This is a genomic window from Oerskovia sp. 140933 (assembly GCF_059651515.1).
The window spans coordinates 1-103,605 of sequence record NZ_JAMXIO010000013.1 but is presented as its reverse complement, the minus strand read 5'-3'; the positions used below and the strand labels follow the sequence as shown (position 1 = coordinate 103,605).

Genomic DNA, 103,605 nt, shown 5'->3' with positions numbered 1-103,605 from the left:
GCCCGGACGACCTCGACCCCGTTCTCGCGCTCCGGCGACACGGAGCGGGGCGGCTAGTGGGCGGCGGCCGCCACGGACGCGAGCGTCTGCTCGACGACGGCGATCTCCTCGGTGGCCCCCGTGATCCCGGAGCGCATCACGAGCACCGAGGAGAAGAACCCGTCGGCGCACGCCTGCCCGGTGAGCGCCTGCGGGTCCTCGAGCGTCGGCACGATGTTCACCGTCTCGGTCTGACCGGGTGCGCCTCCCGCGATCTCGACCATCGTCGAGAAGACGTCGCACGCCTGGGCGGCCTCGAGCTGCTCGCCGCTGCCGACCAGCTCGGACGCCTCCCGGATCTTCCGGGTGTTCTCGGCGTCGTCGACCATGCCGCTCGCCTCGAGCTGCTGCAGCATCTCGGGCAGCCGGGCGGCCCAGTCCTCGGCCGGGACGCGCGACACCTGGACCGTCGTGCCGGCGGGGTCGCCCCAGACGCAAGCCGGGAACCCCTCGTTGCCCGCGACGTTCGTCTCGTACGGACCGTCCAGGGCCTGGCCGGCCAGGGCGGTCACCTGGTCGGCGTCGACCAGCGCGCACGCCGCTTCCCCGGCCTGCGTCGGGGACTCGACTGCCGGCTCGCTGACCGCTGCCGTGGGGGTGGGCGCGTCGACCGCGGCCGGTACGTCACCCCCGGCGGACGACGAGCATCCCGCGAGGAGCATCGTGCCGAGCACACCGGGAAGGACGACGGAGAGGACCAGCCTCGGCAACGAGTTCACCGACGAATCCAACCATATGGTCGGGGTTGTCCCCGTGAAGCGCGGCGGGTGCGCCAGGTCGTGGCGCCACGACGGGACGCGACGGAGGGGCGCGCCGCAGGGGCGCGCCGCGCACGACCCCCGCCCCTCGCGCCCCGGCCCCAGCCGCTCGCCGGGCCCCTCGGCCCGGCCACGTGCGGCGACGCCGCGCTCAGCCCTCGCCGCCCGGCACCTTGTCCTTCACGTCGTCGTACCCCTGGCTCCCGGGCAGCTCGGCAGGCGCGTACACGAGGTGCACCACGCCGGTCGGGAAGACCTCCGAACGCAGCAGCCGCAGGGGGTAGATCGGTGCCCCCTCGTCGAAGAGCCGCTCCCCCTTGCGGGCGGCGACCGGGTGGACCAGCAGGCTGAGCTCGTCCACGAGCCCCGCCGCGAGGAGCTGCCGGACCACCGAGAGCGAGCCCGGCACCAGCACCTTCCCGAGCCCCGGGGTCTCCTTGAGCGTCGTCACCGCCTCGACCAGGTCGCCGTCGAGCCTCTCGACGTTGCGCCAGCCGAGGTCCGTGTCCTGACGGGTCGCGACGACCTTGCGCAGGTCGCCGAGCCGCTTCGCGAACTCCGCGTCCTCCTCCCCGGCCTGCTCACGGCCGGGCCAGGCGCTCGCGAAGCTGTCGTAGGTGCTGCGCCCCAGCAGGAGGACGTCGACGCCCGAGTAGTCCTCGTCGACCGCAGCGCTCATGTGGTCGTCGAAGTACGGGAAGTGCCAGTCCGGGTCGATCTCGGCGACGCCGTCGAGCGAGATGAACAGGGTCGAGACGAGCTTCGCCATGGTGGTGCCCTTCGGGAGTCTGCGGGTACGACGGTTGGACCAGGACCGGATCTCGAACTCATCGGTGCCCTGGTCCCACCGTGGCACGCGCGAGGGCCCGGGGCGCGCGGAGGGGCGCGACGTCATCGGCCACCCTCAGCCGCATGCCGAAGCACGCCCCTACCGACGCACCGTGCACCCGAGGAGGAACCGGTCAGGCGACCCATCGCCCAACTCGACTGCGAACACAACAGCCGCTACGACGCCGCCACGGCGACCGTAGACTCCTCGTCCTCCCAGGCGCGCAGGCTGCGGATGGACAGCACGCACAGCAGGGCCGCGACCGCGAAGATGCCCCCGGCGATCATGAAGGGAGTGCGGTAGCCGAGTGCAGACGCGAGCACTCCACCAGCCGCGGCCCCGACCGTCAACCCGATGAGTCCCAGCAGACGGCTCACCGACCCGACACGCCCCATCACCCGTGCCGGTGTCGCGCGCTGACGGATCGAAGCGGCCATGATGTTCCACACCACCGCATGCGCGATGTACGCCGCGAGCGCGATCGCCACAACCACAACATTCGTCGTCGAGGCGATCACGATGAAGGACACCGCACCGAGGCTCAACGCAGCGACGATCGACCACCCGTATCCGATCAGTCGGCGAAGCCTGGTGGCGACGACGCTGCCCAGAAGCCCTCCCAAAGCGGAGAAGGAGAGCAGAAGTCCATACCCAGTGGCATCCAGCCCCAAGACATCGCGGGCGTAGAGGACGAGGTACGAGAAGGGGATCATGTAGGCGACACACGCAAGGCTGCCGACAAGGACGAGCAGCCGCACGACGCGGTGGCGGGCCGTCCACTCCGCACCCTCGCGAATCGAAGCCAGCAGACTGGCACGGCTCTCCTTCGGCCCGGCCGGTGGAATCGAGTAGTTTCCGCGCAGACGCCAGTAGGCGAAGCCAGCCATCAGGAAGGCCACCGCGGTCAAGGCGGAAGGCGCGAACGCCGCCATCGCGAAGAGGAATCCGCCGAGAGGTGGTCCGATGAACTCGTCCACGACCGTCTGCGTGCCAGCAATCTGAGAGTTGGCCCGGTCGAGGCCATCGGCAGGAACCGCCTGAGGGAGGACGGCGAACGCCGTGCTGTCAGAAAGCGTCTCGACCACACCCATCGCCGCGTAGACGGCGTACAGCGCGACCAGCGGAGCAGCGTCAGCCAGCACGAGTGCCGTGAGGACCGCGAAGATGGCGGCGCGGGAGAAATTGGCAAGATAGAGCAGTCGCCGCCGGTCAACGCGGTCGATGAGGACACCGATTCCGAGGACGGACAGAACGCGAGGCGCCGAATAGGCGACCGCGAGTCCGGAGATCGCCAGCGGGTTGTCCGTGAGCGTGGCAGCGAGGAGCGGCAACGCAATGAACGTTATCCCGTCCGCCAGGTTCGACGACGCATTCCCGAACCAAATGCGACGGTACTCGTCTCCCAATGTCATGCGCGATCCCTTACTCGATGTTGTGCCTGGTCCAGATGCTTGCTCACAGGTTGATCCTGTCCGTCGGCGACCGACTTCGCGATCGCCTCGAAGAGACGCACCACGGGCTGGACATCGTCGCCGCCCAGGACATCGGTCGAGTACTCCACGGTGAGGTACTCGAAATCGCGGTCGCCGCGTCCGACCGTGGCCGCGATGTCGAACTTCGAAGTCGTCCCCACCCCCTCCATCTCTCGGACCTCGACCCCCGGAAGGCGCAACTGGCTCCCACGGCTGTAGTCATAGGAGAACGTGGCCTGGATCAGCGTTGGGTGGGCCGCAGACCGCGCGGGCGCGAGAGCCTCGACGACGGCATCGAAGGGCACGTCCTGATGAGAGTAGGCCGACTCGGTGAACGCACGATAGGAACCGACGAGATCCACGATCGAGGGGTCCTGCCGGACATCGACCCGCAGCACGACCGTATTCGAGCACGACCGTATTCGCGAACATCCCGACGGTCCGATTCAACCGGTGGTCATACCTGCCGGAGACCGGTGTCCCAAACAGCACGTCGCCGACCCCGGCGATAGCCGCCAAGGTCAACCCGAAGACGAGCGACGAGGCCACAAACGGCGTGACGTCGAATTCGTCCGCGAGCCGCTGCAGTGCGCAGGCCGTCGGCTCGGTCAGCGCGCAGCGGACTGACGAGCCTTCCGAACTGCGCGCCGCGGGCAGAGGGCGTGCCCAGCGTCAAGAGTGTCGGCGCATCGCCCAGGAGGTTCTTCCAACGCTCGACGCCACGAGCCGACTGCGGCAAGGCGAGGTCCTCCGCTTGCCAGACCACATGATCGATAGCTCGCACCCGCCGGGGGAAGCCCGTCCGCGTCACCGTCCATGCTGAGTGTCGTGAGATCGTCCTCGAGAATTCCCAGGGACCACCCGTCCAGGACAACGTGATGCGCCGCGAGCATGAGGAGATGTCGATCTTCCCTCACCGCGATGAGTTCCGCGCGGAACAACGATCCACCGTCGAGGTCGAAGGGCATCGAAGCAAACGCATCGAAACGCTCGGCGGCTGCCTCGTCGCTCTCGATGCCTGGCTCTTGCGCTGTTCTGCGAGATTTCGCCGGGCCGTGGCGGCGGCGCGCGACCTTGCGCTGCTCGATCCGGGCAGGACGATGTCGTTGACGCCCCGCAACCAACCTTTTCGCGGCCTGTGACAGGAGCGGCTCAGTCGCCCGGCCACTCCCCCGTCCACTTCTGGAAGGCGCGCGCCCCGCCACGATCGATCAGCGCCTTGACGCCGGAGAACACCGCTCCCTGGATGAGCGACGCGACGAGGATCTCGCGCAGCGGGTACTCGGACTGCAACGGCGTGGGTGCGTCCTTGCGGTGACCCGGCGAGACGCGCTTGTAGACCTGCTTGAACACCTGGCCGGCGATCAGGCCGCCGATGATCGAGCTGACCAGCCCGAACGGGCGGTACAGGATCTTCGCGGCCTTGCCGCCGTGCTCCTCGGTGCGGTCGGACACGTGGTCGTTCGTGGTGCTCGTCATCGTTCGACGCTAACGCGGCGCGCGTCGGGTCGCAGGACGGGCGGCGCTGCCGCCGGTGCGGTCAGCGGTCCGCCTGCCCGGGGAGCCGCCCGCGGACCGGCGGATCACGAGTCCGCCGGTATCACCGCGCACCCCGCACGGTCGAGCACGACCCGGACCCGCTCCCCCGGCGCGGGCGCGAGCGGGTGCTGCGCGGCGCCGTCGGGCCCCGGCACCGGGGGCACGCCCCGACCGGGCGCACCGGCGGGCTCCCCGAGCGCGACCACGCGCCGGGTCCCCGCCCCGAGGTCCACGTCGACCGTGACCTCGGTGCGCCCGCGCCGGAACGCGCTGCGCACGACGGTGCCGGACCACTCCTCCGGGCCACCCGGGCCACCCGGGCCACCCGGGCCACCCGGGCCCCCCTCCCGGACGGACGGCTCGTCGGACAGCACGAGCCCCGTCGGGCCGATCGCCAGCGCCTCTCCGGCCGCAGGCAGCGGCACGAACGCCTGGTAGCCCAGGAACTGCGCGACCCGCCGTGAGGCGGGCGCGCGCCACAGGTCCTCGGGGGCCGCGAGCTGGAGCAGGCGCCCGGCGTCCATGACGGCGACGCGGTCGGCCACGGTGAAGGCCTCGTCGTGGTCGTGCGTCACGAACAGCGCGGTGGTCCCGGTCGCGACGAGGGCTGCGCGCAGGTCTCCGGCGAGCCGGTCGCGCAGCCCGCGGTCGAGCGCCGACAGCGGCTCGTCGAGCAGCAGGAGCTGCGGCTCGGGCGCCAGGGCGCGCGCGAGCGCGACGCGCTGCCGCTCCCCGCCGCTCAGGGTCGTCACGGGCCGCGGCCCGTAGCCCGCGAGCCCCACGAGGTCGAGCAGCTCGGCCACGCGGCCGCTCGCCGCGGCCCGGCGGACCCCCGCCATCCGCAGCCCGAACGCCACGTTCCCCGCGACGTCCCGGTGCGGGAAGAGCTGCCCCTCCTGGAACATGAGCCCGAACCCGCGCCGGTGCACGGGCACCCCCGCGAGGTCTCGCCCGTCCCACGCGATGCTCCCGCCCGCGACGGGCTCGAGCCCCGCGACCGCGCGCAGCAGGCTCGACTTGCCGCACCCGCTCGGGCCCAGCAGCGCGAGCACCTCGCCCGGGGCGAGGTCGAGGCTCACGCCCCGCACGGCCGTCGTCCCGGGACCCTTGCCGGACGCGGGGTCCGGGTAGTGCACGACGACGTCGCGCACCGCGAGCCCCCGGCCCGCCACGCCCCTGGCCGGGTCGTGCGGCACGTGCGGCACGTGCGGCACAGCCGAGCCGTCGAGGCCTTCGCTCCGATCCACCACCGTGGCTCCGTCCATCAGAACTCTCCTGCCGAGCGGTCGCCGCGCAGGCGCTCCGCCACCATCATCACCGTTGCCGTGAGGACCGCGAGCACGACGCTCGCGGCCAGTGCCATGCCGTAGTTCTCCGCGCCGGGCCTGCCGATGAGCCGGAAGATGACCACGGGGAGCGTCGCGGTGTCGGGCCGGGCGAGGAACGACGTCGCACCGAACTCCCCGAGCGACACCGCGAACGCGAACCCGATCGCCAGGCCCAGGGACCGGGCGGCGATGGGCCCGTCGACCGCGGCGAACACGCGCGCGGGAGACGCCCCGAGGGTCGCGGCGGCCTCGCGCAGGCGCGGGTCGATCGCGCGCAGCACGGGCAGCACGGTCCGGACCACGAGCGGGATCGCGACGACCGCCTGCGCGATCGGGACGAGCAGCCCGGAGGTCCGCAGGTCGACGTCGAGACCGAGGGGCTTGTCGAGCGTGATGAGGAAGCCGAACCCGACCGTCACGGCCGAGACCCCGAGCGGGAGCATGAAGACCGAGTCGAGCGCGCTGATCGCCCGCCGCCCCGTGCGCGAGCGGGGGCGCCGGGAGACGACGAGCGCCACGAGCCCGCCGATCACGACCGCGAGCAGCGTCGCGACCGCGGCGGTCCGCAGGGAGTTCGCGGTCGCCTCCCACACCGTGACGCTCAGGGCGTTGCGGCCGCCGGTCGTGCCGAGGTTCGCGTAGTTCTGCAGGCTCCAGCCCGCGGGGGTCTGGAACGAGCGCACGAGGAGGTTGACGAGCGGCAGCGCGATCAGGCCCAGCACGACGACGGCGGTCACCGCGAGCGGGGCGGCGTCGGCCCGCAGGCGCAACGGGCGGGCAGCGGAGGTCGCGGCGGACAGGTTGAGCGCCCTCTCGCGCCGGGAGCGGGTCCGGCTCGCGACGCTCAGCGCGACCACGACGACGACGAGCTGCACGACCGACAGCACCGCGGCCGTGCGCAGGTCGAGGAACTGGGTCGTCTGGATCCAGATCTCGGTCTCGATGGTCCCGTACTGGATGCCGCCCAGGACGAGGACGACGCCGAACGCCGTGGCGCAGAACAGGAACACGATCGACGCGGCGGACGCGATGGCCGGGGCCAGCGACGGCAGCGTCACGGACCGGAACGCGCGCCACGGCGAGGCGCCCAGCGCGCGGGCGGCCTCCTCGGCGCGCGGATCGAGGTGCTCCCAGAGCCCACCGACGGTCCGCACCACGACCGAGTAGTTGAAGAACACGAGCGCCAGGACGATCGCCCCGAACGTGCCGTCGAGCCGCAGGAACCCCAGGAGGCCGCCCTCGACCAGCAGGGACCGGAACGCGACGCCGACCACGACGGTCGGCAGCACGAACGGCACGGTCACGAACGCGCGCAGGAACGTGCGTCCCCGGAACCTGCACCGGTACAGCACGTACGCGCCGGGCACGCCGAGCAGCACCGAGATCACGGTCCCGAGCACGCCCTGCCACAGCGTCAGGCCGATGATGCGCCAGGTCCGCGGCTCGGAGAACACCTCGGCGAAGCCGGAGAGGTCGAGGGAGGCACCGGCGGCGTCGTGGGTGACGAACCCGCGTGCGACGAGCGTCGCGACGGGCCAGGCGAAGAACACCCCGAGGAACAGCAGCGGCAGCCCGGCGGCGAGCCCCCACAGGAGGACCCGCCCGCCGCGCTGCAACCCCGGGGGCACGCGGATCGTGCTCAGCCGATCACGGTCGACGTCCACGTCTTGATCCACTCGTCGCGGTGGGCCGTGATGTCGGCCGGAGAGACCTCGTAGGGCTCCGGGGACAGGGGCGCGAACTCGGCCCAGCCCTCGGGCAGCGCGATGTCCGCGTTCGCGGGGTACATGTACATGTTGTCGGCGACGTCCGCCTGGAACGCGTCGCTCACGAGGAAGTCGACGAGCTGCTGGGCCCCCTCGGGGTTCTTGGCGCCGGCGAGCACGCCCGCGTACTCGACCTGGCGGAAGCAGGTGTCGAGCAGCGCGCCCGTGGTCGTCGACGTCCCGTCCTCCGACACGGTGAACGCGGGCGACGTCGAGTACGACAGGGCGAGGGGACGCTGCCCCTTGCCCTCGCCCCCGGAGAAGTCGACCGAGTAGGCGTCGGACCAGCCGTCGACGACCTTGACGCCGTTGTCCTTGAGCCTGCTCCAGTAGCCCTCCCAGCCGTCACCCGAGTCGGACGTGCCGTAGGCGCCGACGGTCGCGAGCAGGAACGAGAGCCCGGGGGACGACGTCGCGGGGTTGGTCACGACGAGCAGGTCCTTGTACTCGGGCTTCGTCAGGTCGTCGAGGGTCACGGGCTCGGCGAGGCCCTTGTCGGCGAACCAGCCGTGGTCGACGTTGACGCACACGTCGCCCAGGTCCACGGGGGTCAGCGCGCCGTCGCCGATCGCGTACTGCGCGGCCGAGTCCGCAAGGCCTGCGGGGAAGTAGGAGTCGAGGACGCCCTCGTCGATCGCGCGGGTCGCGAACGTGTTGTCGATCCCGAACACGACGTCGCCCAGCGGCGCGTCCTTGGTCAGGACGAGCTGGTTGACGAGCGCCCCGCCGTCGCCCGGCGCGACCTGCTTCACGGTCAGCCCGGACTCCTCCTCGAACGCGGCGAGGACCTCGTCGCTCACGGCGAACGAGTCGTGGGTCACGAGCGTGACGGTGTCCGTGGCGGTGCTGTCGCCCGAGCCGCTGTCGGCTGCGCCGGCGCACGCCGTCAGGGCCAGGGCGCTGATCCCGCCGACGAGCCCGAGGCCGAGCCTGCGGGGGGTGCTGCGGCGGGTACTGATGGTGTTCACGTGTCCTCCTTGGACTCACAGGAGGGGGACCTCGCGCACGGGAGGTCCCGTGAGCGAGGCTAGAGAAGCCCGACTTCCTCCACCGGTGCTAACCGGATCAGGTTCGAGGGTCTGCGGTGGTCCGCACTCTCAGCGCCCGTCGCCCGGTGTTCCCGGGGCGGTCGGCGCTCCCCTGTCGTTCACCTGCGACTTTACACCGGGGCCCGACGGCGTGGGCAGCCGTCCGGCGTACGGCGTCGCCCGGGGCGCGCCGCCCCCGGGGCGACGACTACGGTGGGAGGTGAGCTTCGCCGTCGGGCCTGCGGGTACGCCGGCGGCACCGCCCCGCCCCGCACCCTGGAGGAACACATGGCCGACAACGATCAGACCCTCGCCGAGAAGGTCACGACCGTCGCGCTGACGCTGGCCGCAGGCTGGGTCGCGCAGAAGGCCGTGAGCTACGCGTGGGCCAAGGCCACGGGGCACGACGCCCCCAAGGACCTGGACGACCCGGAGGTCGGGATCATCAGCGCGGTCACGTTCGCCGCGGCCGCCGCGGCCGCGAGCGTGTTCGCTCGCCGGTTCGCGGGGCGCGAGGCCAAGCGCGTCGTGAAGCGGTTCGTCGCACGCGCGCACTGACACCCGGCACGGGACAGAGGCGAACGGTCGAGGGAGAGGGCTAGGACCCTCCACCTCGACCGTTCGCCTCTCTGCCGGCGCGGGACGCGTCACGCCGTGAGCATCGCCGCCGGGTTCTCGTGCGTCAGACGGCGCAGCACGTCACGCTCGACGCCCCGCCGGGCCAGCATCTCGGTGAAGACCGTCGGCACGTACGCGAACCCGTTGCCGCCGTTCTGCACCCACATCTGCTTGAGGAACACGTCGTGGCTCATGAGCACCTGGCCCGCGAACCCCGCCTCGACCAGCCGGTGCACCGCACCCGCGGTCGTGTGCGGGTCCGGCGAGACACCCTCCTTGGGGTACGTGATGTCCATGCCGACCATGTCGAACTCGAGCCACACCCCGCGCTCCGCGACGGCCCGCTGGTAGTCGGGGTCCTCGGCCGAGGGGTCCATGTGGCACAGCACGACCTTCTCCGGCCGCACGCCCACCTCGTCGACCACGAGATCGAGGATCTCGTGCGCCCGACGCTGCCAGCCCGGCAGGTGGATCTGCATCGCGACCTGCGGGTGCTCGAGCTGAGCCAGGGCCGAGGCCCGCAGCGACGCCCGCTCGCCCGCCGTGAAGTCCGGCGAGACGCCGATCTCCCCGATCACGCCCGGACGGATGCCCGTGTCCCGGACGCCCTCGGACAGCTCGCGCGAGATCGCCGCGGCCTGCGCGTCCACGACCTGCGCCGTGATGCGCTCACCCTCGAACTTCTCGAGGTAGGCCCCCGCACCCATGACGACGTTGAGGCCCGTGCGACGCGCCACGTCCAGCAGGCGCTCGGGGTTGCGCCCGATCGCCTCGCTCGACGTCGCGTCCACGACGGTCCGTCCGCCGAGGGCCGCGAAGCTGCGGATCTCGGCCTCGACGGCCGCGACCGGCTTGTCGGCGATGTTGTCGGCGCAGCAGTACGGGTCCTGGCGCAGCGCCCAGGCGACCGAGGCGGAGACCGGCTCGCGGACCACGGCCTGGGAGAACTCGTAGCTCGGCGCGTCGAGCACACCGGAGAGGTCGTTGAACAGGTGCTCGTGGGGCAGGGTCAGCCCCAGGTCCTGTGCGGCGACGGGTCCGGTGACCGTCTGGACGAACCCTGCCGGCGTGACGTTCATCGCGGGCTCACCTCTCCTGCTTCACCACCGCCGACGGCGGCGGCCACTGCGGTGTCGGCTGTCGCCTCCGGCGACTTCCCCGACGGGATCATGCCGATCACCGCGGCGATCAGCGCGATCACGGTGCCGATGATCGTGGCGGCGTAGATCGTGTGGCCGAGCGACGGGATCGCAGCGTCGATGAGGAGCGAGCCGACGAGCTGACCCGCGGTGGACGCGAGCCCCAGGAGCAGCAGCCCCAGCCCGCGGACCAGGAGAGCCATGAGGGCGATCGAGAGGAGGCCGAGCGGGCCGCCCAGGTACATCCACCACGAGCCGGGGAGCTGGAAGTCGACGCCCGAGGTCATGGCGCGGATCGCGTAGGCGATGCCGAGGGCCGTGAAGCCGACCAGGAAGTTCCAGCCGATCGAGACGAGCATCGAGCCCGTGGCGTCGGCGACGGCCGCGTTGCCCGCGGGCTGCCAGCCGGCGAGGAGACCGCCGACGAACGGCATGATCGCGAGGGCGATGGTGTGCGGGGCCGAGAAGTTCGGCGAGATGACGATGACCGTCGCGACGATCGCGAGGACCGCGCCGGCGAGGCGGAAGAACGTGAGCGGCTGCTTGACCGAGGCCGTGACCCCCAGGCGGTCGCACACGACGCCCGAGATGACCAGACCCGAGATCAGGGAGATCTGGAACGTCGCGACGCCCAGGACACCGACCGTCACACCCTCCGAGAGGACGATGACCGCGCCGCACAGACCTGCGAGGAAGTTCCACCACGGGATGGTGCGGCCCTTGATGAGGCTCGGGATCGCGAGCGCCTCGCGGCGCGTCACGGGCCGTGCGAACACGATGACGAACATGAGGACCAGGCCCGTGCCGAACGAGATGAGGGCGGCCGCGTGGCCGTCGCCGATCGACTTGCCGAGCTGACCGTTGACCGCGGCCTGCATGGGCCCGAGGGCCCCGGCGAGGACGGTCGCGAGGACGAGCAGGGCGGTCGCGGTGCTCTTGACCTTGCTGCGCTGGGCCGACGGGCTGGTCGTCTGGGCGCCTCCCGGGCGGGAGACGGACCCCGGCGTGGTGTGCTTCATTGCTTGGCCGTGCCTTTCATCTTTCGACGGTACGTCGGATCGGAGGACCGATCGAACGACCAGCCCTGGATCGACGGTGAGCGGTCGTTCTGGGTGGGGGTCGTGCGGGTCGTTCTGGGTGGGGGTCGTGCGGGGAGAGAAGGTCTGGAGGGCTAGTGCTCCGGCGTCGGGCTCTGCGGGAGGGCAGGGACCTCGTCGGCGAGCGGCAGGGACTCGATGGCCCCGTCGCGAGTGGTCGTGAGGGCCGCGACGCGGGACGCCCAGCGGGCGGCCCCGACGAGGTCCTCGCCGCGCAGCAGGCCGTCGGCGAGCGCTGCGCAGAAGCTGTCGCCGGCTGCCGTGGTGTCGATCGCGTCGACGCGCACGGCCGGGACCGCGGTCGGCCCGCCGTCGCGGGGCACCACGACCGAGCCGTCGGAACCGAGGGTCACGACGACGTCGCCCGGGAAGGCGAGCCCGCGCACCATGGCCACGACGTCGGCGAGGGCCTCGGGGGCCTCGGTCGCGCCTGCGAGGGTCGCGAGCTCGAACCGGTTGGGGACCAGGACGTCGAACCGGTCGCGGATCTCGGCGGGGACGGGGACCGCGGGGGCCGGGTTAAGGATCGTGGTGCCGGTCGCGAGGCGCGCGACCGCGGCGAGCGAGCCGAGCGGCGTCTCGCACTGGCACAGGACGACCTGCGCGTCGGCGACGGCCCGGACTGCGGCGTCGCGCGAGTCGACGAACTCCTCGTCGACGTCGCCGTTGGCGCCCGCCTCGATGACGATCGTGGACTCGGGCTGCTCCCACAGGATCACGGCGGTGCCGGTGGGGTGCCCGGACACGTCGACCGACGAGACCTCGAGCCCCTCGGCCACGAGCCGGGCCGTGATCTCGCGGCCCGCGTCGTCGTCCCCGACGGCTCCGACCATCGCGACCCGACGGCCCAGGCGCGCGGCGGCGACGGCCTGGTTGGCCCCCTTGCCGCCGGGCGAGCGCTTGAGCCCGGTCGCGCTGATCGTCTCGCCCGAGCGGGGGATCCGGTCGACGGTCAGCCGGATGTCCATGTTCAGGCTGCCGACGACCGTGATCTCGGGGGCGGGGGCGGGGGCGGAGGTGCCCCCGGCCCCGGGGTGGGCGCTCATCAGCCCGCGAGCCAGGTGACGGCCTGGCCGAAGAGCGTGCCGTAACCGGACCACTCCATGAACTCACGGGGGGCCCAGTGCGGGGAGATGTCGGACGCGAAGGCCAGCGTGCGCCCCTCGCCCTCGGTGCGGACGGCGACGAGCGGGCGGCCCTCGATCGTGGCGAGGACGGTCGCGTCCGCCTTGGCCGTGAGCTTCTGGTACCCGAGCAGGATGGGCCACTCGGCGTCGAGGCCTGCGGTCACGGGGTGCTCGACGTCGGTCAGGACGCCACCGATGCCCTCGGGGGTCTCCTCGCGGTCGTCGTACGGGAGGATGTCGACGGGCAGGACGGCCTCGACGGCGGTGCCGTGGTAGTTCGCCTTGGCCTGGAAGCCCTGGAAGCTGAGGTAGCCGCCGGCCATCATGAGGCCGCCGCCGCGACGCACCCACTCGGCGAGGAGCTTGATGCGGTTCGGGAAGGGGCGTCCCTGGGAGAACACGACGGGCGGGAGCAGCAGGGTGTTGGCCCCGATGTCGGACAGGAGGACGACGTCGTAGGCGTCGAGCTCCTCGAGCGTGGAGGGGAAGTCGGTCGCGACCAGGTGCGACGGCAGGTGCGTGACCTCGTGCCCCTCGGCGGCGAGCGCCTCGAGCAGGGCGGCGCAGCCGATCTCCAGCTGGGCGTGCGGGAAGGCGTCGTAGCCCTTGTAGTCCGTCGCGGCATTGATCCACGACTCTCCGGCTAGCAGCACGCGGCTCATGCGGTTCTCCTCAGGACGGTTCGGGCTCCGCCGCCACATCGGCGACGTTGCGCAATGTTGTGTTGCTGTTGCGCAACAACCTAGGTGTGCGTCAGGCTGGTGTCAACCGAGGGCCGCCGCACCCCCTCGCGCCGCCCGCAGGCCGCGCGTCGGAACGGCCCGATCCCGCGGTTCCACGGCCCCCCGCACCTCTCGCGACCAGCACAGCGATAGGCTCGGGGAGCATCCGACGGCCGGAGGCACGAGCAGAGAGGCGGCGACGATGACGCTGACGCAAGTTGCGCAACACGCGGGCGTCTCGACGTCCACCGCCTCCCGGTACCTCCGAGGTCAGCTCAACGTCCAGCCCGAGACCGCGGCCCGCATCGAGGCCGCCGTCGCCGCGCTCGGGTACCGCGGGACCGGGGCCCGCCGGCAGCGAGGCGCCTCCGCAGGAGCGCCCGCACGAGCGACGACGACGCCCGGCGTGCTCGCCCTCGTCGTGCCCGACTTCACCAACCCGTTCTTCACGACGCTCGCCGAGGAGTGCGCCGAGCTCGCGGCCTCCCGGCAGATCCCGCTGGTCGTCGCCGTGTCCGGCAAGCACGGCGAACGCGACGGCGGGCTCAGCCCGCTGATCGGCGGCACCGACGTGCTGGGCGGGCTGATCTACCTCGGCATGAGCCGCACCGACGAACGCCTCGCCCGCGCCGTCGAGGGCGGGCTGCCCGTCGTCGTGATCGACGAGGAGATCGACCTCGACCTCGCGGTCGACACGGTCACGGTCGACAACTACGGCGGCGCCTACCAGGCCACGAGATACCTCATCCAGCAGGGGCACCGCCGGATCGCGCACGTCGCCGGCCCGCCCGAGCTCTCCACGACCCAGGAGCGCAAGCGCGGCTTCCTCGACGCGCTCGCCGACGCGGGCCTGACGGCCGACCCCGACCTGATCCGCCACGGCCCGTACACCGAGCAGTTCGGCGCCTCGACGTTCCCGTACCTCACCCGCCCCGGGAACGCCCCCACCGCGGTGTTCGTCGGGAGCGACATCGTGGCCGTGGGGATGCTCGGCGCCGCCGAGCTCCACGGCATCCGCATCCCCGAGGACCTGTCGGTCGTCGGGTGCGACGGCATCCGCATCGGCCAGTGGTTGCGCCCCCAGCTCACGACGCTCGAGCAGCCCGTCGCGGCGCTCGCGCTCGCCGCGGTCGACGCCCTCGAGCGAGCCATGTCCCGCCGGGAGGCGCCCGCCGTCGAGGGGTCCGTCGACGCCGGCTTCGAGCCCGCGCGCACGGTCCTCCCGCTCCACCTGGTCATCCGCGGGTCGGTCGCGCCGCCGTCGGCCTGAGGCCCGCGTCCTGCCGCGGCGGGCCCGCGCGGTCCGGTAGTGTCGCGGGACCGGTGGCCGCACCTCGACGTCGAGTGCCGCGGTCCCGGCGTCCAGCCGGGACGACGTCGCCCGGTCCGGTACCTCGAGAGGACCCGCCATGCCCCCGAAGCTCAGCGCGACCGCACTCTTCTGGTGGGGCGTGGGGTTGATCGTCGCGGGGGTCGTGGGCACCCTCGTCCTGCCGCACCTCTTCCCCCGGCTCGGCTACGCGACCGGGTTCGCGTTCGTGCAGTCCGTCGTCGGTCTGGTCTCTGCGCTCGTGTCGGTGGCCCACGTCGTGGGTGCCGGTCTGGTCGCGGCGGCCTTCACGGTGCGCGCGCTGGGCCGCGACACGAACGACCGCTACACGGGCCCGGCGCCGTACTCGCCGGCCAAGCCGGGCAACGAGCCGCCACGCTGAGGGGCGGCAGCACCGGCCGCCGGACGACCACCGACCGGCCACCGACGCGTCGTCAGCGCGCCGCCGCCGTGATCGTCTCCAGGAGCGACCCGATCACGACCAGGTAGATCAGGGCGAAGAACACCGTGTACAGGCCGCTGAACAGCAGGGCGTCACGGACCTTGCCGGGTTCGCGGAAGTACCCCGTGAGCTTGCGGAGGAACCCCACGGGGTGCACGAGGTCCCAGCTGTTGAACCGGATGTAGCGACCCAGGTAGATCCCGAACGACACGAGCACGAGGATCACGCCCACCACGAGCCAGGACGCCGGGCGCTCGAAGGGCCGCAGGTCGTCGGGGTAGCGCAGGACGGCGTAGAACATCTGGACGAGGAAGATGTTGACGACGGTGTTGAGCACCCCGGACATGGCGAGGGTCAGGACCGCGACGATGTCGTACCAGAGCGGCACGCCCTCGCCGTCCTTGCGGTGGCTGAAGTTGAGCTCGGTCACCAGGTAGCCGGCGTTGGGCAGCAGCAGGAGCCAGATCGCGAGGCCCGCGACCGCGAGGGCCGCGATCAGCCAGGCCGGCGCCCCGGCCGCGGCGAGCACGAGGTCCACGACGATCAGGACCGTCAGGACCAGGACGGGCAGCACCGACAGCCCGACGTTGAGCAGCATGGGGCGGTAGACCTCGGTGCGGTACAGGGGTGCGCGCAGCAGGATCAGCGTGAACGCGAAGACGTTGACGAGGATCACGCCGAGGAACAGCAGGGTCATGGTGGGGCCTTCGTGGTTCGGGGTGCGCGGGGTCGTGGCGTCCGGTCCGCGGGGTGCCGACGGGTCCGGAAGGACCACGCTAGGGCCCGACGGCGTCCGCGCCAGCCCGCGCGACACGCCACCCTCGCGGCTAGCGTGGGTCAGGCGGGAATCTCGAGCTCCACCGATTCGTCCGACGACGGGCGACCGACCCCCGGGAGTCACAGTGACGCATCCTGACGAAGCAGCCACGCCTCCGGTGTCCTCGGGAACCGCACGAGGCGCGACCCCCGGGCCCGCGAGCGCCCCGGCCGGCGGGTCCGCCACGCTGATGCTGGTCCTCGCGACGATCGGGTTCGCGGTGAACTTCTGGGCGTGGGCGCTCATCAGCCCGCTCGGTGGTGCGTACAGCGCGGCCCTCGGGCTGACGGCCGTGCAGCAGTCGGTGCTCGTCGCGGTCCCGGTGGTCGTGGGTTCGCTGGGGAGGATCCCGGTCGGGGCGCTCACGGACCGGTTCGGGGCCAGGATCATGTTCCCGCTGGTCAGCGCGGCGACGATCGTCCCGGTGCTGTTCATCGGGTTCGTCGCGGACAGCTATCCGCTGCTCATCCTGGGTGGGTTCTTCCTGGGGCTGGGCGGTACGGCGTTCGCGGTCGGGGTCCCGTTCGTCAACGCCTGGTACCCGCCTGCGCGGCGGGGGACGGCGCTCGGGATCTTCGGGATCGGGATGGGCGGTACGGCGATCTCGGCGTTCACGACCGTGCGGATCACGGACGCGTACGGACAGGAGGCGCCGTTCCTCCTCGTGGCGTGCGTCCTGGCGGTGTACGCGGTCGTGTCGTGGTTGCTCGTGCGCGACTCGCCGAACCGCAAGCCCGCCGCGCACGGGAACTTCCTGGCGCGCACGTGGGCCACGTTCAAGCTGCCCGCGACGCTGCAGCTCTCGTGGCTGTACGCGGTGGGCTTCGGCGGGTTCGTGGCGTTCAGCGTGTACCTGCCGACGTTCCTGGTCAACGCGTACGACCTCACGGCTGCCGATGCCGCGGCGCGCACGGCCGGGTTCGTCGTCCTCGCGGTCGCGTGCCGGCCGATCGGCGGGACGCTCTCCGACCGGTTCGGGGGGATCCCGGTGTCGGTCGCGTGCTTCGCGATCGTCACGGTCCTGGCGGCGGTGGTCGCGTTCCAGCCGGACCTCGTACCGCTCGGGACCATCGCGTTCCTGGGCCTCGCCGTGGGGCTCGGGGCGTCGTCGGGTGCGACGTTCGAGCTCGTGGCCAAGGTCGCGCCGCAGGACAAGGTCGGTGCCGTGACGGGGCTCGTGGGGGCTGCGGGCGGCCTGGGCGGGTTCATCCCGCCGCTCATCATGGGCGCGGTCTACCAGGCCAACGGCACGTACGGCCTGGGCTTCGCGGCCCTGTCGCTCACGGCGCTGCTGACGCTGCTGTTCACGCTGGGCCCGGTCCGGCGCGGGACGCGCGGCTGACCAGCGCCACGACCTTTGGTCGGCCCCCTGTATCTTGATGTCAAGATAGTTGACATCAAGAGGGAGCGTGTCATGGCCGACTGGAACCCCGAGAACTACCTGCGTTACGCCGACGAGAGGTCGCGCCCGTTCGCCGACCTCCTGGCCCGCGTGCCCGGGAGCCCGCGCACGATCATCGACCTCGGCTGCGGCCCCGGCCACCTGACCCGGCTCCTGCGCCACCGATGGCCCGGGGCCGAGGTGGTCGGCGTCGACTCCTCCCCCGCGATGATCGACCGCGCCCGGCGCGAGGACCCGGACGGCACCTACCAGCTCGCGGACCTCCGAGGGTTCGAGCCGCCCGCCCCCCTCGATCTCGTCCTCAGCAACGCGACCCTCCAGTGGGTCCCCGAGCACCGCACCCTCCTACCCCGACTGACCTCGATGGTCGCCCCCGGCGGGTCGTTCGCGTTCTCGGTCCCCGGCAACCACGACGCACCGAGCCACACGATCCTGCGCGAGGTGGCCGCCCGGGAGCCCTACCGCGACCTGACCACGTCCGTCGCCCGGCCCAGCGCCTTCGACCCCGAGCAGTACCTCGACGACCTGGCTCACCCCGGCTGGTCGGTCGACGCCTGGGAGACGACCTACCTCCATGTGCTCCAGGGCGAGGACCCGGTCTTCACGTGGATCGCGGCGACGGGCGCACGCCCCGTGCTCGACGCCCTGCCCGCCCCGCTCCGGGACGACTTCACCACCGACCTCCAGGAGGCGCTGCGAGCCGCCTACCCCGCCCGCCCCTACGGGACGCCGCTCGCGTTCCGCCGGGTGTTCGCGGTGGCGACGCGCGTCTGAGCGCAGACCCGTCGCACGCCCCCGTGGACCGAGCCCACGCCCCCGCGCCCTCCGGACGCCGCTAGACGGCCGGGCCGGTGCTCGCACGGACGACGAGCTCGGTGCCCAGGGTCGCGGTGGTTCCGCCAGCGGCAGGGTCGCGCAGCATCTCGACCATGAGACGGCCCTTCTCCCGGACGGGTTGTCGCACCGTCGTCAGCCCGGCGTCCCGTGCCTGCGGGATGTCGTCGAACCCCGTGACGGACACCTCTCGACCGATCGTCACGCCCCGGCTCCGCAGGGTGTCGATCACCCCGAGCGCGAGGACGTCGGACGTCGCGAGGATCGCGGTCGGCCTGCGTCCTGACGCCAGGATCGTCTCGGTCGCCCGGCTCCCCGAGTCGCGCGTGTTCTGCCCCGCCGAGACGCTGGTCAGCTCGCACCCAGGGCCCAGGGCCTCCCGGAAACCCGCGATGCGCAGGCGCGCGTACGGGAAGAGGTGGGGCGCGTCGTCGGGCACGATCCTCGGCTCGCCGTCGTCCAGGCTGTCGGCCACGACGGCCACGCGGTGATGCCCGAGCCCGGCCAGGTGCACGCCGACCTCCACGGCGGCAGCGTGGTCGTCGACCAGCACGCACCGGTCCCCGACGCCCGCCATGGTGCTCACGACCGGCACTCCCCGTGCTGCCAGCACGCGCAGGACCGGATGCGTGGGGTCGACGCCGTCCGCGATCGCGCCGTCGAGCACGGCCCGGCGCACGTTCTGGACCAGGTCGAGCTCCTCCTGCCGGGAGTACGCGCCCGACGCCGAGTGGGGACCGACGGGCATGAGGAGCACGTTCGTCGACGTCTTCGTGGCGACCTCCGCGATGCCCGTGAGGAGCTCGAGGAGATACGGGTCCGAGAAGGCGTACGTCAGGTCCTGGGCGAAGAGCACCCCGACCGACCCGGTGTGCCCGCTGCGGAGCGAGCTGGCGCTGGCGTCCGGACCGGGATACCCGAGCCGCGCTGCCACGTCCAGCACGTGCTCGCGCACCTGGGCCGACATCTGTTCAGGTCGGTTGTACGCGTTGGAGACCGTGGACGGCGAGACGCCGGCTGCCAGCGCCACGGACTTCAGGCTCGGCTTCTTGGCCATCGGCTAGAACCCCTCATCGGTACGCACGCGCCTGGAGGCCGTACATCGCGGCGTACGCGCCGTCGATCGCCACGAGTTCGTCATGGGTACCAGTCTCCACGACCTTGCCACCGTCGAGGACGACGATGAGGTCCGCGTCCCGGACCGTCGAGAAACGGTGCGAGACGTACACGGTGACAGCTCCCGTGAGCGAGGCCGTACGCCGCGCCGTCGCGGAGAACCGCTCGAACAGGGCGTGCTCCGCGGCCGCGTCCAACGCCGACGCGGGCTCGTCCAGCACGACCAGCAACGGGTCCGGCCGCAGGACCGTTCGCGCAAGCCCCAGGGACTGCCACTGCCCGCCGGAGAGCTGACGGCCGTCGTCGTACGAGGTGCCGAGAACCTGGTCGAGGCCCTGCGGCGATCGCTCGACCAGATGCCGCGCCCGCGCCTCGTCGAGCGCGCGCCCGAGCTCGGCATCGTCGTCCGTCGCGGGCAGGTGCCCGATCCCGACGTTCTCCCGGAGCGTCAGCTCGAGGCGCGCGAAGTCCTGGAAGAGCGTCGCGACCCTCGTGTGCCAGTCGTCGCGGGAGATCGTCGACAGGTCGACTCCGTCCACCTGGACCGACCCTGCGCTCGGCCGGTACAAGCCGCACAACAGCTTCACCAGGGTGGACTTCCCCGCCCCGTTCCCGCCCACGAGGGCAACGGTCCTCCCGGCGGGCAGATCGAGGTCCACGCCGTCCAGGACCGGCCGCGTCGAGCCCCCGTACGTGAAGGCCAGGTCCCGGACACGCAGGCCACGCGTGAGCCCGGCAGGTGCGGACGCGGCACCGCCCGCCGGTTGCTCGTGCGGCACGCTCGCGCGCAGCTCGTCGATCTGCTCGACCGTACGGCCTGCCCCCTGGAGCGCACCGAACAGCCCGAGAGCCCCGGCCACCTGCGAGCTGATCTGGATCGCGAGGGTCACCACGAGGACGACCTGCCCGATCGCCACGCCCCCGGCAGCGGCCCCGCGCACCACCACGAAGAGCGCGCCGCCGTAGGCGAGCGCGAACCACACCTGGCCGCACGCACGCAGCAGCGCGGAACGCCGGTGCGCGGACCACAGCGATGCCGTCGTCCGGTCCCACGCTCCTCCGTGCCGGTCGACCAGGAGGTCCTGCGCGGCGAACAACCGGACCTCCTTGGCCGTGGCAGCGCTGGTACCCATGCTCAGCAGGTGACGCGCCAGGCGGATGTCGTCGGCCGAGGCGTCGCGTGCACGGTCGAGGACCCGCTGCGCCCGGTCCGCGAACCACACCGGCGGCAGCGCGGCGGCGGGCAGGAGCAGGAGCCACGGGTCGACCATGCCCATGATCACCGTGGTGACGAGGATCTGGAGCATCGCCCCGCCGAGCTGGAGGCTCGCCTCCAGCGCGACCCGCACCCTCTGGAGCCCCTCCGTCACGGACGTCAGCAGGCGGACGCGGGCGGGGTTCTCCAGGTCCGCGAGACTCGTCGATCCGTGCGTGAGGCGGGTGACCTCGTCGGTGAGGTGGAGCTGTTGCATGTCGCTCAGCTCCACGACCGACAGGTGCCCGAAGTGGCCCATCAGCATCTCGGACACGAGCAGCAGCGCGAGCACGGCCGCGAGGAGGAGCGCGACCCTGGTGTCCGTCGAGATCACCGCGTCCGTGAGGGCGCCGAGCGCGACCCCGACGAGGGGTGACGACAGGTACCCGACCGTCATGAGGGCCGAGGCCACGACCAGGCGGCGCCTGTCCGTCGCCCAGGCGTGCGTGAGCATGAACCGGACCGCCGCGACGACCGCCCTCATGAGAACCCTCCTGCATCGATGACATCGGGAATGCCGACGACCGGGGCGTCGGCCGGCGGGTCGCCGTCCGCGCGGAAGCGGCGAGCCTGGAGGACGAAGAGCTCGGCGTACCGGCCCCCCACCGCCAGGAGCTCGTCGTGGTTCCCCTCCTCGACGACCCGCCCGTGCTCGACGACGACGATGTGGTCGGCCGGGCGCACGGTCGAGAAGCGGTGGGAGATGACGACCGACGTGATCGGCCGACCGTCCGCGACCGCGTCGACGGCCCCCGGGGCGAGGAACCTCTCGAAGAACTCGGCCTCCGCCGTGACGTCGAGCTGTGCGGTCGGCTCGTCGAGGACGAGGATCTGCGCGCCACGAGCGATCTGGAAGAGCGCGCGGGCGAGCGCGACGCGCTGCCACTGCCCGCCGGAAAGGTCACGCCCCTTCGCGTAGCCACCGGACAGGACGGTCGAGGGACCGTCGTCGAGGCCGTCCACGACGAGGTGAGCCCCGGCAGCCCGGAGCGCGGCATCGAGCGCGCCCTGGTCGTCCTGGCTCGTCGGGGCCAGGGTGACGTTGTCCGCCACCGAGAGCTCGAACCGGGCGTAGTCCTGGAAGATGAGGCTGAGGCAGCGTTGCCACCGGTCCGCGGGGAGAGTCCGGAGGTCGACACCACCGACGGTGATGCGACCGCGCGTCGGCGTGTACAGCCGGGCCAGAAGCTTGATCGTGGTCGTCTTGCCGGCGCCGTTCAGCCCCACGATCGCCGTCGACGTCCCCGGCTCGAGCGTGAGGTCGAGCCCCTGCAGAACCCACGGCGAGCTCGCGGAGTAGCGGAACCACACGTCCTCGAAACGGACGACGCCCGTCGGCGCGTGCGCGAGCGCCTCCGACGTGCCCGGCCCACCCGTGCCAGCAGGCTCGCCGGTGCCGGGCGCACCGGGGACGAGATGCGCCTCCAACCGGCGCAGCGACTCCAGCGACTGGAGCCCGTACTGGGTCTGGAGGTCGGACTCCGGGAAGTGCACGCCGAAGCGCATCGGCACCATCATCGCCTGCAGCGCGACGCCGAGCGCGAAGAGGTCCAGGTCCTGCGCGTCGAGCACGACGACGGCGAGCACGGCGCTCCCGCCGACCAGCCCGAGGAGGCCGTATCCGACGAAGGGCAGGAAGAACACCCGCCGGCGCCCGGCCCATTCCGGTCGGAGCTGCGCGAGGCTCTCGGTCCGCAACCGCTCGCGCAGCCACGGGAGCAGACCGAGGACCCTGACTTCCTTGGTGATGTCCGGTGTGATCGCGAGCTGCCGGACGTAGCCCGTGCGGCGACGCTGCGCCGTGAGCCCGTCCCAGATCGCCCCGAACCTGCTCATCCCGCCGCGCACCCCGGCCCGGAGCGCCAGGGCGGTCCCGAGGAGCAGCACCCCCGCGACGGGACTCACCACGACGGCGACCAGGATCGATGCACCGACGACCTGGGCGTACCGCCCGACGAGCGGGAGCATCGCGGCGGCGGCCTCGCCGGGACTGCGCGACTGCCGGTCGAACGCGGCCCGTGCGTCGGCGAGGATCCCCAGGACGTCCGGGTCCTCCAGCAGCGAGAGCGGGGCGTGCGACGTGGTGGCCCGCAGGACCCGGCCGACGCAGTGCCGGTCCACCCTGCGTCCGATCGTCTCGAGCAGGCCGGCCTGGAGGGGCGCGACGACCTGCTGGGCCACGAGCGCACCGATCGCCAGGGTCAGCACGAGCAGCAGCTGCTCCCACGCACCGGCGACGGCCTCCCGCCCGAACGAGTGCGGGACGAGGTACAGGACCCGCCCCAGGAGGACGATCGTGGCCAGGGGTAGCAACGACAGGGCCAGGCAGAGCACGGACGTCCCCGCCACGAGCCCCGCACCTGCGTGCCGCAGCAACGCCCATCCTCGCAGCCAGGGCCCCGCTCGCCGCGCCAGGGCCCCCCATGTCGCTGGGCGCGGGGCCGGGGCGCGCGGGGCCGGGGCGGGCGGCGCGCTGGGCTCCCTCGTCGTCGTGGGCATCAGTCGCCGACCCTGGCGGCTCGGAGGGTCTTCCCCCACCAGAGCAGCTGGTCGAGCATGGACTTGAGCGCGCTCTGGGGTCCGTCGGGATCCCTCAGGACCGGCCCGTCGAAGAGGTCCCAGACCCGTGCCAGGACCACCTGCTCGCGGATCGCCACGACCTGGAGCTCGCTGAAGACGGGGCGGAGCTGCTCGACCGAGCGAGCGCCGCCGCCGCTCCCGCCGTACGAGACGAAGCCCAGGGGCTTGACGTGCCACTCCTCGAGGAGCGTGTCGATCGCGATCTTGAGGTAGCCGGGGTACCCGTGGTTGTACTCCGGGGTCACGAGCACGAAGGCGTCGGCCGCAGCGACCCGCTCCCGCAGACGCTCGGTGTCGCCGGTGCCGTCGAGTCCTGGCGGGAGGTCGAGGTCGGTGAGATCCAGGACGGACACGTCGAACCCGGCGTGCTCGTCGAGGCGGGCTCTCGCCCAGTCGGCGACGACGCCGCCGAACCGGTCCGGCCGGACGCTGGCGACGATCACCTCGAGGCGGAGACGGTCGGACGTGGGATGCATGGTGGCCCCTTCGGCACGGTACGGGCCGCGCGGAGGTCGCGACGGCGCCACTGGAACAGGTCGGGAGACGCTACTAGAACGTTCTAGTAGATCGTTCTAGTGGATGATGTCAGAGCACTCGGACACCGTCAAGGGACGCCAGCGGCCCCGGCCCGAGGCGAACCCGTCCGAGCGTGCGGTCGCGGGCCGTCCTCCGCCCGCACCTCGGACGGTCCGCGTCCGTCCGGCCCGGCCACCCGGCCATCGGCCCGGACCGCGGCCTACGGTGTCCCCATGGACCCCCACCCCACGGACCAGGTGTCAGAAGTGCACCCGGAACCGGCCCGGCCACGTACTGACGACCGTGCCGCACCGCCCGGCGGCCCCTCGTCGGACCGGTGGACGGTCGAGGAGTACCGCCACCACGTCCTCGACCTGGTCTCGCCGCTCCGCGTCGAGCACGTCGACCTCGCCGCGCTCGCGACCGTCTCCCCCGCGCGCCGCATCCTCGCTGACGACGTCCGGTCCCTCCTGGACGTCCCGCGCTTCGACGCCTCGGCCATGGACGGCTACGCGTCCCACGGCGCAGACCTCGCGACCGCGAGCGCCGCGTCCCCCGTCACGCTGCGCGTCGTCGGCGACATCGCGGCGGCGCCGCTCGCCGAGCACCTGGCCGGCTCGTCGCCCGGCGCGGCCGCACCTGCCGCACCGTCGATCGCACCGTCGATCGCACCGTCGAACGGACCGGGCGTCGCCCCCGGCGAGGCCGTCCGCATCATGACGGGCGCCCCCGTGCCGGGCGGGTGCGACGTCGTCGTGCCCGTGGAGCGGACCTCGACGCGGCGCTTCGTGCCCGGCGCCCCCCTCGATGCGCGGATCGAGGTGTACGAGCCGTCGCGCCCCAACATCCGGCGCCGCGCCGAGGACGTCGCGGTGGGCGACCTCGTCGCCGCGGCGGGCGCCCCGACGACCGCACGCCTCGTCTCGGCCGCGGCCTCCGCGGGGCACGCGACCCTCCCGGTGCACCGGGTACCGCGCGTCGCGGTGCTGTCGACGGGCAGCGAGCTGGTCCCGGTCGGGACCGCGCCCGGCCCGGGCCAGATCCCCGACTCCAACTCGCTCCTGCTCGCGGCGTGCGTGCGGGACGCGGGTGGCACCCCGGTGCGGGTGGGCGCGGTCCCGGACACGGCCGGCGCGCTGCGTGCGGTGCTCGACGACACCGCCCCCCACGTGGACCTGATCGTCACCTCGGGCGGGGTCAGCGCGGGCGCGTTCGACGTCGTCAAGGAGGTCCTGACCGGCCCGCAGGGCCCGGGGGGCGACGGCCCGTCCGACGTCCGGCTGGTCGCGGTCGGCATGCAGCCCGGCAAGCCGCAGGCCGCCGCGCGCTGGCGCGGTACCCCGATGCTGGGCGTGCCGGGCAACCCCGTGAGCGCGTACGTGTCCTTCCGGGCGTTCGTGCGCCCGGCGGTCCGGCGCCTCGCGGGCCACCCCCAGGCGGTCGAGCCCCTCGTGGAGCGTGTCGCGGCCGAGGGCTGGCGCTCCCCCGCGGGACGCCAGCAGTTCCTCCCGGTGCGCTTCGTGGGGGCCGACGGCGTCGCCCCCGTCGGTCCCGGCGCGCACCACGTGTCCGCGCTGACCCGGGCGGACGCGATCGCGGTCGTCCCACCCGAGGTCGAGGCGGTTGGGACGGGCGACACGGTGCGTGTCATGGTGATCGCATGAGCGAGTTCACCCACCTCGACGAGCGCGGCCACGCCCGCATGGTCGACGTCACCCTCAAGCAGCCGACCGTCCGTTCCGCGACCGCGACGGGCGTGGTCCGCTGCGGCCCGCTCGTCGTCGCGGCCCTGCGGTCCGGGGAGGTCCCCAAGGGCGACGTGCTCGCGGTCGCGCGCATCGCGGGCATCCAGGGGGCCAAGAAGACGGCCGAGCTGCTGCCGCTCGCGCACATCATCGGGGTGCACGGCGCGTCCGTGGACCTCGATGTCCAGGACCACGGCGTCGAGATCAGCGCGACCGTGCGCACCGCGGACCGCACGGGGGTCGAGATGGAGGCGCTCACGGCGGTCGCGGTCGCCGGCCTCGCGGTCGTGGACATGGTCAAGGGGCTCGACAAGTCGGTCGAGCTGAGCGACGTCCGCCTGCAGTCCAAGACGGGCGGCAAGTCGGGCGAGTGGGTGCGCCCGGTGTGAGCGGGCTCGTGTTCGACGCGGTCGTGCTCGCCGGCGGGCGCGCGCAGCGGCTCGGGACGTCCAAGCCGCAGCTCGTGGTCGCGGGCGCACGCCTGCTCGACCACGTGCTCACCGCGACGCGCGACGCCCGGGCGACGGTCGTCGTCGGGCCCGACGACCTCGCGTCCGAGGCGTACGTCCTCACGCGCGAGGACCCGCCGTTCGGCGGTCCGGTCGCGGGGACCGCGGCGGGCCTCGCCGCCCTGCCCGACGGCGCAGCCCCCTGGGTCCTGCTCCTCGCCTGCGACGTCCCCCGGGCCGCGGAGGCCGTGCCGCTGCTCGTCGCCGCCGCCTCCGGCACCGCGGTCGGCCCGACGGGCGAGGCCGACGGCGTGCACCTCGCGCACGACCGACGGGACCAGTGGCTCGTCGGGCTGTACCGCCGCGACGCCCTCGACGCGGCGCTCGACCGGCTCTCCGCCGACCCCGCGGACGGCGGCCTGCACGGCGCCCCCGTGCGCCGCCTCGTCTCAGGGTTGCGACTCACCCGCGTCGCGGACGTGGACGGCCTGAGCACCGACGTGGACACGTGGCAGGATGCGGAGCAGTACGCGCACGGTCGCGCACGGCTCGGCACCGGGTCCCTGGACCCGCACGGATCATCGGGAGGCACGGCATGAGCAACCTCGAGCGCTGGGTGGACGCCCTCGTCGACGAGTTCGACCTGGACCGTGAGGCGGTCGACATCGGATCGATCCTCGACCTCGCGCGGGACGCGGCGCACCGCGTCGAACGGCCCGCCGCACCCCTGACCACGTTCATCGCAGGCTACGTCGCCGGGCTGTCCGCCGGAGAGGGCGCCGACCACCCGGGCCTCGACGCCATGGAGCGGGCCACCGAGCTCGCGCTCGCGTGGGACGTCGAGCCGACGCTCGACGAGGTCGTCAGCGAGGACGCCCCGGGCCCGGACGCGACCGGCGCGACGGGGCTCGCGACCCCCGAGAGGGCGTGACGTGCCGCAGGTCCGCTACTTCGCCGGTGCCGCCGAGGCCGCCGGCCTCGAGGCCGAGTCCCTCCCGGGGGCCTCGGTCGGGGAGCTCTTCGCGGCCATGACCGCACGCCACCCCGCGCTCGCCGACGTGCTGCCGCGCTGCTCGGTGCTCGTGGGCGGCGTGCGGACCGCGGACCACGGGGTAGCGCTCGCGGACGACCAGCAGGTCGACGTGCTGCCCCCCTTCGCGGGCGGCTGACGGCCCCCGCTCTCCGGGGCCCCGCGAGGGCTCAGTGGTCCCCGCCCGCGAGCTGCGAGAACACGTGCGGCAGCAGCGGCTCGAGCACGGCCCAGCCGTCCCGCACCCCACCGGGCGAACCCGGCAGGTTGACCACGAACGCCCGCTGCCCCCGTGCTGCCGGGGCCGTCCCCACGACGCCCCGGGAGAGCACTGCGCTCGGCACCACGGTCGCGCCCCGTCGCCGGATCGCCTCCGCGACGCCCGGCAGCTCCTGGTCCACGACCTCGGCAGTGCCCTCGGGCGTGAGGTCGCGCGGGCCGATGCCCGTACCGCCCGTCGTGAGGACGAGCCGTGCCCCGTCCCCCAGCGCGGAGGTGAGGGCGTCGCGGACGGAGTCGACGCCGTCGGGCACCAGACGCGCCGTGATGCGCTCGAACCCGGCGGTCTCCAGGAAGGAGACCAGGAGCGGGCCCGACCGGTCGGTCGACTCGCCGCGCGAGCCGCGGTCGGAGACCGTGACGACCGTGACCGGGAGCTGGGCGAGGGGGAAGCCCGCGTGGGGGCCGTCGAACGAGGTCATGGGAGCACCGTAGACAATCGCGGCGCACCGGGCGACGTGGCCTCCTCGCCAGGCAGAACCTCCCGGGACGTGGGCATACTGCGAGACAGAAGAACGATCACGCACGGTCCTGCTCGCCCCAGGAGGTCGCATGTCGCAGTCCACCGTCCCAGGCCCGGGCACCGACGCCCGCGCCGAGGGCGCCCCACGCCCTGAGTCCCCCGGCGGCGGGGGTGAGGACGCCCTCCTGCGGCTCGGCAAGCACCTGCGACGCGGGGAGGTCTCGCCGGACCTGCGCCAGCTCTTCCTGCAGGGGGGCCGCGACGGGGACGTCTTCTACCGGGACCGGTGGTCGCACGACAAGGTGGTGCGCTCGACGCACGGCGTGAACTGCACGGGGTCGTGCTCGTGGAAGGTGTACGTCAAGGACGGCATCATCACGTGGGAGACGCAGCAGACGGACTACCCGTCGGTCGGCCCGGACTCCCCCGAGTACGAGCCGCGAGGCTGTCCGCGCGGGGCGGCGTTCAGCTGGTACACGTACTCCCCGACGCGGGTCCGCTACCCGTACGTGCGGGGAGTGCTGCTGCGGGCGTACCGCGACGCGAAGGCACGCACGGGCGACCCGGTGCTGGCGTGGGCCGAGGTCACGGGCGACCCGGAGACGGCGCGCGCGTACAAGCAGGCGCGGGGCAAGGGCGGCCTGGTGCGGGCGTCGTGGGAGGAGGCCGCGGAGATCGTCGCGGCGGCCCACGTGCACACGATCAAGACGTACGGCCCGGACCGCATCGCGGGGTTCTCGCCCATCCCGGCCATGTCGATGGTCTCGCACGGGGTCGGGGCCCGGTTCATCTCGATGCTGGGCGGCGCGATGCTGTCGTTCTACGACTGGTACGCGGACCTCCCGGTCGCGTCCCCGCAGGTGTTCGGCGACCAGACCGACGTGCCCGAGTCCGCGGACTGGTGGAACTCCTCGTACTGCATCATGTGGGGCTCGAACATCCCCGTGACCCGCACGCCCGACGCGCACTTCATGGCCGAGGCGCGCTACCGCGGCCAGAAGGTGATCGTGGTCTCGCCCGACTACGCGGACAACACCAAGTTCGCCGACGAGTGGCTCGCGGTGCACCCCGGCACGGACGGGGCGCTCGCGCTCGCGATGGGGCACGTGATCCTCCGGGAGTTTCACGTGGAACGTCGCACCGCGCCCTTCGTGGACTACCTGAGGAAGTACACGGACTCGCCGTTCCTCGTGACGCTCACGCCGAGCCCGGCGTCGGCTCTGCCGGGGACCGACGCCGGGGCGCACCTCACGGGGGACGTCACCTACGTCCCGGGCAAGTTCCTCACCGCGGCGGACCTCGCCGACGACGTCCTGCCGGGGGCTGCGGGCGCCGCGAACGCGGCCTTCAAGCCCGTCCTGCTCGACGCCGACGGCTCCCCCGTGATCCCGAACGGCACCCTGGGCCACCGGTTCGGCGAGGCCGACGAGGGGAAGTGGAACCTCGACCTGGAGGGCGTGGTGCCGCTGCTGTCGACCGCGGACGGGCCGGCGGGCGCGGGGCCCGACCCGTTGACGGGGGCTGCGCCGTCGGGCCGGGGCGCCGGGGTCGAGACCGCGCGCGTGGACCTGCCGCGCTTCGACCTCTCGCCCGACCCCGAGCAGGGCGAGACGGGCCGGCACACCGGTGGCGCGGGCTCGGTCACGCGCGGCGTGCCCGTCCGGCGTGTCGGCGGGCACCTGGTCACGACGGTGTTCGACCTGCTGCTCGCACGCTACGGCGTCAACCGTGAGGACCTGGACCTGCCCGGCGACTGGCCCACGGGCTACGACGACGCCGACTCCCCCGGGACCCCCGCGTGGCAGGAGCAGTTCACGGGCGTCCCCGCGGCCGCGGCGGCGCGGATCGGGCGCGAGTTCGCGGACAACGCCGAGAAGTCCGGCGGACGCTCGATGATCATCATGGGCGCGGGGGCCAACCACTGGTTCCACGCCGACACGATCTACCGGGCCATGCTGGCGCTGACGACCATGACGGGCTGCCAGGGCGTCAACGGCGGCGGGTGGGCGCACTACGTCGGGCAGGAGAAGTGCCGCCCGATCACGGGATGGGCCCAGTACGCGGGCGGCCTGGACTGGTCGCGGCCCCCGCGGCAGATGATCGGCACGGCGTTCTGGTATGTCGCCACGGACCAGTGGCGCTACGACGGGCTCCCGGCCGACGCGCTCGCGACCCCGTTGGGCTCGGGCATGTTCGCGGGTCGGACCACGGCCGACTGCCTGGTCGAGTCCGCGCAGCGCGGCTGGATGCCCAGCTACCCGACGTTCGACCGCAACCCGCTCGACCTCGTGGACCAGGCCGAGGCGGCCGGGGTCGCCCCCGCGGACTACGTGGTCGACGAGCTGCGCAGCGGCGCCCTGCGGTTCGCGGTCGAGGCCCCCGACGCCCCCGAGAACTTCCCGCGCTGCGTCACGGTGTGGCGGGCCAACATCCTGGGGTCCTCCGGCAAGGGCAACGAGTACTTCCTCAAGCACCTGCTGGGGACGGACGCCGCGGTGCTCGCGGACGAGTCGGCCCCCGCGCGCAGGCCGCGCTCGATCGAGTGGCCCGAGGAGGCCCCGCGCGGCAAGCTCGACCTGCTCACGACGCTCGACTTCCGCATGACGAGCACCACGCTGTTCTCGGACGTCGTGCTGCCCGCGGCCACCTGGTACGAGAAGCACGACCTGTCCTCGACGGACATGCACCCGTTCGTGCACTCGTTCAACCCCGCGATCAGCCCGCCCTGGCAGACCCGCACGGACTTCGACATCTTCCACACGATCGCGCGCAGGATCAGCGAGTACTCGGTCGAGCACCTGGGCGTGCGCAAGGACCTCGTGGCCGCGCCCCTGCTGCACGACACCCCCGACGCGATGTCGGTGCCGCACGGCACGATCGTCGACTCGGGAGCCGGGTCCGCGTCGCGGCCCCTGGTCCCGGGCGTGACCATGCCCAAGCTGGTCGTGGTCGAGCGCGACTACCCGGCGTTCGCCGACCGCATGGCCTCGCTCGGCCCCCTCACCGAGAAGCTCGGCATGGTCACCAAGGGCGTGCAGTTCTCGCCGGGCGAGGAGGTGCGGGTCCTGGGGCAGAAGAACGGGCTCGTGCCGTCCGGCCCCGCGGCGGGCCGCCCGCGGCTCGACAAGGACACGCACGCGTGCGAGATGATCCTCGCGCTGTCCGGCACCACGAACGGTCGCCTCGCGGTCCAGGGCTTCGAGCACGTCGAGAAGCGCACGGGGGTCGAGCTCGCGGACCTCGCGCGCGACGAGCAGGGCAAGCGCGTCACGTTCCCCGACGTCCAGTCCCGCCCGACGACGGTCATCACCTCTCCCGAGTGGTCCGGCTCGGAGCACGGGGGCCGCCGCTACACGGCCTTCGCGATCAACGTCGAGCGGCTCAAGCCGTGGCACACCCTCACGGGGCGCCAGCACTTCTTCCTGGACCACGACTGGATGGCCGAGCTCGGCGAGCAGATGCCGGTCTTCCGGCCGCCGCTCGACATGCACCGGCTCTTCCCCGACTCCCCGCCGCTGGGCGACCGCTCCCCGAGCGGCTACCCCGGCTCGCAGGGCCAGGCCGAGGTCGCGGTGCGCTACCTGACCCCGCACTCCAAGTGGTCCATCCACTCCGAGTACCAGGACAACCTGTTCATGCTGTCGCTGTCGCGCGGCGGCCCGAACGTGTGGATGTCCCCGCGCGACGCCGACAAGATCGGGGTGCGCGACAACGAGTGGATCGAGGCGTACAACCGCAACGGCGTCGTCGTGGCCCGGGCCGTGGTCTCGCACCGCATGCCCGAGGGCACGGTCTACATGCACCACGCGACCGACCGCACGATCGACGTCCCGCTCGCCGAGACGTCCGGGCTGCGCGGCGGCATCCACAACTCGTTGACCCGGGTGCTGCTCAAACCGAGCCACCTCGTCGGGGGCTACGCGCAGCTCGCCTTCGCGTTCAACTACCTGGGCCCCACGGGCAACCAGCGCGACGAGGTCACCACGATCCGTCGTCGTTCGCAGGAGGTGACGTACTGATGCGCGTGATGGCTCAGATGTCGATGGTCATGAACCTCGACAAGTGCATCGGGTGCCACACGTGCTCGGTGACGTGCAAGCAGGCGTGGACGAACCGTACGGGCGTCGAGTACGTGTGGTTCAACAACGTCGAGACACGGCCCGGGCTCGGGTACCCGCGCACCTACCAGGACCAGGAGAAGTGGCAGGGCGGCTGGGTCCGCACCAAGCGGGGCAAGCTCAAGCTGCGCGCGGGCGGGCGGGCCAAGAAGCTCGCGACGATCTTCTCCAACCCCAAGCTCCCCTCGATCCACGAGTACTACGAGCCGTGGACGTACGAGTACGACATGCTGCTCTCGGCCCCGCAGGGCCCGCACACCCCGGTCGCCAAGCCCAAGTCCTTGCTCACGGGCGAGGACATGAAGATCGAGTGGTCGGCCAACTGGGACGACGACCTGGGCGGGTCCAAGGAGACCATGCAGGACGACCCGATCCTGCAGCACATGAGCGAGCACGTGGCCTCGGAGTTCGAGCAGACGTTCATGTTCTACCTGCCGCGCATCTGCGAGCACTGCCTCAACCCGGCGTGCGTCGCGTCGTGCCCGTCGGGGGCCATGTACAAGCGGGCCGAGGACGGGATCGTCCTGGTGGACCAGGACCAGTGCCGCGGCTGGCGCATGTGCGTCACGGGCTGCCCGTACAAGAAGGTCTACTTCAACCACAAGACCGGCAAGGCCGAGAAGTGCACGCTGTGCTACCCGCGGCTCGAGGTCGGCCTGCCCACGGTCTGCTCCGAGACGTGCGTGGGCCGCCTGCGCTACCTGGGCCTGGTCCTGTACGACGCCGACCGCGTGACCGAGGCGGCCGCCGTGGAGGACGAGCACGAGCTCCTCGAGTCGCAGCGCTCGGTGTTCCTCGACCCGCACGACCCCGCGGTCATCGAGGGCGCCCGCGCCGAGGGCATCCCCGAGGACTGGATCACGGCCGCACAGGCGTCGCCCATCTGGGCGCTCATCCAGAAGTACCGTGTGGCCCTGCCCCTGCACCCCGAGTACCGCACCATGCCCATGGTCTGGTACATCCCGCCGCTGTCCCCCGTGGTCGACGTGGTCGGCTCGTCGGGCAACGACGGCGAGGACCCGCGGACCCTGTTCGCGGCGATCTCCAAGCTCCGCATCCCGCTCGAGTACCTCGCGGGGCTGTTCACCGCCGGGGACACCGTCCCGGTCGAGCGCACCCTGCGCCGCCTGGCCGCGATGCGCACCTACATGCGGGACATCAACCTGGGCGACGAGCCCAACGAGGCCGTCGCGCGCGCGGTCGGCATGACGGGCACCGAGATCCAGGAGATGTACCGGCTGCTCGCGATCGCCAAGTACGAGGACCGCTACGTCATCCCGACCGCGCACCAGGAGATCGCGCGCGAGCTCGAGGAGATCAGCTGCTCGCTCGACTTCGACGGCGGCCCCGGGATGGGCGGCATGGGCGGCGCGGGGCCGTTCGGCTCGTCGAGCGGGACGCCCACCCCGGTCGCGGTCGAGAACTTCCACGTGCTCCAGGCCCGCCAGACGGCCGACTCGCCCAACGGGCCGTCGACGTCCGGGCGCGTCAACCTCCTCAACTGGGACGGCAACGGGCGGCCCGCGGGCCTGTTCCCGCCGGGCTCACCGGACGACCCCGCCGGAGGTCCCTCCGACGACGACGCCCCGGCGGTGGGCTGATGGGCCTGTTCCGCACGTCCTCGACGACGACGTTCCTGCCCCGCCCGACGGCGCGCTCGCCCCGCCTGGAGCCCCTCGCCCCGGTCCGGGCCACGCCCGCGCAACGACGCACCACGCACATGGCCGCCTCGCTCCTGCTCGACTACCCCGACGCCGCGACGCTCGCCGCGGCGCGCGAGGTGCGCGGCGTCGTCGGGCAGCTTCCCGACGCCGTGCAGACGCGGCTCGAGGCGTTCCTCGACGACCTCGAGGCCGGTGAGCCCGCCGCGCTCGAGGCGCGCTACGTCGCGACGTTCGACCTCAAGCGCAAGTGCTCGATGTACCTGTCGTACTACGCCGCCGGCGACACCCGGAAGCGCGGCATGGCGCTCGTGCGGTTCGTGCAGGCCTACCGGGCCGCCGGCTGGGAGGTCGACGGCGAGGAGCTGCCCGACTACCTGCCCATGGCCCTCGAGTTCTCCGCGCGCGCGACCACGCGCGACGAGGAACGGATCGCCGCAGGCTTGCTCGGCTCGCACCGCCAGGGCATCGAGGTCCTGCGCTCGGCGCTCGCCGCCATGGCCAGCCCGTACGTGCTCGTGGTCGAGGCCGTGTGCCTGACCCTGCCCCCGCTCGACGCCGAGACCGAGCGCCGCTACCTCGAGCTCGTGACGTCCGGTCCGCCGACCGAGATGGTCGGGCTCACCGCGATGGGCCCGCTCGAACCGTTCGCGCCCGCCGGGGCGCCGCCTGAGGAGGTGCGCCGATGACCGGAGCGAGCACGGGAGACATCCTGCTGTGGGTCGTCTTCCCCTACGTGACGTTCGCCGTGTTCGTCGTCGGGTCCGTGTGGCGGTACCGCTACGACAAGTTCGGCTGGACCACCCGGTCGAGCGAGCTCTACGAGAAGAACCTGCTCCGGTTCGGGTCGCCCCTGTTCCACTTCGGGCTGCTGTTCGTCATCCTCGGGCACGTCCTGGGGCTCGTGATCCCCGAGACCTGGACGCAGGCCGTGGGCATCGACGAGAACGCGTACCACTTCGTCGCGACGTACATGGGCTCGCTCGCTGCCGTCGCGCTCGTCGCCGGGCTGCTCATCCTCATCTACCGGCGGCGCAAGACCGGTCCCGTGTTCCTCGCGACGACGCGCATGGACAAGGTCATGTACGTGTTCCTCGCCGCGTCGATCCTGCTGGGGGCGTGGGCCACGGTCGACACCCAGCTCCTCGCCGAGAACCACGGCTACAACTACCGCGAGACCATCTCGCCCTGGTTCCGTTCCCTCTGGTACTTCCAGCCGCAGCCGGCACTCATGGAAGGCGTGCCCGCCGCGTTCCAGCTGCACATCGTCGCGGCCAACCTGCTGTTCATCCTGTGGCCCTTCACGCGGCTCGTGCACGCGTTCTCGGCGCCCGTGCCGTACATCTTCCGGCCCTACATCGTGTACCGGTCACGCGACGCGTCCGTCGCGTCCCGCGAGCCGCGGCCGGGGTGGGACCCGTCGGAGAGGCCGGGGTCGAAGCGGTAGGGGGCTGCGGCGTCGGCCCTGCGTGGCCGAGGACACCTGGGCCGGACGTGACGAGCCCCGACTCATTCTCAGGAACTATCAGGCCGTCTAAGGAAACTCCTTATAGACCGTGAGACACTCTGAGACATGGACGCTTCCAGCAATCCCTACACTCCAGGTGCGGGTCGTACTCCGCCTGCCTTGGTGGGGAGGACTTCCGAGCTCGATGCCGCAGACCTTCTGATGCGTCGCACGCAGAACGGTCTCACAGGCCGCAGTCTGATGCTCTATGGGCTTCGGGGCGTCGGAAAGACAGTGCTGCTCAACGAGATGCGACGCCGGGCCGAAGGCCATGGTTGGCTCACCGCGATGATCGAGGCCAAGCAGGATCGTCAGGGAGCAGAGCAGTCGCGCGCCCGACTCGCGCGCGAGCTCACCGCAGGCGCTCGTAGCGTCCGCACATGGCGCGCCAGGGCCACCGACAAGGTCAAGGAAGCCCTGAGCACGATCGAGTCCTTCTCCATCAAGGCAGGCGTCGGGCCGGTCAGCGGTGACCTCACCATCAGGGCTTTCGGACGTGCTGACTCCGGGAACATCGAGATGGATCTTGAGGACCTGGTGGCTGACGTCGTCCCGGCCCTCCGCGAGGCGAACATCGGGATGGCCCTCTTTGTCGATGAGATTCAGGACCTCGACTCCGCGACGCTCACTGCCCTCCTGGCAGCCCAGCACCGGGCTGCTCAGAACGACTGGCCGTTCTACGTCTTCGGGGCGGGCCTTCCGGTCGTACCCGCAGTCCTGGCCGAGGCGCGCTCGTATGCTGAGAGGCAGTTCGACTACCGCAACATCGACCGCTTGAGCCCGGCAGAGGCACAAGAGGCTCTGTCCGGACCTGCAGCGGCAGCCAATGTCGCATTCCTACCGGAGGCGCTCACGCGGCTGCTCGAATCGGCTCGCGGCTACCCCTACTTCCTCCAGGTCTACGGAGATCAGGTCTGGCAGTGCGCGGCCGAATCCCCCATCCAGCTGATCGATGCCGAGGTCGCGATCACCTTGGGCACCGGCGAGCTCGACCGAAGCCTCTTCGCCTCACGGTGGGAGCGTGCCACGCCGAAGCAGAAGCAGCTCATGGCCGCCATGGCCGAAGACCCGGGCCCCAGCGCACTGCCCGACCTGGTATCCCGGATGGGCAAGAAGAAGCCCGCCGACCTGAGCGTCTTCCGTGACGAGCTCATCAAGAAGGGGCTGATCTACTCACCTGACCGAGGCATCCTCGACTTCACCGTCCCCCTCATGGCTGACTTCATCCGGCGCCACGCGGACGAGGTCTGACTTCCCCAGCACCCGTCCGAGCCGTCTGCCACGCCTCGGCGACATGGCTAGGCCGGCCGTCTGCGCGGCTTGAGCCGCACGTCCGGCAGCACCGGTGCGGGCAGCGGGCCGCCGTCGTACCCCACGACCTCCCCGAACCGACGGCCCGACGCCCCCGGGGCGTAGCGCGTGCCGCCGTCCCCGGGCACGGGGACCGGCGCCGCGGCCGCCTCGTCCTCCCGGGCAGCCGCGCTGACCTCGACCTGCGCCATCCAGTCCGCGCGGGCGGCCGCGACGTCGTCGTGCGAGCGCCCCACGAAGTTCCACCACATGACGATCTCCTCGGCGAACGGCTCGCCGCCGATCAGCACGGCCCGCACGGGCGAGGCCCCCGCCGACACCGTCAGCACCGAGCGCCCGGGCTCGACGTAGCCGAGCGACGCGACCGGCACGGGCACGCCCTCGAACGACGCGTCACCCGTGTCGACCAGCAGCGCGTGCTCGAACCCCGGGTCCACCGCGAGCTCGACCGACGCGCCCGCAGGCAGGTCCACCTGCGCCCCGACCAGGGGCGTGAACACGGTGGCTGCGGACCGCAGCGCGGCGCCCCCCACGCTCAGCGACCCCACGAGCACCTGGACCCGCTCGCCTCCCGGCCCGGACCACACCGGCAGGTCACCGTGGTGCTCGAAGAACGGCTCGTCGCCGAGCCGGTCCCCCGGCAGCGCGACCCAGAGCTGCACGCCGTGCAGCAGGGGCGGCCGCACGCCCGCGGGCGACTCCTCCGAGTGCGAGATGCCCCGTCCGGCCGTCATGAGGTTCAGCTCGCCCGGCCGCACCGTCTGCAGCGACCCGACCGAGTCGCGGTGCAGGATCTCGCCCTCGAACAGCCAGCTCACCGTCTGCAGGCCCGTGTGCGGGTGCGGGGGCACCTGCATGCCGTCGGAGGTCGAGACGTCGTCGGGACCGTAGTGGTCCAGGAAGCACCAGGCCCCCACGAGCGAGCGGGCGCGCTGCGGGAGCGTGCGGCGCACGTCCATGGCGCGGGTCCCGCCGAGCGGGACCTGGCGGTGGTCGAGGATCTCGACGGGGGTGCGGTCACCGGGGACGCCGTCCACGCCCGACGGCGTCGCGTGGCTCCCTGCGGCGCACACCTCTTCGCGGGGCCGGGTCTCGAGGTTGCTCATGGGACGAGCCTAGGCTCGCCCGCGGCCGGAGGCCCGCCACCGAGGGGTCCGCAGACTCGGCGAGGCTCCCGGCGGGGGCCGGGAGCCTCGCTGATGACCGTGTGCCCTGGGTGGCCGGACCGGGAACGGTCCGACCGGGCGCCGCGTCGACGTCGCGGCTCGGCGCCTCCCCCACGACGAGCTGGTGCTCGCCCTGTTCTCCTGGAAGGCGCCTCTCACGATCGGCTCTCCGGTTCCGGTCGAGACCTGCGTCGTCACCCGCAGCCCGGGGTGTTGCCACCCGCGGGACGTCTCACCGTTCTCCGGTCGGCCTGGGGCTCTCAAGGTGTGGTTCCAGCGTCCTTGCCGGTCCGTCCTCCCGTGCGGGAGGGCGTCGTTGGGGGCTGCTGCCGCCGTTCCCGTCGAAGCCGATAGTGACGTTTCTAGTCCTGCACGGGCCACCCCGGCAAGAGGTCGACGGACCCTTTTTCTCGGGGCGCGTTCACCACAGGTTCATCCACAACGGGAACGCCGCACTGCCGCGCTTACCCACAGGCTTGTGCACAGAATCTGTGGATAACTCTGTGGGTCGTTCACACCCAGAACCTCGCCGAGCTCTCCGCTGCGATGCGTTCCTCGACCTCCGCAGCCGACACCTCGAAGCTCCCGTCGTCCACCAGGACCCCCTGGACCCGCCCCTGGAGCACGGCCGCGAGCCGCGCCAGCAGAGCCCGCGCACGGGTCCGGGCGATGAGGTGCAGCCCCGACGGCTCCTCGACCTCCAGCTCGTACGGATCGGTCGGGAGCCACCGGAGCCGGTAGGCGAACGGACCGTACTCGCGCCAGTCGAGCGCGGCGAGCGCCGCGGGCACCTCGCGCACCTTCTGCACCACGACCTGGACCGCGCCGTCGTACGGCGTCTGGCCGACCAGCACGAAGTCGACCAGGTGGTCCGCACGCTCCTCGACCTCGGTCACCTGCGCACCCGGGACGAAGGTCCGCAGCACCCCCAGGGCCGCCTCCGGCACGAGCGCGTGCGCGCTGTACAACGTCAGGTCCACCCCCTGCGCCGGGTCGGGCGTCAGCACGCTGACCCCGTCGGCCACCACGCTGCCACCGACCTTGCGCGCGGCGGCGACCGCCCACCGCACCGCCCGGAGCTCCAGGTCGTCGGGCAGGCCCGCCGCGAAGACCCGACCGAGCCCGTCCCGGTCCTCGAGAGGCCCCGTGGCGGGCCCCCGCGACCGGTGCCCGACCCGTACTGCCCACACCTCGGCGACCGCGGACGCCAGGCCCAGGCCTGCCGCACCGGGCGGCTGGACCCCGAACGGCCCGACGACCTCGACGCCCTCCGTGAGCCGGAGCACCCCGGGGCGACGGACGTCGTCGGGCACCACGCCGCGGAACCGGGCCCCCGCCATGGGGCGCTCGGCCGGACCGCTCGTCGGCTCGCTCACCCAGCCCGACTCCGGGAACCAGGCCCGCGCGAGCGCCTCGATCCCCGGCCGCACCACGCCCCGTGAGCGCGGCAGCGCGAGCAGGTGGTCGCTGCTGTACATGTCGGGGACCCACCCCGTCGCAGGAAGCGTCATGACGTGACGCTAGACGCCGCGAGGACCGCCCAGGATGCCGGGAGGTTACGGGCGTGGGTCGGCTGCGGGCGTCAGGAGGTGGGGGCGCCGACGTCGTGCAGGTGGTGGACGACGTCGTGCAGGAAGTACCGGCCGAGCGTGCGCACCGTGAAGACCGAACCGTTGGACCGGCGCCCGGGGCGCTCCCAGTCGTCGGGCCCGACGGCGTCGAACCGGCCCGCGACCCGGTCGCCCGCGATCGCGACCTCCCGTGCGAGGACCTGCGGGTCCTGGTGCTCGTAGTCGCCCGCGAGCGCCGCCGCGTCCTGGTCCCAGTTCGCGAACAGCGGGTCGTCGCCCTCGACCATCGACGCCAGCCGCACGTCGAAGATGCCGAACACGTCGCGCACGTGCGCCGCGTACTCGAGCGGGGACCACGTGTGCTCGTCAGGACGCACCGCGACGTCCGGACGCGCGAGGACCTCCTGCCAGCGCGGGATCGTCGCGCGCACGGCCGGCCCCACCTGGTCCGGGTCGACCGTGCCCGACACGAAGCCGCACTCGGGGCAGGGACGGTCCAGGACCCAGGTCCAGTCCTTGGTGTCGGGCGTGATGCCGGACGAACCGGCCGGGACCTGCGGGGGTGTCGTCATGCACCGGATGCTAGGACCCCGCGGCGCACCGCGAAAGCCCCCGACCGGTTCGTGGACCTCACTCCTCCGGGCCGGGCTGCGGGATCTCGTCGAGGAGGAGGACGTCGAGGGGCTCGAGCATCCACTCCTCGAACGGCACGTCCTGGAACAGGTCGAACAGCGCGTCCTCGCCCGTGGTGAACGCCTCGGCCGACTCCCAGATCGTGGTGAGGACGAGCCGCTCGCCGTCGCCCTCCGTCCACGCGACGGCCTGGATGATCCCCTCGACCGAGCGTGCCGTCAGGACGGCCTGCTGGAGGTACGCGAGCGTCGCCCCGCGGTGCTCGGGGCGTGGACGGTGCACGACGACCTGCGTGAACATCGGTCCTCCCCAGGGCTCAGTTCAGCCTCCACCCTACGAGTCGGTGCCGACCCCTGGGAAGAGGACGACAGGGTGATGTCTCAGGTCGCCCTGGCGCCGTCGCCCATCTGGTCGAGCGAACGCCCCTTGGTCTCCGGGAGGAACCGGAGCACGAAGAACACCGCGAAGGCCGAGATCGCGGCGAACGTCCCGTACGTCGCAGGCAGCCCCCAGGCCTCGCTGACCACCGGGAAGGACCGCGTCACCGCGTAGTTCACGAACCACTGGACGGCCGTGGCGACCGCGAGCGCCGTCGCCCGCATCACCGGCGGGAACATCTCACCGAGCAGCACCCACCCGAGCGGCCCCCACGTGAGGCCGAACGACACCACCATGAGGTTGACCGCGACGAGGGCGGTCATGGCCCAGGCCAGCGGGAAGACCAGCTCGCCCGAGGCCGACGTCGTCGCGTGGCCGAACGCGAACGCCGTCACCGCGAGGGACACCGCCATGCCCACCGAGCCTGCCGCGAGCATGGGACGGCGCCCGAACCGGTCCGCGAGCCCGATCGCGACGACCGTGACCGCGATGTTGACCGCGGCCGTCACCAGGGACATGGTCAGTGCCTCGGACTCGGTGAACCCCACCGACTCCCACAGCGACGTCGAGTAGACGAACACCGCGTTGATGCCGCTGAGCTGGATGAGCGCCGCGACGCCCAAGCCGATCCACACGATGGGCCGCAGCCCCAGGGCGCTGCCCCGCAGGTCCCGGAGCGAGCTCCTCGTGTGCGTCCCGACCGACGTGCGGATGCGGTCGACCTCCTGGTCGACCTCGTGGTCCCCGAGCCCCGAGAACCCCTGCAGGACGCGCTGCGCCTCGACCTCCCGCCCCTGGGCCACGAGGAAGCGCGGGGACTCGGGCAGTCGCAGCGTCGCGAGGCCGTAGAGGGCCGCGGGAACCAGCTCGGCCAGGAACATCCAGCGCCACGCGGGGATGCCCGCCCACAGGTCGTTCGCCGCCCCTCCGGCCGCGCGTGACATCGCGAGGCCCACGGCGAGGGCCACGAAGATCCCGATCGTGATGAAGAGCTGCTGCAGCCCGCCCAGTCGCCCGCGCGAGCGCGGCGGCGCGATCTCGGCGATGTACGCGGGCGCCATGACCGACGCGGCGCCGATCCCGACGCCCGCGAGGAACCGCACGGGCAGCAGCACCACGACCGACGGCGCGAACGCGGCAGCCACCGCGCACACCCCGAACAGCGACGCCGAGAGCAGCATGACGCGCACCCGCCCCAGGCGCTCCGAGACCGACCCCGCGAACCAGGCCCCCACCGCGCACCCCAGGAGGGACAGCGACGCCACCACGCCCCGCAGGCTCGCGCCCAGCTCGAAGTGCTCGCTGAGCGCGCCGACCGCCGAGTTCACGACCGAGGTGTCGAACCCGAACAGCAGCCCGCCGAGGGCCGCCGCGAGGCACGCGAGGAGGACACGGCCGGGGACGCGGGGGCGCTCCTCGGGACCAGGTTCAGGACTCATGCGTACGACACTGCCACGCGCGCGTGCCCGGCGGACGACGGGTGGGGGGTGATCCGCGCCCCGGCCCGCGCGTGTCAAGGCCGGTGCGCACCCGAGGCCGCACCGCTCCTGGCGCGTCGGCCGGCGGCCGGGCTCACAGCACCTGGCTCGCGAGCACGGCCGACTCCTCGTCCGAGAACAGCCGCGACCGGATGATGAACCGCACGCCCTCCGGTGCCTCGACGCTGAACCCCGAGCCACGTCCCGGCACGACGTCGACCGTCAGGTGCGTGTGGCTCCAGTACTCGAACTGGCCGCGGCTCATCCAGAACGGCACCGTGAACGTCGCCCCGTCGAGGTCCGCACCGGGCGCCGCCCCGGCGGGCGGATCGTCCCCCGCGACACCCAGCGGACCCGAGGGGCCCGTGAGCGCGACGTCCGCGAGCTCGGCCTCGGCGAGCTCGGAGAACGGGTCGGCCACCACCAGGTCGCCCAGGTGGACGTCGGCCTCCGACGTGATGAGCTCGCCCTGCGGGTAGCACATGGGCGACGAGCCGTCGCAGCACCCCCCGGACTGGTGGAACATGAGCTCGCCGTACTGGACCCGCAGCCGGGCGAGCAGCTCGGCGGCGGCCGGGGTCAGCGCGACCCTCTCGGCCGGCACCTCCCCAGGCGAGGAACCCACCACCCCGGGCGCGGTGACCTGCGGGGCGGGTGTGACGTCGTCGGGCATGATCCTTCTCCCCTCGTGATGGACGGACGGACGAGCGCGGGCGGGGCCCGCCGGCCCCACCCGCCGTGGCACGACGGCCTAGAAGAAGCCGAGCCTCGTGGCCGAGTAGCTGACCAGGAGGTTCTTGGTCTGCTGGTAGTGGTCGAGCATCATCTTGTGGTTCTCGCGGCCCACGCCCGAGCCCTTGTACCCGCCGAACGCCGCCGCCGCGGGGTACGCGTGGTAGCAGTTCGTCCAGACGCGACCCGCCTGGATCTCGCGGCCCGCCCGGTAGGCGATGTTGGCCTCGCGCGACCACACGCCCGCGCCCAGGCCGTACAGGGTGTCGTTCGCGACCGTGATCGCGTCGTCGAAGTCGGCGAAGTCCGTGACCGCGACGACGGGGCCGAAGATCTCCTCCTGGAAGATCCGCATCGAGTTCTTGCCCTCGAAGATCGTGGGCGTGACGTAGTAGCCGCCCGCGAGGTCGCCGCTCATCTCGGCGCGCGTGCCGCCCGTGAGGACCTTGGCCCCCTCGGCCTTGCCGATGTCGATGTAGCTGAGGATCTTCTCGAGCTGGTCGTTGGACGCCTGCGCGCCGATCATGGTCTCGGTGTCCAGGGGGTTGCCCTGCTTGACGGCCCTGGTCCGCTCGATCGCGTCGCCCAGGAACGAGTCGTAGATCGACGACTGGATGAGCGCGCGCGACGGGCACGTGCACACCTCGCCCTGGTTGAGGGCGAACATCGTGAACCCCTCGAGGGCCTTGTCGTAGAAGTCGTCCTTCTCGCGCGCCACGTCCTCGAAGAACAGGTTGGGCGACTTGCCGCCCAGCTCGAGCGTGACCGGGATGATGTTCTGGCTCGCGTACTGCATGATGAGCCGGCCCGTCGTGGTCTCGCCCGTGAACGCGATCTTGCGGATGCGCGGGCTCGACGCGAGCGGCTTGCCCGCCTCGACCCCGAACCCGTTGACCACGTTGAGGACGCCCGGGGGCAGCAGGTCCCCGATGATGTCGATCAGGAACAGGATCGACGCGGGCGTCTGCTCGGCGGGCTTGAGGACCACGCAGTTGCCCGCCGCGAGCGCGGGCGCCAGCTTCCACACGGCCATGAGGATGGGGAAGTTCCACGGGATGATCTGCCCGACCACGCCCAGCGGCTCGTGGAAGTGGTACGCGATGGTGTCCTCGTCGATCTCGGAGATCGAGCCCTCCTGCGCGCGGATCGCGCCCGCGAAGTAGCGGAAGTGGTCGATCGCGAGCGGGATGTCCGCGGCGAGCGTCTCGCGCACGGGCTTGCCGTTCTCCCACGTCTCGGCGACCGCGATCTTCTCGAGGTTGGCCTCCATGCGGTCGGCGATCTTGTTGAGGATCACGGCGCGCTCGGTCGCCGTGGTCCGGCCCCAGGTGCGGGCGGCGCCGTGCGCGGCGTCCAGGGCGCGGTCGATGTCCTCGGCCGTGCCGCGCGCGACCTCGGTGAAGGTGCGGCCCGTGACGGGGCTCGGGTTCTCGAAGTACCGGCCGCTCGCCGGGGCGACGTACTCGCCGCCGATCCAGTGGTCGTACCGGGACGTGTACTCGGCGATCGCTCCGGGGGTGCCCGGGGCAGCGTAGACGGTCATGTGCGTCTGCCTCCTCGCAGTGCTCTGTTGCCTGTCGTGGACCGCCGCCGCCCGTCTGCCCGCCGTCCCGCGTGGTCCACGACCCGTGGCGCACCGTTGCGCCCGGGTGCACCGGAGGCTACGTGGGGCAGGGTTGCAGGAGCGTTGCAGTCACGCTGTCAGAACGTTCAGCGCAGCGAGCGGTCCAGCAGCGCGATCCGCGCCCGGGCCCGCGCGGCCGTGGGGCTCCCGGGGGCGGCGAGCGCCGCGAGCCGGTGCCAGGCCGCGTGGTCCTCGGCCCCCTCGTCGCTCGCGAGCCACCGCGCCACCGCGCCGGGGTCGCCCGACGCGAGGACCGCGCCGCGCACCTCGGCCGACAGCTCGTCGCGCAGCCGCTCGACCCCCGGCGCGACCGACCGCGGCAGGACCGGCCCCGCGTACGCCGTGAGCGCGGCGTGCACGTCACCGGCACCGAGCAGGTGCCGCACGGTGTCGAGGTCGGTGCGCAGCGGCGCCCCCAGCCGGTAGGGTCGCGACCCGCCCAGCAACGGTCCGACCGCCCGCCGCAGCCGCGACACCTCAGCCCGCACGGTCACGTCGGAGAGCTCGTGGGGGTGCAGCAGCACGGCCAGCTCGTCGGCGGCGAGCCCGCGCGGGGCCGCGGCGAGCAGCAGCAGGATCTCGCTGTGGCGAAGGCTCAGTCGGCCCGACGGCGCAGCGTGCGTCCCGCCGTCGGGCACGGTCGCGTAGGTCCCCGGGCCGGGCCAGCCCGCGGCCGCTCCCGGCGCCGCGCGCAGCACGCCGCTGGCCGCCCCCAGGACGTCGAGCCGCGGCGCGAACCCGTGGCCCCCCGTGGCAGCGTCGGCGCCCGGGCGGTGCTCGGTGCCGTGCTCGGCGAGCTCGCGCTCGACCGCCGCGACCGAGGCCCGGACGAGCGAGAGCACGACGCCCGAGGCCGCGACCTGACCGCCCGTGACGTCGAGGACACCGAGGATGCGGCCCGTGCGCAGGTCGCGGACGGGCGCGGCCGCGCAGTTGAGGGACTGGGCGGGACGCGTGAAGTGCTCGGCGCCGAGGACCTGGACGGCGCTCCCGGTCGCGAGGGCCGTGCCGGGCGCGTTGGTCCCCACGCGCTCCTCGCGCCAGACCGCGCCCTCGACGAACCCGATGCGCGCCACGTCGTCGCGCACGCGTGCGCTGCCCTCGACCCACAGGAGGCGACCGGCGTCGTCGGTCATCGCGACGACCGCGCTCTCCCCTGCGAGCCCCTCGACCAGGAGGTCGCGCACGATCGGCATGGCGCGGGCGAGCGGGTGGTGTGCGCGGTAGGACGTGAGGTCCTGGTCGGACATCGACACCTCGGGGTGGGCCACGTCGGGGTCCACCCCGCTGCGCGCGCTGCGGCGCCACGACGCCGCGACGAGCGGTCGAACCCCCAGCGGGAGCGCTCCCGTGCTCAGGAACGCGCTGTGCGCGGCGCGCACGCCGACGGTGCCGGGCCTGCTGCCGGGCCCGGTGGGGCGCGGGCTGTCCGGCGGAGGGTCGGACGGGTGAGCGTCGGGGCGCTGGGGATGGTCGGTCACGATCGCTCCCTTCGACGCCCTCGTCGAGTCCTGCCGGTCCTGGGGCCAGTGTAGGTCGGGAGCCGTGCGCCGTCCTGGGGTCCGGGAGGCCCGGAATCGTGCGGATTAGCAATCTGACACGAAGTGCCTATGATGTCAGCATGCCGAAGATCATCGGCGGTTCGCTCCACGAGCACCGCGCACAGACCCGTCAGAAGCTCTTCGCGGCGCTCTCGAACCTCATGATGGACCGCGGCTTCGACGCGATCTCCCTCGCGGACATCGCCGCGGCGGCCGGCGTGGGACGCACCGCGGTGTACAACCACTTCCCCGACAAGGAGTCCCTGCTCCTCGGGTTCATCACCCACGAGACCGAGCAGTACGTCGGCACCCTGGAGCGCGCGCTCGAAGGGGTCGACGACCCGGTCGAGCAGCTGCGCACCTACATCCGCCAGCAGGCGCAGCTCAAGCGCGTCTTCCACCTCGCGCCCGGACCGGACCTGCGCACCGTGCTCTCGCGCGGCACCCAGCAGCGCCTGCGCGAGCACGCCGTGATCGTCGAGGACACCCTGCGCCGCATCCTCACCGCAGGCATCGCGTGCGGCGAGTTCCCCGACCAGGACCTCGGCACCACGGTCCAGCTCGTCAACGCGTGCCTCTCGGGACGTCACATCCCCGAGGACCCCGCCGCGCGCGAGCGCGCGATCGAGGCGACCGAGGCGTTCGTCCTGCGCGCCGTCGGCACGCAGGAGCTCGTGGCGGGCTGAGCCGTTTGACACCCCGCGCGGCGCGCTGCGAACCTGCGGCGTGACCTCGACCGCCCCGGCCCGCGCCTTCCTCGCCCCGACCCTCACGTTCGTCCTGCTGACGTTCGTCGCGTCGGGAGCGCTGCTCCAGCTCCAGCCCGCCTCGGGGATCGACCCGGCGGTGCTCGCGCTCGTCCAGCTCGGCCCCGCGGTCGGGGCCGGGATCACGCTCGCGATCTTCCGTGGGCGCCTCGCGCCCCTCCTGCCCGACGCCGTCCCCCGCCGTCAGGTCGTCGCGCACCTGGTCCTGGCGCTCGCGGCCTGCCTGCTGTACGCGGGCGTGCTCGTCACCGTCCTGCTGGTGCAGGGCGAACCGCTCGAGGGCGCGCACGGCGTCGCGGGCGTGCCGTTCGTCGTGCTCACGCTCACGTACCTCGTGGGTGCGGCCGGCGAGGAGATCGGGTGGCGCGGCATGCTCCAGCCGTTGCTCGAGAACCGGTTCTCGCTCCTGGCCGCGAGCATCGTGACGGGCCTCGTGTGGGGCGTGTGGCACGTGCAGATCTTCACCGCGGGCCCCGTCGTGGTCGTGGCCTTCCTGCTCGCGACCGTCGCGCTCTCGGTGCTCGTGGGCCACTTCGGCCGCGGGACCGTGTGGCAGCGCGTCGCGCTCGCGACGCTCGTGCACTGGCTCGTGAACCTCGCCCTGCTGCTCGCCCTCGGCGACCGGCACTCGACGCCCGACGGCACCGTCGCGAACGCGATCGCCGCGCTCGTGACCACGGCCGTGTTCATGGCGATGTTCGCGGCAGCGCAGCGCAAGCGCGGCAAGAGCGCGCTCGTGGCGCGCAGGACGCAGGACGTCGCGGCCTAGGGCGCACGCCCGGCGCGGGCCTCGCGCCACCCCGACGTCCCGTCATGCTCCCGGCGGGACCGTCCGCTGCCCGACCCTGCGGATCGCCTCCAGGGGATAGGGCGTCTCCCGGCTCTCCCGGCGGAACTTCAGGTGAAAGTCCCCGACCACCGCTGCGACAGGCGCGTGTCGGGTCAGGGCGGCGGCGACCCCCGCGGGAGCCGCACCAGGGGGCGCTCCCTCGGCGACCGAGCGCACGAACGCGCTGCGTTCCTCCGGCCCGTAGCCGTACAGGGCGACGGCCAGCCAGTTCACGAGGTAGGTGGCGCTGTACCAGCGGTCGTAGTCGCGGTGCTCGCGGAAGAAGTCGGCCTCGCCCTGCGTGAGCTCGAACCGGGAGGAGATCGCGAGGCCGTAGTCGGCGAAGAAGAGCCGCTCACCGTCGGTCAGGATGTTCTCGAAATGAGCATCGAGGTGCAGCAGCCCCTGGGAGCTCATGAACGAGATACCGCGTTCCAGCTCGTCGTCGACCAGGGCGCAGGCCTTCTCGGCGGCCTCTCCCCCCGCCCCGACCTGGTCACCCAGCCAGGCGTGCAGGGTCTGCGGGACGTACTCGAGGAACAGCACGAGGCTCGCCGAGGACTGCGCGAGAGCCTCGATCCGGCGCCGCACCTCCGGCCCGCCTCCCCAGTAGGCGACGGCTCGGTCCACGTCCGCCAGCTCCTCGGGCAGCGGCCGACCGGCGTCCGGCAGCACCCGCCAGTGGTGCATCACGGGGAACCCCTCGTAGTCCCCCGTGATCACCCAGCTCGTCGTCATCACGTGCACGGCCAGCTCGCGCCATGCACCGAACCCCGGGCCGCCGATGCTGCCGACACCGAAGTGGCAGAAGTTCGGCAGATCGAACAGGTTCGCCGTGGAGCGAAGGTTCTCCGGCTGCCGCTCGAGGTCGGTGAGACGCACCTGCTTGACGAAGACCGGGGCCCCGTCGACGTCCAGCAGGACCGTCGTCCCGCCGATGCCGGATCCGATCGGGGTGCCTGCGTCCACCAGCTCCCGCAGCCTGCGGTCGCTGCACAGCGAGAGCGACGTGGAGACGGCCCCGTGGACGGCCAGGCGAGAGGCACGGGACATGTCAGGGCTCTTCAACGCCGCCTCCAGCCGGGCACCTGCTTCTCGTGCACGCCGTGTCGGCGGACATCGCGGCGGGAGCCGCCGACAGCCTCTCACGTGGTGCCCGTGGCCTTCCCGGCCCGACGACGGAGCGCGCCTCCCGCGGGTCGGCCCGCAGCTCCGAGCGGGCCAGGTGTCGTCGTCGCCGTCCCCCGACACCCGTGCCCCGGGCACCCGTTTCGCGGGACGCGCGCCTAGAGTGCTCCGGTGCCCCCCGCAGAACCGCCACGTCCCCCAGCCCTGCCCGGGCACCCCGAGGAACCCGCCCGGCGCGGGCTCGGACGGTCCTTCACCAACGTCTTCACGGCCAACATCAGCTCGAGCCTGGCCGACGGGATCGCGCGCGCCGCCGCACCGCTCCTCGCAGCCCGCCTGACCGACGACCCCCTCCTCGTCGCGGGCATCGCCGCCGTCGCGATGCTCCCCTGGCTGTTCTTCGCGATCCCGTCGGGCGTGCTGCTCGACCGGATCGACCGGCGCCACGCGATGACGATCGCGAACGGCACCCGGACGCTCCTCGCGGTCGCGCTGATCACCCTCTTCGCGACCGGCACGCTGACCATCTGGTGGCTGTACGTCGTGATCTTCGCGTACGGAGCGCTCGAGACGCTGTACGACGGCGCGATCCGGGCCGTCGTCCCCGCGATCGTGCGCCGCGCCGACCTGCCCCGCGCCAACTCGCGCATCGAGGCGGGCGAGCTCGTCGTGCAGAACTTCCTCGCGGTCCCCTGACGTCGGCGCTGTTCGCCGTGGCCGTCGTCATCCCGCTCGGGATCGGCGCGCTGTCCTACGCCGTCGCAGGGGTCCTCGCGTTCTTCCTGCCCGCAGCGGCGGCCGGCGCCCACCGCGCGCACCAGGCGCACCAGGCGCACCCCGCGCTCCCACCCGTCCGCACGACGCTGCGCCGCCAGCTCACCGACGGCTACCGCTTCATCATGAGCCACCCCATGCTGCGCCCGCTGTGGTTCCTCAGCATCCTCATCGCCCTGTTCTTCTCGGCGGCGATCGCGACCGACGTGCTGTTCGTGCTCGAACGGCTCGAGGTCCCCGAGAAGTGGTTCGGGGTGTTCATGCTCTCGGGGGCGGTCGGCGGGATCCTCGGAGCGGCGGTCGTGAGCCCGCTCAAGCACCGGTTCGGGGCCGGTCCCGTCATGGCCGCGGCCAACTTCGTCGGGCCGGTCGCGCTCGTCGTCATGGGGTTCTTCCCGACGATCCCGGTCGCGGTCGTGTGCTTCGCGGTGTCGTTCGGCTCGACGTCGGTGTGGAACGTCCTGGTCATGTCGCTGCGGCAGGCCGCCATCCCGGGCCACCTGCTGGGCCGGGTCCACGGGACGTGGCGCACGCTGCTCTGGGGAACCATGCCGCTGGGCTCGCTGCTGGGCGGGCTGCTCGCCCGGATCGACCTCACGACCCCCCTGATCGTCGCGGGCGGGGTCACCGTCGTGGTCTCCCTGGTGGGCTACCGGTTCCTGCACGGGCTGCCCGACCCCGAGGACGTCGCGGAGCACGCGCTTCCCAGTCCGTGAGATCTCGCCCACAGAGCATAGGTAAACCTCACCTCACTGTTGTATCGTTCCTGACGCGACGTCATGACGATGTGTCACGACACACCGCGGATCCTGCGCCGACCCTCCTGGCGCACGTGCCGACGTCGTGCACGTGACACGACGAACCGCAGGAGCCCCTCGTGACCGCTGAAATGACCGCTGAGACCCTCCCCGGCGCCGCACCCGCGTCGCTGTCGCTCCGCCTGCGCGAGGGCACACGCCCCGAGCACGAGCAGGCCGAGACCACGGGCTTCGTCGAGAAGCTCATGGGAGGCGAGCTCGACGTCGCCGCCTACACCGACCTCGCCGCGCAGCAGTACGCGATCTACGGTGCGCTCGAGCAGGCCAGCGCCCAGATCCGCGACGACGCACAGGGTGCGACCCTCGTGTTCGACGAGCTGACCCGCACGCCCTCGATCGAGAAGGACCTCGCGTTCCTCGTCGGACCCGAGTGGGCCACCGAGATCCGCATCCTGCCCGCGACCGAGGCCTACGTGGCCCGTCTGCTCGAGGTCGGCACGTCGCTCCCCGCCTACGCGGCGCACGCCTACACGCGCTACCTGGGCGACCTGTCGGGCGGTCAGATCATCAAGCGCATGATGGAGCGCCACTACGGGCTCGGCCCCGACGGCCTGGCGTTCTACACGTTCGACGAGATCCCCAAGGCCAAGCCCTTCAAGGACGTCTACCGCGAGCGCCTCGACTCGCTGGACCTCACCGACGAGCAGCTCGCCGAGACCGTCGCGGAGGCCAAGCGCGCGTTCCGCCTCAACAGCGCGCTGTTCGCGGAGCTCGGCGCGGTCCACTGCTGACGGCTCGCTGAGAGCGCCGGGCTCGGCGCCGAACAGGTGGTTGCGGCTCGTCGAGCGGGCGGTCGAGGTTCGTCGACGGCCCGGTGCGCACCGCGACCGCCTGCTCGGCACCGGCGACGGGTCGGCCCGAGCCCCCCGACGTCTCCAAGATCACAGAAGATCCTGGGACCCGTGCACCTCCTGGGGGCGGACGTAGGTTAGCCTCAACTTACCCGGAGCCGCCCCTCGTGCGGGCGGCCGACCCCTGCTGGAGCCCCTGTGATGTCGCACCCTGCCCGCGTACCGTCCACCGAGCAGCGCCGCGGTCCGCGGACGCGTCGCCTGCGACGCTCGTCCGCCGTCGGCGTCGCAGGGCTCGCCGCGGTCCTGCTGGTGACCGGCTGCGCCCCGCTCCCGTACGAGCCGCCGAGCCAGACACCGGCACCCACCACGGACCAGGCCGCACCGGCCGCCCCCGAGGCCGACACCACCGCGACGCTCGACGCGTGCACGGCCCTCGAGACGGGCGAGCGTCCCACCGTGGACCCCGCGACGTTCCCGACCGGCCCGACGACCGCGACGTTCACCGACGACGCGATCGACCCGATCGCCACGGCCCCCACCCCGACGCTGCCCGTGACCGTGCAGTCGTTCGACGGCCGCGAGGTCGCCGTCACCGATGCCTCGCGCATCATCGCGGTGGACCTGTACGGCACGCTCGGCGAGATCGTCTACAGCCTGGGCCTGGGCGCGAACGTCGTGGGCCGCGACCTGCCCACCGGCTTCCCCGAGGCCGCCGACGTCCCCGTCGTGACCGGCGCGGGCCACGCCCTCAGCATCGAGACCATCCTCGGCCTGGACCCGAGCGTCATCCTGACCGACGCGACGCTCCTCACGGACACCGCCCGCTCGCAGCTCGAGTCCTCGGGCATCCCCGTCGTCTACTTCGACGAGGCCCGCACGCTCGACGGGATCGACGACCGCATCACCGCGGTCGCGACCACGCTCGGCGTCCCCGAGGCCGGCGCCGCGCTCGTCGAGCGCACCGACCAGCAGGTCTGCGCCGCGCTCGCGGGAGTCCCCGCGAACACGGGAGACCCCCTCGTCGCGTTCCTCTACCTGCGCGGCTCCAACATCAAGATGCTGTTCGGGCCGGGCTCCGGGGCCGACGACCTGATCCGCGAGATCGGCGGCCAGGACGCAGGGACCACGATCGGCCTCACGCAGCAGTACGCACCCGTCACGAGCGAGGCCATCATCTCCGCGGCCCCGGCCGCCTACCTCGTCATGACCGACGGCCTCGAGTCGAGCGGTGGGCTCGACGCCATGCTCGCGATCCCCGGCCTCGCCCAGACGCCCGCGGGCCAGAGCCGGCGCGTGATCGACATGGACGGCAGCCGCCTCCTGACGTTCGGCCCCCGCACGGGCGAGACCATCGCGTCGCTCGTCGAGGCGTTCTACGGCGTCCCCGCACCGGACCTGAGCACGGTCGGTGCTGCCGGCACGTCGGCCGCCGCCGGGACCGCAGCCCCGTGACACCTGCCTCCCGCCCCGCAGGCCCGACGACGTCGCGCACCACCTCCGGCTCCCTCACCTCCGAGCAGCGCACCGCGGACGGGACGACCACCGACCCTGGCGGGCCGGGCACCGCGGTGAGCGGCGCCGTCGGGCCTGCTGGTGGCCCGGACCGCCGCACGCGGACACCCGACGCGCTGCCCGCCGTGGGGCGCGGCCGACGCCGCGCCGCGACCTGGCTCATGGTCGGGCTCGGCGTCGCGCTGCTCGTGCTCACCGTGCTGTCCGGGATGACGGGGCAGGTGCCCGTGTCGCCCGCCGAGGTCCTCGGCTCGCTCATGCACCACATGGGCCTCGACATCGGCCCCATGCCCTCGCACCCGCAGGGCGAGAACACGCTGTGGGTCGTGCGCTTCCCGCGCGTCGTCCTCGCGATCGTCGTCGGGGCCGCGCTCGCGTGCTCGGGCGCGCTCATGCAGGGCGTGTTCGGCAACCCGCTCGCCGAGCCCGGCGTGATCGGCGTCTCGGCGGGCGCGGCCGTCGGGGCGTGCGCGGTCATCGTCACCGCGGGCTCGCTCGTCTCGGGGACCTGGGTCGCCGCCGCGGCCTTCCTGGGCGGACTGATCACGACGTTCGTCGTCTACGCGCTCTCGCGGTCCGGCGGGCGCACCGAGGTCGTGACGCTCGTCCTCACGGGCATCGCGGTCAACGCGTTCGCGGGCGGGCTGCTCGCGTTCTTCACGTTCGTCGCCGACCCTGCCGCGCGCGAGCAGATCGTGTTCTGGCAGCTCGGCTCGCTCGGCGGCGCCACGTGGGGGTCGGTCGCGGTCGTCGCGCCCATCGCGATCGTCGGCGTGACCGGCGCGATGCTGCTGCGCCGCCAGATGGACCTGCTGTCCCTGGGCGAGCGCGCCGCGCACCACCTGGGCGTCGACGTCGAGCGGCTGCGCCAGATCGTGATCGTGCTCGTCGCGCTGCTCGTCTCCGCGGGCGTCGCGTTCACGGGGATCATCGCGTTCGTCGGGCTCGTGGTGCCGCACCTGGTGCGCATGGTCTGCGGGCCGAGCCACCGCTGGCTCATCCCCGCCTCGACGCTCGGCGGCGCCGTGGTTCTGCTCCTCGCAGACCTGGTCTCCCGCTCGCTCGTCGCCAACGTCGAGCTGCCGCTCGGCATGATCACCTCGCTCGTGGGCGGCCCCTTCTTCTTCTACCTGCTGCGCCGCACGCGCTCTCGCCAGGGAGGCTGGGCATGACCCGCGACATGGTGGACCCCGAGTCGAGGCACGAGGGCAGCAGCTTCTGGTCGTCGCTGCGGACCGCGGTCACGGGGCGGCGACGCTCGTCGCGGCTGCCCGCCGTCCCCACCCCGGGGACCGTCGTGACCGAGGCGCGCGGTGCGGTGCTCTCGCTCGACGGGACGCCCGTGCTGCGCGACGTGTCGGTCGCGGTCCGGGCCGGTGAGGTCCGTGCGCTGCTCGGGCCCAACGGTGCGGGCAAGTCGTCGCTGCTCGGGGCGCTCACGGGCGACCTGCCGCTCGACGGCGGATCGGTCCTGGTCGACGACGCCCCACTGCGGTCCTGGAGCCCGACCGAGCTCGCGATGCGCCGGGCCGTGCTCATGCAGCAGATCCACCTCAGCTTCCCGTTCACGTCGCTCGACGTCGTGCAGATGGGCCGCGCTCCGTGGCGCGGCACGCCCCTCGAGGAGGCCGACGACCAGGTCGTGGCCGAGTCCCTCGCCGCGACCGACGTGTCGCACCTCGCGGGCCGGCACTTCCCGTCGCTGTCCGGTGGTGAGAAGGCGCGCGTCGCGCTCGCGCGCGTCCTGGCGCAGCGGACAGGTCTGCTGATGCTCGACGAGCCGACCGCCGCGCTCGACCTCAAGCACCAGGAGCTCGTGCTGCAGATCGCGCGACGGCACGCGGAGGCCGGAGGTGCCGTGGTCGTCGTCGTGCACGACCTGGGGCTCGCGTCGGCGTACGCGGACCAGGTGACCCTGCTGTCGGGCGGGCGCGTCGTGGCCGACGGTCCGCCCCGTGAGGTCCTGACGGCCGAGCTGCTGAGCGAGGTGTACGACTACCCGGTCGAGGTCGTCGAGCACCCGGGCGGCGGGTCACCGATCATCCTGCCGGCGCGTTCCCTGGCGTCGCGGTAGAGGACTGCCGTCGAGGGAGACGGTGAGTCCCCCGCCTCGACGGCAGTCCCCTGCGGCGACCGGTGCGGCCGCGGCCTACAGGTGCCGGTCCGTGTACACCGCGAGCGCGTCCCGCACGAACGTCGCCCCCTCGACGCCGCCGTAGCTCGCGGCGAACCGCTCGTCGGCCACGTACATCTCCCCGAGCCCGACGACGTACTCCTTGACCGGTGCCGAGCTGTGCCCCGGGGTGCCCGGGATCCCGCTCAGCCACTCGACGTGGCGCCGCGCGAGCGCCTGCGCCTCGTCGCCGTCGGGCGCGAGCCCGGCCTGTGCGGCGGCCGCCCAGTCCGCGGCGAGCCGCCGGGTCTGCTCCTGGTGCGCAGCCTTGTCCTGCGGGGACAGCCCGCGCCACCAGGTGTCGCCCGTCCGGTAGGCGTCGGCACCCCACCGCTCGGTGACCTCTGCCTCGTGCTTCGTGTGGTCGAACCCGTCGAACATGTCGTCCGCCATGAGTCGCCCATCTCCTTCCATGGTCGTGATCGTGCGCTCGACCGACGCGATCTGTCGCGCCAGCCGCTGCTGCTCGGCCCGCAGGGCGTCCAGGTGGGTCCGCAGGGCCGTCGCCTGCGCGGCGGCACTCGTGGCGTCCTCCCGGCCGAGGATCTCGGCGATGGCCGGGAGGCCCACGCCGAGCTCCCGCAGCAGGAGGATCCGCTGGAGCCGGACGAGCGCGGGCCCGTCGTAGTACCGGTAGCCGTTGTGCCCGACCCTGCTGGGCGCGAGCAGCCCGACGTCGTCGTAGTGACGCAGCGTGCGGCTCGTGGTCCCGGCGAGGCGGGCGATCTCCTGGATCGACCAGTCGGTCGCGGGCTCGGTGCGTGCGGTCATGCGTTCTCCTCGTTCCCAGGGGTCCTGGTCGCCTCGGGTGAGGCAGCACGATCGACCCTAGAAGTTGACGTTACGTCAAGGTCAACCCCTGGTTCCCCCGGCCCGACGCCGTCACTCGCCGCGCAGCACCCGCGCCAGCTCGTCCGTGGTCGCCACGACCCGGAGGGCGCCCGCCGCCTCGAGCTCGCCCTGCACCGCGTAGCCCCAGGCGACGCCGATGCAGCCGATGCCGTGCGCGGCGGCCCCGAGCACGTCGTGCTCCCGGTCGCCGACCATGACGATCTCCTCGCGCGGCGGCAGGCCGGGCGGGCGGGCGGCCAGCGACGCGAGCGCGTGCTCGATCACGTCCGCCTTGGCGCCGCGCGTCCCGTCGAGGGTCGCACCGTAGACGCCCTCGACCAGGTCGTCGATCCCGAAGTGCGCGGTGATGCGGCGTGCGTAGACCTCGGGCTTGGAGGTCGCGACCGCGAGCCGGACGCCCGCGTCGCGCACCGCCGTCAGGCACTCCAGGACACCCGGGTAGAGGGAGTTCTCCAGCATGCGCCCCGCGGCGTAGACGTCGCGGTACGCCGCGACGGCCTCGGGGACGCGGTCGGCCGGGACACCGTGCCGCGCGAACGTCTCGGCGAGCGGCGGGCCGACGAAGCTCTGCAGGGTCTCGTCGGTCGGCACCTGGATCCCGAGCGCCCCGTAGGCGTGCCGGATCGACGACAGGATGCCCGGGGCCGAGTCCGTCAGCGTGCCGTCGAGGTCGAGGAGGGCGAGTCGGTAGGGAGGGTTCGCGGTGGTCACGGGGTCGATTCTCCCTCGCGGCGCCGACCGGCCGGGGCTACCGCCGAGCCGCTATCCCGGCGGGTCGCTCGGCCGTGCCTGACCACCCCGGCGCCTCGCGAGCCCCCACCCGGCCACGAAGCCGAGCACCAGCAGCCCGGCCCCCACCGCGGCCAGGCCCAGCGAGTGCGAGGCAGGTCGTGGCGGGACGTAGGTCGCGTCCGCGAGCGGGGCGTAGGCGAACCACCCGAACGTGGTCGGCCTCGACGCGAACCACCCGCCGACGCCGACCAGGAGCACTCCTGCCACGAGGCCGACGAGTCCTCCCCGCCCCAGGGCGCCGCGGGAGCGTGGGGGTACCGGTCCGGGGACGGAGGGTGGAGTCATGGCGCACATCCTGGCCGACCGGCCACGAGGCCGCAACGCCCCACGCCAGCAGCCCCTACTCTCCGACGCTCCCGTCGATCGCCTCGCGGATCAGGTCGGCGTGCCCGTTGTGCCGCGAGTACTCCTCGATCATGTGAACCAGGATCCAGCGCAGGTTCCAGCGCTCCCCGTCCCGGTTCGCTCGCGCCGAGCGCGTGTCGAGCCCTTCACGGGACGGGTCCGCCAGGGTCTGCGCGACGACCAGGTCCGAGGCGGCGATGGCGCGGTCGAGGAGCCCCCAGAGCTCTGTCGCCGTGGCGCCTGCGGCGCTGTGCCAGTCCCAGTCGATGTCGGCGTCCCAGTCGACGGCGTCGAGCGGCGGTATCGCCGGTCCGTCCTGGAACACCTCGGTGAACCAGTAGGACTCGACGACCGCGAGGTGCTTGACCATGCCTCCCAGGGTCATGCTCGACGGGCCGTGCGCGCGGACGAGCTGTTCGGCGTCGAGGTCGGCCGTCTTCAGCCGCAGGGTCTCGCGGTGGTAGGTGAGGAACTCGGTGAGGACGGTCAGCTCGTCTCCCGAGCGCTGCGGGATGGTGCGGGGGTCGTTGTCCACGGACCCGACCCTAGCGAGACCTGCGTGTCACCCGCGCCAGGTCGACGTGCGGGCACGTCGACCCGGCACCCGTCACTCCCCGACGAGCCCACGCACCACGCGGTACGACAGGTGCGTCACCAGGTGGTTGCTGCTCACCGGCCCTGGCTCGACGCGCAGGCCTCCCAGGCCCTCGAGCAACCGTTCGCCCGCCCCCAGGAGCACGGGGGCGACGTGCAGCCCGAACTCGTCGACGAGGCCCGCCGCGAGGTAGGCCCGCATGGTCGAGGCTCCGCCCGCGATGCCGACGTGCCCGTCGCGGGAGGCGGCGAGCGCCTGCGACAGCGCGGACTCGATCCCGTCCGTGACGAAGAAGAACGTCGTGCCCTGCATGACGAGGGGTTCGCGTGGGTGGTGCGTGAGCACGAACACGGGCGCGTGGTAGGGCGGCTCCTCGCCCCACCATCCCCTCCAGGCCTCGTCCCACGGGCCGCGACCGGGCGCGAACATGTTGCGTCCCATGACGAACGCGGTGGGGGCGGCGATGGACTCGAGCGCGGCCGTGTTGGCCTCGGGCTCCTCGAACATCCACCGGTGCAGCTGTTCGCCGCCCTCCCCGAGGGGGTTCTCGAGGGACTGGTGCGGTCCCGCGACGTACCCGTCGAGCGACAGCCCGACGTCGAACGTCACCCTGCCCACGCGGCTCACACCGACTTCCGGGTCCGGCGGATACCCACGAACAGGCCGACGGCGCAGGTGACCGCCGCGGCGACCACGCCCCACAGGACCGTGGTGCTCGCGAACGTCCCGCCGAACAGGGCGCGCTCGGCGTCGACCATGTAGGTCAGCGGGTTGAACTTCGCCGCGGTCTGCATCCACGACGGGCCGGCCTCGAGCGGGAGCATCATGCCGGACAGGATGAGGAGCGGGAACAGGAGCGACTGCTGCACGCCCCAGAACAGCCACTCGCGGTTCTTCGCGGCGAGCGCGAGCGCGCACGACAGCGCCCCGACGCCGACCCCGAACAGCCCCAGGAGCGCGAGCCCGGCGATCGCGTGCAGCGGGTAGAACGTGAACCCGAAGGGGATGCACACGAGCGCGATCAGCAACCCCTGGACGACGAGCGGCGCGAACTCCTTGAGCGCGCGGCCGACGAGGATCGCGGACCGGTCGAGGGGCGTCGCGAGGACGCGCTCGTACGAGCCGGTCATCATCTCGTAGAGCAGGTTCGAGCCCGTCATCGAGGTCCCGAACAGGGAGATCATGACGATCACGCCGGGCACGAACCACTGGAGGGTCGCGGCCGTGGTCCCGCCGGGGCCACCCATGCCGCCGCCCACGGCGCCGGTCAGGAGGGGCCCGAACAGGCCCAGGAAGATCAGCGGCTGGAGCAGCGAGAAGATCAGGGTGAAGGGGTCGCGCAGGACCAGGAGGATCTCGCGCGTGAAGACGGCCCAGGTGTCGCCGAGGAACTTCGCGGTCCCCGAGCGCCCGACGTCGGAGCGCCGGTCGGTCGCCTGCCTCGCCCCGGGCCGTGGCCCGCTCGTGGTGCCGATCCCGACGTTCGTCAGGCTGGCGGTGCCCGGTGCCCGAGCGACCGCGGGCTCGGCACCTCGACTCGTGTCCTGCTCGTCCATCACGCCGCCTCCTCGCGCAGGCTCCGACCGGTCAGGTTGAGGAACACGTCGTCGAGGCTCGCCTGCTTGAGCCCCGCCGAGCGGACCGAGAGCCCTGCGACCCGCAGGGACTCGATCGCCTCGGGCAGCCGGTCGGCGCCGTGCGTCGTGGAGAGGGTCACGGTGACGTCTCCCCCGGCACCGACGGTCGCGTGCAGCCTGTCGCCGGGTCCGTCGGGTCCGCCGCGACCCGGCTCGCCGGCTCCGCCCCCCACCTCGCCCACGACCGGGGCGAGGGCGGCGCGGACGCGCGTGACGTCGTCGGGCACCTGGGCCGGGGGGCCGGGCGTGCCGGCGACGACGAGCGTCACGACGTCGTCCGCGTGGTCGCGCTTGAGCGCGGCGGGCGGGGCGTCGGCGACGATCGTGCCGTGGTCGATGACGACGACGCGCTCGGCCATGGAGTCGGCCTCGTCGAGGTAGTGCGTGGTGAGGACGATCGTCATGCCGTAGCGCTCGCGCAGGACGCCGATGTGCTCCCACAGGTTGGCGCGGCTGTGCGGGTCGAGGCCCGTGGTGGGCTCGTCGAGGAACAGCAGCGGCGGGTGGTTCATGAGGCCGAGCGCGACGTCGAGGCGCCGGCGCTGCCCACCCGACAGGCTCTGGACCGTGCGCTTGCCGAGGCCGTCGAGCTCGAGCGCCGCGAGGAGGTCCGCGGCGCGGCGCTGGTACTCGCTCGCGGGCAGCCCGTAGAAGCGCCCCTGGTTGTGCAGCTCGTCGGCGACCCGGTAGGAGAACCCTCCCCCGTTGCCCTGGCCGATGTACCCGATGCGGGACCTGACCTCGGCGGGCTGGGTGCGGATGTCGAACCCGGCGACCTCTGCCCTGCCCGACGTGGGTTCGAGCAGGCTCGTGAGCATGCGCAGGGTCGTGGACTTGCCTGCGCCGTTGGGGCCGAGGAACGCGACGAGCTCCCCCTCGCGGACGTCGACGTCGATCCCCTTGACCGCCTCGACGACCTCCTTCTTGCGGTGGAAGGTCTTGGTCAGCCCTTCGGTGTGGATCATGGCTCACGCCTCTCGCGTACGGTGTACCGGAATGAATTTTCACGTTAGCATACGGTGTACGGGAACTGAAGAGGCTCCTGGCACCGCGCGGAAGTGGGAGGATCGGGCACCATGGCCAGCAACACCGTCGCACCGGTCCCCTCCGACGGGGTGGACTCCGCCGGGCGCCCGGACTCATCGGTCGACGCGTCCGCGCACACGCCTGCCGACGTTCCCGCCGCCGGCACCCGCACCACCCCCGAGGACGACGCCGCCCCGGACCCGACCGACCAGGTCCCCCGCCCACCCGAGGTGACCAGACGCCTGGCGCTGCTCTGGGACCCGCCCGCACCGCCGACGCGCGGCCGCAAGGCCCGCCTGACGCTCGACGAGGTCGTGACCGCCGGGATCGCCGTCGCCCAGGAGGTCGGGCTCGAGGCCCTCTCGATGCGCCGCGTCGCCGCCCGGCTCGGCGTGGGCGCCATGTCGCTCTACACCTACGTGCCCGGGCGCACCGAGCTCGTCGACCTCATGATCGACCGGGCGTTCGGCGAGCTCGACCTGCCCCCGGCCGACGCCCCCTGGCGCGCGGGCCTGTCGCGGTACGCCCGCCAGGTCTGGGCCCTCTACCAGCGCCACCCCTGGATCCTGCAGACCAACATGTGGCGCCTCCCGCTGGCCCCCCACGTGCTCGACGCCCAGGAGGCCGGCCTGCGGACCCTCGTCGACACCGGGCTGCCCGCCGACCAGGTCGTCGAGATCCTCGGGCTCGTCGACGCGTTCGTCCGCGGGCTCGCACGGGCCGCCGTCGCCGAGTCGGTCGAGAACGACGTGAGCGGCATGTCCAGCGACGAGTACTGGACGTCCATGAGCAGCTTCTGGGCGGACTGGTTCGACGTCGAGCGCTACCCCGTCATGACGCGCATCTGGGAGGCGGGCGGGTTCGACGCCCCCGCCGACCCGTTCGACGCGTCCCTCGACCGGTTGCTCGACGGCGTCGAGATGACGATCGACCGGGCGCGCGAGCAGGCCTGACCCCGGGCGCGCCGAGAACGAGGTTGCGGTCGTTCTGACGCGGTCAGCGACCTCAGGTCCGTTCTCGACCGCGCGCAACCCCCTGCTCGTCGGCCGCACCGGAGCCGCCGGCGCGCGCCAGCCGCCCCTGGGCGCTACGTTCCGAGGACGAGGCCGACGACGCCCGCGGACCCGCTGCGGGACCGGCCCGGCGAGGACGGTGGACCATGACCGAGCACGAGGAGTCCCTCACGGGCCGCACCACCAAGATCGCCCGCCGCCTCTGGGGGCTCGCCTACCTGCGGGGCGCCCTGTTCCTCCTGATCGGCGTCGTGCTGTTCGTCGAGCCGGACCGCGGCATCCAGTGGCTCACGTGGCTCGTCGCGGCCATGGCGGCCCTCCAGGGGATCCTGTTCCTGATCGAGGCCGGGCGGCAGCGGGCCGACGGCGAGGGCGGTGTCTGGCTCTGGGTCGTGGGCGGCCTGGGGGTCGGCGTGGGCCTGCTGCTCGCGTTCTGGCCGTCGGCGAGCGTGACGCTGGTCCTGCGGCTCGTGGGGATCTGGGCCCTGGTCGCGGGGCTGATCGGCCTGATCGGTGCGCTGCGCGCGCGGCGCACCCGCGAACCCGGTTGGGACTGGGAGCTCGCGACCGCCGCGCTGTGGCTCGTGTTCGGCGTCCTCGTCCTCGTGAGCCCCGTGACGGGGCTCCAGACCATCACGGTGCTCGTGGGCCTGTACCTCGTGGTCACCGGGGTCGTGATCCTCGTCGCGGCGTTCGCGCAGAGCACGGCCGCGAAGGACGCGAAGGCCGCGCTCGCGGGCCCGGGCGCCCCGGCGGGCCCCCGGGCGTAGGGCGGGCGGCCCGCCGCGTCCGGGCGCCGGCCCCTACCAGGCGTCGAGGTGCCGGTGCTCGTGCCCGCGCGGCGGCTCGTACTCGGCGTGCGGGCCCGGCTGGAGGTAGGTGCGGGCGAACGTCAGCGACGCCGCGAGGTCCTCGTAGCGTTCGGCGGCCGTGCGGGCTCTCCGGGTCGCGATCTCGACCACGACGTCGCCCTCCCAGCCGCGGCGCACGAGCTCGCCCAGCACCTTGTCGCACGGCTGGGTGCCGCGCCCGGGGACCATGTGCTCGTCCTTCATGGAGTCGGTGCCGTCGGCGAGGTGGACGTGCGCGAGGCGGTCGCCGAACACGTCGAGCAGGTCGAGGCTGTTCTGGCGCGCGACGGCCGCGTGCGACAGGTCGAGCGTCACGGCGTCGTACGGGTGGTCGGTGGGGTCCCAGCCGGGCAGGTACGCCTGGACCTCGCGCTTGCGGCCCCGCCACGGGTACATGTTCTCGACGGCGACCGTGACGCCCGTGGCCTCGTTGAGCTCGCGCACGTGGTCGGCGAACCCGCGTGCGTACAGGCCCTGCCACCGGAAGGGCGGGTGCACGACCACGGTCTGCGCCCCGAGCTCGAGCGCGAGGTCGACGGTCTGCTCGAGCTTGGGTCCGGGCAGCCGACCCCACACGCGCTGGCTCACGAGGAGCGTGGGGGCGTGGACGCTGCGGATGGGGACCCCGACGTCGGCCGAGAGCTTGGCGAGGGCCTTCGCGTCCTGGGTGGTCGTGTCCGACCAGACCATGACCTCCATGCCGTCGTAGCCCAGGTGGGCGGCGGCCTCGAAGGCGAACGGCGCCTTGCGCGGGTAGACGCTGGCGCTGGACAGCGTGACCTTGATCCGGGACCCGTCGGCCGGGCCTGTCTCACCTCCCCGGCTCTCGCCCTCGACGGGCGGCTGGGCGTCGGGCGTCGTCGCTTCACGCATTCCGACACCCTAGCGCCGTCGCGTGTGCGTCGTTCACGGGGGCGTCCTGGGGAGTCCCCGAACTCTGGCAGGATGCTGCTCGACCGAACCGCCCGGAGCGCTGGAGTGTGCATGGATCGTCCCGACGTCGTCTCGCCCCCGACCGTCGGCACGACGCGTCCGGGCCTCGGCCCGGGCGAGGACGTCGTCCTCTCGACCGAGACCGACGACGCGCGCGCGCTCGCGGCGCTGGAGTCGCTCGTGGCGTACCTGGAGCAGGACTCGGCCTGAGGCCGCGCGGGCTCGGCCTGCGCCGGAGGTCGCGGCCCGGGTCCCGGGCGAGGTCCCGGCCCGACGGCGTCGCTCCCGTCCCGTCCGACACCTCGCCCCGCGCGCGGGGCCGGGTCGGGCTCGTCGAGCATGCGGTCCGCGTGGTCCACGGCGCGGTGCGACCCGCCCCGAACCGCACGCTCGGCGCTTCCGTCGACGTCCCGGTCGACCTGTTGCCGGACGCGGCACGGCTCCGCTCCCCCGCCCCTTCCCCTGGTCTCCCACCGAGGCAGACCTCCGCTACAGTGGACTGGTCTATACCACTTCCAGGCAGGAGCACGTCATGGAACGAACCGTCACCGTCGCCATCGCCGAGGGACTCCACGCGCGCCCTGCGGCGCTGTTCGTGGCCGAGGCGGGCAAGCAGCCCGTCCCCGTGACGCTCTCCAAGGAGGGCGCCGAGACCGTGGACGCCGCGAGCATCCTCGGCGTCATGACGCTCGGCGCCGCGGCGGGCGACCAGGTCGTGCTCGCGACCGAGACGGACGGCGTCGAGGCCGAGGCCGCCCTCGACGCGCTCGCGGCGTTCCTCGAGCGCGAGACCGTCTGACCCGGGTCCCGGGCGCCGGACCGGCCCCCGGGGCCGCCCGCGGGGCCGCGCCGGCTCGGGGCCGCCCGGCGCCCGACCGACTCCGCGTGCGGACGCTCGGCGTCGGGCCGTCGCGCACCCCACGCGGCGCTCGGCCCGCAGCCCCTCGGACGAGGGGCCACGGGCCGAGCGGTCAGGATCGGCGGCGAGGTAGCGCCGCCCACGGACTACAGCCCCAGCTCCTCCAGCACGGGCAACCGGGCACGGACCGCGTCCCGGGCAGCCGCCGCGGTCGGTGCGGCGACCGCGATCCTCGCCAGCTCGGCGCACTGCTCCGAGGTCGTGGCCGCGAGCACCGCCGCGACGTCGCCCAGGGCGCGCGGCGTCATCGACAACGACGCGACGCCGAGCCCCACGAGCACCGGGGCGAGGGCAGGGTCGGCCGCGGCCTCGCCGCAGACCCCGACCGGTCGACCGTGCTCGGCACCACCCGCGCACGCCGCCCCCACGAGGGACAGGACCGCAGGCTGCCACGGGGTGGAGAGCGCGGCGAGGTCCGCCGCCTCCCGGTCGGCAGCCATGGTGTACTGCGTCAGGTCGTTGGTGCCGATGCTCCCGAAGTCCACCTGCTCGAGGACCCACCGCGCCTGGAGGGCGGCGGCCGGGACCTCGATCATGACGCCGGCGGTCACCAGGCCGCGCTCGCGGCAGGCTGCCGCGAACTCCTGCGCCTCGTCGGGCGTGGCGACCATGGGGGCCATGACCCACACGTCCGCACCCTCGGCAGCGGCGGCCCGGGCGATCGCGTCGAGCTGACGCCCCAGGACCTCGGGGTGCCGGACGGCGGTGCGCAGCCCCCGGACACCGAGCGCCGGGTTGGGCTCGTCGTCGGCCGTGACGAACGGCAGAGGCTTGTCGGCTCCCGCGTCGAGCGTGCGGATCACGACCTTGCGACCGGCGAACGCCGCCAGCACGGCCCGGTAGGCCGCGACCTGCTCGTCGACGTCCGGCTCCTCGGTGCGCCCGAGGAAGCAGAACTCGGTGCGGAACAGGCCGACGCCCTCGGCCCCCGCCTCGACCGCGGCCGCGGCCCCGGCCGGGTCCGCGACGTTGGCGAGGAGCTGGACCCGCACGCCGTCGGCCGTCCTGCCCTGGCCGTCGAACGCGCGCGGGCCGCGCGGGCGGTCCTGCACCCGCGCGACGTCCTGGGCCGACGGTTCGCGCTCGACCGTGCCCTGCGAGCCGTCGACCAGCACGGTCTCGCCGTCGACGAGCTCGGTCGCCCCGGGGGCCGCGACGACCGCCGGGATGCCGAGGGACCGGGCCAGGATCGCGGTGTGCGACGTCGGGCCCCCTCCGCTGGTGACGATCGCGAGGACCCGCTCGGGGTCGAGCGTCGCGGTGTCGGCGGGTGCGAGGTCGGTCGCGACGAGCACGAACGGGTGGTCGACGTCCGGGACGCCCGGGGCGCGACGTCCCGTGAGGGCCGCGACGATGCGCTCGCGCACGTCGCGCACGTCGCGCGCCCGCTCGGCCATCATGCCGCCGAGGGACTCGAGGCGGGCCGCGAGGTCCCCTGCGGCCTCCCACACTGCTCGCTCGGGGACGGTCCGCTCGTCGCGGACCTTGCGGGCAGACTCCTTCGACAGCGTCGTGTCGGCAGCCATCGCGGCCGTGACCGTGAGGACCTCGACGGCCGTGCCGGTCGCCCTCACGGCGCGCGCCGCGAGGTCCGCCTGGACGCTGCGGACCGCCTCGTCGATCGCGGCGACGGCCGCCTCGGCGTCGGCGTCGGGCGCGAGCGTCGCCGGGGCGGGCTCGGGCACGGGGGCCGGCATCGTCACGACGACGCCGGCCCCCCGTCCCGGGCTGACGCCCGCACCGTCGATGACGGAGGTCACCGGCCGCCTCCGCCGCCGGCCGTCCCGGAGCCGCGGGCGTCCGACCCCCTGGCCCCGGACCCTTGGGCGTCGAGCTCCGCGGGAGACAGGTCGGCCTCGGCCGCCTTCTTCTCCTCGGCGACCAGGACCGGGTCCGCCGTCGGGTCGGCGCCGACCGCGGAGTCGTCGTCCTCGCGGCCCGGCGTGCGCAGGTTCCACTTGGTGATGACCCAGCGGAACAGGAAGTAGTAGATCGCGGCGTACCCGAGCCCGATCACGATGATCCACAGCGGCATCGTCGCGATCCTGAAGTTCAGGACGTAGTCGATCGCTCCGGCCGAGAACCCGAACCCGGACTTGATCCCCAGGGCGTTGACGAGGGCGAGCGACGTGCCCGTGAGGACCGCGTGGATCGCGTACAGCGGGTATGCGACGTACACGAACGCGAACTCGAGGGGCTCGGTCACACCGGTGACGAACGCGACGAGCGCGGCCGAGCCCATGATGCCGCCGATGAGCTTGCGGTTCTTGGGCTTCGCGGTGTGGATGATCGCGAGCGCGGCCGCCGGCAGGGCGAACATGAAGATCGGGAAGAAGCCCGTCATGAAGGTGCCGGCCGTGGGGTCGCCGTGCAGGAAGCGCGCGATGTCGCCGTGCCAGATCGCGCCGCTCGCGTCGGTGTAGCTGCCGAACTGGAACCAGGGCAGCGAGTTCAGCAGGTGGTGCAGCCCGATCGGGACGAGCAGGCGGTTGGCCGTGCCGTAGACGAACGCACCGAGGACCGTGGAGCCCGTGACCCAGTCGCCGACGGCAGTGAAGCCCGCGTCGAACCAGGGGTAGATGAGCGCGCCGATCACGGCGATGACGACTGCGGCCCCCGCGGTGACGATCGGGACGAAGCGACGCCCGCCGAAGAACGCGAGGTAGGGCGGCAGCTTGATGCGGCTGTACTTCTGGAACATGATCGCGGCGGTCAGACCGATCACGATGCCGCCGAGGACGCCGTAGTTGATGAGCTTCTGCTCGGGCGGGCCCGTGATGGCGAGCGTGACGAGGTCGAGGAAGTTCCCGTCGCCCGCTGCGGCGAGGGCGTCGGGGTCCGCGCCCTCGAGCCACTGCGCCGGCGAGGCCGGCTCGCCGAGCACATAGGGCGAGAGCGCCTTGCTCACACCGCTGAAGACCAGGTAGCCGATGACGGCGGCGAGGCCCGTGGAGCCGTCGGCCTTCCGGGCGTACCCGACCGCGACGCCGACGGCGAAGAGCAGCGCGAGGTTGGCGAAGAGCGCGTCGCCCGCAGCGGCGAACACGTCGGCGACGGGCTGCATCCAGGCGAAGGTGCCCGCGACCCCGTCCGCGCCGAGCATGTCCGCCTGCCCGAGCCGCAGCAGCAGTGCTGCGGCGGGCAGGGAGGCGATGGGCAGCATGAGGGATCGACCGACCCTCTGCAGCTGGGCGAAGCCGGGGATCCCCTTCTTCACCTTGGGTGTTTCGGCCACGGACGTCATGTTCACTCCTCGTTGTTCGGGTGCCACCGAGGCCGTCGGATCGCACCGCTGGAACTGGGGACTGCTGGCTTTGATCACGACGCCGGCCCGGACGTGGAGCGCGTCGTTGCTGATACCCGACCATCCCTCCGACTGTGGTGGGATAGTTGTCTGGACCACTTGCGGACAGAGTGGTCTAGACATCATGATGTGTCAAGCCCTGGCCACCCCGGGGCCACCGGAAGCGAGGAACACGTGGCAGCGACGACGCAGGCCAGAGCACCCAAGGGCGGGCACAAGCACCAGATCGTGCGTGCCTACCTGAGCGACCTGATCGCGAACGAGCTCACCATCGGCGACGCCGTCCCGTCCGAGCGCGTCCTCACCGAGAAGTTCGGGGTCTCCCGGATGACGGTCCGCCAGGCCCTCGACGCCCTCGTGGCCGACGGCGTCCTCCAGCGCGAGCAGGGCCGCGGGACGTTCGTCGCGCCGCGCCACACCGACTTCGAGATGCGTCTGACGACGTTCGGCGAGGAAGCCCGTCGGCTCGGCATGGCGCCGAGCACCCAGGTCCTCGACAGCGACACCCTCGCGGCCGGCCGGGTCGTCGCCGAGGCCCTGGGCATCGCGCCCGAGGACCGGGTCCACTACGTCGAGCGCCTGCGCTTCGCGGACGGCACGCCCATGGCCGTCGAGCGTGCGTGGGTCCCCGCGTCCCTCGCGCCCGACCTGCTCGACGACGGCGTCCCCGACAGCCTGTACGGCGCGCTGCGCGAGCGCGGGCACTCCCCGACCTGGGGCGAGGACACGATCATGGCGGCCGAGGCGAGCGCCGCGGAGCAGGACGTCCTGGCCATGACGAACGTCCGGGCCGTGCTGCGCGCGCACCGCAAGACCTACTCCGAGGACGGTGCCTGCATGTACTCCCAGATGTGCTACCGGGGCGACCGGTACTCCGTCGTCGTCCCGCTCCGCGAGGCCCGGCCCACGATCGTGCCCCGCCCGGCCCCGGCCGACCCCGCTCCCCACGACCCAGAGACCACGTGACCGGCCAGGCCGGCGACACGTCCACGACCCACGCACCAGAGAGGATGCAACGATGACTGCAGCCGATGCAGCACGGGCCGCCGCGATACTCGCCGGCCTCGGCGGGGTGAGCAACATCGAGGAGATCGACCCCTGCACCACCCGACTGCGGTCGCTCGTCAAGGACCCCAGCCTCGTCGACGTGGCGGCGCTGCGCGCCGCGGGAGCCTTCGGGGTCATGACGACGGGACGGGTGGTCCAGGTCGTCGTCGGCCCCCAGGTCGACACGATCGCCTCGGACCTCGCCGACCTGATGTGACCCCGCGCCCGCCCCCGGCGGGCGCCTCGACGTACGTCCGCACCAGCACACGAAGGAGCACGACATGAGCAAGGCAGAGCAGATCCTCCAGGGGCTCGGCGGGGATGCCAACGTCCTCGACCTCGAACCCTGCATCACGCGCCTGCGCGTCGAGGTCGAGGACCCCACGCTGGTCGACGACAAGGTCCTCACCGCTGCGGGCGCCATCGCGGTCGTCCGGACGGGCAACGCGATCCAGGTGATCGTCGGACCCGACGCGGACAACATCGCGTCGGACATCGAGGACCTCCGTTGACCGCTCCCCTGACTGTCCTCGCGCCGGTCACGGGGACGGTCGTCGAGCTCGCCGAGGTCGACGACCCGGTGTTCTCGGCGGGGCTCGTCGGTCCGGGCATCGCGATCGCACCCGACGCCGCCGAGGGGGGCCTCGTGTCGGCGCCGATCAGCGGGACCGTCGCGAAGCTGCACCCGCACGCGTTCGTCATCACGCACGAGAGCGGCCGGGCCGTGCTCGTGCACCTGGGGATCAACACGGTCCAGCTCGGCGGCGAGGGCTTCACGCTGCACGTCGCGCAGGGCGACGTGGTCCACCAGGGCACGACCCTGGTCACGTGGGACCCGGCCGCGATCGAGGAGGGCGGCCGGTCGGCCGTCTGCCCGGTGGTGGCGCTCGAGGGCTCGGCCGACGCGGTGACGCCGCTCGCGCCGGTCGGGACGTGGGTCGCGCGCGGCGAGGACCTGCTGGTCTGGGAGTGACCCGCGGAGTCAGGACGAGCGCGACCTCGCGGTCACGCTCGTCCTGACCTGTCCGGGGTCATCCCCGCAGGGGCAGGCTCAGCACCCGGGACAGGTCGTCCCCGGTCCCCGACGCGTCGACGACCACCCGCACGGGCACACCCCAGTCCTGCTGCGCCAGGTGGCACGCGGGGAACACGTCGGGGTCGGGAGTGCCGTCGTCGAGCAGGGGCACGACGTCGCACGACGCGGCCTGCGCGGTCACGTGCAGCACGCCTTCGCCCACCTCGGGGTTCACGACGAGCCCCCGCGACAGGTCGGTGCCCGTCCCGGCCCCGTCGAGCAGCAGCTCGGGCGGTGTCGCGCTCACGGTCAGCCGGGTCGACGGCCCGAACCGGTCGTCGAGCTTCTGCCCGGGGGCGGGCGAGAACGGCACGTCGAGGCGCAGCTCCCCGGCCACGACCTCGGTCACGGGTCGCTGCGTGCGGTGCGCCCCGCCGTCGAGCAGGTCGCCCGCGAGGTCCGCCGGGAGCGCGACGCGCGTGACGCGGTGCGCGGCCGACTCCACGACGAGCAGGTCGATGCGCGCCCCGGGCTCGGTGGTGCTGCCGGGAGCCCAGGGTTCGCCGTCGACGAGCACGACGACGTCGCTCGGCTCCGCGAGGCCCGTCGCCAGGGTCGTCACCCGGCCGGGCTCCACGTCGTCCCCGGCGGGCGGGACGTAGCGGCGGATCGCGCCGTTGTACGTGTCGGCGACGGCGACGCTCCCGTCGGGCAGCGCCGCGACGCCGAGCGGGTGCTGGAGCAGGGCCCGGTCGGCCGCGCCGTCGCGGTGGCCGAAGTCGAACAGCCCTTGCCCGACGGCGGTGCTCACCTCGCCCTGCGTCGTCCCGGGGACCGGGGTCACCACGCGCAGCGCCGACGTCTCGGAGTCCGCGACCCACACCCGACGGTCGGGCCCGACGGCCAGCCCGGACGGCTGCGCGAACCACGCGTCGACGAGCGGCCCGTCGAGCAGGCCCTCGTTCATGGTGCCGCCGACCAGGTCGATCGACCCCTGCTCGCCGTCGAAGGCCCACAGCGAGTGGTTCCCGGCCATCGCGACGAGGAACGCGCCCGCCTGCTCGACCCAGGCCACGTCCCAGGGCGACGAGAGCTTCTGCAGCACCGCCCCGCCCGTGCTCTCGATCGACGCGGGCAGGCCCGCGGGCCTGGGCTGCTCCGGCATACCCGCGCCCACGAGGACCGTGAGGCGTGACCCGAACGGTCCGTCGACCTCGGCGAGCTCCCCGCCGACGGGGGCACCACCGTCCGGGGCAGGCAGCACGTTGTCGACCGCGCCCACCATGTACTGCTGGCCGTTCCCCGCGACCGTCGTCACGCGACCGTCCGCGAGGCGCACCCCGCGCAGCGCGTGGTTGACCGTGTCCGCGACCAGGACGTCGTAGCCGAGGTGGGCGCGGAGCTCGGTCGGGACCAGGCACAGTCCGTTGGGCTCGCTGAACCGGGCGTCGTCCGGCCCGCCGTCGACGAGCCCGCGCTCGCCCGAGCCGATGCGCCGGACGAGCGTCTCGCCGTCGGGCAGGACCTCGGCGAGCGAGTGGTGGCCCGCGTCCGCGACCAGGAGGTTGCCTCCCGGGAGCGCGATCGCCTTGGCGGGGAAGCGCAGCGTGCCCGACGTCGGGGCGGGGGGCACGTAGACGTCGTCGCTCCCCGCGGTGAGGGACCGCAACGTGCCCTTGGCGCGGTGCTCGGCCACGAGCTCGTCGACGAGCGCGGCGAGCGCGGACGCGTGCCCCTCGCCGGCCATCTGCGCGACGACGTAGCCCTCGGGGTCGATCACGACGAGCGTCGGCCAGGCCCGTGCCGTGTACGCGGACCAGGTGACGAGCTCCGGGTCGTCGAGGACCGGGTGCCGCACCTCGTAGCGCTCGACAGCGGCGGCGAGCGCGACCGGGTCGGCCTCGTGCTCGAACTTCGGGGAGTGGACGCCGATGATGACGAGGTCGTCGCGACGGGCCTCCTCGAGCTCGCGCAGCTCGTCCAGGACGTGCAGGCAGTTGACGCAGCAGAACGTCCAGAAGTCGAGGACGACGACCCGCCCGCGCAGGTCGGCGAGCGACACGTCGCGGCCGCCGGTGTTGAGCCAGCCGCGCCCGACGAGCTCGGAGGCGCGGACGCGGGGCAGGCGGGCGTGGGGGGTCGTGGAGCTCACCCGAGAATTCTGCCCCAGGCCGGGCGTCCGCCCGCCACCCGCTGCTAGCCTCGCGGTCTCGACGCGCGACTGTTCCTCGGGGTGGAGGCGGGATGACCGACGACGTGGCACGCAGGGTCTCGCTCCGGGCTGCGCGGGAGGACGACCTCCCGACGCTGTTCGAGATCCAGCTCGACGACACGGCCCAGCACCAGGCCGCCTTCACCGACGCGACCGCCCGGGACCGGGACGCCTACCTGAGGAAGTTCCGGCGGATCCTGGCCGACGACGCGATCGTGAGCCGGGTCGTGGAGGTCGACGGCGAGGTCGTCGGCAGCGTGGCCGTCTTCCCGATCGAGGGCGACACCGAGGTCACCTACTGGATCCGGAGGGACTGGTGGGGCCGAGGAGTGGCGACCGCGGCGCTGGCAGCCCTGCTCCAGGAGGTGCGCACGCGGCCGCTCCAGGCACGGGTGGCCGAGGACAACCACGGTTCGCGCAGGGTCCTGGAGCGCAACGGGTTCGTGCGGATCGGCAGCGAGGAGTCGTTCGCGACGGCACGCGACGCGACCGTCACGGAGCTGATCCTCGAGCTGCCCGGCTGAGGTCCGCGCTCAGCCCGCGCCGACGTGCCCCGTGACGCGCACGACGACCGCGACGCCCTCGATCTCCTGCGGCAGGTCGCGCTGGGCGTCGGCGTCGACGACGTTGACCTGGAGGCACCAGGTGTCGTCGGGGGGCCCGGTCTGCGCGTCGGCGGCACCCCCCGCAGCCTCCACCGGCGCGCGCGCCAGCCCGATCCCCGTCACGCCGTCGTGGCCCGCGAGGGCCTGCTTGAGCACGGCCTTCGCGTCCCGGGCCTGGTCGATGCTCGCCACTGGTGCCACCCTCCGACCGTCCGGCCGACCGTCCACGGCGAGCCGCGGCCAGGGCTCAGCGGGCGAGCCGGGCATCGAGCGCGGCGAGGACGGTGTCGATCGGGTTGACGTACGTCAGCCCGCTCCCATTCTCTCCCCCGGTCTCCGACCCGGCAAAGAGCAGCCCGAGCGCGACGCCGTCCTCGCGGTACACGAGCGACCCCGAGTCGCCGCCGCGCGAGAACGGCCCGGTTCCCGTGGCCTCGACCTCGATCTGGTCGTCGAAGCGCAGCACCCCGAGCTCCTCGCCGTACCCGACCAGGACGTCGTCGAGCTCGATCGCCGTGACGCGGCCGGCCGTGACGGCCGTGGTGCGGCCGACCTTCCCGACCGTCTCGCCGCCGAGCGCGACGGCCGTGGTCGTGATGCGGCCCACGGGATGGTCCAGGTCGACGTGCTCGTCGTCGAGCAGCGCGATCGCGGCGTCGACCGTCGCGGTCCGGCCGGGCACGAGGGGCACGGTCGCAGCGAGGGTCCCCACCTGGTCGGCGGGGGCGCGTCCGCCGTCGGCGGGCCCCGGCTGCACGACGGCGTCGCCCACCCGGGCTCGCGGCGACCCGGCGAGCACGTGGTAGTTGGACAGGGCGTGGAGGGCGTCCCCGACCAGGACGAACGCACCGAGCGTGCCCGCCGTGACGTCGACGTGCGCGATCGAGACGCCGGGGCGCAGCGGCCGCACCCGACCCGTCTCGCCCGCGGCCCGGGCGGTCGCGACCGGCGGTCGCGGGCCGCCGCCGGTGCCAGACCCGCCGAGCGCGCGGATCCGCCCCGTCCGGCGCACGTCCACGACCGGCCCCGCCTCCGAGGCGACGCGTCGAGCGATGCTCCGGACCTGCGGGACCCCCAGGCGGTAGCGGACCGCGATGCCGTACCCGCCGCCGTCGCGCGGGGCGAGGCCGAGCGCGAGCGCGGGGACGGGTCGGCCGTTCCCTGCCGTGCCGGGCGCGGGGAGCCCGCTCGCGGTCGCGTCCGGGCCCGCGTGCTCCACGAGGTCGCGTGCGAAGTCTGCGAGCTGCGCCTTGATCTCCCGTGCTTCGTCCCTGTCCATGCGACGAGGTTGGCACAGCCCACCGACACGGACGTGACGCACGTCACCGTGTCGTCGGGCTGTTCGCTTCACGACACGCCGATCCCAGGAAAACTTCTTCCTCGAAGTCGCGTCATGAAGTACTGGTTCGCCCCTCTTGAGAGGTGTACACAGTTTCTCCGCCGCGAGACCCGCGGCCCTCACCTTGAGAGTGATCATGCACATCGACCACGCGTTCCGGCCCTCGACCGACGAGATCCGTTGCGCCATCCTCTGGGCCCTCGACCACGACCGTGCCGCCCTCGTCGAGCACCGCACCTACGCCCACCTCAACCTGCTCAGCCCTCTGCGCCGTGCCGCGGACGCCCGTCTCGTCCGGCGCTGGCTCGAGGCCTCCGCGGTGTCGTCGGTCATGACCCAGTCGCTGGCCATGGCAGCATGACCGCGTGATCGACTTCGACAACGCGACCTACGTCAAGCTCAACCCGTGGGACCTGGCCGGCGCGCAGAAGGACCTGCAGCAGGTCCTCCACGCCGACGAGCAGGTCTACCTCGCATTCAAGGGCATCCGTGACTCGGTCACGTTCACGAGCAAGCGGATCATCGCGCTCAACGTGCAGGGCATGACGGGCAAGAAGAAGGACTTCACGACCCTCCCGTACAGCAGGATCCAGGCCTACTCGGTCGAGACCGCCGGCACGATCGACCTCGACTCGGAGCTCGTCCTGTGGTTCTCGGGCCTGGGCAGGGTCAAGCTCGAGTTCGGGCGCGGCGTCGACATCTACACCGTGAACCGGCTGCTCGGCGACAAGGTCCTCTGACCTCTCGTCGCACCCCGCCCGCACCGGCCCTCGTCGCGCCGGGCGCGCCCGGCTACCGGCTGACGTCGACCCACCGGGCCCCCGCCAGCTCCGCGAGCCGGTCGGGCGTGATCGCGAACGCGCTCGTCGGGCTGCCCGCCGCCGGGTACACCGTCTCGAAGCCCTGCAGCGACACGTCGCAGTACACGGTCACGGGTCCGCTGTGCCCGAACGGACCGACACCGCCGATCGGCTGCCCCGTCAGCTCCGTCGCGGCCTCGGCGTCGAGCATGCGCGGCTTGGCCCCGAACGTCGCCTTGAACTTCGTGTTGTCGACCCGCGCGTCGCCACGCGTCACGAGCAGGAAGCTGCGCTCGCCGTCACGCAGGGCCAGCGTCTTGGCGATCTGCCCCGGCTCGACCCCGAGCGTCGCGGCCGCCATCTGGACCGTCGCGGTGTCCTCACCCGTGTCGAGGATCGTGAGGTCGGGCGCCTGGGCGTCGAAGAAGGCACGGGTACGGTCGGTGCTCACGGGACTCCTCGGGTCTGCGGCGACGGTGCCGCTCTGGGTGGTCGGGGACATCATCGCTCGCTGGTCGCGCGGACGGAAGCACCCCGGCCGCGCCCGTCGGGTGCCGAGAACGGGCTTGCGGTCGTTCCGAGCCCCTGGACGACCGCAAGCCCGTTCTCGACCAGGCGCAGGGTCGTCCTCGGCGCGACCCCGCGAGTCACCCGTCGCTCAGGCCACGGGAACGGCGCCCGACGGCGGGGTCCCCACCTCCGCGACCGGCCGGGGCACGTAGGGCTCGCCCGTGAGGTCGGCCCGCTCGGTGCGGTCGAGGCGGAACCACCGGATGGCCTCGCGCGAGCGGCACCACGCGACCACGTACCAGGCGCGGCCCGTGTGGGCCAGGATCACGGGCTCGACGCGACGCACCGACTCGTTCCCGCGCCCGTCCCGGTACCTGATCGCGAGCACGAGGGACCTGTCCAGCGACTGCTCGACCGCACGCAGGACCTGCAGGTGCACGCGGGCGTGGGGCACCGGGCCGCCCGTCCCGCCCTCCGCCGACCCGTGGGCGGAGGGCGGGACGGGGGCACCCGGGTGAGGGGCGTCGTCGGGCGCGGCGGGCTCCCGCGGACCCGGGCCGCGGTCGATCCACACCCTCCCCGCGAGCGCCGCCGCCCGCTCGCGGGCCTGCGGGCCGAGGGCGTCCCAGACCTTGCCCTGCGCCGCCGTCGCGTCGACCGCGAACGGGCTGCCGGGCGGCAGCGCGGCGAGCGCGACCGCGACCGCGACCGCCTGCTGCGGCGTGAAGTTGACGGGCGGCAGGGACGCGGACGGGTCGAGCACGTAGCCGCCCCCCGGGCCGGCCTGCGCCCAGATCGGCAGCCCGGCCTGCTGGAGCGCCGAGACGTCGCGCTTGACGGTGCGCTCGCTGACCTCGAGCAGCCGGGCCAGCCGGGCGCCGGTGGTCCCCGTGCGTCCGGCGCGACGCAGCTCCTCCGCCATCGCGTAGAGCCGTTCGGTCTTGTTCACGTGCCGCCCCCAGTCGAGATCGTCGGAACCCCTCGGACAATGGTGACAGACAGGTGTCACCGACACCCCGGCAGGCTGGGCCCATGACCACCTCGACGCAGCGCAGCAGCACCGACCAGCAGGTCCACGTCGTCCTCGTCCCCGGCTTCTGGCTCGGGGCGTGGGCGTGGGACGACGTCGTCCCCCACCTCGAGGCCGCAGGCCTCGCACCGCACGCCGTCACGCTCCCCGGGCTCGACGACGCCCGGACCGACCGCAGCGACCTCACCCGGGAGGACCACGTCCAGGCCGTGCGCGACGTGATCGCGCCGCTCGAGGGCGACGTCGTGCTCGTGGGCCACAGCGGCGGCGGGCCCGTGATCCACGAGGTCGTCGACAGGGACCCCGCACGCATCCGCCGAGCGGTCTACGTCGACTCGGGACCGTTGGTCGACGGGGCCTCGCTCGCCCCCGACCTCCCGGCGGGGACGGTCGAGCTCCCCCTGCCCTCGTGGGACGAGCTCGCGGCCCAGGGGTCGAGCCTCGACGGGGTCGACGAGGCCGGGCTCGCACGGTTCCGCGCACGGGCCGTCCCCCACCCCGCGGGCGTGGCCGGGGGCCGGGTGCGCGTGAGCGACCCCGCCCGGCTCGACGTCCCGGCGACAGCGATCTGCACGAGCCTGCCCTCCGAGATGGTCGAGCAGATGGCGAACCCCGGCCCGCCCCTGCACACCGAGCTCGGTGAGCTCGACGTCACGTACGTCGACCTGCCGACCGGGCACTGGCCCATGTTCTCGCGGCCGGCCGACCTCGCGACGGAGATCGTGCGGGCCGCGCGGGCATAGTCCCACCGGGACGGACGACGAGGTCGGGCTGCGCGGTCCGGCGGCCCGACCTCGTCCTCGGCGCGTCCTCGCCGCGCCTGCGCGCGGCTAGGACCCGGCGGTCACCGTGACCTCGACGAGCGCAGCCTCGCCCAGACCACCCGGGGACACGACGCGCCGACCTTCGGGCTCGTCGCCTGGGACCCGGAGACGTTCGAGCGCTCCCCCAAGCCGAGCCTCGGCTGGCTCGGGTCCGTCGCCCGCGGCGAGACCTCGCTCGACGACTGAGACCGGTCCCCCTGCCCGGGGCCGCCGAGCACCCCTGCTCGGCAGCCCCGGGCTTCGTCGTCCCACCCGCCGTCCGCGAGGACCACCGGACGCGTAGCCGGTGGTCGACGAGGGCGGTGGGCGGACGCGGGCCGACGGGTCGACCGTCCCCGGGTGCGACCGCGCCGTCCGGGTGCATGCTGGAGGGAAGGGGTTCCACCCCGGAGCCCCCCGGCAGGGAGGTACGGCAATGCTCGGAGTCGTCCAGGCCGCGAGCGTCGACGCCGCGGTCTACGTCCCCACGGGGTCCGGCCCCGCGAACTGGTTCCTGCTCTTCGGCATCCTGGTCGTGGCGTTCATCCTCGTGTTCATGATCGTCGAGCTGGTCCGCGCCGCCCGCGACCGGCGCCTGCCGCCGCACCGGCGCGCGTCGCACTGACCGACCCCCACCAGGCCGCGCCCGGCCCGACATGCGCCCGGCGCGCGTGCCGCGCTCCGCCGTCGGGCCCCCTGCGCCGGCCGACGCGCGCCCTGCGCGGGCGGGACGCGGCACGCGCCGCGCCCCGCCCCCGCGGGTCAGCCCAGCGTCGTCGGGAGCTGCGCCGCGCCCTCGCCCGGCGCCACGCCCAGCACCCGCTCCGCGAGGAACGCCTGCACCACCTGGTACCAGACGATCGAGTGCTGCGGCTGGAGCACCCAGTGGTTCTCGTCCGGGAAGTACAGGAAACGGTGGTCGGTGCTCCCGTCCGCGGCCGCGGGCAGGCCCGACGACGACAGCAGCTCGTACCAGAGCCGCAGCCCCTCGCCGATCGGGACGCGGTAGTCCTTGTCGCCGTGGATCACGAGCATGGGCGTCACGATGTCCGCGACGTAGCGGTGCGGGGAGTGCTCGGCCGCCATCTCGGGCGTCATCTCACGCTGCCAGTAGTACGACGCGTCGGTCGTCGGGCCGAACTGGTCCAGGGCCCACAGGCTCGCGTGCGTCACGATCGCCCTGAACCGGTCCGTGTGGCCCGCGACCCAGTTCGCCATGTACCCGCCGAACGAGCCGCCCATCGCGGCCGTGCGGGTCTCGTCGATCTCCGGCAGCGCCTCCGCGGCGTCCGTGATCGCGAGCAGGTCGGTGTACGGGGCCGCGCCCCACGCGCCCCAGCCGCGCTGCACGAAGTCCTGGCCGTACCCCGTGGACAGCGCCGGGTCCGGGAGGAGGACCGCATAGCCCTGGGCCACGAGGATCCACGGGTTCCAGCGCCAGCTCCACGCGTTCCACGAACCGAGCGGGCCGCCGTGGATCCATAGCAGCAGCGGGGCAGGGTTCTCGGCGCTCGCACCGTGCGGCAGCGCCAACCAGCCACGGACCCGCACGTCGTCCGACGCAGCGGTCTCGATCTCGGTGAGCGTCCCCGGCAGGTCGGGGCTCGCGACCGGGCCGCGCAGCGGGGCCGCTGCGACGGGCGTGCCGTGGCCGGCAGGGGCCGCGAGGAAGTCCGCCAGCTCGATCCGCACGGGGTGCGACGGTTCGAGGTAGCTCGTGCGCAGGGCGTACGCGGCCGACGCGTCGGGCGCGACACGGACGTCGGTGAACGTCGCGTCGTCCGAGGTCAGGCGTGACACCGTGCCGTCGACCCCGGAGCCGTCGGGCGTGAACGCGACGTGGAAGACCGGGCCGCGCCCGTCGTCGTCGGCCGTCACGAGCAGGCCGTCTCCCGTGGGGAGCCACGCCACCGACGAGGGCCAGCGGTCCCAGCTCGCGGCCAGCGAGCGCAGACCGTGGTTGGCCCCGCCGTCCCCCGGGTCGCCGTCCGACCCGTCGCCCGCCCGCAGCGGGACCACCGCGAGGCTCTGCACAGGTGCGTCCTGCGGCGTCGTGAGCGTGTCGCGCACGAACACGACCCACGCACCGTCGGGAGAGATCACGGGCGAGCCCGCGTCCGCGCCGGGCTCGTCGACGAGCGTGCGGCGCTCACCGGTCGCGGTGTCGATCGCGACGAGGACCGAGCGCTGGGAAGCCCCCGGCCCGGGCACCTGCCACGTCGTCACGAGCGTGGTGCCGTCCGCGGACAGGTCCGCCGAGTGCTCGCGCAGCGCCGGCCCGACGGCGGACGTCACGTCCCGCAGCTCGACGCGCCCCGCGGGGAGGTCGGGGTCGGTGCCCGCTGCGTGCCCCGTGAGGGGGTCGATGTCGGCCGTGGGGTCGGCCGTGAGGTCAGCCGGCAGCGGGCGCGCCGGCTCGTCCGTGAGCTGCGAGAGGTCGGCGACGAACCGGTGCGGCTCGGACGGACCCAGGTCGTGGTCCCAGTACCGCACCGGGTACCCCGTGTGGAGGATCGCGGCGACCTTCTTGTCCTTGCGAGCCTTGCGCAGCTCGGCGTCGTGCGCCAGGTCGCGTGCACTGGGCAGGACGTCGGCCGCGAGCGAGAGGACGGGCGCGCTGCGCGCGACGAGCGGGGCCGAGACCCCGGCCGGGGCCGACGCGACGATGCGCGCCTCACCACCCGCGGCCGGCAGGAGCCACAGGGCCGAGGTCGGTTCGCCCTCGGTCGACGACGAGGCCTCGCTGTCGGGGCGCGCCGACGTGAAGAGCAGGTCGCCCTCGGCCGTGAACGCCGCCCCCGACTCCCCCTTGGTGCTGCGCGTCAGGCGACGGGCAGGCGCCTGACCGGTCGGGTCGACCTCCCACAGCGCCGACACGTACGCCGTGCGCTTCGCGTCGAGCGTCGCCACGCTCGTCACGAGCCGACGCCCGTCCGGGGACATCACGAGGCCGCCCGTGCGAGGGATCGCGATGTACTGGTCGAGGTCGTGGAAAGGGGTGGTGGGGCGCTGCTCGGGGTCGGTGAGGCCGGGCCCCGAGGGCTCGGGCGGGAAGCCAGGAGTGTCAGTGGTCACTGCACCGTCCTATCACGGGGGCTGCCCACGGTGCGGGTGCCGGTGCGAGCCCGCGCACGCGCATACTGGACCCGTGCCCAAGGTTCCTGTCCTCGCCCTGACCGTGAGCGCCGCCGTCGGGCTGCTCCTGACCGGGTGCGGGTCCGACCCCGCACCGGACCTCGACGAGACCGTCCTCGCCGCCGTCGACGCCGCAGGCGACGCCGACGGCGAGCTCGACCTCATCAGCACCACGCACTTCGACTGGCAGAAGGCCGTGATCGTGTGCCCGGGCGACGACACCACCGAGGTGGCCCAGGCCGCGGGGACCGCCGACGGCCCCGTCCAGGGCGAGCTCCCCGAGACGGTCGACGTGGGGACCGGCTACCTCGTGTTCGTCAACGACAACCAGGTGACGCAGACCGCGGAGCTGCGGCTCGCGCGGGCCGACGTGTGCTCGCAGGAGCTCCCGGTGGCCGACCGTGTCCTGAGCCCGGGAACGACCCTGCGCGTCGAGCCCGGCACCGGTGACGGCTGGGTCGTGACGGCTGGCTGAGCCGGGCCCGGGCCCCGCTGCCGCGCTGCCGAGCTGCCCCGCTGCCGAGCTGCCGAGCTGTCGAGAACGGGGTTGAGGTCGTCATGCGTCAGATGACGACCTCAACCCCGTTCTCGAGCGCGCAGAACCTCGTGCTCGGTCCAGGAAGCTCCTGATCTCGGCTCCGACACGTCCCTGCGTCGCCAGGTCTCGAGCCGTGAAGCGCAGCAGTGCCGCACCCCGCGAGGCGACGAGGCGGTTCTGCCGCAGCCGGTCCGCGAACAGGGCCTCAGGCGATCCGTGCACCCCTGCACCGTCGATCTCCGCGATCAACCACGCCCCGTCCGGGAGGCGCCAGCCCAGGTCACCCCGGGCGAGGAACTCCCCGGCTTCTCCCGTCAGCACGACCTGCAGGTCGTCCGGCGGGACACCTGCATCGAGACAGTCGAGCCGGGCGAAGGTCTCGAGCGGGGACTCGGCCCGTGGGTCGCCGAGCTCCCACCACGAGTGGGTCCGGGCGACGCCTCGACGGCCTCGAGCCAGGTCGTGCGCCCGGTCGAGGCCTCCGGCGTCGAGCAGCCGACCGTGCAGTGCACTGTCCATCAGGGCCACGGCGTAGCGGCGCGACACCTCCGGAACGGCCTGGGCGAGGGCCCAGTCCGGCGTGGCGACGTACCGCTCGCCCACCCGGTGGACCGTCATCCCGTCGTCGAACTGCCGGAGCACGATGCCCTCCCTGGACTCGGTCGCACGGCCACCCGGGAGGGCGGCCTGCGGGGTGATCCGCAGCGGCAGCCCCTGCACCCCGAGCAGGGCCAGCGCACACGGTCCGACGGCGATCGCGTCCGGGCCGAACGCCAGGAGCGCCGCCCAGGCCGCGCGTCGACGCCGGTGGTCGGGCGCGCCGGGCACGTCGCGCCGGTCGGGGCGGACGGGGTTCGTGTCGTAGACGCCGCGGGTCACCCGGCTCCAGCGTCGTTGCTCGACGAGGCGGGAGCGTCGGTGCGAGCGCACCTCGTTCGCGTCGCACTGCGCTGCCGACACCAACCCCTCCTGGCGGTACGCGACGGTCAGGAGGGGCTCGGGGAGCGGCGACAGAGGGCGCATCGCGGCATCACAGCACGGGTCACGAGCGGCCCGACCGTGGGACGAGAGCCTCTGTGGACGGACCGGTCCGCCCGGCGTCCTGTGGATCGTCGTCGAGAACGAGGTTCCCCGCGGTCCAGAACGGGGTTGAGGTCGTCATCTGACGAATGACGACCTCAACCCCGTTCTCGGCGACGAAGGGATCGGTCCTTCGTGTCCTGCTCCGCCATCTTCGCGAGCATCCGGTTGTACTCGTCCATCTCGACGTCCCCGTCCTTGTCCACGCGCCGGTCGCGGCGTCGGGCGTCCTTCTCGTCGGACCGCGCCCACATGACCGCGACGACGATCGCGAGCGAGAGCGTCGGCAGCTCGCCGATGCCCCACGCGACGCCGCCGCCGCGCTGCTGGTCGGCGATCGCGCTGATGCCCCAGTCGTGCCCCATGAGCCCGAACCACTCGGGCACGAGGAGCTGCGTCCCGGTCGTGAGCGACACCCCGAAGAACGCGTGGAACGCCATGGTGACGAGCAGGAGCAGGAGCCGCTGGGGCCAGCCGGGTCGGCGCGGGCCCGGGTCGATCCCGACGAGCGCGTTGGCGAACAGGTACCCGGCGAGCGTGAAGTGCAGGAGCATCACGAGGTGCCCGACGTACGTCGTCATCGCGAGCTCGAACGCCGGGGTGTAGTAGAAGACGATCATCGACCCGGCGAAGTTGATCGCGGCGACGATCGGGTTGGCGAAGAACTGCCCCCACCTCGAGGTCACGAGCGCCAGGACCCACTCGCGCGGGCCCCGCGAGCCGTCCTTGCGCACGGGCACGGCCCGCAGCAGCAGGGTCACGGGCGCGGCCAGCACGAGGAAGATGGGCACGACCATCGCGAGCACCATGTGCTGGACCATGTGCGCGCTGAACAGCACGTGGCCGTACACCGCGGGCCCGCCGTTGGTCACCCAGAACAGCACGAGGATCCCCGCGCACCACGAGACGGTGCGGCCCAGGGGCCACTTGTCGCCGCGCCTCGCGAGCCGCCGGACCCAGCGCAGGTAGACGACGAGGGCCGCGACGCACGCGAACGCGGGCAGCAGGTCCCAGCGCCACTCGCTGAACCAGCGGCCGAGGTCCGGCTCGGGGGGCAACGGGTGCCCGGTCACGAGCTCGGCCGGGGTCGGGAGCGCGATCGGCTCGTCCGGCACGGGCGGCGCCGTGGAACCGAGCGCGACGGCCACGCCCGACACCGCGCCCATGACGAGCAGCTCGACCGCGACGAGCCGCCAGAACAACCAGGTCGCGGCCTTCTCGGCGGCGGCCTTCCCCGGGGCAGCGCCGTTCGTCGCAGAGCCCTTCCCGACGGCAGAGCCCCCCGCCGTCCCCGGCCCGCCTGCGGCGGTGGTCGTCCGGGCGGCACCGCCGGCCGTGCCCGTCCTGCCAGCGGCCCCCGCCTGGAGCCGGCGCACGACGAGCTCGCGGTGCGCGAACCCGATCGCGCCGAGCACCACGATGAGGCCGACCTTGACGAGGATGAGGACCCCGTAGTCGGTGCTCAGGCCGTCGACGCCGCCGAGGCGGATCCAGGCGTTCGCGACGCCCGAGACGGCGACCGCCACGAAGGACCAGCCCGCGATCGCGGAGTAGCGCGAGACGGACGAGGCGAACGCGGCCCGGTCGAGGCCGCCGCGCAGCCGCACGATCGCGAGCACGCCGAGCCCACCGATCCACAGGGCCGCGCCGCCGAGGTGGAGGAACATCGAGGAGATCGCGAGCTCGTGGCTCGCGGCGCCGGCGGTGTGACCCGTGTTGGCCTGGAACGCGAGGGCGGTCAGCGCGAGCAGCGCCGTCCACAGGGCACCGGTCGCGGTGCGGACCGCGAGCGCGCACGCCGAGGTGACGGCGGCGACGATCACGACGCCGAGCAGGCTGCGGCCGAGCGAGATCTGGGTGACGAACGCTGCGAGCTGCTCGCCGAACCCGACGCTCGTGACGGGCATGCTCGACAGGACCGAGTAGCGCAGGATCGTCTGTGCCACGGTGAGCACGGCCCACACCGCCGAGGCCGCGCCCGCCACGCCGAGGGCCTTGCGCAGGGGCGGGCCGGCCGGGAGCACGCAGGCCGCGAGCACGAGCGACCCGATGGTCAGGGCGATCGCGAGCTCGGTCAGGGTCGTGGTGATCGGCAGACCCCAGCGGGCGACCACGCCGGGGTCGGCGAACCCTTCGAGTGCCCGGAAGGCGCCGGAGAAGGCGCCCGCCGCGACGACCGAGAGGATCGCGACGACCACGGCCGCGGGCCCGGCGAGCACGAGCCACCAGGGGTTGCGCGGGTGGTCGGCGGCGTCCCGGCCGGCGGGCTGCGCGGTCCGGTCGGGCGCGGTTCCTGGGGTGCTGCGGGGGGCGGTGGCGGTCACCCGACCAGGGTAGGCGGCTCGCGGTGCATCGCGGTATTCCCGCGGTCCGCTGCGTTCCTCGCCCGCGACGGGCCCGCCGTGGCCCGAGCGCCCCGACCGGGCGTGCGTCCGCGCTGGCATACTGGGCCGGGTTCGCAACGGCGTCCCCTCCGGGGCGAGGCGCCCTGACCGCCCCGAGCCCGCGAAGGACCCCACGATGGCCACAGGTCACGGCAGCATCTCCACGACGGACCTGGACCGCGCGGGCCACCTGCTCAAGCGGGTCGAGCAGGTGTTCGACCAGCGCGTCGTCGGGCAGGAGGCCCTGCGCACGGCCCTGGTCAGCTCGCTCCTCGCCGGTGGCCACATCCTGCTGGAGTCGGTCCCGGGCCTCGCCAAGACCACGGCGGCCCAGACGCTGGCGGCGGCGATCGACGGCTCGTTCCACCGCATCCAGTGCACGCCGGACCTCATGCCCAACGACATCGTGGGCACGCAGATCTACAACTACGCGACCGGGGCGTTCACCACGCAGCTCGGGCCCGTGCACGCGAACCTGGTGCTGCTCGACGAGATCAACCGGTCGAGCGCCAAGACGCAGTCGGCGATGCTCGAGGCCATGCAGGAGAAGCAGACGTCGATCGGCGGCGAGAACTTCCCGCTGCCCTCGCCGTTCATGGTGGTCGCGACGCAGAACCCCATCGAGGAGGAGGGCACGTACGTGCTGCCCGAGGCCCAGATGGACCGCTTCCTCATGAAGGAGGTGCTGACCTACCCTGCACCGGCGCAGGAGCTGGAGATCCTGGACCGCATCTCGACGGGCCGCATGACGGCGCCCATCACGGCCGAGCCCGTCAGCATCGAGGACGTCGTGTTCCTCCAGCGCCTGGTCGACGACGTGTACGTCGACGAGTCGATCAAGCGGTACATCGTCGACCTCATCAACACGACGCGCCTGTCGGGGCCGCGGCCCGTCCCGGGCCTGGCGCAGCACGTGCGCGTCGGGGCGAGCCCTCGCGGCGGGATCGCGCTCATGCGTGTGGGCCAGGCGCTCGCGATCCAGGCCGGGCGGGCGTTCGTCGTGCCGGACGACATCAAGGCCGTGCGCTACGCGGTCCTGCGCCACCGCCTGGTGCGCACGTTCGACGCGCTCGCGAACGACGTCCCGCCCGAGCAGCTCATCGACGCCGTGTTCGACGCGGTCCCCACCCCGTAGGGCGCAGGTCCATGACAGACGTGTCGCGACTGGCCCAGGTGCGGGCCAGGCTCGAGCTCCCGCTGGCCCGGCGGGCCTCGGGGCTGCTCGAGGGGCGGCACCGGTCGATCCTCAAGGGGCACGGGCAGGACTTCGACGACCTCCACCTGTACGCGCCGGGCGAGGACGTGGGCGACATCGACTGGAAGTCGAGCGCCCGTGCGGGCATCCCCGTGGTGCGCCGCTTCGCCCGCGAGTCCAACGTCAACCTAGTCCTCGTCGTGGACACGGGCCGCAACATGGGCGCGACCGCGGCGAGCGGGGAACCGAAGGCGGACGTCGTGGCCTTCTGCTGCGCGCTCGTCGCGTACCTCGCGCGCGACCGTGGCGACCGGGTCGCGCTCGTCGCGGGGGACGCGGGGCGGCTCGTGCAGCTCCCGCCCCGTGCCGGGACGCAGGACCTCGAGCTCCTGCTCCGCACGGTCGAGGGGCGGTTGGGCGTCGACGCACCGGCGAGCGACCTGAACCGTGCGCTCGACCGTGCCCTGCACGCGTTCCGTCGCCGCTCGCTCATGGTCGTCGTGACCGACGAGGCCCGCCCGGGTCCCGAGCACGAGGTCCTGCTGCGGCGCCTGCGCGTGCGCCACGAGGTCATGGTCGTCGCGGTCGCGGACCTGTCGCCGGTCGGGGCGCCGCCGCCCGTGCCAGGCACCGCACCGTCCGCCACCGCACCGTCCGCAGCCGCACCGGCTGGACCGGCCACCCCAGCGGGGCCCGCCGGGCGGGCCCGCGCGCGCCGCGGCCTCGGCCCGGTCGCCGACGTCGACGGCACGCTCGACCTGCCACCCTTCCTGCGCGGCCGGGCGGACGTCGCGGCGGGCGCGGCGCAGGCCGCGCAGGCCCGGCGCGAGTCCGTGGTGGCCCTGCTGCGCACCCTCCAGGTGGAGGCCGTGAGCGTGACGGGGACCGACGACGTCGTGCCGCGTTTCGTCGAGCTCCTGGGGAGGCAGAAGCGTGCCCGACGATGAGCTCTACGCCCCGGTCCTGTACAGCGGCTGGTGGGCGGCCCTCGGGGTCCTCCTGCTCCTGCTGGTCGTGGGATGGGTCGTGTTCGCGGTCCTGTCGACGCGCGCGTCGGCGCAGGAGAAGGCGTTGTCCGCGCCTCCTCACCTGGTGAGCGGCCCCTACGACCCGTACGCGGGTCTGCGCGCCGAGTTCGAGTCCCGTCTCGCGGGTGTCGAGCAGCGCTATCTCGCGGGCGAGCTCGACGAGCGCGCCCTGCACCTGGCGCTGTCCCGGGAGGTCCGCGGCTTCGCGTCGGGCCGGCTGGGGGTCGACGCGTCGGTGCTGACGCTGTCCGAGATCGAGCGCCTGACCGGGGCCCAGCACCTGACGCGCCTCATCGCGCGCTACTACCGGCCGTCGTTCGCGGAGGACGACGGCGAGCCGTCGGCGCACCGGGAGCAGGGTGTCTCGCCCGGGGGCAGGGAGTCCATCGACCGTGCCCGCTCGGTGGTGAGGACGTGGTGACCGCGCTGACCCCGGGGCCGCAGGGCGCCTCGATCCTGTGGCCGTGGCTGCTCGCCGCGGTCCTGGTCCTGGCCCTCGCGGCGGGTGCGGCGGCCTGGTGGCTCGCGCGCCGCCGTCGGGAACGGGCGCAGAAGGCGCGGCCCGACGACGTCACGTGGGTCGCGAACTCGGCGTACCTCGCGCAGGTCCCCGCGTTCGCGGCCTGGGTACGCCGCTACCGGGCGCTGCAGGTCGGGGGGCTCGTGGGCCTGCTCGTCGCGCTGGTCGGCGTCGGCGCGGTGGCCGCGCGCCCCGTCGAGACCGAGGTGGTCGTGGACCGGCTGGGGACCCGGGACATCGTCCTGTGCCTCGACGTGTCCGGCTCGATGACGGCCTACGACGGCGAGATCCTCAAGGTCTACTCGGAGCTGGTCGACAACTTCGAGGGCGAGCGGATCGCGCTGTCGATCTTCAACTCGACCTCGCGCACCGTGTTCCCCCTGACCGACGACTACGCCCTGGTCCAGGATGAGCTCGCGGCGGGCGTCGCGGCGTTCGACAAGGACCCGAGCACGCTCGACTTCAGCAGCGGGCGCGACGAGAAGGACATCCTCGAGTTCCTCACGTACACCGCGGGCACGCTCGCGAACGAGTCCGCCGCGAGCCTCATCGGCGACGGCCTCGCGAACTGTGCGCTGCAGTTCGACGAGGAGGCCTCGGACCGGTCGCGCTCGATCATCCTCGCGACCGACAACTACGTCGCGGGCGAGCCGATCTACACGCTCGAGGAAGCCACGGCGCTCGTCGCCTCGCGCGACATCACGCTGCACGGGATCTACGGCGGCTCCGAGCTGTACGCGGGCACGCCCGAGGAGGTCGAGTACCGCGACGTGGTCGAGGCGGGCGGCGGGCTGTACTTCCTCGCGGGCGACCCGCAGGCCGTCGAGGGCATGGTCGAGGAGGTCGTCACGCAGCAGGCGGTCGAGCTCGACGCGACCCCCGAGGTGATCGTGACGGACCTGCCGACGCTCCTGTTCCTCGTGGGGACCGCCGGCGTCGCGCTCCTCCTCGTCGTCGCCTGGAGGCTGCGCGAATGACCGTCCAGCCGTTGATCCCCCTGTGGGCGTGGGCCGGGGTGTTCGTGCCGCTGCTCGGGCTCGCCGTGTGGCAGCTCGTGGTCGCGCTGCGTGCGTCGTCCGGCTCGGGCGGGGCCCGCCAGGGGGTTCCCGCCGGGCCACGCGGCGCCTGGGCCCGGCGCACCGCGCTCGTCGCCGTCCTCGCCGTGGTCGGCCTCGGGCCCTCCGTCCCCGTGACGGAGCGCGACACGTCGGTCGCGAACGTCGACATGTTCTTCGTGGTCGACCGCACGGGATCCATGGCCGCGGAGGACTTCGACGGCACGGACGAGCGCCTCGTGGGCGTGCGCCACGACATCGCGAGCCTGACGGGTGACATCCCGGGGGCCCGCTACTCGATCATCTCGTTCGACTCCCAGGCCTCGCGCCAGCTCCCGCTCACGACCGACGCCCGCGCCATCACGTCCTGGGCCGACACGTTCAAGCGCGAGATCACGCTCTACTCGAAGGGGTCGCTCACGGACCGGCCCCACGACGAGCTGTCGGCAGCGCTCCAGGGGGCCGCGACGGACCGCCCGTCGAACGTGCGCCTCGTGTTCTTCCTGTCCGACGGCGAGCAGACCGCGAGCGGCGAGCCCCGCTCGTACGAGGACCTCGCGCCCTTCGTGGACGGTGGCGCCGTCCTGGGCTACGGCACCCCGGAGGGTGGTCGCATGAAGGAGTACGCACCGGGCGAGGACCCGGCCACCGCCGCGTACATCAAGGACCCGTCGCGGTCGACGATCACGGACACCGAGTCGCCCGACGCGCTGTCCGTGATCGACGAGGAGAACCTGCGCGCGGTCGCGACCCAGCTCGGGGTGCCGTACGTGCACCGCGAGACCGCAGGCCCGACGGCGGAGCTCGTCGCGGGCGTCGACCCCCAGCAGGTCGCGGCGGACGGCCGGCGCGCGGTCACGTCCTACCGGCCCGTGGTGTGGCCGCTCGCGCTCGTGGCCGCGGTGCTCCTCGGGTTCGAGGCGTGGGCTGCCGGCCGGTCCGCGGCCCGACGCGTGGGGGTGCGCGCATGAGCGACAACGGTGTCCCGCCGCGCCCCGGCCCGTTCTTCCCGCAGACCGGTCGGCCCGGCACGCGCTCCCCCCAGCGGGCGGCGATGCGCTCGAGGAGGCTGCGCCGTCGGGCACTGCTGCTCCTGCTGCCCGTGCCCCTGCTGGTCGCCGCGCTCGTCCTCGGCACCAAGCTCGCCTTCCTGCCCGTGATCGCCTCCTACGCCTCCGGGCGCTACGACGCGAACGACTACTCGGAGGCCGCCACGAACTTCGGCCTGCAGAAGACGATGAACGTCGTCGACCCGTGGAAGGCCTGGTACAACACGGGTACCGCGCTCCACCGGTCCGGAGACGACGTCGCCGCGATCTCGGACCTGCACCGCGCCTACGACCTCGCCGAGGACGAGGCACCCGCGGTGCGCTGCCGCATCCAGGTCAACCTCTCGATCTCGTACGAGACCTCGGGCGACTTCGACACGACCATGGCCGAGGACTACCTCGCCCAGAAGGTGGCGCTCGAGGAGGCGCTCGCCGCTCGCGACGCGGGCCAGGACTACAACCAGTTCCTGGTCGACCCGGAGGGCGACGGCACGGACATCGACCCCCAGGACCTGCAGGACGAGGCGACCACCTGGTTCTCGTACGCCGAGCGGTCCTACGCGACCGCCGAGCAGGTCCGGGGGTGGCCGGGCTGCGAGGACCAGCCGGAGCAGGAGAAGGAGCAGAACCAGGAGTCGACCCAGCGCCTGCAGGACAAGCAGCAGCAGGCGAGGGACGCCCAGCCGGAACCCGACCCCACCGCCCCGGAGACCCCGGACGGGGAGGAAGAGGGCGAGACCCCGGACGGGGCCGACCAGAGCGAGCAGGAGCGCGCCGAGGCCGAACGGCAGGAGAAGCTGCAGCAGCAGGACTCCGAGGCCCGGGACGACGAGGAGCAGAGCCGCCAGGAGTACGAGGAGTACTTCGGCGGCGACGAGCCCACGGGCGGCGCGGGCGACGGGGGCGGTTCCTCGAAGAACTGGTGACGGTGCCGTCGTCCTGCCGGCGGCTCAGTCGTCGAGGCCGTCGACCAGCAGGGTCCGCGGGCCCGGGCCCTCCTCCGCGAGCACGTCGTGCGGGTTGGCCAGGACGCACTTGCGCAGCGACAGGCAGCCGCAGCCGATGCAGTCGGTGAGATGGTCCCGCAGGCGCACGAGCTGTTCGATCCGGGCGTCCAGGTCGGCGTGCCACATGCGGGAGAGCCGCCGCCAGTCCTTGGCGTCCGGGGTGCGGTTCTGCGGGAGCGTCGCGAGGGCCTCGCGGACGAGGGCGAGCGGGATGCCGACACGCTGCGAGACGCGGATGAACGAGACGCGCCGCAGGGTCTCGCGCGGGTAGCGACGCTGGTTGCCCGGGGTGCGGCGGGCCGTGAGCAGGCCTTCACGCTCGTAGAAGTGCAGGGCGGACACCGAGACGCCGCTGCGGCGCGCGAGCTCGCCGACCGTGAGCTCGTCGTCGGGCTGGGGCCCCTCGTCAGGCATGATTGCTCCAGGCATTCGTCACTCCGTCCATCGACGAGACGAACGGGCCTTGACCTCGACAATGGTTGAGGTTCGAGACTAGTCGAAGCGCTCGATCGAGCGCACCTGACGCGCAGCCCCCACCGGACCGCGCCCACCCCTGCGAGGAGACATGGAACCACCACGCCCCGAGGCGCCCGAGGCAGAGATCGCCGCCGCGATCGGCGACGCCCACGCGCCCGACTCCTCGCCCGGACCTGCCACGGTGACAGGCACGACCACCGCGACGGCGACGGCCGAGAGGTCGGCCGCGACGCCGGCGGCCGAGAGGTCGGCCGCGACGCCGGCGGCAGACCCGCCGGCCCCCGCCCGCCCCGCGGTCGGCGCGGGCCTGTCCCCCACGACGCAGCGCACGGTCCTCGTCGGGATGGTGGCCTTGGTCCTGCTCGGCGCGTTCGAGTCGCTCGCGGTCGCGACCGCGATGCACACGGTCGCGACGGCCCTCGACGGCATGGCGCTGTACGCGGTCGCGTTCGCGGGCTCGATCGCCGCGAGCGTCGTGGGCATGGTCGCGGCCGGACGCTGGTGCGACCGGTTCGGCCCGGGTCCGTCGCTGTGGGTGGGCGTGGGCCTGTTCCTCGCGGGGCTCGTGGTGTCCGGCCTGGCGCCGGTCATGGGGGTGTTCGTCGCGGGCCGCGTGGTCCAGGGGCTCGGCACCGGGATGTACATCGTGGCCCTGTACGTCCTGGTCGCGCGCGTCTTCCCCGAGGACCGGCGCCCGTCCGTGTTCGCGGCCTTCGCCGCGGCGTGGGTCGTGCCCTCGCTCGTGGGGCCCGTGATCTCGGGGCTGATCGTCCAGCACGTCGGGTGGCGCTGGGTCTTCCTCGCGGTGCCCGTGCTCGCCGTCCCGGCCGTGCTCATGATGCGCCCGGGGCTGCGGGCCGTCGCGCGCGACCGGGGCGAGGTCGCTCCGGCGGACCGGACCGGGAGCGCGGCCCTCTGGTGGGCCGTGGCCGCAGCCGTCGGGATCGGTCTGCTGCACTTCGCCGGCCAGCAGGAAGGTGCCGCCCTGTGGGTACCGCTCGTCGCCGCCCTGGCCCTGGTGGTGGTCAGCGTGCCTCGCCTGCTCCCGCACGGCACGGCCCGCGTCGCCCGCGGCCTGCCGTCGGTCATCGCGATCCGCGGCCTGATCGCTGCGGCCTTCACCGGGACCGAGGTCCTGCTCCCCCTGCTCCTCCAGTCCGAGCGGGGCCTGTCCCCGACCGAGGCCGGCGGGGTCCTGACGTTCGGAGCGATCGGGTGGTCGGTCGGCGCGTGGCTGCGCGGGAAGGCCCACTGGGGGTGGACGCACGCGCAGTTCGTCCTGATCGGGACGCTGTTCATCGCGGGCGGCATCTCCGGGACGGTGCTCCTCGCCTGGGCCGCCGTGCCTCCGATCGTCGGGATGCTCGCCTGGACCTTCGCGGGACTGGGCATGGGGCTCGTCCACCCGACGCTCTCGGTGCTCACGCTCGCCCTGTCCCCCGAGGACCAGCAGGGCGCGAACAGCTCGGCGCTCCAGGTGTCGGACGCACTGTCCGCGGCCATCGCGCTCGCCGTGACGGGGTCCATGCTCGTGGTGCTGCGCGAACCGCTCGGGCTCCTGGCCTACGTCGTGTGCTTCGGGGCCATGGTCGCGATCGCGCTGCTCGCGGCGTTCGTCTCGCCGCGGACCCGCGTCCCGGCGTGAGGCCCCGCGCCCGGCGGTGACGGGCGGCGTGGGCGGACCTGGGCCGCTCGCGTCAGCCGAGCGCCAGCGCCGCGACGCCCTCGGCGTACCGGTCGAGCACGATCGACGTGAGGCGCGGGTCCGGCGCGAGCGGCGCGGTGACGACGTCGGCGCCCGTCCCGAGGAGGCGGTCGTGGAAGAACCCGGGTGCGAGCAGGTAGGCCGCGACGACCACGCGCGGGGCGACGCTCCCCTCCCGGGTGGCCGTCGTCGTGGCGAGGGCCTCACGTGCGGCCGCGACGGCGTCGCGCACCGACGGGGTGGCCATGGCGCCGAACCCGACCGTGACGGGACCGTCGTGGTGCGCGCGCAGGTGCTCGGCGACGGCCTCGACGTCGCGGGCGGCCGCGGCCTTGCTCGACCCGGCGGCGGCCAGGACGACGGCGTCGTGCGGTCGCACGCCGGCCTGCGCCAGGCGGTCGGCGAGGATCTGCGCGAGCCGCGGGTCCGGGCCGAGGGCTCCGGCGGCGACCGCGGGGCCGTGCTGCGGGCCGCGACCCTCGTGGGCCGGGGAGACGGCCTCGGTGATGTCGACGTTCACGTGGAAGCCCGCGGACAGCAGCAGCGGCACCACGACGGCGGCCCCACCCTGCCCCTCGCCCGCGGTGGGCGGCGCGACGGCCTGCGTGACGACGTCGGCCACGGCGGGCTGCTGGACGTCGACGAACGCCTCCCGCACGTCGAGCTCGGGACGCGCTGCCCGGACGTCGTCGAGGATCGCGCGGATCGCGGCCTGCCCGGCCACGTTGTCCGTCCCGTGCGAGCAGCCGACGAGCACGGGTGCGCCCGCGCCTCCGGACGGGGCGCTCTCCCCGGTCGCGTCGGAGGGGAACCCCAGGATCTCCGTGCTCATGCCAGCTCCAGTCGATAGCCACGTTTGACGACGGTCTTGACGAGGGTGCGGTCCCCGGCGGCCTCGCGCAGGCGGGCGACCGCGACCTCGGCGGCGTGCGGGTCGCGCGAGTCCCCGGGCAGGGCCGCGAGGACCTGGTCGCGGGTCACGATCTCCCCGGCGCGCGCGGCGAGCAGCCGCAGGACCTCGAGCCCCGTGGGCGACAGCGGGAGGACCCGTCCGTCGAGCACCGCGACGCGCGACCGGATCTGCAGGTTGCCCGCCACGGTCACGAGCGCGAGGGTCTCGGCGTGCTCGTAGTGCCCGACGAGCGTGCGGACCAGCGCCCCGAGCCGGCCGCGGTCCGGCTGGAGCGTCGGGATGCCGCGGTGCGCGAGAGGACGGGCCGTGATGGGACCGACCGCCGCGGCGACCATGGCACCGCTCACGCACCGCGCCACGACGGCGTCCCCGACCCCCTCGGCCTCCGCCGCAGCGAGCCAGGCCTCGGCCCCCGGGGCCGACGTGAAGACGACCGCGTCGATGTCCCCGCCCGCGGCCGCGTGGACCGACGCCCGGAGCGCGGCCTCGTCCGGGGGCGGACCCCAGCGGTACACGACGAGGCTCGCGACGTCGGCCCCCGCCTGCGCGAAGACCACGTCCAGGCCGTCGGCCCCCGCACCGTGGTGCTGGACCGCGATGCGCAGCCCGTCGACCCCTTCACCGAGCAGCACGTCGGCGATCTCGCCCGACGTCTCCGACTCGGCGACCCAGTCGGCCTGGAGCCCTGCGGCCTGGATCGCGCCGCGGGCCTTGGGGCCGCGCGCCACGAGACGGGCCCGGCCCAGGACGGCCAGGAGGTCGTCGGCCAGCCCGTGCGCGTCGGCGGCCTCGATCCAGCCCCGGAAGCCGATGCCCGTGGTCACGACCACGACGTCCGGCGCGCGGGCGACGAGGTCGCGCGTGCCCGCGAGCAGGGCCTCGTCGTCCTCGTTGGGGACCATGCTCAGAGCCGGGGCGTGGCGGATCTCGGCACCCCGGCGGGCCAGCGCGGCGGCCAGCTCGGCCGAGCGACGGTCGGCCGTGACGAGGACCGTGCAGCCGGCCATGACCTGCCCCAGCGCGGGTCGCCGCTCGTCGGCGGGGTCCGCGCCCGACGCGGGGTCCGCGGGCGGCGGGCCCGACGGCGCAGCGCCCGTCCCGACCGTCGGCGCACCCTGGGCCGCAGCCGTCACCGGGCGGGCTCCGGGGCAGGCGCGGGACGGGCCGCCGGTCGCGTCGCCCCCGCCGGGATGAGCAGGCCCTCCGCGGCGACGTCTCCCACGACGACGACCGCGGGAGCCCGGACGCCGACGTCCGCCGCGCGGCGAGCGAGCGTCCCGAGCGTGGCGCGCGTGACCCGCTGGTGCCGCGTGGAACCGGACTCGACCACGGCGACGGGCGTGGCGACGTCGGCCCCGGCGGTGACCGCCTGGTCCGTGATCTCGTTCAGCATCGACACTCCCATGAGGATCACCAGGGTAGCCGTGCGGTCGCGCACCGCGGCGAGCGCGACCGCGTCCAGGGGATCGTGGCCGTTGACGACGAGGAACGCGCCGACCGTGCCGCGGTGCGTGAGCGGGATGCCCGCGAGCGCCGGGACGGACAGGGCGCTGCTCACCCCGGGGACGACCTCGACGGGTACGCCCGCGGCCCGGCACGCCAGGACCTCCTCGCCGCCGCGGCCGTAGACGAACGGGTCGCCGCCCTTGAGGCGCACGACCCTGCGCCCGCGCAGGGCGTGCTCGACGAGGATCGCGTCGATCTCGTGCTGCGGGACGGGGTGGTGGCCGGGCCTCTTGCCGACGTCGACGACCTCGACGTCCGGGGGAAGGTCGGCGAGGACGTCGACGGGACCCAGGCGGTCGGTCACGACGACGTCGGCGCTCGCGAGCGCTCGCCAGGCGCGCAGCGTGAGCAGGTCGGCCGCGCCGGGGCCACCGCCGACGAGGACGACCGAGCCGCCGGGGACGGCGCCGGTGGTGCCGGGGGGCGTCACGGCGCGGGCTCGGTCGCAGGCGCCGGCGAGGTCACCGCGACGTGCACGACGCCGTCGCGCACCTCGACGGGCCACGTCGCCAGGTCGGGGCCCGTCGCGAGCACGGGGAGGAACCCGACCGGGTCGAGGCACCTGCCCGACTCCAGGGCGAAGACCTGTTTGTACATCGGGGACGCGACGGTCGGCACACCGTGCCGGGTCCCGACGATGCCGCGCGACATGACGTTCGCGCCGCTGAACGGGTCGAGCTGCTGGACCGCGAGCACGCGGTCGTCGGTCAGGCGGAAGAGCGCGACCTGCCGTCCTCCGACGAGGGCCGCGGCCCCGCGCTCGGCGGCGAGGTCCTCGACCCGGCAGACGGGCTCCCAGGACGTGCCCGTGTCCGGGACGGTCTCCACCCCCTGCTCGGGACGACCTGCTGCGGCCTCGATCCCCCTCGTGCTCGTGCTCATCTCCGCACCTCCAGCGTCGTCCCCGCGACCAGGACCGCACCCGTCGCGGCCCCGTCGCGCTCGGCTGTCGTGGCCGGGCGCGGCTGCCCCCGCTCGGCGACGTAGGCGAGGTCCGGGTCGGCCGTCGTCGGCGCGTTGACGAACGACCCGAACCGCTTGAGCTTCTCGGGGTCCTCCAGGACGGCGCGCCACTCGTCCTCGTACGTGTCGACGTGACGCGCCATCGCGGCGTCGAGGTCCGCGGCGATCCCCAGCGAGTCCTCGAGGACCACGGCACGGATCCCGTCGAGCCCGCCCTCGACCTCGTCGACCCACACCGACGTGCGCTGCAGACGGTCCGCGGTGCGCACGTAGTACAGGAGGAAGCGGTCGATCGTGCGGATCAGGGTCTCGTCGTCCAGGTCCTCGGCGAGGAGCCGCGCGTGCCGGGGCGTGAAGCCGCCGTTGCCGCCCACGTACACGTTCCAGCCCTTGTCGGTCGCGATCACGCCCACGTCCTTGCCGCGCGCCTCGGCGCACTCGCGGGCGCACCCCGAGACGCCGAGCTTGATCTTGTGCGGCGAGCGCAGACCTCGGTACCGCAGCTCGAGGCGCACGGCCATGCCGACCGAGTCCTGCACCCCGAACCGGCACCACGTCGACCCGACGCACGACTTCACGGTCCTCAGCGACTTGCCGTACGCCTGGCCCGACTCGAAGCCGTGCTCGACGAGGCGGCGCCAGATCTGCGGGAGCTGCTCGATCCGCGCACCGAACAGGTCGATCCGCTGGCCGCCCGTGATCTTGGTGTAGAGCCCGAAGTCCTGGGCGACCTGGCCGATCACGAGCAGCCCCTCGGGCGTGATCTCGCCGCCCGGGATGCGCGGCACCACCGAGTACGTGCCGTCCTTCTGCATGTTCGCCATGACGTGGTCGTTGGTGTCCTGGAGCGCGGCCTGCTCGCCCGACAGGATGTGGCCGTTGCCCAGCGACGCCAGGATCGACGCGACGACCGGCTTGCAGATGTCGCAGCCACGGCCCGGGCCGGCGGCCGGGAGCCCGGCCGGTGCGGCGTCGTCGGGCACGAGGGTGGCCGCTGCCGGGACGCGTCCGAACCGCGCGACGATCTCGCTGAACGTGTGCAGGTCCGCGACGCGGACCGCGTCGAAGAGCTGCGCCCGCGAGAGCTCGAAGTGCTCGCACAGCGCGCTCGAGACCTCGATGCCGGCCTTCTCGAGCTCGGTCGTCGTGATCTTCTTGACCAGCGGGAGGCACGAGCCGCAGCTCGTGCCCGCCCGGGTGCACGACTTGACCGAGGCGACGTCGGCGCACGCGTGCTCGGTCACGGCCGAGCGGATCGTGCCCGCGGTGACGTTGTTGCACGAGCAGACGGTGGCCTCGTCGGGCAGCTCGAGCCCCGCCGCACCGCCGCCCGACGACCCCTCGGGCAGGAGGAACGCGCCCGGGTCGCCCGGCAGCTCGCGACCGACCATGGGACGCAGCGACGCGTACGGCGTCGCGTCGCCCACGAACACGCCGCCCAGGAGGGTCCGCGCGTCGTCGGACAGCACGAGCTTCTTGTAGACGCCCGCGACCGGGTCCGCCCAGACGACCTCCATGGCCCCCTCGGTGCGCGCGAACGCGTCGCCGAAGCTCGCGACGTCCACGCCGCGCAGCTTGAGCCTGGTCGCCGTGTCCGCACCCGGGAACGTCGCCTCGCCGCCGAGCAGGCGGTCGACGACCACCTCGGCCATCGCGTAGCCCGGGGCCACGAGGCCCAGGCAGCGCCCCTCGATGCACGCGACCTCGCCGACCGCCCACACGTGCGGGTCGTCGGTGCGGCACGACAGGTCGACGACCGCCCCACCGCGCTCGCCGACCGGCAGCCCCGCCCCACGGGCCAGCTCGTCCCGCGGCCGGACGCCCGTCGCCATGACGACCACGTCGACGTCGAGCCGCCCGCCGTCCACGAAGTCGAGGCGGCCCACGTGACCCGTCGTCCGCGCGGGACGCATCTCCTTGGTCCCGGTGCTCACGCGCACCGCGATGCCCATGTCGTTGACGAGACGCCCGAGCGCCTGCCCGCCGCCCAGGTCGATCTGCGCGTCCATGAGGTGCGTGCCGAACTGGACGACGGTCGCCTGGGCGCCGAGCGCCGTGAGCGCACCCGCGGCCTCGAGGCCCAGGAGCCCGCCACCGATGACCGCGCCACGCACCGGGCGGTCGTACGACGACCCGGCCCGCTCCTCGCGCTTGGCCTCGACCCAGCCGCGCAGGGCCGCGACGTCGTCGATCGTGCGGTAGACGAACACCCCCGGCAGCTCGTTGCCGGGGATGGGCGGCCGGGCCGCGCTCGACCCCGTCGCGAGCACGAGCTCGTCGTAGTCGTGGACCCGGCCCGACCGGTCGGTGACCTGGCGCGCCTCGCGGTCGATCGAGTCGATCCGGCAGTCACGGACCAGGCGCACGAGCGGGTCGTCCCACAGCGCGGGGTCGCCGAGGTCGAGCTCCCCGGGGTCGCGTGCCGAGAAGTAGGAGGTGAGCGCGACGCGGTCGTACGGGTGGCGGGGTTCCTCGGCGAAGACGGTGACCCGCCACCTGCCGGCGGTGTCACGGGCGCGCAGCGCCTCGACGAGACGCTGGGCGACCATGCCGCCGCCGACGACCACGAGATGGCGGGGAGAGCTCGAAGGTGAGGTCACGGGGGCTCCTGGGGGGTGCGGTCCGGGTGAGGCGACTGCTGCTCCGGACACTAGGGATGCGGCGTTTCCGCGCCGCACCCGCCCCTTTGCCCCGCCGTAACGTTCTTCTCACGCGGGGCGGGGAGCGGGCGTGAGATCGGGCTCGCGACGCGTCGACGTGGCGCCGTCGGGTGCTGGTCGCCACCGACCCGGTACCTCACCCCTGGACCGAGGCAGGCTCGAGGACGGACGACGACGCGGGCGCCGGCTGCTCCGGGTCGGCCGTGCGCAGCCAGTCCGCGAGCCCGCACACGACGTCCTGGCACCCGCCGCACCCCGTGGTGGCGCGGGTCGCGCGCGCGATGTCGGCCGTGCTGCGTGCGCCTTCGCGCCAGCTCGCGACGACGTCCCCCTTGGTCACGCCGTTGCAGCGGCACACCGTGGTCCGGTCGGGCATGTGCGTGGGGTCCGACGCCGGAGCAGCGGCCTGCGCGACGGGTCGCAGCAGGAGGTGGGCCGGGTCGGCGGGCACGGGGATCCGGCGCGTGTAGGTCGCCGTGAGATCGGCGCCGACCTGCGGCGCGCCGACCACGGTCGCCCCCACGAGGTAGCCGCCCGCGACGACGACCTCGACGTGCCGTCCCGCGTCGGGGTCGGTGAGCCGGAGCGTGCGGTGGCTCGGGTCGTGCGCGCGCCGCGCGCCGCAGACGCCCATCGCGACGACGTCGAGGCCCGCGGCCTTGAGACGCACGACGTCGGTCGGTGCGGCAGGGGGTGGCGGCCGGTCGGTCGGCGCCGTCGCCCGGGGCCGCGTCTCGCGGGGCGCCGGCCCCGGCAGGTCCCCCGCGCTCCGCCCGACGTCGAGCGCGATCCGCAGCGCCATGCTGGGCCGGGCGTCGTCGGTGAGGCGGACGCGCCTCGCGGCCCTCGCGGGGGCCGGTGCGTCGGCATGGCTCGTCGCGTCCGACAGCCTCTCCGCGAGCAGGGCCGCGAGGCGCCGCGACTGGTCCCAGCCCTGCGCGACGAGCCCCGTCCCTCCCTCGGGCGGCTGCGCGCAGTCACCGATCGCGTGCACGTCGGGGTCGTCGGGGCTCGCCAGCCCGTGCCCGACGACGACACCCCGGTCCACCGTCAGGCCGGCGGTCCGGGCGAGGGTCGCCTCGGGTACGGTCCCGCACGCCAGCACCAGCAGGTCGGCCGGGATCTCGTCGCCCTCGCCGGTCAGGTCCGGGGCGCCCGATCCGCCGCCTCCCCGCGCCCCAGGGGCGCCCGCGTCACGGGGCGAGCGTCCGACGTCGGGCACGAGGACGACCCCTGTGGCGACCGCGCCCCCGTCGCCGCCCCCGTGCACCACGACCTCGCGCGTGCGGACCCCGGTCAGCACGGTGATCCCGAGGTCGGCGAGCGTGCGCGAGGCGGCGAGGCCCGCGTCGGGACCGAGCTGGCGGTCCATGGGGCTCGCCCCGCCGTGGACCACGGTCACCGCGAGCCCGCGCCGGGCGAGGCCGCACGCGACCTCGAGGCCCAGGACTCCGGCACCGATCACGACCGCACGGCGTGCGTGCGTGGAGGCGGCGACGATCTCGCGTGCGTCGTCGAGCGAGCGCAGCGCGTGGACCCCGGCGGGCAGGGTCCCCCCAGGACCCGGCTCGAGCCCCGGCACGTCCGGGACCCGGGCGGCCGAGCCGGTCGCGAGCACCACGGCGTCGTACGGGAACGCGCCGTCGCTCGTGAGGACGGTGCGCGAGCCGCGGTCGATCGCGATCGCCGTGGCCCCCCGGTGGACCTCGGCGCGCTCGTCTCCGGTCGAGGGCAGGGTCAGCGCGCCGATGTCGGCACGCCCTGCGACGACCTCGCTCAGCAGGACGCGGTTGTACGGCTCGTGCGCCTCGTCACCGAGCACCGTGACGCGCAGGGGCCGGGCGCGGTGCGTCCCGTCCGGGCCGGCCACCGCCAGGAGGTCGGCCGCGAACCGGGACCCGACCATGCCGTTGCCCACCACGACGACCCGGAACGGCCTGAGCCTCATGCGACCACCTCCGACGCAGGGTCAGGTGCGACGGCGACTGCGCACACCTTGAACTCGGGCATCCCGGAGACCGGGTCGGTCGCGTCGGTCGTGATCCGGTTGACGCTCCCGGCCCCGCTCCAGTGGAACGGCATGAAGACCGTGTCGGGGCGGATCTTGTCGCTCCAGCGCGCGGGTGCCCGGACCTCGCCCCGGGCCGACGTGAGCCGCACCGGGTCCCCGTCCTGGATGCCGAGGCGGAAGCCGAGGATCGGGTGCATCTCGACGGAGGGTCCGGGCACGCTCCGGTCGAGCTCGGGGACACGTCGCGTCTGTGCGCCCGACTGGTAGTGCTGGAGCACGCGGCCCGTCACGAGGTAGACGGGAGCGTCCGGGCGGACGTCGTCGCTCGGCCCCACGTGGTCGACCGCGACCATGCGCGCGCGCCCGTCGGGGGTGCGGAAGCGGTCGAGGAACAGCCGCGGGGTGCCGGGGTGCGCTTCTCCCCCCGCGGCGGGCGACACCGCCGGCACGGGCCAGAACAGTCCCGGCCTGCCCGCGGCCTCGTCGGCGTCGAGGCGCGCGTGGCTGAGGCCGGAGTAGTCCGCGACGCCACCTGCCGAGGCCCGCGCGAGCTCGTCGAACACCTCGGCGGGGTCGAGCGGGAAGGGCACGGTCGAGCCCAGGCGGCGCGCGAGCTCGGCGAAGACCCACAGCTCGGACCGCACGCCGACCGGCGGCGTCACGGCACGGCGGCGGCGGATCACGCGCCCCTCGAGCGAGGTCATGGTCCCCTCCTCCTCGGCCCACTGCGTCACGGGCAGCACGACGTCGGCACGCAGCGCGGTCTCGGAGGGCACCAGGTCGCACACCACGAGCAGGTCCAGGGCATCGAGACGCTCGGCGACGTACGTCGCGTTCGGCGCGCTGACCAGCACGTTCGAGCCGTGCACGAGCAGCGCCCGCGGCCCGCGCGGCGTCCCGAGCGAACGCAGCAGCTCGACCGCAGGCCTGCCCGGCCCGGGCAGGGACGCGGGGTCCACACCCCACACCCCGGCGACGTGGGCGCGCGCGGCCGGGTCGCCGATCGTGCGGTAGCCGGGGAGCTGGTCGGCCTTCTGGCCGTGCTCCCGGCCGCCCTGCCCGTTGCCCTGCCCCGTGATGGCGCCGTACCCGGAGCCGGTCCGGCCGGGCAGGCCGAGCGCGAGCGCCAGGTCGATCGCCGCCGTGACCGTCGCGGTCCCCTGGGTCGACTGCTCGACGCCGCGACCCGTCAGGACGTACGCCCCGCGTCCACCGCGTGCGGGCGAGGCCGCCGCGAGCAGCCTCGCGACGCGGCGGAGCTCGTCGGCCGCGATCCCGCACACGGTCTCGGCGCGCTCGGGCCACCAGGCCGCGACCGCGCGGCGCACGTCGTCGACCCCGGACACGCGCGCCGCGAGGTACTCCTCGTCGGCGAGGCCCTCGGCCCACACGACGTGCAGGAGCGCGAGGAGCACCACGAGGTCGGTCCCGGGGACGGGCTGGAGGTGGAGGCCCTGGGACGGCGCGCCCGCCGCACCGGCGGTCTCCCCCGCCCCCGTGAGGGCGGCCGTCGCCGTGCGTCGCGGGTCCACGACCACGAGCCCGGCCCGCTCTCGCACGCCCGCGAGGTGCTGGACCGCGGGCGGCATGGTCTCGGCCAGGTTCGAGCCGAGCAGCAGCACCGCGTCGGCCCCCGCGAGGTCGGCGAGCGGGAACGGGAGCCCGCGGTCGGCGCCGAACGCCCGGTTGGCGCCCGCCGCGGCGCTCGCCATGCAGAAGCGCCCGTTGTAGTCGATGTTCGCGGTCCGCAGGACCGTCCGTGCGAGCTTGCCCAGCGCGTACGCCTTCTCGTTCGTGAGCCCCCCGCCCCCGAAGACCGCGACCGCGTCGCGCCCCGACTCCGCCTGGATCGCCGTGATGCCGCTGACGACCCTCCCGAGCGCCTCGTCCCACGTCGCGGGCCGCAGCTCGCCGCGGGTCACGGCCCCCGCCGCGTCGACCGCCCGGTCCCGCACGAGCGGCACCGTGAGCCGGTCGCTCGCGCCGAGCACGCTCGCGCTGGTCCAGCCCTTCTGGCACAGCCCGTTCTTGTTGGTGGGGAACTCGCGCGGTGCGACGATCACGCGGGGCGAGGCTCCGCCGTCGGGCACCTCCGGGGGCGCGGGCGTGAGCGACATGCCGCACTGCAGCGCGCAGTAGGGGCAGTGCGTGTCCGCACCGCTGCCCGACGGCGCCGCGCGCCCGGGACGAGCGACCATGCTCAGATCCCGGCCGCGGCCATGGGCGCGCCCCGCCGCTGGTACACGGCCCACGTCACCACGGCCATGACGGCGTAGACACCGATGAAGATCCACAGGGCCGGGACGAGCGACCCGGCGAGGTCGTTGGAGATCGCGAAGCCGCGCGGGATGAGGAAGCCGCCGAACGCCCCGACGGCCCCCGCGATGCCGATGCAGCCGGCGGCCGCCTTGCGGACCCGGGTGCGGTGGGCCTGGCGCTCGTCGTCGGGCAGGGCCGCGGCGGCGAGCTCGCCCGAGGCCGAGAAGACCGCGGGGATCATCCGGTAGGTCGCGCCGTTGCCGATGCCCGTCGCGACGAACAGCAGCAGGAACGACCCGAAGAACACCCCGAAGCTGTGCGACTCCAGCGCCTGGATCGCGCCGAACGCCCCGACCGCCATGACGCCGAACGCCGCGATGGTCACGCGGGCCCCGCCCACCCTGTCGGCGATCGTCCCGCCGAGCGGCCGGGACACCGAGCCCACGAGCGCGCCGAGGAACGCGATCGAGAGCGTGACCTCGGGGAACTGGTTCCTGAGCAGCGTCGGGAACGCACCCGAGTACCCGATGAACGACCCGAACGTCCCGATGTAGAGGAACGAGATGATCCACGTGTGCCGGTTGCGGGTCGCCGCGGCGAACGAGCGGACGTCGGCCGTGGCGTGCGACAGGTTGTCCATGTACCGCCACGCGAGGAACGCCGCCAGCAGGATGAACGGGACCATCATGAGCCCCGCCCGTTCGAGCGCGATGCCCGCGCCCGCGACGATCACGAGCGGCACCGCGAGCTGGACCGCGGCCGTCCCGAGGTTGCCGCCCGCGGCGTTGAGGCCCAGCGCCCGGCCCTTCTCCTTCTCGGGGTAGAAGAACGAGATGTTGGCCATCGAGGACGCGAAGTTCCCGCCGCCGACCCCCGCGAGCGCCGCGACGAGCAGCATCACGCCGAACGGCGTCCCGGGGTTCTGCACGACGACGGCGAGCGCGACCGTGGGCACCAGGAGCAGGAGCGCCGACACGACGGTCCAGTTGCGGCCACCGAACAGCGGGACCGCGAAGGTGTACGGGATGCGCAGGGTCGCGCCCACGAGGCTGGGGACGGCGATGAGCCAGAACTGCTGGTCCACGGTGAAGGTGAACCCTGCCGCGCCGAGCTGCGGGACGACGATCGACCACAGGGCCCAGACCGCGAACCCGAGGAACTCGGCGAGGACCGAGATCCACAGGTTGCGGGTGGCGACCTGGCGTCCGCCGTCGCGCCAGAACGTGGGGTCCTCGGGGTCCCAGTGGTCGATCCAGCGCCCGCGACGGTGCGGGGCGCTCCGAGGCGCGGGGTCCGCGGCGGTACCGGGCCGTCCGACCGTGCCCGACGGCGCAGTGGCAGTCGGGAGCGCGGGGGCGGGCTGGTCGGTCGTGGTCGTGACCTGCGGGGGACCTGCGGGGACGGACATGGCGCCTCCTGGGTGGGGACCGGGCACGGCGAGCGGTGCTCGACCGATACCCGCGACCGTAGGAAGCGCGTGTTTCTCCCGGGCACGGCGCCCGTTTCCCGTCCGTAAGGCTTTGCGCACACCGTGCGCCGGCGGACTGTGAGCGACGGCCTCGCGGGACGGTCGGCAGCAGGCGTGCCGAGCGGTCACTGTCGGCCCCCGAGAGAGGCCCGTCACGTCCGGACCGGGTGGAATCGCACCGAGACCCCGCCGCCCGGCGTTTCATCCTCCCTGGTGCTCCTGGTCCCGGTCTAGACTCGCGCCAGCCTCTTCGACGGTTGCCGGACTGGGTGGACTCCGGCCGCTGCACGACTGGGCGAACCACCGGGCCGACCGTCCAGTGGTTGAGATCGAGAGAAGGGTCCACGCATGCCGCGACAGAGCAGCGCAGCATCCGGAGCGCTCAACCCCCTGCGCGCCCTCGCCGCACTCGTCCGTCTGGCAGGCACGGCAGGAGCCGGCCCACGAGGCGAGGCCGCCGACCAGAGCGCGGCCCTGTGCCGCGTGTGCGCCTGGTACCTCGACGAGCCGGGATGGACGCTCGACGGCCCCACGCACACGATCTGCGACTGCTGCGGGGCCGAGAGCGGGATCGACGACACGACCCCCGAGCGCATCGTCTCCTACCGCCGGAACTGGACCGACGGCGGGCACGTCTGGTTCGACCCGTCGCGCCGCCCGGAGGGGTGGTCGTACGACCGCATGCCCTTCGACGCGGAACGTTGGAGCACGGCTCGCCGCTGAGCGCCGGGCCCGGCCGGAGGGTCGACGAGCCCGGCGGACGACGAGGGGTGGCGAGCCGGTCCGGCT

General features: G+C 73.4%; 101 protein-coding genes, 1 pseudogene and 1 riboswitch. Of the genes and pseudogenes, 46 read left to right on the top strand and 56 right to left on the bottom strand.

Annotation, left to right across the window (positions count from 1 at the left end; genetic code table 11):
- Window positions 1–53 precede the first annotated feature (53 nt).
- The 6 genes and pseudogenes from NHG27_RS09280 to NHG27_RS09255 form a co-directional block, all read right to left on the bottom strand.
- The gene (locus NHG27_RS09280) at window positions 54–758 is read right to left on the bottom strand and encodes a DUF3558 family protein (protein ID WP_497016065.1); all 705 of its coding nucleotides are present in this window, start codon (window positions 756–758) and stop codon (window positions 54–56) included.
- A 190-nt stretch (window positions 759–948) separates the two neighbouring features.
- A complete protein-coding gene (locus tag NHG27_RS09275) occupies window positions 949–1,692 on the bottom strand; it encodes a dihydrofolate reductase family protein (RefSeq protein ID WP_497016064.1) in 744 nt (247 codons plus the stop codon).
- Window positions 1,693–1,802: 110 nt separating this feature from the next.
- The gene (locus NHG27_RS09270) at window positions 1,803–3,038 is read right to left on the bottom strand and encodes an MFS transporter (protein WP_497016062.1); all 1,236 of its coding nucleotides are present in this window, start codon (window positions 3,036–3,038) and stop codon (window positions 1,803–1,805) included.
- Entirely contained in the window at window positions 3,035–3,496 is a 462-nt protein-coding gene (locus NHG27_RS09265) for a condensation domain-containing protein (protein ID WP_497016060.1), read from the bottom strand. The genes NHG27_RS09270 and NHG27_RS09265 overlap by 4 nt, the downstream gene beginning before the upstream one ends.
- 37 nt (window positions 3,497–3,533) lie before the next feature.
- Window positions 3,534–3,755: pseudogene (locus NHG27_RS09260) on the bottom strand (hypothetical protein); the annotation flags it as partial.
- The gene (locus NHG27_RS09255; protein WP_497016059.1) at window positions 3,707–4,066 is read right to left on the bottom strand and encodes a condensation domain-containing protein; all 360 of its coding nucleotides are present in this window, start codon (window positions 4,064–4,066) and stop codon (window positions 3,707–3,709) included. The pseudogene NHG27_RS09260 and the gene NHG27_RS09255, both read right to left, overlap by 49 nt.
- Between NHG27_RS09255 and NHG27_RS09250 the strand changes: the two genes are divergently transcribed.
- Window positions 3,998–4,240 carry a hypothetical protein gene (locus NHG27_RS09250; RefSeq protein ID WP_497016077.1) on the top strand — a complete coding sequence of 81 codons (243 nt, stop codon included), beginning with the start codon at window positions 3,998–4,000 and terminating at the stop codon, window positions 4,238–4,240. The genes NHG27_RS09255 and NHG27_RS09250 overlap by 69 nt on opposite strands.
- Before the next feature lie 10 nt (window positions 4,241–4,250).
- Here NHG27_RS09250 and NHG27_RS09245 read toward each other — a convergent pair whose 3' ends face one another.
- From NHG27_RS09245 to NHG27_RS09230, 4 genes are all read right to left on the bottom strand, one after another.
- Entirely contained in the window at window positions 4,251–4,577 is a 327-nt protein-coding gene (locus NHG27_RS09245; protein ID WP_193720772.1) for a DUF4235 domain-containing protein, read from the bottom strand.
- A gap of 104 nt (window positions 4,578–4,681) precedes the next feature.
- Window positions 4,682–5,902: an ABC transporter ATP-binding protein gene (locus NHG27_RS09240; protein WP_497016056.1), complete on the bottom strand. Its 1,221-nt coding sequence runs from the start codon at window positions 5,900–5,902 to the stop codon at window positions 4,682–4,684.
- Window positions 5,902–7,593 carry an ABC transporter permease gene (locus tag NHG27_RS09235; protein WP_321575471.1) on the bottom strand — a complete coding sequence of 564 codons (1,692 nt, stop codon included), beginning with the start codon at window positions 7,591–7,593 and terminating at the stop codon, window positions 5,902–5,904. The genes NHG27_RS09240 and NHG27_RS09235 overlap by 1 nt, the downstream gene beginning before the upstream one ends.
- Before the next feature lie 11 nt (window positions 7,594–7,604).
- Window positions 7,605–8,699: a thiamine ABC transporter substrate-binding protein gene (locus NHG27_RS09230; protein ID WP_497016054.1), complete on the bottom strand. Its 1,095-nt coding sequence runs from the start codon at window positions 8,697–8,699 to the stop codon at window positions 7,605–7,607.
- A 57-nt stretch (window positions 8,700–8,756) separates the two neighbouring features.
- A riboswitch (TPP riboswitch) is annotated at window positions 8,757–8,883 on the bottom strand.
- A gap of 164 nt (window positions 8,884–9,047) precedes the next feature.
- Here NHG27_RS09230 and NHG27_RS09225 point away from each other — a divergent pair.
- Window positions 9,048–9,317 carry a DUF4235 domain-containing protein gene (locus NHG27_RS09225; protein ID WP_193720775.1) on the top strand — a complete coding sequence of 90 codons (270 nt, stop codon included), beginning with the start codon at window positions 9,048–9,050 and terminating at the stop codon, window positions 9,315–9,317.
- Between the two features lie 89 nt (window positions 9,318–9,406).
- Here NHG27_RS09225 and NHG27_RS09220 read toward each other — a convergent pair whose 3' ends face one another.
- The 4 genes from NHG27_RS09220 to NHG27_RS09205 all read right to left on the bottom strand — a co-directional run bounded on the left by NHG27_RS09220 (window position 9,407) and on the right by NHG27_RS09205 (window position 13,402).
- Window positions 9,407–10,456 (bottom strand): phosphotriesterase family protein, encoded by a 1,050-nt coding sequence (locus tag NHG27_RS09220; RefSeq protein WP_497016052.1) that lies wholly within the window; start codon window positions 10,454–10,456, stop codon window positions 9,407–9,409.
- The gene (locus NHG27_RS09215) at window positions 10,453–11,535 is read right to left on the bottom strand and encodes a DMT family transporter (protein WP_497016050.1); all 1,083 of its coding nucleotides are present in this window, start codon (window positions 11,533–11,535) and stop codon (window positions 10,453–10,455) included. The genes NHG27_RS09220 and NHG27_RS09215 overlap by 4 nt, the downstream gene beginning before the upstream one ends.
- Before the next feature lie 152 nt (window positions 11,536–11,687).
- A complete protein-coding gene (locus NHG27_RS09210) occupies window positions 11,688–12,659 on the bottom strand; it encodes a ribokinase (protein WP_497016048.1) in 972 nt (323 codons plus the stop codon).
- Window positions 12,659–13,402 carry a glutamine amidotransferase gene (locus tag NHG27_RS09205; RefSeq protein ID WP_497016046.1) on the bottom strand — a complete coding sequence of 248 codons (744 nt, stop codon included), beginning with the start codon at window positions 13,400–13,402 and terminating at the stop codon, window positions 12,659–12,661. The genes NHG27_RS09210 and NHG27_RS09205 overlap by 1 nt, the downstream gene beginning before the upstream one ends.
- Here NHG27_RS09205 and NHG27_RS09200 point away from each other — a divergent pair.
- Both NHG27_RS09200 and NHG27_RS09195 read left to right on the top strand, forming a co-directional pair.
- Window positions 13,401–14,732, top strand: coding sequence for a LacI family DNA-binding transcriptional regulator (locus tag NHG27_RS09200; RefSeq protein ID WP_193720780.1), 1,332 nt, complete (start codon window positions 13,401–13,403; stop codon window positions 14,730–14,732). The genes NHG27_RS09205 and NHG27_RS09200 overlap by 2 nt on opposite strands.
- A 139-nt stretch (window positions 14,733–14,871) precedes the next feature.
- Window positions 14,872–15,174: a hypothetical protein gene (locus tag NHG27_RS09195; RefSeq protein WP_497016043.1), complete on the top strand. Its 303-nt coding sequence runs from the start codon at window positions 14,872–14,874 to the stop codon at window positions 15,172–15,174.
- 52 nt (window positions 15,175–15,226) lie between these two features.
- Here the strand turns inward: NHG27_RS09195 and NHG27_RS09190 are convergent, their stop codons facing one another.
- Complete coding sequence (locus NHG27_RS09190) at window positions 15,227–15,931, bottom strand: DUF1361 domain-containing protein (RefSeq protein WP_193720782.1); 705 nt, start codon at window positions 15,929–15,931, stop codon at window positions 15,227–15,229.
- Window positions 15,932–16,169: 238 nt separating this feature from the next.
- On the opposite strand from NHG27_RS09190, the gene NHG27_RS09185 reads away from it, so the two are divergent.
- Together NHG27_RS09185 and NHG27_RS09180 are read left to right on the top strand one after the other, a co-directional pair.
- Complete coding sequence (locus NHG27_RS09185; protein WP_497016041.1) at window positions 16,170–17,393, top strand: MFS transporter; 1,224 nt, start codon at window positions 16,170–16,172, stop codon at window positions 17,391–17,393.
- Window positions 17,394–17,465: 72 nt separating this feature from the next.
- Window positions 17,466–18,227: a methyltransferase domain-containing protein gene (locus tag NHG27_RS09180; RefSeq protein WP_497016038.1), complete on the top strand. Its 762-nt coding sequence runs from the start codon at window positions 17,466–17,468 to the stop codon at window positions 18,225–18,227.
- 61 nt (window positions 18,228–18,288) lie between these two features.
- Here the strand turns inward: NHG27_RS09180 and NHG27_RS09175 are convergent, their stop codons facing one another.
- The 4 genes from NHG27_RS09175 to NHG27_RS09160 all read right to left on the bottom strand — a co-directional run bounded on the left by NHG27_RS09175 (window position 18,289) and on the right by NHG27_RS09160 (window position 23,714).
- Entirely contained in the window at window positions 18,289–19,344 is a 1,056-nt protein-coding gene (locus NHG27_RS09175) for a LacI family DNA-binding transcriptional regulator (protein WP_497016036.1), read from the bottom strand.
- A gap of 13 nt (window positions 19,345–19,357) precedes the next feature.
- On the bottom strand, window positions 19,358–21,142 hold the full coding sequence (locus NHG27_RS09170) for an ABC transporter ATP-binding protein (RefSeq protein WP_497016035.1): 1,785 nt from the start codon (window positions 21,140–21,142) through the stop codon (window positions 19,358–19,360).
- Window positions 21,139–23,034, bottom strand: coding sequence for an ATP-binding cassette domain-containing protein (locus tag NHG27_RS09165; RefSeq protein ID WP_227748719.1), 1,896 nt, complete (start codon window positions 23,032–23,034; stop codon window positions 21,139–21,141). The genes NHG27_RS09170 and NHG27_RS09165 overlap by 4 nt, the downstream gene beginning before the upstream one ends.
- Before the next feature lie 122 nt (window positions 23,035–23,156).
- Window positions 23,157–23,714 (bottom strand): NADPH-dependent FMN reductase, encoded by a 558-nt coding sequence (locus tag NHG27_RS09160; RefSeq protein ID WP_193720787.1) that lies wholly within the window; start codon window positions 23,712–23,714, stop codon window positions 23,157–23,159.
- 273 nt (window positions 23,715–23,987) lie between these two features.
- On the opposite strand from NHG27_RS09160, the gene NHG27_RS09155 reads away from it, so the two are divergent.
- Genes NHG27_RS09155 through NHG27_RS09135 form a run of 5 tightly spaced genes read left to right on the top strand, consistent with a single transcriptional unit; the run spans window position 23,988 to window position 27,117 of the window.
- Window positions 23,988–25,418 carry a molybdopterin molybdotransferase MoeA gene (locus NHG27_RS09155; RefSeq protein ID WP_497016033.1) on the top strand — a complete coding sequence of 477 codons (1,431 nt, stop codon included), beginning with the start codon at window positions 23,988–23,990 and terminating at the stop codon, window positions 25,416–25,418.
- Window positions 25,415–25,888, top strand: a complete 474-nt coding sequence (gene moaC, locus NHG27_RS09150; RefSeq protein ID WP_193720789.1) for a cyclic pyranopterin monophosphate synthase MoaC — start codon at window positions 25,415–25,417, stop codon at window positions 25,886–25,888. The genes NHG27_RS09155 and moaC overlap by 4 nt, the downstream gene beginning before the upstream one ends.
- The gene (gene mobA, locus NHG27_RS09145) at window positions 25,885–26,547 is read left to right on the top strand and encodes a molybdenum cofactor guanylyltransferase (RefSeq protein ID WP_497016030.1); all 663 of its coding nucleotides are present in this window, start codon (window positions 25,885–25,887) and stop codon (window positions 26,545–26,547) included. Before moaC ends, mobA begins: the two co-directional genes overlap by 4 nt.
- Window positions 26,544–26,879, top strand: a complete 336-nt coding sequence (locus NHG27_RS09140) for a DUF6457 domain-containing protein (protein ID WP_497016027.1) — start codon at window positions 26,544–26,546, stop codon at window positions 26,877–26,879. Before mobA ends, NHG27_RS09140 begins: the two co-directional genes overlap by 4 nt.
- Window position 26,880: 1 nt before the next feature.
- Entirely contained in the window at window positions 26,881–27,117 is a 237-nt protein-coding gene (locus NHG27_RS09135; protein ID WP_193720791.1) for a MoaD/ThiS family protein, read from the top strand.
- A 31-nt stretch (window positions 27,118–27,148) separates the two neighbouring features.
- Here NHG27_RS09135 and NHG27_RS09130 read toward each other — a convergent pair whose 3' ends face one another.
- Window positions 27,149–27,679 carry a MogA/MoaB family molybdenum cofactor biosynthesis protein gene (locus NHG27_RS09130; RefSeq protein WP_193720792.1) on the bottom strand — a complete coding sequence of 177 codons (531 nt, stop codon included), beginning with the start codon at window positions 27,677–27,679 and terminating at the stop codon, window positions 27,149–27,151.
- 130 nt (window positions 27,680–27,809) lie between these two features.
- Between NHG27_RS09130 and NHG27_RS09125 the strand changes: the two genes are divergently transcribed.
- The 5 genes from NHG27_RS09125 to NHG27_RS09105 all read left to right on the top strand — a co-directional run bounded on the left by NHG27_RS09125 (window position 27,810) and on the right by NHG27_RS09105 (window position 36,257).
- Window positions 27,810–31,739 carry a nitrate reductase subunit alpha gene (locus NHG27_RS09125; RefSeq protein WP_497016023.1) on the top strand — a complete coding sequence of 1,310 codons (3,930 nt, stop codon included), beginning with the start codon at window positions 27,810–27,812 and terminating at the stop codon, window positions 31,737–31,739.
- Window positions 31,739–33,439 (top strand): nitrate reductase subunit beta, encoded by a 1,701-nt coding sequence (narH, locus tag NHG27_RS09120; RefSeq protein WP_193720794.1) that lies wholly within the window; start codon window positions 31,739–31,741, stop codon window positions 33,437–33,439. Before NHG27_RS09125 ends, narH begins: the two co-directional genes overlap by 1 nt.
- Window positions 33,439–34,188 carry a nitrate reductase molybdenum cofactor assembly chaperone gene (gene narJ / locus NHG27_RS09115; protein WP_497016021.1) on the top strand — a complete coding sequence of 250 codons (750 nt, stop codon included), beginning with the start codon at window positions 33,439–33,441 and terminating at the stop codon, window positions 34,186–34,188. Before narH ends, narJ begins: the two co-directional genes overlap by 1 nt.
- Window positions 34,185–34,946, top strand: a complete 762-nt coding sequence (narI, locus tag NHG27_RS09110) for a respiratory nitrate reductase subunit gamma (RefSeq protein ID WP_193720796.1) — start codon at window positions 34,185–34,187, stop codon at window positions 34,944–34,946. The genes narJ and narI overlap by 4 nt, the downstream gene beginning before the upstream one ends.
- A gap of 126 nt (window positions 34,947–35,072) precedes the next feature.
- Window positions 35,073–36,257 (top strand): ATP-binding protein, encoded by a 1,185-nt coding sequence (locus NHG27_RS09105; RefSeq protein WP_193720797.1) that lies wholly within the window; start codon window positions 35,073–35,075, stop codon window positions 36,255–36,257.
- 47 nt (window positions 36,258–36,304) lie between these two features.
- Here the strand turns inward: NHG27_RS09105 and NHG27_RS09100 are convergent, their stop codons facing one another.
- The 8 genes from NHG27_RS09100 to NHG27_RS09065 form a co-directional block, all read right to left on the bottom strand.
- Window positions 36,305–37,423 (bottom strand): pirin family protein, encoded by a 1,119-nt coding sequence (locus NHG27_RS09100; protein ID WP_497016018.1) that lies wholly within the window; start codon window positions 37,421–37,423, stop codon window positions 36,305–36,307.
- Window positions 37,424–37,995: 572 nt separating this feature from the next.
- Complete coding sequence (locus tag NHG27_RS09095; RefSeq protein WP_497016016.1) at window positions 37,996–38,994, bottom strand: hypothetical protein; 999 nt, start codon at window positions 38,992–38,994, stop codon at window positions 37,996–37,998.
- A gap of 71 nt (window positions 38,995–39,065) precedes the next feature.
- Complete coding sequence (locus tag NHG27_RS09090; protein WP_193720800.1) at window positions 39,066–39,626, bottom strand: DinB family protein; 561 nt, start codon at window positions 39,624–39,626, stop codon at window positions 39,066–39,068.
- Between the two features lie 58 nt (window positions 39,627–39,684).
- The gene (locus NHG27_RS09085; RefSeq protein WP_497016014.1) at window positions 39,685–39,987 is read right to left on the bottom strand and encodes an antibiotic biosynthesis monooxygenase; all 303 of its coding nucleotides are present in this window, start codon (window positions 39,985–39,987) and stop codon (window positions 39,685–39,687) included.
- A gap of 80 nt (window positions 39,988–40,067) precedes the next feature.
- Complete coding sequence (locus tag NHG27_RS09080; protein WP_497016012.1) at window positions 40,068–41,504, bottom strand: sugar porter family MFS transporter; 1,437 nt, start codon at window positions 41,502–41,504, stop codon at window positions 40,068–40,070.
- 133 nt (window positions 41,505–41,637) lie between these two features.
- Complete coding sequence (locus NHG27_RS09075) at window positions 41,638–42,147, bottom strand: DUF779 domain-containing protein (protein WP_497016075.1); 510 nt, start codon at window positions 42,145–42,147, stop codon at window positions 41,638–41,640.
- A gap of 147 nt (window positions 42,148–42,294) precedes the next feature.
- Window positions 42,295–43,818 (bottom strand): aldehyde dehydrogenase, encoded by a 1,524-nt coding sequence (adh, locus tag NHG27_RS09070; RefSeq protein ID WP_497016010.1) that lies wholly within the window; start codon window positions 43,816–43,818, stop codon window positions 42,295–42,297.
- 167 nt (window positions 43,819–43,985) lie between these two features.
- Window positions 43,986–45,380, bottom strand: coding sequence for a GAF domain-containing protein (locus tag NHG27_RS09065; RefSeq protein WP_321575467.1), 1,395 nt, complete (start codon window positions 45,378–45,380; stop codon window positions 43,986–43,988).
- A 140-nt stretch (window positions 45,381–45,520) separates the two neighbouring features.
- Between NHG27_RS09065 and NHG27_RS09060 the strand changes: the two genes are divergently transcribed.
- Together NHG27_RS09060 and NHG27_RS09055 are read left to right on the top strand one after the other, a co-directional pair.
- Entirely contained in the window at window positions 45,521–46,126 is a 606-nt protein-coding gene (locus NHG27_RS09060) for a TetR/AcrR family transcriptional regulator (protein ID WP_193720805.1), read from the top strand.
- A gap of 40 nt (window positions 46,127–46,166) precedes the next feature.
- Entirely contained in the window at window positions 46,167–46,976 is an 810-nt protein-coding gene (locus NHG27_RS09055) for a CPBP family intramembrane glutamic endopeptidase (protein WP_497016005.1), read from the top strand.
- Window positions 46,977–47,018: 42 nt separating this feature from the next.
- Here the strand turns inward: NHG27_RS09055 and NHG27_RS09050 are convergent, their stop codons facing one another.
- The gene (locus NHG27_RS09050; protein ID WP_497016001.1) at window positions 47,019–48,089 is read right to left on the bottom strand and encodes a protein kinase family protein; all 1,071 of its coding nucleotides are present in this window, start codon (window positions 48,087–48,089) and stop codon (window positions 47,019–47,021) included.
- A 246-nt stretch (window positions 48,090–48,335) separates the two neighbouring features.
- Between NHG27_RS09050 and NHG27_RS09045 the strand changes: the two genes are divergently transcribed.
- From NHG27_RS09045 to NHG27_RS09020, 6 genes are all read left to right on the top strand, one after another.
- Window positions 48,336–48,860 (top strand): MFS transporter, encoded by a 525-nt coding sequence (locus NHG27_RS09045; protein ID WP_497015999.1) that lies wholly within the window; start codon window positions 48,336–48,338, stop codon window positions 48,858–48,860.
- 17 nt (window positions 48,861–48,877) lie between these two features.
- Window positions 48,878–49,654 (top strand): MFS transporter, encoded by a 777-nt coding sequence (locus tag NHG27_RS09040; RefSeq protein WP_497015996.1) that lies wholly within the window; start codon window positions 48,878–48,880, stop codon window positions 49,652–49,654.
- A 161-nt stretch (window positions 49,655–49,815) separates the two neighbouring features.
- Window positions 49,816–50,487, top strand: coding sequence for a biliverdin-producing heme oxygenase (locus NHG27_RS09035; protein ID WP_497015994.1), 672 nt, complete (start codon window positions 49,816–49,818; stop codon window positions 50,485–50,487).
- Between the two features lie 261 nt (window positions 50,488–50,748).
- Entirely contained in the window at window positions 50,749–52,002 is a 1,254-nt protein-coding gene (locus NHG27_RS09030; protein WP_497015993.1) for a heme/hemin ABC transporter substrate-binding protein, read from the top strand.
- A gap of 221 nt (window positions 52,003–52,223) precedes the next feature.
- Window positions 52,224–53,234: a FecCD family ABC transporter permease gene (locus NHG27_RS09025; RefSeq protein ID WP_193720829.1), complete on the top strand. Its 1,011-nt coding sequence runs from the start codon at window positions 52,224–52,226 to the stop codon at window positions 53,232–53,234.
- The gene (locus tag NHG27_RS09020; protein ID WP_497015991.1) at window positions 53,231–54,136 is read left to right on the top strand and encodes a heme ABC transporter ATP-binding protein; all 906 of its coding nucleotides are present in this window, start codon (window positions 53,231–53,233) and stop codon (window positions 54,134–54,136) included. The genes NHG27_RS09025 and NHG27_RS09020 overlap by 4 nt, the downstream gene beginning before the upstream one ends.
- A gap of 75 nt (window positions 54,137–54,211) precedes the next feature.
- On the opposite strand, the gene NHG27_RS09015 is transcribed toward NHG27_RS09020, so the two are convergent.
- The 7 genes from NHG27_RS09015 to NHG27_RS08985 all read right to left on the bottom strand — a co-directional run bounded on the left by NHG27_RS09015 (window position 54,212) and on the right by NHG27_RS08985 (window position 59,421).
- Window positions 54,212–55,006 carry a MerR family transcriptional regulator gene (locus NHG27_RS09015; RefSeq protein WP_497015989.1) on the bottom strand — a complete coding sequence of 265 codons (795 nt, stop codon included), beginning with the start codon at window positions 55,004–55,006 and terminating at the stop codon, window positions 54,212–54,214.
- A gap of 111 nt (window positions 55,007–55,117) precedes the next feature.
- Window positions 55,118–55,798: an HAD hydrolase-like protein gene (locus NHG27_RS09010; RefSeq protein ID WP_497015987.1), complete on the bottom strand. Its 681-nt coding sequence runs from the start codon at window positions 55,796–55,798 to the stop codon at window positions 55,118–55,120.
- Between the two features lie 51 nt (window positions 55,799–55,849).
- On the bottom strand, window positions 55,850–56,164 hold the full coding sequence (locus NHG27_RS09005) for a hypothetical protein (RefSeq protein ID WP_193720812.1): 315 nt from the start codon (window positions 56,162–56,164) through the stop codon (window positions 55,850–55,852).
- Between the two features lie 55 nt (window positions 56,165–56,219).
- On the bottom strand, window positions 56,220–56,759 hold the full coding sequence (locus NHG27_RS09000; protein WP_497015985.1) for a DinB family protein: 540 nt from the start codon (window positions 56,757–56,759) through the stop codon (window positions 56,220–56,222).
- Between the two features lie 72 nt (window positions 56,760–56,831).
- Window positions 56,832–57,437 (bottom strand): dihydrofolate reductase family protein, encoded by a 606-nt coding sequence (locus tag NHG27_RS08995; RefSeq protein WP_497015983.1) that lies wholly within the window; start codon window positions 57,435–57,437, stop codon window positions 56,832–56,834.
- A gap of 5 nt (window positions 57,438–57,442) precedes the next feature.
- Window positions 57,443–58,375 carry an ABC transporter permease gene (locus NHG27_RS08990; protein ID WP_497015981.1) on the bottom strand — a complete coding sequence of 311 codons (933 nt, stop codon included), beginning with the start codon at window positions 58,373–58,375 and terminating at the stop codon, window positions 57,443–57,445.
- Entirely contained in the window at window positions 58,375–59,421 is a 1,047-nt protein-coding gene (locus NHG27_RS08985) for an ABC transporter ATP-binding protein (RefSeq protein WP_497015980.1), read from the bottom strand. The genes NHG27_RS08990 and NHG27_RS08985 overlap by 1 nt, the downstream gene beginning before the upstream one ends.
- Before the next feature lie 111 nt (window positions 59,422–59,532).
- Between NHG27_RS08985 and NHG27_RS08980 the strand changes: the two genes are divergently transcribed.
- Window positions 59,533–60,435 (top strand): TetR/AcrR family transcriptional regulator, encoded by a 903-nt coding sequence (locus NHG27_RS08980; protein WP_497015979.1) that lies wholly within the window; start codon window positions 59,533–59,535, stop codon window positions 60,433–60,435.
- A gap of 206 nt (window positions 60,436–60,641) precedes the next feature.
- Entirely contained in the window at window positions 60,642–61,265 is a 624-nt protein-coding gene (locus tag NHG27_RS08975) for an HdeD family acid-resistance protein (RefSeq protein WP_497015977.1), read from the top strand.
- A gap of 33 nt (window positions 61,266–61,298) precedes the next feature.
- Here the strand turns inward: NHG27_RS08975 and NHG27_RS08970 are convergent, their stop codons facing one another.
- The gene (locus NHG27_RS08970; RefSeq protein ID WP_497015976.1) at window positions 61,299–62,219 is read right to left on the bottom strand and encodes a sugar phosphate isomerase/epimerase family protein; all 921 of its coding nucleotides are present in this window, start codon (window positions 62,217–62,219) and stop codon (window positions 61,299–61,301) included.
- Window positions 62,220–62,330: 111 nt separating this feature from the next.
- Between NHG27_RS08970 and NHG27_RS08965 the strand changes: the two genes are divergently transcribed.
- Window positions 62,331–62,489, top strand: a complete 159-nt coding sequence (locus tag NHG27_RS08965) for a hypothetical protein (RefSeq protein WP_497015974.1) — start codon at window positions 62,331–62,333, stop codon at window positions 62,487–62,489.
- Between the two features lie 322 nt (window positions 62,490–62,811).
- Window positions 62,812–63,078 carry an HPr family phosphocarrier protein gene (locus NHG27_RS08960; RefSeq protein WP_497015972.1) on the top strand — a complete coding sequence of 89 codons (267 nt, stop codon included), beginning with the start codon at window positions 62,812–62,814 and terminating at the stop codon, window positions 63,076–63,078.
- A gap of 206 nt (window positions 63,079–63,284) precedes the next feature.
- On the opposite strand, the gene ptsP is transcribed toward NHG27_RS08960, so the two are convergent.
- Complete coding sequence (gene ptsP / locus NHG27_RS08955; RefSeq protein ID WP_497015970.1) at window positions 63,285–64,958, bottom strand: phosphoenolpyruvate--protein phosphotransferase; 1,674 nt, start codon at window positions 64,956–64,958, stop codon at window positions 63,285–63,287.
- A complete protein-coding gene (locus tag NHG27_RS08950) occupies window positions 64,955–66,442 on the bottom strand; it encodes a PTS transporter subunit EIIC (RefSeq protein ID WP_193720822.1) in 1,488 nt (495 codons plus the stop codon). Before NHG27_RS08950 ends, ptsP begins: the two co-directional genes overlap by 4 nt.
- A gap of 234 nt (window positions 66,443–66,676) precedes the next feature.
- Between NHG27_RS08950 and NHG27_RS08945 the strand changes: the two genes are divergently transcribed.
- The 4 genes from NHG27_RS08945 (at window position 66,677) to NHG27_RS08930 (ending at window position 68,522) form a co-directional block, all read left to right on the top strand.
- Entirely contained in the window at window positions 66,677–67,468 is a 792-nt protein-coding gene (locus tag NHG27_RS08945) for a GntR family transcriptional regulator (protein ID WP_193720823.1), read from the top strand.
- A gap of 52 nt (window positions 67,469–67,520) precedes the next feature.
- The gene (locus tag NHG27_RS08940; RefSeq protein ID WP_056644676.1) at window positions 67,521–67,766 is read left to right on the top strand and encodes a PTS sugar transporter subunit IIB; all 246 of its coding nucleotides are present in this window, start codon (window positions 67,521–67,523) and stop codon (window positions 67,764–67,766) included.
- Between the two features lie 64 nt (window positions 67,767–67,830).
- Complete coding sequence (locus tag NHG27_RS08935; protein WP_193719038.1) at window positions 67,831–68,061, top strand: PTS sugar transporter subunit IIB; 231 nt, start codon at window positions 67,831–67,833, stop codon at window positions 68,059–68,061.
- Window positions 68,058–68,522 carry a PTS sugar transporter subunit IIA gene (locus tag NHG27_RS08930; RefSeq protein WP_497015967.1) on the top strand — a complete coding sequence of 155 codons (465 nt, stop codon included), beginning with the start codon at window positions 68,058–68,060 and terminating at the stop codon, window positions 68,520–68,522. The genes NHG27_RS08935 and NHG27_RS08930 overlap by 4 nt, the downstream gene beginning before the upstream one ends.
- Window positions 68,523–68,580: 58 nt before the next feature.
- On the opposite strand, the gene NHG27_RS08925 is transcribed toward NHG27_RS08930, so the two are convergent.
- Window positions 68,581–70,716, bottom strand: coding sequence for an NHL domain-containing thioredoxin family protein (locus tag NHG27_RS08925; RefSeq protein WP_497015965.1), 2,136 nt, complete (start codon window positions 70,714–70,716; stop codon window positions 68,581–68,583).
- Between the two features lie 92 nt (window positions 70,717–70,808).
- Between NHG27_RS08925 and NHG27_RS08920 the strand changes: the two genes are divergently transcribed.
- Window positions 70,809–71,300, top strand: a complete 492-nt coding sequence (locus NHG27_RS08920; RefSeq protein WP_497015963.1) for a GNAT family N-acetyltransferase — start codon at window positions 70,809–70,811, stop codon at window positions 71,298–71,300.
- Window positions 71,301–71,309: 9 nt separating this feature from the next.
- Here the strand turns inward: NHG27_RS08920 and NHG27_RS08915 are convergent, their stop codons facing one another.
- Both NHG27_RS08915 and NHG27_RS08910 read right to left on the bottom strand, forming a co-directional pair.
- On the bottom strand, window positions 71,310–71,573 hold the full coding sequence (locus NHG27_RS08915; RefSeq protein ID WP_497015961.1) for a hypothetical protein: 264 nt from the start codon (window positions 71,571–71,573) through the stop codon (window positions 71,310–71,312).
- Window positions 71,574–71,628: 55 nt separating this feature from the next.
- A complete protein-coding gene (locus tag NHG27_RS08910) occupies window positions 71,629–72,660 on the bottom strand; it encodes a chymotrypsin family serine protease (protein WP_497015959.1) in 1,032 nt (343 codons plus the stop codon).
- 196 nt (window positions 72,661–72,856) lie between these two features.
- Between NHG27_RS08910 and NHG27_RS08905 the strand changes: the two genes are divergently transcribed.
- On the top strand, window positions 72,857–73,081 hold the full coding sequence (locus tag NHG27_RS08905; protein ID WP_193719044.1) for a hypothetical protein: 225 nt from the start codon (window positions 72,857–72,859) through the stop codon (window positions 73,079–73,081).
- Between the two features lie 4 nt (window positions 73,082–73,085).
- On the top strand, window positions 73,086–73,460 hold the full coding sequence (locus NHG27_RS08900; protein ID WP_497015957.1) for a PH domain-containing protein: 375 nt from the start codon (window positions 73,086–73,088) through the stop codon (window positions 73,458–73,460).
- A gap of 52 nt (window positions 73,461–73,512) precedes the next feature.
- Here the strand turns inward: NHG27_RS08900 and NHG27_RS08895 are convergent, their stop codons facing one another.
- Window positions 73,513–73,971: a YbaK/EbsC family protein gene (locus tag NHG27_RS08895; RefSeq protein ID WP_321575295.1), complete on the bottom strand. Its 459-nt coding sequence runs from the start codon at window positions 73,969–73,971 to the stop codon at window positions 73,513–73,515.
- Window positions 73,972–74,178: 207 nt separating this feature from the next.
- Complete coding sequence (locus NHG27_RS08890; protein WP_497015955.1) at window positions 74,179–74,979, bottom strand: helix-turn-helix transcriptional regulator; 801 nt, start codon at window positions 74,977–74,979, stop codon at window positions 74,179–74,181.
- 83 nt (window positions 74,980–75,062) lie between these two features.
- On the opposite strand from NHG27_RS08890, the gene NHG27_RS08885 reads away from it, so the two are divergent.
- Window positions 75,063–75,803, top strand: coding sequence for an alpha/beta fold hydrolase (locus NHG27_RS08885; RefSeq protein WP_497015953.1), 741 nt, complete (start codon window positions 75,063–75,065; stop codon window positions 75,801–75,803).
- Between the two features lie 496 nt (window positions 75,804–76,299).
- On the top strand, window positions 76,300–76,488 hold the full coding sequence (locus NHG27_RS08880) for a hypothetical protein (protein ID WP_193719050.1): 189 nt from the start codon (window positions 76,300–76,302) through the stop codon (window positions 76,486–76,488).
- A 137-nt stretch (window positions 76,489–76,625) separates the two neighbouring features.
- On the opposite strand, the gene NHG27_RS08875 is transcribed toward NHG27_RS08880, so the two are convergent.
- Complete coding sequence (locus NHG27_RS08875; RefSeq protein ID WP_497016072.1) at window positions 76,626–78,806, bottom strand: S9 family peptidase; 2,181 nt, start codon at window positions 78,804–78,806, stop codon at window positions 76,626–76,628.
- A gap of 205 nt (window positions 78,807–79,011) precedes the next feature.
- On the opposite strand from NHG27_RS08875, the gene NHG27_RS08870 reads away from it, so the two are divergent.
- Window positions 79,012–79,473, top strand: coding sequence for a hypothetical protein (locus tag NHG27_RS08870; protein WP_497015951.1), 462 nt, complete (start codon window positions 79,012–79,014; stop codon window positions 79,471–79,473).
- Between the two features lie 81 nt (window positions 79,474–79,554).
- Here NHG27_RS08870 and NHG27_RS08865 read toward each other — a convergent pair whose 3' ends face one another.
- Window positions 79,555–80,559 (bottom strand): putative endonuclease domain-containing protein, encoded by a 1,005-nt coding sequence (locus tag NHG27_RS08865; protein ID WP_497015950.1) that lies wholly within the window; start codon window positions 80,557–80,559, stop codon window positions 79,555–79,557.
- Between the two features lie 155 nt (window positions 80,560–80,714).
- On the bottom strand, window positions 80,715–82,940 hold the full coding sequence (locus tag NHG27_RS08860) for a bifunctional copper resistance protein CopD/cytochrome c oxidase assembly protein (RefSeq protein ID WP_497015948.1): 2,226 nt from the start codon (window positions 82,938–82,940) through the stop codon (window positions 80,715–80,717).
- 196 nt (window positions 82,941–83,136) lie between these two features.
- Here NHG27_RS08860 and NHG27_RS08855 point away from each other — a divergent pair, with 196 nt between their 5' ends.
- The 6 genes from NHG27_RS08855 to NHG27_RS08830 are packed head-to-tail and all read left to right on the top strand — an operon-like array spanning window position 83,137 to window position 88,773.
- Window positions 83,137–84,135 carry an AAA family ATPase gene (locus NHG27_RS08855; protein ID WP_193719054.1) on the top strand — a complete coding sequence of 333 codons (999 nt, stop codon included), beginning with the start codon at window positions 83,137–83,139 and terminating at the stop codon, window positions 84,133–84,135.
- Between the two features lie 11 nt (window positions 84,136–84,146).
- Window positions 84,147–85,142 carry a DUF58 domain-containing protein gene (locus NHG27_RS08850; protein WP_497015946.1) on the top strand — a complete coding sequence of 332 codons (996 nt, stop codon included), beginning with the start codon at window positions 84,147–84,149 and terminating at the stop codon, window positions 85,140–85,142.
- Window positions 85,129–85,644: a hypothetical protein gene (locus NHG27_RS08845; RefSeq protein ID WP_497015943.1), complete on the top strand. Its 516-nt coding sequence runs from the start codon at window positions 85,129–85,131 to the stop codon at window positions 85,642–85,644. Before NHG27_RS08850 ends, NHG27_RS08845 begins: the two co-directional genes overlap by 14 nt.
- On the top strand, window positions 85,641–86,720 hold the full coding sequence (locus NHG27_RS08840; protein WP_497015942.1) for a vWA domain-containing protein: 1,080 nt from the start codon (window positions 85,641–85,643) through the stop codon (window positions 86,718–86,720). The genes NHG27_RS08845 and NHG27_RS08840 overlap by 4 nt, the downstream gene beginning before the upstream one ends.
- A complete protein-coding gene (locus NHG27_RS08835) occupies window positions 86,717–87,769 on the top strand; it encodes a vWA domain-containing protein (protein ID WP_497015940.1) in 1,053 nt (350 codons plus the stop codon). Before NHG27_RS08840 ends, NHG27_RS08835 begins: the two co-directional genes overlap by 4 nt.
- On the top strand, window positions 87,766–88,773 hold the full coding sequence (locus tag NHG27_RS08830) for a hypothetical protein (RefSeq protein ID WP_497015939.1): 1,008 nt from the start codon (window positions 87,766–87,768) through the stop codon (window positions 88,771–88,773). The genes NHG27_RS08835 and NHG27_RS08830 overlap by 4 nt, the downstream gene beginning before the upstream one ends.
- A 24-nt stretch (window positions 88,774–88,797) precedes the next feature.
- On the opposite strand, the gene soxR is transcribed toward NHG27_RS08830, so the two are convergent.
- Complete coding sequence (soxR, locus tag NHG27_RS08825) at window positions 88,798–89,268, bottom strand: redox-sensitive transcriptional activator SoxR (protein ID WP_193719060.1); 471 nt, start codon at window positions 89,266–89,268, stop codon at window positions 88,798–88,800.
- A 151-nt stretch (window positions 89,269–89,419) separates the two neighbouring features.
- Between soxR and NHG27_RS08820 the strand changes: the two genes are divergently transcribed.
- Window positions 89,420–90,976 (top strand): MFS transporter, encoded by a 1,557-nt coding sequence (locus NHG27_RS08820; RefSeq protein WP_497015937.1) that lies wholly within the window; start codon window positions 89,420–89,422, stop codon window positions 90,974–90,976.
- Between the two features lie 52 nt (window positions 90,977–91,028).
- Here the strand turns inward: NHG27_RS08820 and NHG27_RS08815 are convergent, their stop codons facing one another.
- From NHG27_RS08815 to NHG27_RS08780, 8 genes are all read right to left on the bottom strand, one after another.
- Entirely contained in the window at window positions 91,029–91,868 is an 840-nt protein-coding gene (locus NHG27_RS08815; protein WP_497015935.1) for a sirohydrochlorin chelatase, read from the bottom strand.
- Window positions 91,865–92,956: a uroporphyrinogen-III synthase gene (locus NHG27_RS08810; protein ID WP_497016069.1), complete on the bottom strand. Its 1,092-nt coding sequence runs from the start codon at window positions 92,954–92,956 to the stop codon at window positions 91,865–91,867. The genes NHG27_RS08815 and NHG27_RS08810 overlap by 4 nt, the downstream gene beginning before the upstream one ends.
- A 122-nt stretch (window positions 92,957–93,078) precedes the next feature.
- The gene (gene cobA, locus NHG27_RS08805) at window positions 93,079–93,885 is read right to left on the bottom strand and encodes a uroporphyrinogen-III C-methyltransferase (protein WP_497015934.1); all 807 of its coding nucleotides are present in this window, start codon (window positions 93,883–93,885) and stop codon (window positions 93,079–93,081) included.
- Window positions 93,882–94,337, bottom strand: coding sequence for a nitrite reductase small subunit NirD (gene nirD, locus NHG27_RS08800; protein WP_497015932.1), 456 nt, complete (start codon window positions 94,335–94,337; stop codon window positions 93,882–93,884). The genes cobA and nirD overlap by 4 nt, the downstream gene beginning before the upstream one ends.
- The gene (gene nirB / locus NHG27_RS08795; protein WP_497016067.1) at window positions 94,334–96,967 is read right to left on the bottom strand and encodes a nitrite reductase large subunit NirB; all 2,634 of its coding nucleotides are present in this window, start codon (window positions 96,965–96,967) and stop codon (window positions 94,334–94,336) included. The genes nirD and nirB overlap by 4 nt, the downstream gene beginning before the upstream one ends.
- A gap of 247 nt (window positions 96,968–97,214) precedes the next feature.
- A complete protein-coding gene (locus NHG27_RS08790) occupies window positions 97,215–99,026 on the bottom strand; it encodes an FAD-dependent oxidoreductase (RefSeq protein WP_497015930.1) in 1,812 nt (603 codons plus the stop codon).
- On the bottom strand, window positions 99,023–101,287 hold the full coding sequence (locus NHG27_RS08785; protein ID WP_497015929.1) for a molybdopterin oxidoreductase family protein: 2,265 nt from the start codon (window positions 101,285–101,287) through the stop codon (window positions 99,023–99,025). The genes NHG27_RS08790 and NHG27_RS08785 overlap by 4 nt, the downstream gene beginning before the upstream one ends.
- A 2-nt stretch (window positions 101,288–101,289) precedes the next feature.
- Window positions 101,290–102,756 carry an MFS transporter gene (locus NHG27_RS08780; protein WP_497015927.1) on the bottom strand — a complete coding sequence of 489 codons (1,467 nt, stop codon included), beginning with the start codon at window positions 102,754–102,756 and terminating at the stop codon, window positions 101,290–101,292.
- Window positions 102,757–103,164: 408 nt separating this feature from the next.
- Between NHG27_RS08780 and NHG27_RS08775 the strand changes: the two genes are divergently transcribed.
- Window positions 103,165–103,539 (top strand): hypothetical protein, encoded by a 375-nt coding sequence (locus tag NHG27_RS08775; RefSeq protein WP_193719067.1) that lies wholly within the window; start codon window positions 103,165–103,167, stop codon window positions 103,537–103,539.
- Window positions 103,540–103,605 lie beyond the last annotated feature (66 nt).

Coding starts and splice junctions, on each gene's coding strand:
- NHG27_RS09275 (WP_497016064.1), bottom strand. CDS start 1,692: ATGACGTCGCGCCCCTCCGCGCGCCCCGGGCCCTCGCGCGTGCCACGG.
- NHG27_RS09270 (WP_497016062.1), bottom strand. CDS start 3,038: ATGACATTGGGAGACGAGTACCGTCGCATTTGGTTCGGGAATGCGTCG.
- NHG27_RS09250 (WP_497016077.1), top strand. CDS start 3,998: ATGTCGATCTTCCCTCACCGCGATGAGTTCCGCGCGGAACAACGATCC.
- NHG27_RS09255 (WP_497016059.1), bottom strand. CDS start 4,066: ATGCCCTTCGACCTCGACGGTGGATCGTTGTTCCGCGCGGAACTCATC.
- NHG27_RS09245 (WP_193720772.1), bottom strand. CDS start 4,577: ATGACGAGCACCACGAACGACCACGTGTCCGACCGCACCGAGGAGCAC.
- NHG27_RS09240 (WP_497016056.1), bottom strand. CDS start 5,902: ATGGACGGAGCCACGGTGGTGGATCGGAGCGAAGGCCTCGACGGCTCG.
- NHG27_RS09225 (WP_193720775.1), top strand. CDS start 9,048: ATGGCCGACAACGATCAGACCCTCGCCGAGAAGGTCACGACCGTCGCG.
- NHG27_RS09220 (WP_497016052.1), bottom strand. CDS start 10,456: ATGAACGTCACGCCGGCAGGGTTCGTCCAGACGGTCACCGGACCCGTC.
- NHG27_RS09215 (WP_497016050.1), bottom strand. CDS start 11,535: ATGAAGCACACCACGCCGGGGTCCGTCTCCCGCCCGGGAGGCGCCCAG.
- NHG27_RS09210 (WP_497016048.1), bottom strand. CDS start 12,659: ATGAGCGCCCACCCCGGGGCCGGGGGCACCTCCGCCCCCGCCCCCGCC.
- NHG27_RS09200 (WP_193720780.1), top strand. CDS start 13,401: ATGCGGTTCTCCTCAGGACGGTTCGGGCTCCGCCGCCACATCGGCGAC.
- NHG27_RS09205 (WP_497016046.1), bottom strand. CDS start 13,402: ATGAGCCGCGTGCTGCTAGCCGGAGAGTCGTGGATCAATGCCGCGACG.
- NHG27_RS09195 (WP_497016043.1), top strand. CDS start 14,872: ATGCCCCCGAAGCTCAGCGCGACCGCACTCTTCTGGTGGGGCGTGGGG.
- NHG27_RS09190 (WP_193720782.1), bottom strand. CDS start 15,931: ATGACCCTGCTGTTCCTCGGCGTGATCCTCGTCAACGTCTTCGCGTTC.
- NHG27_RS09180 (WP_497016038.1), top strand. CDS start 17,466: ATGGCCGACTGGAACCCCGAGAACTACCTGCGTTACGCCGACGAGAGG.
- NHG27_RS09175 (WP_497016036.1), bottom strand. CDS start 19,344: ATGGCCAAGAAGCCGAGCCTGAAGTCCGTGGCGCTGGCAGCCGGCGTC.
- NHG27_RS09170 (WP_497016035.1), bottom strand. CDS start 21,142: ATGAGGGCGGTCGTCGCGGCGGTCCGGTTCATGCTCACGCACGCCTGG.
- NHG27_RS09160 (WP_193720787.1), bottom strand. CDS start 23,714: ATGCATCCCACGTCCGACCGTCTCCGCCTCGAGGTGATCGTCGCCAGC.
- NHG27_RS09155 (WP_497016033.1), top strand. CDS start 23,988: ATGGACCCCCACCCCACGGACCAGGTGTCAGAAGTGCACCCGGAACCG.
- moaC (WP_193720789.1), top strand. CDS start 25,415: ATGAGCGAGTTCACCCACCTCGACGAGCGCGGCCACGCCCGCATGGTC.
- NHG27_RS09140 (WP_497016027.1), top strand. CDS start 26,544: ATGAGCAACCTCGAGCGCTGGGTGGACGCCCTCGTCGACGAGTTCGAC.
- NHG27_RS09130 (WP_193720792.1), bottom strand. CDS start 27,679: ATGACCTCGTTCGACGGCCCCCACGCGGGCTTCCCCCTCGCCCAGCTC.
- NHG27_RS09125 (WP_497016023.1), top strand. CDS start 27,810: ATGTCGCAGTCCACCGTCCCAGGCCCGGGCACCGACGCCCGCGCCGAG.
- narH (WP_193720794.1), top strand. CDS start 31,739: ATGCGCGTGATGGCTCAGATGTCGATGGTCATGAACCTCGACAAGTGC.
- narJ (WP_497016021.1), top strand. CDS start 33,439: ATGGGCCTGTTCCGCACGTCCTCGACGACGACGTTCCTGCCCCGCCCG.
- narI (WP_193720796.1), top strand. CDS start 34,185: ATGACCGGAGCGAGCACGGGAGACATCCTGCTGTGGGTCGTCTTCCCC.
- NHG27_RS09105 (WP_193720797.1), top strand. CDS start 35,073: ATGGACGCTTCCAGCAATCCCTACACTCCAGGTGCGGGTCGTACTCCG.
- NHG27_RS09100 (WP_497016018.1), bottom strand. CDS start 37,423: ATGAGCAACCTCGAGACCCGGCCCCGCGAAGAGGTGTGCGCCGCAGGG.
- NHG27_RS09095 (WP_497016016.1), bottom strand. CDS start 38,994: ATGACGCTTCCTGCGACGGGGTGGGTCCCCGACATGTACAGCAGCGAC.
- NHG27_RS09090 (WP_193720800.1), bottom strand. CDS start 39,626: ATGACGACACCCCCGCAGGTCCCGGCCGGTTCGTCCGGCATCACGCCC.
- NHG27_RS09085 (WP_497016014.1), bottom strand. CDS start 39,987: ATGTTCACGCAGGTCGTCGTGCACCGTCCACGCCCCGAGCACCGCGGG.
- NHG27_RS09080 (WP_497016012.1), bottom strand. CDS start 41,504: ATGAGTCCTGAACCTGGTCCCGAGGAGCGCCCCCGCGTCCCCGGCCGT.
- adh (WP_497016010.1), bottom strand. CDS start 43,818: ATGACCGTCTACGCTGCCCCGGGCACCCCCGGAGCGATCGCCGAGTAC.
- NHG27_RS09060 (WP_193720805.1), top strand. CDS start 45,521: ATGCCGAAGATCATCGGCGGTTCGCTCCACGAGCACCGCGCACAGACC.
- NHG27_RS09050 (WP_497016001.1), bottom strand. CDS start 48,089: ATGTCCCGTGCCTCTCGCCTGGCCGTCCACGGGGCCGTCTCCACGTCG.
- NHG27_RS09030 (WP_497015993.1), top strand. CDS start 50,749: ATGTCGCACCCTGCCCGCGTACCGTCCACCGAGCAGCGCCGCGGTCCG.
- NHG27_RS09025 (WP_193720829.1), top strand. CDS start 52,224: ATGGTCGGGCTCGGCGTCGCGCTGCTCGTGCTCACCGTGCTGTCCGGG.
- NHG27_RS09020 (WP_497015991.1), top strand. CDS start 53,231: ATGACCCGCGACATGGTGGACCCCGAGTCGAGGCACGAGGGCAGCAGC.
- NHG27_RS09015 (WP_497015989.1), bottom strand. CDS start 55,006: ATGACCGCACGCACCGAGCCCGCGACCGACTGGTCGATCCAGGAGATC.
- NHG27_RS09005 (WP_193720812.1), bottom strand. CDS start 56,164: ATGACTCCACCCTCCGTCCCCGGACCGGTACCCCCACGCTCCCGCGGC.
- NHG27_RS08990 (WP_497015981.1), bottom strand. CDS start 58,375: ATGGACGAGCAGGACACGAGTCGAGGTGCCGAGCCCGCGGTCGCTCGG.
- NHG27_RS08985 (WP_497015980.1), bottom strand. CDS start 59,421: ATGATCCACACCGAAGGGCTGACCAAGACCTTCCACCGCAAGAAGGAG.
- NHG27_RS08980 (WP_497015979.1), top strand. CDS start 59,533: ATGGCCAGCAACACCGTCGCACCGGTCCCCTCCGACGGGGTGGACTCC.
- NHG27_RS08975 (WP_497015977.1), top strand. CDS start 60,642: ATGACCGAGCACGAGGAGTCCCTCACGGGCCGCACCACCAAGATCGCC.
- NHG27_RS08970 (WP_497015976.1), bottom strand. CDS start 62,219: ATGCGTGAAGCGACGACGCCCGACGCCCAGCCGCCCGTCGAGGGCGAG.
- NHG27_RS08965 (WP_497015974.1), top strand. CDS start 62,331: ATGGATCGTCCCGACGTCGTCTCGCCCCCGACCGTCGGCACGACGCGT.
- NHG27_RS08960 (WP_497015972.1), top strand. CDS start 62,812: ATGGAACGAACCGTCACCGTCGCCATCGCCGAGGGACTCCACGCGCGC.
- NHG27_RS08950 (WP_193720822.1), bottom strand. CDS start 66,442: ATGACGTCCGTGGCCGAAACACCCAAGGTGAAGAAGGGGATCCCCGGC.
- NHG27_RS08940 (WP_056644676.1), top strand. CDS start 67,521: ATGACTGCAGCCGATGCAGCACGGGCCGCCGCGATACTCGCCGGCCTC.
- NHG27_RS08935 (WP_193719038.1), top strand. CDS start 67,831: ATGAGCAAGGCAGAGCAGATCCTCCAGGGGCTCGGCGGGGATGCCAAC.
- NHG27_RS08920 (WP_497015963.1), top strand. CDS start 70,809: ATGACCGACGACGTGGCACGCAGGGTCTCGCTCCGGGCTGCGCGGGAG.
- NHG27_RS08910 (WP_497015959.1), bottom strand. CDS start 72,660: ATGGACAGGGACGAAGCACGGGAGATCAAGGCGCAGCTCGCAGACTTC.
- NHG27_RS08905 (WP_193719044.1), top strand. CDS start 72,857: ATGCACATCGACCACGCGTTCCGGCCCTCGACCGACGAGATCCGTTGC.
- NHG27_RS08885 (WP_497015953.1), top strand. CDS start 75,063: ATGACCACCTCGACGCAGCGCAGCAGCACCGACCAGCAGGTCCACGTC.
- NHG27_RS08880 (WP_193719050.1), top strand. CDS start 76,300: ATGCTCGGAGTCGTCCAGGCCGCGAGCGTCGACGCCGCGGTCTACGTC.
- NHG27_RS08875 (WP_497016072.1), bottom strand. CDS start 78,806: ATGTCCCCGGACGGGCGTCGGCTCGTGACGAGCGTGGCGACGCTCGAC.
- NHG27_RS08865 (WP_497015950.1), bottom strand. CDS start 80,559: ATGCGCCCTCTGTCGCCGCTCCCCGAGCCCCTCCTGACCGTCGCGTAC.
- NHG27_RS08855 (WP_193719054.1), top strand. CDS start 83,137: ATGGCCACAGGTCACGGCAGCATCTCCACGACGGACCTGGACCGCGCG.
- NHG27_RS08850 (WP_497015946.1), top strand. CDS start 84,147: ATGACAGACGTGTCGCGACTGGCCCAGGTGCGGGCCAGGCTCGAGCTC.
- NHG27_RS08835 (WP_497015940.1), top strand. CDS start 86,717: ATGACCGTCCAGCCGTTGATCCCCCTGTGGGCGTGGGCCGGGGTGTTC.
- NHG27_RS08830 (WP_497015939.1), top strand. CDS start 87,766: ATGAGCGACAACGGTGTCCCGCCGCGCCCCGGCCCGTTCTTCCCGCAG.
- soxR (WP_193719060.1), bottom strand. CDS start 89,268: ATGCCTGACGAGGGGCCCCAGCCCGACGACGAGCTCACGGTCGGCGAG.
- NHG27_RS08820 (WP_497015937.1), top strand. CDS start 89,420: ATGGAACCACCACGCCCCGAGGCGCCCGAGGCAGAGATCGCCGCCGCG.
- NHG27_RS08815 (WP_497015935.1), bottom strand. CDS start 91,868: ATGAGCACGGAGATCCTGGGGTTCCCCTCCGACGCGACCGGGGAGAGC.
- NHG27_RS08810 (WP_497016069.1), bottom strand. CDS start 92,956: ATGGCCGGCTGCACGGTCCTCGTCACGGCCGACCGTCGCTCGGCCGAG.
- nirD (WP_497015932.1), bottom strand. CDS start 94,337: ATGAGCACGAGCACGAGGGGGATCGAGGCCGCAGCAGGTCGTCCCGAG.
- nirB (WP_497016067.1), bottom strand. CDS start 96,967: ATGGTCGCCCAGCGTCTCGTCGAGGCGCTGCGCGCCCGTGACACCGCC.
- NHG27_RS08790 (WP_497015930.1), bottom strand. CDS start 99,026: ATGAGGCTCAGGCCGTTCCGGGTCGTCGTGGTGGGCAACGGCATGGTC.
- NHG27_RS08785 (WP_497015929.1), bottom strand. CDS start 101,287: ATGGTCGCTCGTCCCGGGCGCGCGGCGCCGTCGGGCAGCGGTGCGGAC.
- NHG27_RS08780 (WP_497015927.1), bottom strand. CDS start 102,756: ATGTCCGTCCCCGCAGGTCCCCCGCAGGTCACGACCACGACCGACCAG.
- NHG27_RS08775 (WP_193719067.1), top strand. CDS start 103,165: ATGCCGCGACAGAGCAGCGCAGCATCCGGAGCGCTCAACCCCCTGCGC.